Annotated in this window: 86 protein-coding genes and 3 pseudogenes (1 of these 89 only partly in view); 50 read left to right on the top strand and 39 right to left on the bottom strand. The window is 68.8% G+C overall.

The window, feature by feature from the left end; all coding sequences use genetic code 11:
* Nucleotides 1–860: 860 nt before the first annotated feature.
* The 4 genes from ACWDEW_RS25490 to ACWDEW_RS25475 all read right to left on the bottom strand — a co-directional run bounded on the left by ACWDEW_RS25490 (nucleotide 861) and on the right by ACWDEW_RS25475 (nucleotide 4,038).
* Nucleotides 861–1,175, bottom strand: coding sequence for an immunity 53 family protein (locus ACWDEW_RS25490; protein WP_450515268.1), 315 nt, complete (start codon nucleotides 1,173–1,175; stop codon nucleotides 861–863).
* Between the two features lie 251 nt (nucleotides 1,176–1,426).
* The gene (locus ACWDEW_RS25485; RefSeq protein ID WP_450515266.1) at nucleotides 1,427–1,834 is read right to left on the bottom strand and encodes an NUDIX hydrolase; all 408 of its coding nucleotides are present in this window, start codon (nucleotides 1,832–1,834) and stop codon (nucleotides 1,427–1,429) included.
* Between the two features lie 945 nt (nucleotides 1,835–2,779).
* Nucleotides 2,780–3,178 (bottom strand): hypothetical protein, encoded by a 399-nt coding sequence (locus tag ACWDEW_RS25480; RefSeq protein WP_450515264.1) that lies wholly within the window; start codon nucleotides 3,176–3,178, stop codon nucleotides 2,780–2,782.
* Nucleotides 3,175–4,038 carry an IS5 family transposase gene (locus tag ACWDEW_RS25475; protein WP_450515263.1) on the bottom strand — a complete coding sequence of 288 codons (864 nt, stop codon included), beginning with the start codon at nucleotides 4,036–4,038 and terminating at the stop codon, nucleotides 3,175–3,177. Before ACWDEW_RS25475 ends, ACWDEW_RS25480 begins: the two co-directional genes overlap by 4 nt.
* Nucleotides 4,039–4,044: 6 nt before the next feature.
* Here ACWDEW_RS25475 and ACWDEW_RS25470 point away from each other — a divergent pair, with 6 nt between their 5' ends.
* Entirely contained in the window at nucleotides 4,045–4,440 is a 396-nt protein-coding gene (locus ACWDEW_RS25470; RefSeq protein WP_450515261.1) for a DUF5958 family protein, read from the top strand.
* A gap of 159 nt (nucleotides 4,441–4,599) precedes the next feature.
* On the opposite strand, the gene ACWDEW_RS25465 is transcribed toward ACWDEW_RS25470, so the two are convergent.
* Together ACWDEW_RS25465 and ACWDEW_RS25460 are read right to left on the bottom strand one after the other, a co-directional pair.
* A complete protein-coding gene (locus ACWDEW_RS25465; protein WP_450515259.1) occupies nucleotides 4,600–4,914 on the bottom strand; it encodes a hypothetical protein in 315 nt (104 codons plus the stop codon).
* 547 nt (nucleotides 4,915–5,461) lie between these two features.
* A complete protein-coding gene (locus ACWDEW_RS25460) occupies nucleotides 5,462–6,712 on the bottom strand; it encodes a hypothetical protein (RefSeq protein ID WP_450515258.1) in 1,251 nt (416 codons plus the stop codon).
* A gap of 434 nt (nucleotides 6,713–7,146) precedes the next feature.
* Between ACWDEW_RS25460 and ACWDEW_RS25455 the strand changes: the two genes are divergently transcribed.
* From ACWDEW_RS25455 to ACWDEW_RS25430, 6 genes are all read left to right on the top strand, one after another.
* The gene (locus ACWDEW_RS25455; protein WP_450515257.1) at nucleotides 7,147–7,365 is read left to right on the top strand and encodes a hypothetical protein; all 219 of its coding nucleotides are present in this window, start codon (nucleotides 7,147–7,149) and stop codon (nucleotides 7,363–7,365) included.
* Entirely contained in the window at nucleotides 7,358–7,894 is a 537-nt protein-coding gene (locus ACWDEW_RS25450) for a DUF6879 family protein (RefSeq protein ID WP_450515255.1), read from the top strand. The genes ACWDEW_RS25455 and ACWDEW_RS25450 overlap by 8 nt, the downstream gene beginning before the upstream one ends.
* Nucleotides 7,891–8,733, top strand: coding sequence for a helix-turn-helix domain-containing protein (locus ACWDEW_RS25445; protein WP_450515254.1), 843 nt, complete (start codon nucleotides 7,891–7,893; stop codon nucleotides 8,731–8,733). Before ACWDEW_RS25450 ends, ACWDEW_RS25445 begins: the two co-directional genes overlap by 4 nt.
* A gap of 87 nt (nucleotides 8,734–8,820) precedes the next feature.
* Entirely contained in the window at nucleotides 8,821–9,282 is a 462-nt protein-coding gene (locus tag ACWDEW_RS25440) for a hypothetical protein (RefSeq protein WP_450515252.1), read from the top strand.
* Nucleotides 9,279–9,851: a hypothetical protein gene (locus ACWDEW_RS25435; protein WP_450515251.1), complete on the top strand. Its 573-nt coding sequence runs from the start codon at nucleotides 9,279–9,281 to the stop codon at nucleotides 9,849–9,851. The genes ACWDEW_RS25440 and ACWDEW_RS25435 overlap by 4 nt, the downstream gene beginning before the upstream one ends.
* Nucleotides 9,844–10,386, top strand: coding sequence for a DUF6415 family natural product biosynthesis protein (locus tag ACWDEW_RS25430; protein WP_450515250.1), 543 nt, complete (start codon nucleotides 9,844–9,846; stop codon nucleotides 10,384–10,386). The genes ACWDEW_RS25435 and ACWDEW_RS25430 overlap by 8 nt, the downstream gene beginning before the upstream one ends.
* Here ACWDEW_RS25430 and ACWDEW_RS25425 read toward each other — a convergent pair.
* The gene (locus ACWDEW_RS25425; RefSeq protein WP_450515248.1) at nucleotides 10,375–11,055 is read right to left on the bottom strand and encodes a YdcF family protein; all 681 of its coding nucleotides are present in this window, start codon (nucleotides 11,053–11,055) and stop codon (nucleotides 10,375–10,377) included. The two genes, ACWDEW_RS25430 and ACWDEW_RS25425, sit on opposite strands and share 12 nt — an antisense overlap.
* Complete coding sequence (locus tag ACWDEW_RS25420; protein ID WP_450515246.1) at nucleotides 11,052–11,852, bottom strand: GntR family transcriptional regulator; 801 nt, start codon at nucleotides 11,850–11,852, stop codon at nucleotides 11,052–11,054. The genes ACWDEW_RS25425 and ACWDEW_RS25420 overlap by 4 nt, the downstream gene beginning before the upstream one ends.
* Before the next feature lie 464 nt (nucleotides 11,853–12,316).
* Here ACWDEW_RS25420 and ACWDEW_RS25415 point away from each other — a divergent pair, with 464 nt between their 5' ends.
* The 9 genes from ACWDEW_RS25415 (at nucleotide 12,317) to ACWDEW_RS25375 (ending at nucleotide 20,922) form a co-directional block, all read left to right on the top strand.
* The gene (locus ACWDEW_RS25415; protein WP_450515244.1) at nucleotides 12,317–12,574 is read left to right on the top strand and encodes a DUF6284 family protein; all 258 of its coding nucleotides are present in this window, start codon (nucleotides 12,317–12,319) and stop codon (nucleotides 12,572–12,574) included.
* Nucleotides 12,571–12,867, top strand: coding sequence for a DUF6303 family protein (locus ACWDEW_RS25410; RefSeq protein WP_450515242.1), 297 nt, complete (start codon nucleotides 12,571–12,573; stop codon nucleotides 12,865–12,867). The genes ACWDEW_RS25415 and ACWDEW_RS25410 overlap by 4 nt, the downstream gene beginning before the upstream one ends.
* Nucleotides 12,864–13,874, top strand: a complete 1,011-nt coding sequence (locus tag ACWDEW_RS25405; RefSeq protein WP_450515240.1) for a DUF2637 domain-containing protein — start codon at nucleotides 12,864–12,866, stop codon at nucleotides 13,872–13,874. The genes ACWDEW_RS25410 and ACWDEW_RS25405 overlap by 4 nt, the downstream gene beginning before the upstream one ends.
* 119 nt (nucleotides 13,875–13,993) lie before the next feature.
* Nucleotides 13,994–14,302: a hypothetical protein gene (locus ACWDEW_RS25400; RefSeq protein WP_450515239.1), complete on the top strand. Its 309-nt coding sequence runs from the start codon at nucleotides 13,994–13,996 to the stop codon at nucleotides 14,300–14,302.
* Nucleotides 14,303–14,625: 323 nt separating this feature from the next.
* Nucleotides 14,626–16,470 (top strand): ATP-binding protein, encoded by a 1,845-nt coding sequence (locus ACWDEW_RS25395; RefSeq protein WP_450515237.1) that lies wholly within the window; start codon nucleotides 14,626–14,628, stop codon nucleotides 16,468–16,470.
* Between the two features lie 95 nt (nucleotides 16,471–16,565).
* Entirely contained in the window at nucleotides 16,566–17,429 is an 864-nt protein-coding gene (locus ACWDEW_RS25390; protein ID WP_450515235.1) for a DNA primase, read from the top strand.
* A complete protein-coding gene (locus tag ACWDEW_RS25385) occupies nucleotides 17,422–18,897 on the top strand; it encodes an ATP-binding protein (protein ID WP_450515234.1) in 1,476 nt (491 codons plus the stop codon). Before ACWDEW_RS25390 ends, ACWDEW_RS25385 begins: the two co-directional genes overlap by 8 nt.
* Nucleotides 18,898–19,350: 453 nt before the next feature.
* Nucleotides 19,351–19,596, top strand: coding sequence for a helix-turn-helix domain-containing protein (locus ACWDEW_RS25380; RefSeq protein WP_450515233.1), 246 nt, complete (start codon nucleotides 19,351–19,353; stop codon nucleotides 19,594–19,596).
* A gap of 84 nt (nucleotides 19,597–19,680) precedes the next feature.
* On the top strand, nucleotides 19,681–20,922 hold the full coding sequence (locus tag ACWDEW_RS25375; protein ID WP_450515231.1) for a tyrosine-type recombinase/integrase: 1,242 nt from the start codon (nucleotides 19,681–19,683) through the stop codon (nucleotides 20,920–20,922).
* Nucleotides 20,923–20,990: 68 nt separating this feature from the next.
* On the opposite strand, the gene ACWDEW_RS25370 is transcribed toward ACWDEW_RS25375, so the two are convergent.
* From ACWDEW_RS25370 to glnA, 4 genes are all read right to left on the bottom strand, one after another.
* Nucleotides 20,991–23,222 carry a hypothetical protein gene (locus ACWDEW_RS25370; RefSeq protein ID WP_450515230.1) on the bottom strand — a complete coding sequence of 744 codons (2,232 nt, stop codon included), beginning with the start codon at nucleotides 23,220–23,222 and terminating at the stop codon, nucleotides 20,991–20,993.
* Complete coding sequence (locus ACWDEW_RS25365; protein ID WP_450515228.1) at nucleotides 23,219–24,130, bottom strand: hypothetical protein; 912 nt, start codon at nucleotides 24,128–24,130, stop codon at nucleotides 23,219–23,221. Before ACWDEW_RS25365 ends, ACWDEW_RS25370 begins: the two co-directional genes overlap by 4 nt.
* 31 nt (nucleotides 24,131–24,161) lie before the next feature.
* The gene (locus ACWDEW_RS25360; RefSeq protein WP_450515226.1) at nucleotides 24,162–24,974 is read right to left on the bottom strand and encodes a hypothetical protein; all 813 of its coding nucleotides are present in this window, start codon (nucleotides 24,972–24,974) and stop codon (nucleotides 24,162–24,164) included.
* Between the two features lie 287 nt (nucleotides 24,975–25,261).
* Nucleotides 25,262–26,623: a type I glutamate--ammonia ligase gene (gene glnA, locus ACWDEW_RS25355; protein ID WP_093631824.1), complete on the bottom strand. Its 1,362-nt coding sequence runs from the start codon at nucleotides 26,621–26,623 to the stop codon at nucleotides 25,262–25,264.
* 354 nt (nucleotides 26,624–26,977) lie between these two features.
* Here glnA and ACWDEW_RS25350 point away from each other — a divergent pair, with 354 nt between their 5' ends.
* The 5 genes and pseudogenes from ACWDEW_RS25350 to ACWDEW_RS25330 form a co-directional block, all read left to right on the top strand.
* A complete protein-coding gene (locus ACWDEW_RS25350) occupies nucleotides 26,978–27,649 on the top strand; it encodes a DUF3105 domain-containing protein (protein WP_450515224.1) in 672 nt (223 codons plus the stop codon).
* A complete protein-coding gene (locus ACWDEW_RS25345; protein ID WP_450515223.1) occupies nucleotides 27,646–28,275 on the top strand; it encodes a DUF305 domain-containing protein in 630 nt (209 codons plus the stop codon). Before ACWDEW_RS25350 ends, ACWDEW_RS25345 begins: the two co-directional genes overlap by 4 nt.
* A 265-nt stretch (nucleotides 28,276–28,540) precedes the next feature.
* Nucleotides 28,541–30,460, top strand: coding sequence for a S53 family peptidase (locus ACWDEW_RS25340; protein WP_450515221.1), 1,920 nt, complete (start codon nucleotides 28,541–28,543; stop codon nucleotides 30,458–30,460).
* A 100-nt stretch (nucleotides 30,461–30,560) separates the two neighbouring features.
* Nucleotides 30,561–32,600 carry an NAD(+) synthase gene (locus ACWDEW_RS25335; protein WP_450515220.1) on the top strand — a complete coding sequence of 680 codons (2,040 nt, stop codon included), beginning with the start codon at nucleotides 30,561–30,563 and terminating at the stop codon, nucleotides 32,598–32,600.
* Nucleotides 32,601–32,700: 100 nt separating this feature from the next.
* Nucleotides 32,701–32,796, top strand: a pseudogene (locus ACWDEW_RS25330) (IS5 family transposase); the annotation flags it as partial.
* A 44-nt stretch (nucleotides 32,797–32,840) separates the two neighbouring features.
* On the opposite strand, the gene ACWDEW_RS25325 reads toward ACWDEW_RS25330, so the two are convergent.
* From ACWDEW_RS25325 to ACWDEW_RS25310, 4 genes and pseudogenes are all read right to left on the bottom strand, one after another.
* Complete coding sequence (locus ACWDEW_RS25325; protein ID WP_450515218.1) at nucleotides 32,841–34,055, bottom strand: MFS transporter; 1,215 nt, start codon at nucleotides 34,053–34,055, stop codon at nucleotides 32,841–32,843.
* A gap of 112 nt (nucleotides 34,056–34,167) precedes the next feature.
* Nucleotides 34,168–35,119: pseudogene (locus ACWDEW_RS25320) on the bottom strand (endonuclease/exonuclease/phosphatase family protein).
* A gap of 282 nt (nucleotides 35,120–35,401) precedes the next feature.
* Nucleotides 35,402–36,061, bottom strand: coding sequence for a TetR/AcrR family transcriptional regulator (locus tag ACWDEW_RS25315; RefSeq protein ID WP_450515216.1), 660 nt, complete (start codon nucleotides 36,059–36,061; stop codon nucleotides 35,402–35,404).
* Between the two features lie 53 nt (nucleotides 36,062–36,114).
* Nucleotides 36,115–37,704: an MFS transporter gene (locus tag ACWDEW_RS25310; RefSeq protein ID WP_450515214.1), complete on the bottom strand. Its 1,590-nt coding sequence runs from the start codon at nucleotides 37,702–37,704 to the stop codon at nucleotides 36,115–36,117.
* 202 nt (nucleotides 37,705–37,906) lie between these two features.
* Here ACWDEW_RS25310 and panB point away from each other — a divergent pair, with 202 nt between their 5' ends.
* The 3 genes from panB (at nucleotide 37,907) to ACWDEW_RS25295 (ending at nucleotide 40,795) form a co-directional block, all read left to right on the top strand.
* Nucleotides 37,907–38,782, top strand: a complete 876-nt coding sequence (gene panB / locus ACWDEW_RS25305; RefSeq protein WP_450515212.1) for a 3-methyl-2-oxobutanoate hydroxymethyltransferase — start codon at nucleotides 37,907–37,909, stop codon at nucleotides 38,780–38,782.
* A 175-nt stretch (nucleotides 38,783–38,957) separates the two neighbouring features.
* Nucleotides 38,958–39,977 (top strand): ATP-binding cassette domain-containing protein, encoded by a 1,020-nt coding sequence (locus ACWDEW_RS25300; protein ID WP_450515210.1) that lies wholly within the window; start codon nucleotides 38,958–38,960, stop codon nucleotides 39,975–39,977.
* On the top strand, nucleotides 39,974–40,795 hold the full coding sequence (locus ACWDEW_RS25295) for an ABC transporter permease (RefSeq protein WP_450515208.1): 822 nt from the start codon (nucleotides 39,974–39,976) through the stop codon (nucleotides 40,793–40,795). The genes ACWDEW_RS25300 and ACWDEW_RS25295 overlap by 4 nt, the downstream gene beginning before the upstream one ends.
* A gap of 37 nt (nucleotides 40,796–40,832) precedes the next feature.
* On the opposite strand, the gene ACWDEW_RS25290 is transcribed toward ACWDEW_RS25295, so the two are convergent.
* Nucleotides 40,833–44,561 carry an AfsR/SARP family transcriptional regulator gene (locus ACWDEW_RS25290; protein ID WP_450515206.1) on the bottom strand — a complete coding sequence of 1,243 codons (3,729 nt, stop codon included), beginning with the start codon at nucleotides 44,559–44,561 and terminating at the stop codon, nucleotides 40,833–40,835.
* Nucleotides 44,562–44,794: 233 nt separating this feature from the next.
* Here ACWDEW_RS25290 and ACWDEW_RS25285 point away from each other — a divergent pair, with 233 nt between their 5' ends.
* Nucleotides 44,795–45,565 carry a site-2 protease family protein gene (locus ACWDEW_RS25285; RefSeq protein WP_019067289.1) on the top strand — a complete coding sequence of 257 codons (771 nt, stop codon included), beginning with the start codon at nucleotides 44,795–44,797 and terminating at the stop codon, nucleotides 45,563–45,565.
* An 8-nt stretch (nucleotides 45,566–45,573) separates the two neighbouring features.
* Here the strand turns inward: ACWDEW_RS25285 and ACWDEW_RS25280 are convergent, their stop codons facing one another.
* The 3 genes from ACWDEW_RS25280 to ACWDEW_RS25270 all read right to left on the bottom strand — a co-directional run bounded on the left by ACWDEW_RS25280 (nucleotide 45,574) and on the right by ACWDEW_RS25270 (nucleotide 47,732).
* Nucleotides 45,574–45,738, bottom strand: a complete 165-nt coding sequence (locus ACWDEW_RS25280) for a hypothetical protein (RefSeq protein WP_362981423.1) — start codon at nucleotides 45,736–45,738, stop codon at nucleotides 45,574–45,576.
* A gap of 81 nt (nucleotides 45,739–45,819) precedes the next feature.
* On the bottom strand, nucleotides 45,820–46,548 hold the full coding sequence (npdG, locus tag ACWDEW_RS25275) for an NADPH-dependent F420 reductase (protein WP_450515204.1): 729 nt from the start codon (nucleotides 46,546–46,548) through the stop codon (nucleotides 45,820–45,822).
* A 101-nt stretch (nucleotides 46,549–46,649) separates the two neighbouring features.
* Entirely contained in the window at nucleotides 46,650–47,732 is a 1,083-nt protein-coding gene (locus tag ACWDEW_RS25270) for a sialidase family protein (protein ID WP_450515202.1), read from the bottom strand.
* Between the two features lie 115 nt (nucleotides 47,733–47,847).
* Here ACWDEW_RS25270 and ACWDEW_RS25265 point away from each other — a divergent pair, with 115 nt between their 5' ends.
* Together ACWDEW_RS25265 and ACWDEW_RS25260 are read left to right on the top strand one after the other, a co-directional pair.
* A complete protein-coding gene (locus ACWDEW_RS25265) occupies nucleotides 47,848–48,450 on the top strand; it encodes a hypothetical protein (protein WP_450515201.1) in 603 nt (200 codons plus the stop codon).
* A gap of 94 nt (nucleotides 48,451–48,544) precedes the next feature.
* The gene (locus ACWDEW_RS25260) at nucleotides 48,545–49,834 is read left to right on the top strand and encodes an MFS transporter (RefSeq protein ID WP_450515199.1); all 1,290 of its coding nucleotides are present in this window, start codon (nucleotides 48,545–48,547) and stop codon (nucleotides 49,832–49,834) included.
* Here ACWDEW_RS25260 and ACWDEW_RS25255 read toward each other — a convergent pair whose 3' ends face one another.
* Nucleotides 49,835–50,065: a hypothetical protein gene (locus tag ACWDEW_RS25255; protein ID WP_019067283.1), complete on the bottom strand. Its 231-nt coding sequence runs from the start codon at nucleotides 50,063–50,065 to the stop codon at nucleotides 49,835–49,837. It abuts the gene before it with no gap.
* A gap of 58 nt (nucleotides 50,066–50,123) precedes the next feature.
* On the opposite strand from ACWDEW_RS25255, the gene map reads away from it, so the two are divergent.
* On the top strand, nucleotides 50,124–50,981 hold the full coding sequence (gene map / locus ACWDEW_RS25250) for a type I methionyl aminopeptidase (protein ID WP_450515197.1): 858 nt from the start codon (nucleotides 50,124–50,126) through the stop codon (nucleotides 50,979–50,981).
* A 112-nt stretch (nucleotides 50,982–51,093) separates the two neighbouring features.
* Nucleotides 51,094–51,741 (top strand): biliverdin-producing heme oxygenase, encoded by a 648-nt coding sequence (locus ACWDEW_RS25245; RefSeq protein ID WP_450515195.1) that lies wholly within the window; start codon nucleotides 51,094–51,096, stop codon nucleotides 51,739–51,741.
* A gap of 6 nt (nucleotides 51,742–51,747) precedes the next feature.
* On the opposite strand, the gene ACWDEW_RS25240 is transcribed toward ACWDEW_RS25245, so the two are convergent.
* The 3 genes from ACWDEW_RS25240 to ACWDEW_RS25230 are packed head-to-tail and all read right to left on the bottom strand — an operon-like array spanning nucleotide 51,748 to nucleotide 53,487.
* Complete coding sequence (locus ACWDEW_RS25240; protein ID WP_450515194.1) at nucleotides 51,748–52,392, bottom strand: PhzF family phenazine biosynthesis protein; 645 nt, start codon at nucleotides 52,390–52,392, stop codon at nucleotides 51,748–51,750.
* On the bottom strand, nucleotides 52,385–53,260 hold the full coding sequence (locus ACWDEW_RS25235) for a hypothetical protein (protein ID WP_450515192.1): 876 nt from the start codon (nucleotides 53,258–53,260) through the stop codon (nucleotides 52,385–52,387). Before ACWDEW_RS25235 ends, ACWDEW_RS25240 begins: the two co-directional genes overlap by 8 nt.
* Before the next feature lie 11 nt (nucleotides 53,261–53,271).
* A complete protein-coding gene (locus ACWDEW_RS25230) occupies nucleotides 53,272–53,487 on the bottom strand; it encodes a hypothetical protein (protein ID WP_450515190.1) in 216 nt (71 codons plus the stop codon).
* A 210-nt stretch (nucleotides 53,488–53,697) separates the two neighbouring features.
* On the opposite strand from ACWDEW_RS25230, the gene efeO reads away from it, so the two are divergent.
* The 4 genes from efeO to ACWDEW_RS25210 are packed head-to-tail and all read left to right on the top strand — an operon-like array spanning nucleotide 53,698 to nucleotide 57,953.
* Nucleotides 53,698–54,834, top strand: a complete 1,137-nt coding sequence (gene efeO / locus ACWDEW_RS25225) for an iron uptake system protein EfeO (protein ID WP_450515189.1) — start codon at nucleotides 53,698–53,700, stop codon at nucleotides 54,832–54,834.
* Nucleotides 54,835–54,841: 7 nt separating this feature from the next.
* Nucleotides 54,842–56,128 (top strand): iron uptake transporter deferrochelatase/peroxidase subunit, encoded by a 1,287-nt coding sequence (efeB, locus tag ACWDEW_RS25220; protein WP_450515187.1) that lies wholly within the window; start codon nucleotides 54,842–54,844, stop codon nucleotides 56,126–56,128.
* Between the two features lie 3 nt (nucleotides 56,129–56,131).
* Nucleotides 56,132–57,004, top strand: coding sequence for an iron uptake transporter permease EfeU (gene efeU, locus ACWDEW_RS25215; RefSeq protein WP_450515186.1), 873 nt, complete (start codon nucleotides 56,132–56,134; stop codon nucleotides 57,002–57,004).
* Complete coding sequence (locus ACWDEW_RS25210) at nucleotides 56,964–57,953, top strand: hypothetical protein (protein ID WP_450515184.1); 990 nt, start codon at nucleotides 56,964–56,966, stop codon at nucleotides 57,951–57,953. Before efeU ends, ACWDEW_RS25210 begins: the two co-directional genes overlap by 41 nt.
* Nucleotides 57,954–58,005: 52 nt before the next feature.
* Here the strand turns inward: ACWDEW_RS25210 and ACWDEW_RS25205 are convergent, their stop codons facing one another.
* The 4 genes from ACWDEW_RS25205 to ACWDEW_RS25190 form a co-directional block, all read right to left on the bottom strand.
* Nucleotides 58,006–58,743 carry a bifunctional DNA primase/polymerase gene (locus tag ACWDEW_RS25205; protein ID WP_450515183.1) on the bottom strand — a complete coding sequence of 246 codons (738 nt, stop codon included), beginning with the start codon at nucleotides 58,741–58,743 and terminating at the stop codon, nucleotides 58,006–58,008.
* A 236-nt stretch (nucleotides 58,744–58,979) separates the two neighbouring features.
* Nucleotides 58,980–59,960, bottom strand: coding sequence for a small ribosomal subunit Rsm22 family protein (locus ACWDEW_RS25200; RefSeq protein ID WP_450515182.1), 981 nt, complete (start codon nucleotides 59,958–59,960; stop codon nucleotides 58,980–58,982).
* A gap of 112 nt (nucleotides 59,961–60,072) precedes the next feature.
* Nucleotides 60,073–61,248 (bottom strand): serine hydrolase domain-containing protein, encoded by a 1,176-nt coding sequence (locus tag ACWDEW_RS25195; protein WP_450515181.1) that lies wholly within the window; start codon nucleotides 61,246–61,248, stop codon nucleotides 60,073–60,075.
* The gene (locus tag ACWDEW_RS25190; protein WP_450515180.1) at nucleotides 61,200–62,486 is read right to left on the bottom strand and encodes a multidrug effflux MFS transporter; all 1,287 of its coding nucleotides are present in this window, start codon (nucleotides 62,484–62,486) and stop codon (nucleotides 61,200–61,202) included. The genes ACWDEW_RS25195 and ACWDEW_RS25190 overlap by 49 nt, the downstream gene beginning before the upstream one ends.
* Nucleotides 62,487–62,573: 87 nt before the next feature.
* On the opposite strand from ACWDEW_RS25190, the gene ACWDEW_RS25185 reads away from it, so the two are divergent.
* Together ACWDEW_RS25185 and ACWDEW_RS25180 are read left to right on the top strand one after the other, a co-directional pair.
* The gene (locus ACWDEW_RS25185; protein WP_450515179.1) at nucleotides 62,574–63,572 is read left to right on the top strand and encodes a Gfo/Idh/MocA family protein; all 999 of its coding nucleotides are present in this window, start codon (nucleotides 62,574–62,576) and stop codon (nucleotides 63,570–63,572) included.
* A gap of 23 nt (nucleotides 63,573–63,595) precedes the next feature.
* The gene (locus ACWDEW_RS25180; RefSeq protein WP_450515178.1) at nucleotides 63,596–64,354 is read left to right on the top strand and encodes an SDR family oxidoreductase; all 759 of its coding nucleotides are present in this window, start codon (nucleotides 63,596–63,598) and stop codon (nucleotides 64,352–64,354) included.
* 218 nt (nucleotides 64,355–64,572) lie between these two features.
* Here ACWDEW_RS25180 and ACWDEW_RS25175 read toward each other — a convergent pair whose 3' ends face one another.
* The gene (locus ACWDEW_RS25175) at nucleotides 64,573–65,748 is read right to left on the bottom strand and encodes a D-alanyl-D-alanine carboxypeptidase family protein (RefSeq protein ID WP_450515177.1); all 1,176 of its coding nucleotides are present in this window, start codon (nucleotides 65,746–65,748) and stop codon (nucleotides 64,573–64,575) included.
* Between the two features lie 274 nt (nucleotides 65,749–66,022).
* On the opposite strand from ACWDEW_RS25175, the gene ACWDEW_RS25170 reads away from it, so the two are divergent.
* Both ACWDEW_RS25170 and ACWDEW_RS25165 read left to right on the top strand, forming a co-directional pair.
* A complete protein-coding gene (locus ACWDEW_RS25170; protein ID WP_450515176.1) occupies nucleotides 66,023–67,501 on the top strand; it encodes an ABC transporter permease in 1,479 nt (492 codons plus the stop codon).
* 131 nt (nucleotides 67,502–67,632) lie between these two features.
* A complete protein-coding gene (locus tag ACWDEW_RS25165) occupies nucleotides 67,633–68,385 on the top strand; it encodes an ABC transporter ATP-binding protein (protein WP_450515175.1) in 753 nt (250 codons plus the stop codon).
* A gap of 235 nt (nucleotides 68,386–68,620) precedes the next feature.
* Here the strand turns inward: ACWDEW_RS25165 and ACWDEW_RS25160 are convergent, their stop codons facing one another.
* Nucleotides 68,621–69,610, bottom strand: coding sequence for an aldo/keto reductase (locus ACWDEW_RS25160; protein ID WP_450515174.1), 990 nt, complete (start codon nucleotides 69,608–69,610; stop codon nucleotides 68,621–68,623).
* 82 nt (nucleotides 69,611–69,692) lie between these two features.
* Complete coding sequence (locus tag ACWDEW_RS25155) at nucleotides 69,693–70,019, bottom strand: nuclear transport factor 2-like protein (RefSeq protein WP_262057877.1); 327 nt, start codon at nucleotides 70,017–70,019, stop codon at nucleotides 69,693–69,695.
* 122 nt (nucleotides 70,020–70,141) lie between these two features.
* Here ACWDEW_RS25155 and ACWDEW_RS25150 point away from each other — a divergent pair, with 122 nt between their 5' ends.
* From ACWDEW_RS25150 to ACWDEW_RS25135, 4 genes are all read left to right on the top strand, one after another.
* Nucleotides 70,142–70,684 carry a DoxX family protein gene (locus ACWDEW_RS25150; protein ID WP_450515173.1) on the top strand — a complete coding sequence of 181 codons (543 nt, stop codon included), beginning with the start codon at nucleotides 70,142–70,144 and terminating at the stop codon, nucleotides 70,682–70,684.
* A gap of 23 nt (nucleotides 70,685–70,707) precedes the next feature.
* Nucleotides 70,708–71,100, top strand: a complete 393-nt coding sequence (locus tag ACWDEW_RS25145) for a MazG-like family protein (protein WP_450515172.1) — start codon at nucleotides 70,708–70,710, stop codon at nucleotides 71,098–71,100.
* 79 nt (nucleotides 71,101–71,179) lie between these two features.
* The gene (locus ACWDEW_RS25140; RefSeq protein ID WP_450515279.1) at nucleotides 71,180–72,535 is read left to right on the top strand and encodes a hypothetical protein; all 1,356 of its coding nucleotides are present in this window, start codon (nucleotides 71,180–71,182) and stop codon (nucleotides 72,533–72,535) included.
* Nucleotides 72,536–72,636: 101 nt separating this feature from the next.
* On the top strand, nucleotides 72,637–73,548 hold the full coding sequence (locus ACWDEW_RS25135; RefSeq protein WP_450515171.1) for an NAD(P)-dependent oxidoreductase: 912 nt from the start codon (nucleotides 72,637–72,639) through the stop codon (nucleotides 73,546–73,548).
* 202 nt (nucleotides 73,549–73,750) lie between these two features.
* Here the strand turns inward: ACWDEW_RS25135 and ACWDEW_RS25130 are convergent, their stop codons facing one another.
* Nucleotides 73,751–73,933 (bottom strand): hypothetical protein, encoded by a 183-nt coding sequence (locus ACWDEW_RS25130; protein WP_450515170.1) that lies wholly within the window; start codon nucleotides 73,931–73,933, stop codon nucleotides 73,751–73,753.
* Between the two features lie 28 nt (nucleotides 73,934–73,961).
* Here ACWDEW_RS25130 and ACWDEW_RS25125 point away from each other — a divergent pair, with 28 nt between their 5' ends.
* Nucleotides 73,962–74,405, top strand: a complete 444-nt coding sequence (locus tag ACWDEW_RS25125) for a DUF4232 domain-containing protein (protein ID WP_450515169.1) — start codon at nucleotides 73,962–73,964, stop codon at nucleotides 74,403–74,405.
* A gap of 76 nt (nucleotides 74,406–74,481) precedes the next feature.
* On the opposite strand, the gene ACWDEW_RS25120 is transcribed toward ACWDEW_RS25125, so the two are convergent.
* The 5 genes from ACWDEW_RS25120 to ACWDEW_RS25100 form a co-directional block, all read right to left on the bottom strand.
* Complete coding sequence (locus ACWDEW_RS25120) at nucleotides 74,482–75,114, bottom strand: GTP-binding protein (protein WP_450515168.1); 633 nt, start codon at nucleotides 75,112–75,114, stop codon at nucleotides 74,482–74,484.
* Entirely contained in the window at nucleotides 75,095–75,469 is a 375-nt protein-coding gene (locus ACWDEW_RS25115; RefSeq protein WP_450515167.1) for a DUF742 domain-containing protein, read from the bottom strand. The genes ACWDEW_RS25120 and ACWDEW_RS25115 overlap by 20 nt, the downstream gene beginning before the upstream one ends.
* Nucleotides 75,466–75,903: a roadblock/LC7 domain-containing protein gene (locus ACWDEW_RS25110; RefSeq protein WP_019067252.1), complete on the bottom strand. Its 438-nt coding sequence runs from the start codon at nucleotides 75,901–75,903 to the stop codon at nucleotides 75,466–75,468. The genes ACWDEW_RS25115 and ACWDEW_RS25110 overlap by 4 nt, the downstream gene beginning before the upstream one ends.
* 757 nt (nucleotides 75,904–76,660) lie before the next feature.
* Entirely contained in the window at nucleotides 76,661–78,421 is a 1,761-nt protein-coding gene (locus tag ACWDEW_RS25105) for a helix-turn-helix domain-containing protein (protein WP_450515166.1), read from the bottom strand.
* 789 nt (nucleotides 78,422–79,210) lie between these two features.
* Nucleotides 79,211–79,747 carry a PH domain-containing protein gene (locus tag ACWDEW_RS25100; RefSeq protein ID WP_450515165.1) on the bottom strand — a complete coding sequence of 179 codons (537 nt, stop codon included), beginning with the start codon at nucleotides 79,745–79,747 and terminating at the stop codon, nucleotides 79,211–79,213.
* A gap of 352 nt (nucleotides 79,748–80,099) precedes the next feature.
* Between ACWDEW_RS25100 and ACWDEW_RS25095 the strand changes: the two are divergent.
* Nucleotides 80,100–80,210: pseudogene (locus tag ACWDEW_RS25095) on the top strand (dTDP-glucose 4,6-dehydratase); the annotation flags it as partial.
* Nucleotides 80,211–80,295: 85 nt separating this feature from the next.
* Here ACWDEW_RS25095 and ACWDEW_RS25090 read toward each other — a convergent pair.
* Nucleotides 80,296–80,835, bottom strand: coding sequence for an AMIN-like domain-containing (lipo)protein (locus tag ACWDEW_RS25090; protein ID WP_450515164.1), 540 nt, complete (start codon nucleotides 80,833–80,835; stop codon nucleotides 80,296–80,298).
* An 897-nt stretch (nucleotides 80,836–81,732) separates the two neighbouring features.
* Between ACWDEW_RS25090 and ACWDEW_RS25085 the strand changes: the two genes are divergently transcribed.
* The 7 genes from ACWDEW_RS25085 (at nucleotide 81,733) to ACWDEW_RS25055 (ending at nucleotide 87,670) form a co-directional block, all read left to right on the top strand.
* Nucleotides 81,733–82,359, top strand: coding sequence for a hypothetical protein (locus ACWDEW_RS25085; RefSeq protein ID WP_450515163.1), 627 nt, complete (start codon nucleotides 81,733–81,735; stop codon nucleotides 82,357–82,359).
* 64 nt (nucleotides 82,360–82,423) lie between these two features.
* Nucleotides 82,424–83,068, top strand: a complete 645-nt coding sequence (locus ACWDEW_RS25080) for a hypothetical protein (protein ID WP_450515162.1) — start codon at nucleotides 82,424–82,426, stop codon at nucleotides 83,066–83,068.
* Nucleotides 83,065–83,637: a helix-turn-helix domain-containing protein gene (locus tag ACWDEW_RS25075; RefSeq protein WP_450515161.1), complete on the top strand. Its 573-nt coding sequence runs from the start codon at nucleotides 83,065–83,067 to the stop codon at nucleotides 83,635–83,637. Before ACWDEW_RS25080 ends, ACWDEW_RS25075 begins: the two co-directional genes overlap by 4 nt.
* A 197-nt stretch (nucleotides 83,638–83,834) precedes the next feature.
* A complete protein-coding gene (locus tag ACWDEW_RS25070; protein WP_450515160.1) occupies nucleotides 83,835–84,548 on the top strand; it encodes a ParA family protein in 714 nt (237 codons plus the stop codon).
* 969 nt (nucleotides 84,549–85,517) lie between these two features.
* On the top strand, nucleotides 85,518–85,829 hold the full coding sequence (locus tag ACWDEW_RS25065; RefSeq protein WP_450515159.1) for a hypothetical protein: 312 nt from the start codon (nucleotides 85,518–85,520) through the stop codon (nucleotides 85,827–85,829).
* 669 nt (nucleotides 85,830–86,498) lie between these two features.
* On the top strand, nucleotides 86,499–86,813 hold the full coding sequence (locus ACWDEW_RS25060) for a PadR family transcriptional regulator (protein ID WP_450515158.1): 315 nt from the start codon (nucleotides 86,499–86,501) through the stop codon (nucleotides 86,811–86,813).
* A gap of 134 nt (nucleotides 86,814–86,947) precedes the next feature.
* Nucleotides 86,948–87,670 carry a hypothetical protein gene (locus ACWDEW_RS25055; RefSeq protein WP_450515157.1) on the top strand — a complete coding sequence of 241 codons (723 nt, stop codon included), beginning with the start codon at nucleotides 86,948–86,950 and terminating at the stop codon, nucleotides 87,668–87,670.
* A gap of 402 nt (nucleotides 87,671–88,072) precedes the next feature.
* Here the strand turns inward: ACWDEW_RS25055 and ACWDEW_RS25050 are convergent, their stop codons facing one another.
* Nucleotides 88,073–92,639: the 3' portion of a sacsin N-terminal ATP-binding-like domain-containing protein gene (locus ACWDEW_RS25050; protein WP_450515156.1), read on the bottom strand. It continues 650 nt past the right edge of the window; only the last 4,567 of its 5,217 coding nucleotides appear in the window; the start codon falls outside the window, past its right edge — the gene reads right to left on this strand; it ends in the stop codon at nucleotides 88,073–88,075.

The following is a 92,639-nucleotide window of genomic DNA, read 5'->3' as shown; positions in this document are numbered from 1 at the left end:
AGATGACGTGGATGGCTTGGATGGGTGTGGGCCCACCGCAGAGCGCCTCAATATCAGCTACGTACCAGGGCGCCCCCGGGCTACAGACGACCGTCTTCGACTCACAACTTGCCTCGCCACGAGGAGTCTTGTACGTCACCTGAACGCATGTGGGCGCCTTGCTCACCGTGGTCGGCGGCGTCGTGACCACCGAGGGAGATGCCATCGACGACGGGGAGGAGGCAGCGGCCTTCGCCCTCTGAGCTCCGGGTGCACTGCGCGTTGCTGTCGCTTGGGCATGGGGTGTGGTGACGACGGAGTGACCATCTCCCACCGTGTGACGCAGGAGCAGAGCTACGCAAACCCCGAGGACGATCGCCACGGCTCCCCCCGCCATCGTGGCCTTCCAGGGGAAGCGCTGGGCCGGGGCCTCACGGATGACAGGGATATTCTCCAGTGTGTCGCCGTTGTGGAAGGCGAGCACTTCATCAGGACGCGGCGGTCTCTGCGGCGATTGCGGTGTGCTCACTGTCCCCCCTGCTTGTGATGCGTCACACTCAAGGTAAGGACACCTCGGGTCACGTGGGGCGAACTAGCAGGAAGAGCAACACCGTTGTGATTCACCCGACGGGATACAGGCAGCGCTCCAAGACTGCCCCGATTGCACACGGCGGGCCGGTCCTCGTAGCCGTGTGGGTAAGACGCACGCTTTCCAACTGTGGGGGTGGGGTTGTGGGTTAGGTGCAGGTGCGTTCACCTGGGTTCATGGGCGGTCGGTCGTCGGCGCCAGGAGGGTTGTGGGTCTCGCCTGAACGGTCGTGAACGGGGCTGAATGAGACGGAAATTGAGACGGACCGCCCCTGCCCACGCTGGTCGGGCGGCTAGCGCTCCTGGCTGACTGACGTGGCCCATTCGCGGAAGAGGCGGAGTGCTTCGCTGAGGTTGAGGGGGCCACAGGACGCGTGAAAGACGTCGTCCGACACCTTCGCCGTCACCCAGTCGGAGTGGCTGCGTTGGATGTCCGTTCTCACATAGGGCCGGCCGGAAAGCGTCGTTTCCTCAAGGTCGATGTGCACTGTCCAGCCTGGGTTGTCGAGCGTCGCGATGCGAACGCCCCATTCGTGCTCCCAGTCGCCGTCGCACTGGGCTTGGTACCACTGCTCCAGCCAACCGAGTTCTCCGCCAGTGTCTGCCATGACGGCTGATCGTACGAGGTCGTGATCTGGCCGTACGGTGCAGTCGCTGCCAACCTTCACCTTGGGAAGCTGCAGGCATTTGGGGCTACTTGGAGCGTTGACCTGCGTGAACGGGTGTGTGTCGGCCTCTTCGGTCCGGTGCTCTTTCCCTGTGATTCCCCGCTGTTCCCAGCCCGATCTGGTGCGGTTGCGGCGCGGCCGTGACGTAGAAGAAGGCCGCAGCAGCGACGGTAGAGTCCGCGGTCACGGGATCAGGGAAGCCGTCCGGCTTCGTGCAGCGCGTCGAAGGCCATCTCGTCGACGGCCGAGACTCGGTCCCGGTCGGCGTAGCGGAACCACGCCTTCTCGGCGATCTCCCTCGACGGGGTCAGCTCACCGCGGTGATCGGCGGTGTAACAGATCATCCGGAAGGGGCCGTGATCCGGATGGCCCTCGCCGATCTCGAACGTGCCGAAGTACACCATGGAACCGGGGTCGATCGCCGCCCGCAGTTCCTCGTCGATCTCCCGCACCAGGGTCTCGCTGTCGGACTCGCCCGGCTCACGATGACCGCCCGGAAGGTAGAAGCGATCTCTGCCGTGACTGCGCGTCACCAATACCCGGTCGTCCAGGACCAGGATCCACGCCACCTTCTCCGGCACGATCTTGCCATCCGCCATGGCTCGGGACCGTATCGGAAGGCATGGTCTGCGTCAGCGCCGTCCGCACACTGAGCTTGGGCAGCTCGGGTTCTCTGGAGGCGGTAGCTGCTCTGAGCTGCGGTGTACCTGGGACGCCGCACGGGCGGTCGCAGACTTGTTCCCTGCTGTTCCCCGTGGCTCCCCGCACGATCTGGCACGCGTCTGGCACGGACTAGGCATCGTTACCCTTCTCGGCTGCGATTTTCTACCCACTTGCCTATCAGCAAGACCAAGGTGGTGACGACGGCCAGACCTACGAAGATCACTGCTGCCCGAAGCTCGATCAGGGCCAACGCGATCGTGATTCCCAACGCGAATATCCCACCGAGCGCGGCTCTGGGCCGGGCTCGATGGGTTCGGTGCGTCTCGTGCCAGGGGCGTTCCTCGTGATACGCCATCGGAGCCTCCTCACGGCTATCCCCACCACCAGGTTGCTCCGCGACGATGCCTCGCGCACTTCCGCCTTCCGCCCGTAGGGCTTGACCTCTTGTATCCGGGCCTCGGCTGCTGTCGATGTGGTGCGGCTTGAACCCACGACCTCTTCGTCCCGAAGCAACTTGGGCGGGAGCGCTGCCTTGAGGCCGTGCGGCTCTCACCTGTGCGGATGGTCCGCAGGCGTTCGCGGTTGTTCGCCGGTGTTCGTTGGCGTTGTCACGCAGTTAGACACTCACTCGGGACGCGGACCACCCGGAAGGTGCTGCGCGGGTTCGACTGGGGAACCTGCTGCCTGCGTCAGATGGCTGTGCCGTCAGGGCGCGGGAATCCGAGCTGCCCACGGGTGGTGGCCGTGCGCGTACCGTCGGTCTGAACCATGGGGGTGGGAGTCTGTGTTGTACGCACACGAGGTGATCCTGAACGAACTCGCACAGGGCCTCAGACCTGTGGACGAGGGCGTCGAGTGGTTCGAGGGCCTCTCAGTGGACGTTAAGTCCGTTTCTGGTAGCGGCCTCGGCCGGGTTGGGTGAGGAAGCCTTGGCGGGTGAGGCGTCCGAGGCGGGCGCGGGTGACGTTGACCGACGCCTCGTCGGTGGGCATGCCGAGGAGCTCGTGCAGCTCGCGGGCTCGGAACTCCCTCTTGGGGTGCTGGTTGAAGGCGTTCACGATGGCCTGGTAGGCAGTGTTCGTCTCGGGCGGTTCGGGTTCGTCCTGGGCCGGTGCGAGCTCGGCGATGACCTTGTGTGCGGTGGCCAGGTCCGCGAGTCGCACTTCGGTCTCGGCCAGGGCGGCGGTCAAGTGCTCGATCTGGTCGCGTAGTTCACTGGCCCGAGCCATGGTCTCGTCGTGCTGGGCCTGGAGGCTGGCCAGAAGGTCAGCGATGTTCACGCGGCCAGCCCTAGGGTGTCTCGCCAGGCCAGTGCGGGTGTGGTGAGCCGGCGGGCCATGTTCGCGATCGAGGCCCAGTAGACGCGCGAGGCGGAGGTCTCGGGGCGGTGGTCGTACTCGCGGGCCAGGCGCCGGTGCAGCATCAACGTGCCGTTGACCTGCTCCACGATCCACCTTTTCGGTTGCGGAACGAAGCCTTTGCCCTGGTCGTCGGGGTTGCGGCGGACGACCTCGACGTCGATGTCCAACAGGGCGCCGTGGATGAGAACTTCGTCCTTGAAGCCCTGGTCCACCAGGGCCTTCTCCAGCCGGTTCCCGCAGCGGTTGGCGGCCTGGTCGAGCAGGGCGGTGCCGGCGGTGTTGTCGTGGGCGGATGCGGCCAGCACCACGACGCCGATGACCAGCCCCAGAACGTCGACGGCCAGTCCCCGCTTGCGCCCCGACACCTTCTTGTTGGCGTCCAGTCCCGTCGTGGTCTTGGGGACACCCGCGGCCGCGCGGACGGACTGGGTGTCGAGGATCACGAGGGACGGGTCCTCTAATCGCCGGGCTCTCTCCCGCACCTGGCAGCGCAGGAGTTCCTGGATCCGCTGGTCCAACCCGTCCTCGCGCCATAAGCCGAAGTAGTAGAACACCGCTGACCAGGACGGCAGATCATGGGGAAGGTAGCGCCACTGGCAGCCCGTCCGGTTCTGATAGAAGATCGCGTTCACGACCTCCCGAAGGTCACAGGACCCGGGATCTCCGGTCGCCGACCGGGCCACCCGGTCCTGCTTCCAGGCCGTGATCATCGGCTCGATTAACGCCCACTGCTCGTCCGATAAGTCGCTGGGGTACGGCTCTCTCTTCACGTCCCGCATCTCAACATGGACATGCACAGCGGGCGGCCTGTACAGCGATCAGTCCCACGATCGAGCGATCACGAACCTAGGAAGATCGGACTTAACGTCCACTCAGAGGGTGGCCAACGCAAAGTCCTGCACGCACTGGTGCTGTTCTGCGGGCAAGCCCGCGCCCGCGAAGAGGACGTGCCGGAGAGCATCGCGCGTTCCGGCATCCGCCTTACTCACACGCCGGCGGTGATGCTCACGAAGTGGCGCTTCGGAATGGAGGCACTTCCGGCCTACGAACTAATCAAGTCCTTCCGCCTGCTCGTCGCTCTCTTCAGCATCGCCGACACCCGCAGGCGGGCGCTGTACTGCGCCGGGGGATGTGGTCACGCGTGGCACAACCTGCCGGATCTGCCACGCGACGCAACCTGAGATGTTTTCTTGCCCTGGGTCTTGTCGGGGATCTTGGTGAGCTGGGTTTTTGCTGTTCAGACAGGCAGACGCCTATGCCTGAGAGGTCGACAGTGGTCGTCGTTGGCTGCCGTCGAGCAGCCTCGGACGGCCCAGCGACGGCCCCGGCGGCCGATCGCTTTAGACCTCACTGATGCGGTACGGCTCAGGCAACGGCGACAACGGTACGTCGAGTACGCGACCCAACAGCGCTCGCGCAACGGCGTCGCGCTCGAAGTCTGGTTGGCCTGGTCTCATCGAAAGGATCACACGGTCTCGGGTGACGACGGCAGCACCCGTGAAGCTTGGGTCGGTGATCGAAGACTCGTCCAACGTGACGTCCAGCTCCGCGAGAAGCTCAGGCAGAGGGGTGTCGAGAAGGTGCTGAGGACTCAGCACCTTCTGGATGTAGCCGGTTGCCAGCTTTGACGTCTGCGCTCGGTCGTGCTCTGTCACGGGCCTATCTCCTCAGCCGACCTTTGATGGGGCGCCAGAGTCCTTCCCCAGGGTCGCGCCAGAACAACACCACGCTGAACGATCTCCCCATAACAGTGAGGACAGAGACATCAGTGCGAGGACCGCACTGAGGACATCAGCCTGGGAAGCTTGGGTTCTGTGGCGGCGATTGCTGCGCTGAACTGTGGCGGAGTGGTCTTGGAGCCCTCGTCGCAGTCGTGGCCACTTCCCGCTGTTCCCCGTGGATCCCCGCAGCATCTGGCACGCGAATGGCACGCTCCCTTCGCCTCGAACGTCGCTTGGCGGAGCTGAACCCTGGAGTGTCTGAGCCTCAGCCGACGACAGTCAGCCGCGATGGCGGGTGCGTCGACCGATCACGCACGCGTGTGTCTCGCTGCACCTCCACCGGCCCCAGCCACGCTATCGGCGTGTTCGTCGCTCAGGAGCAAGCTTCGACAGCAGTTCCGCGACGACGCTGCGCGGGCCCCGATGGCCAAGTTATTGAACCGGTTGCCAACCTGCTGGCAACCGGCCACGACGGTTGATCTCATTCGCCAATGATCCCTGTACCGCTATCCTCGGCCTGCCCTGGTTGCGCCTCTTCGATGCCTTCAGGTGTAAACAGAAGGAAGGACGACTGCATCTGGACTGAAGTCGTGTCGAATCGTGGTCGCCGCTCAGATTCTGGTAGCAGACCATCAATCCAGTCGACGATCTCCCTGGCAAGCAACACCAGATGTGATGCTTCTTGCTGGTCGACTGGCTTCCTAGCCTTACCCACGATTGCCTTCCCATCGTGCGCGAAGCTATTTCGCGCAGAACGAAGGTTCTGGAAACCCTCCCATAGTCTGGGCTCCTCTTTTAGGCTACGTCGCGTTACGGCCTTCAAGAGAGAGTCAAACTTCTCGATAGTTGACGGGTCTTTCCTGAAGTCGCCACGATCTTGGATCCAATCCCAAATCGCTGGACTCAGTCCATTCATCCGCGCGAGCATATCAAGAGCGTATCCAATTCTTGTTTCTAGGGCGGTGAAAGCGAGCACGATCGCCGGGCCGATTTCCTCGACGAATCCGGCCGCGTCCAGGAGCAACGTATCTGCCGCCGCAGGTTCACTGCCCCAGGGAAGTGAACCAATAGCCTTCCAGAGCTCGGAGTTGATACCCACACCACTAAAGTGGATCACCCCGCTGAAGAATCTGCGAACCATCTCCTCATTAATTTCAAGCGGCTGCTCGTCGTCATCCAAATAGACCAATCGCCAAATCGAACTCGTCATTTCCAACGGTCTGATTTGTGGCGCCAGCGCCAGAAGTCTCAGCCTGGATAGCCAGTTATTAGCCAGGTTGATTGCCAGCGGTACTGAAGGGTCTGAAGCCGAATGGCCGGAACTACGCCTCCGGTCAAATGATTCCTTGCGGAAGTCGATTTGTAGCGCGTTACAGCGAGCAGCCGGTTCGCCATTGACTGAAGTATCCGAAACGGCTTCATTGAGTGGAATTTGATCAAGCTTAGCTGAGAGTTCGATGGCTGCACCACTGGGGAGCAACCGGTCATTAGGCGTGAGGTGGCAAGGGTAAGGCAAATGGAAGGCTACCTCCATTCCTCCGATCTCAAGAATCTGAGGGGTGGCCTGAGAGTAGAGACTGATTGGAATGTACATGTCGAAGGCCGTTGCAATTTGAAATCGGGCGAGCATCGAGACTCCCTGACTGAAATGGGTATTTGATTGCTTGGTGAAGTTCAGGCGCCTACGGACAGTTTGCGGCAAGTTTGAGGCTTTGGTGTGCAGAATGGCCAACTTGCCAGATTAGGTGAGGGGGATCTCGCTGTGCGCGCGGCACGGGCGCCGGCCGGGCTGGAGCGGGACGGAGGCAGGAGCGCAGGCCCGGCCGGGGGCCGTGCCGCGCGCGGGGAGCGGAGCGAGCCGCCTTGAACCCGTAGAGAAAGTTGTAACTCAGTCGGTCGGTTGGGGCTGTCCTGTCTCGGTTGATAGTTGACGCTGCGGCTTCACCTGATGCTTGACACCGCATGCCTCGGCTTGGCTGTGCGCCTGGATGTGGCGCATGGGGAGGGGCGGGTCCGTGCTTGTGGAGTTGAGCGTCTATGAACGCGACCACTTCAGGGAATCTGGCCGACCTCATCACTCGTCGAGAAATTTCGAGCAATTGAAGCCCGTGACCGTGCCACGCCGAGCACACTGGCAGCCCAACCCCAACACGGGAGGCGGACACCATGGCGCTTGAGTTTCTCGGCAGCAGCAACACCTCACAGGGCGGCGGCTGCCCCAGCTTCTACCGCGACACCGAGACTGGCGACATCGTCGTTCAGGGACTCGCCCTGAACGACCCCGAGAAGCGAAGCCAGCTCCTGAAGGTCAAGCCCGGCGAGGATGCCGTTGTCGTGCCGGCTGTTCTCTTCGAGCTGTACGCCGAGAAGGTGACCGGTGCCTGATCTGGTCACCGGGGAGGCGTTTCTCCAGTTGTTCCGGGACTTTCAGGCCACCGCGTTCCGGCTGGAGGTGCGGACCTCGTACGGCATCCCGGAGGAGGACGAGCCGTATCGGCGCTTCCTCGCCGGCGAGGACCCCGGCCTCGACTGGTTCGAGCCGTGGCTGCGTCTGATGCGGGAGGAGACCGCCAAGGGCAAGCGTGTCGAACGCGTCCGCGTCGTCGACGAACCCCCGTCCGACTACCTGCGTTTCGAGCTGTGGGGAACACCCCACAACCTCGTCGCGGGTGAGGACATCCGCTACCTGGAACGTTCCCTCGTCGCAAACCTTGGGCTGCCGCCGTACGACTTCTGGCTGTTCGACAACCGGACCGTGGCTCTGCTGAAGTTCGGGGAGAACGACCGATTCCTCGGAGTGGCACTGTCCGACGACCCCGCCGAGATCCAGCGCCATACCAGCTACCGCGATGCGGCATGGCGCTCCGCGGTGACCTTCGAGGAGTACGAGAAGGAGCACACGCACCCACAGTGAGCAGCGATTACCAGTCCGCTCGTATCGCCCTCGGCGCTCGGCTGCGTGAGCTGCGCGTCGAGGCCGGGCTGAACGGAAAGCAGCTCGCCACCCAACTCCGCTGGCCGCCGTCGAAGGTGTCCAAGCTGGAGAACGCCAAGCAGTCTCCGACCGCCGAGGACCTGCGTGCCTTGGCCAGCGCCCTCGGCGTCCCAGAGGTGCAGGCCGAGCTGATGGGCCGTCTCCGTTCCTTGGAGACGCACTACGCGGCTTGGCGACGCCAACTCGCCGCCGGCGTACGCGCCCGGCAGGAGGCATGGCAGGCAACGGAGAACTCGACTGCCGAGGTCCGCAACTTCGAGACGGCATGCATCCCGGGCCTGCTCCAGACCGCGGAGTACGCCCGGCACATGTTCCAGCGCACGACCGCCCTGCATCGCACGCCGCCCGACATCGAGGCCGGCGTCAACGCGCGCATGCAACGCCAACAGGCCCTCTACATGCCCGGCCGGGACTTCAGATATCTGATCTGGGAGCCCGCCCTTCACATGCTTCTGTGTCCGCGCGAGGTGATGGCCGGCCAACTCGACCGGCTCACCGGCGTATTCGGCATGTCCTCGGTACACCTCGGCATCGTGCCGCTGGGCGCGGATCTCACAGTCGTGCCCACGCATGGTTTCTGGCTGTTCGATGACCGGCTCGTCATGGTCGAGACGATCGGCGCGGAACTGCGTCTGACCGACCGCGCCGAGGTCGACCTGTACCGGACCGTGTGGAACGAGCTCGAACAGGCCGCAGTCACCGGTCCCCAGGCCCACCGCGTCATCGTCCGCGCGCGGGCGACACTCGACCTGATGTGAGCAACCTCTGGAAGCCTCCCCGGCCTTGTGGGAAATCAGGAGAAATCGCTACTCATTGCAGCAACCGACTTCCCTACGGTCCGGGGCATGTCCACCAGCACACGCCGGGGCACACCGCGTCACGCGGGCCGTGAGTGGCTCGCCGACGCCCACCCCACCCCAGATGACGCCCTTCGGTCATGGTCCGCCGGGGGTCTCGCCTCTATTCCGACCGGCCGCCTTTGGCTCGCCGCCGAGGCCCCGCTCCTGCGCACCGTCGTTGCCATGCAGCGCGTACCGCCGAAGCGGCTCGGCCCTGTGCTCGCGTACCCCGAGGCCGAATGCGCCTGGTGGCTCATCCCGCCTGACGACGCCCACCAGCTCGACGATGTCGCGCGGTTCACTGTGCACCCGCCCGGGTGGCCGCTGTACTGCCCGCCCCTCAACCGGCCTGCCGGGGGTCGCGTGTGGCTGGAGCGGCCGGATGGTTCTGGACGACTGACCGATCCGATCGTGCTCGGCGCCGCCTTCGGGCCTGCCGGCCGTCTGCCCGCGGAGGCCCACGGATGACGATTCCCGACACCACCCACACCCCCAGGCCCGTCGAGGCACAGCCCGGTGTCTTCGTCCACACCAGAGCAGAGCGGAACCTGGAGGTCGGTCACTGGCTCCTGCTGTCGGCGCCGGACAGGGAGAGGGCGCGGACGGAGTGGTCGACGACGGGCGTCGCCCTCCTGCGGTGCGGGGCCCTCTTCACCGCGGTGCGCCTCTCGGCCACTCTCGTGCAAGCCGCCTCGGGAACGGACGATGTGCAGAAGATCGACGCTTTCCTCGCCGAAGCCCTCTACGGAGGGCCGGTGTTCGTCGACACGCACATCCAGCGCTACTACGTCCTCGTGCCCCGCAGCGCTGCGGACAGGCTGGAGTGGCGCGACCAGCCCCGCCAGGTGCACGCGGAATGCCTCGAACCGGGCTGCTTCCTCGGTGTGCCGGACGTCATCACGACCAACCCGAGCCTGGGCCGCTCGCGCTGGTGCGTACCGATGGACGGTCCCGGCAACCTGTGCAGCCCAGAGGCTGTCTCGCAGCTCGTCGCATACGGCCTGCACCGGCTCGCGGAGGCGACGGCCGGTGAGTAACACGCTGCTACCTGTCGACGCCGACACGATCCAACACACCTACGAGTACGTGCTGTTGAGCATCCGCCTGCCGACCGGAGACGCGCTGGGCACCCTGAAGGAGACGCTTCAGGGACACGTGCAGCTCCTGGCCCCGGAGGTACGGAACCTCTCGCCCCGCATGCGAGGCGAGACCCGGCGTACAGCGGTCCATATCCTCGTGCGCACGTCTCACCTCCTGAAAGAGACCACGGGCTCCCCGACCGCCCAACTCACCGAAACGTACGACCTCGCAGTCACGGCCCGCGCCCTGCTGACCCTGTACCTGCACCCCGGACCGCTCGGTTCACCGACCGCCGAGGGCGAAATAGCCCAGCAGATTCGCCAACGCCTGTGCGGCGCCTGCTGGCAGCCGATCGAGGACGACGAGCCGTACGAGCGGCGCCCCTTCGACAGTGACTCGGCGGGAACGATCCACGGCTACGTCCATGCCGAGCCGTGCGTCGACCGGCCGTCCCTGCTCGCGCCGGTGCCCCCTCAGGACTCAAGTGCTTGAGCTGCCAGCGCTTCCCGCAGCCTCAGGAACGACTCGGCTCGTAAAACCCCTCGTCACAAGCCGCTCATACGCCCGGATCACCTCGGCGGGTACATCCTGTTGGATCATGAAGCCTTGAGCTGGGTAGATCAGCAGCCGTTGAAGAGATCCGACAAGCATGTCGATGACAAGCCGTGCGTCCTGGATTGAGTCCGCGTAATCCGAGAGCGTCATGGGAGTCGACGCACTCACGAACTCCACCTCAGGCCAGAGCTTCCGGGCCGTGGCGTAGGCCCGACGTTCCTCGTAGGGCTTACTGACGAGAAGCACGGAGGACACCTTGATTCCGCGCTCTTTGAGCAGGGCGCGGGACAGGGTGATGTTCTGCCCGGTATTCCGGGCATGAGGCTCGACGAGGATGGCGTCCGCGGGAACGCCGAGTTCAAGCGCACGGTCCCGATAGTGCTCGGCCTCGCCGCGCGGCATGCGGCCCTGTGTCGTCCGGCTGGTCGCGCCCGTGAAGACGATCAGTGGCATCATGCCGCGCCGGTACAGGTCAACGGTGGTGTCGGCTACGCCCAGGTCATGGCTGCCAAGACCGAGGCCGACCGAGCACGGACGCGGCTCGTGATGCATCAACTGGAAGTCCCAGAGAAGCCGGGCACCTTCCCAGTCCTGAGCGGAGATCACGCGGAACCTTCCTTGGCCTTGTCCCGGGCGGAGTCGGGGACTTCGAACTCGTACTCCCACGCGAACCGCGAGGCTGCGTGGATGCCGACGGCGAACTCGACCACTGTGCCATCTGCTGTGTATGTCGTCCGGTGAAGCTCAACTACGGGTTCGCCCGAGGGAAGTTGTAGGAGTTTCACCTCGTCCGCTGTCGGCACGCGAGCGAACAGCGCCTCTTTCATGTGGTCGATCTCGTACCCGGCGTCGTAGAGCACCCGGTATCCGCCGCCTCGGCCGGCGGGGCCCGGCGTTGGGTCGACGATGCGGGTTCCTTCGACGTGTTCGGGCCGGTAGTAGCTGGTCAAGGTGTGCGTCGGTTGCGTGCCCTCCTTCACGAGGCGGGCACGTGCATACACAGGTGAGCCGACGGGGACGCCGAGCCCCTCAGCGATCACCGTGTCCGCCGCGACGCGGTCGACGGTCTGCGTCTGCTCGTTCCGGTCGTAGGCCCGCCCCGAGGCCACGCGATCTGCGATGAACGCGACTTCGTCGCTGTCCCGCCATTTGACCTTGTCGTAGCGGGTGATGCCGAGTCGTTTGAGGGCGGAGCGGGGACGCACGATCGTGCCGTGGCCTCGTGTCGATGTCACGAGGCCTTCGGCCTCAAGTGCCTTGTACGCCTGATGGACGGTGGCCTTCGAGCCTTCGCCGGCCTCTACAAGCTCCCTGATCTGGGGCAACTGAGCCCCTGGTGCGTAGTCGCCATTCCTGATCTGTTCCGCGACCCGGTCCGCCAGTTCACGCCACTTCGGTGCCACAGCAGAACTCCCTTCGATACGCACTAGTGAAGCACAGTCCTAGGACTGTTGACAGTCCTAGGACTGCGATGCCATAGTCCTCTCATGCCACTCGCAGTCCTAGGACAGCGGGAAGGTGGCTGCCATTGGGCTCCGCCATGGCATGTCGGTTCGGGATAGCTCCTAGCACGCCATGGGGGCCCTGAGCTGGTCGTTCCTTGACAACTCAAGAGAGTGCACCTGAGGGAAATCCGCCCCACCTCCGCAAGCAAGAGGGCGGGCGCGTACGGGTCCAGTCCCGTGCGCGGTACAGCGCAACCGCCCCGATGGTCGTAGGCCGGGTTCAACTCCCGGTCGGGGCACTGCGGCCGATCTTCGGTCGCGCCGCGCAGCCTGCGCGGCTTCACCTTCAACGACGCGGCCCCGGTGCTGGAACACCGGGGCCGCTGTTCGGGCCGTTCACCTGTGGAAGGACACACGACCCAATGGACCACATCGTCACTGTTCAAGAGGCTGTTACCGCGTTCGCCGACTTCATGGACCCAACGGACGCCGAGCTGGACGCGATCGAGCTGGAGATGCCCGCGATCCTCGCGGACGTCGACCTGCTGGACGTGCAGATCATCACCATGGACCGGACCCCCACCGAGCTGGACGTCCGGCGTATCCGGCGGGCCCGCCGGCGGTTGCTGACTGCGCTGGCGGGCCAGGCCGCGACCGTGCACCGGGGCGGTGCGGCATGAGCGGACAGAACACCGTGCGGGAGTTCACCGCGCAGATGTCCGTCCGTGACGGCCGCTGGCGCCTGTACGTGGCCTTGCTCAACACCACCGAGCAGTGGCCGGAGCACCGGTTGGGGCGGACGGTGCCGACGTTCACGGACCGTACGGACTCGCTCAGCGCGCTCGGCTTCGAGCCGGTACCGGGCGCCGAGTGGGAGTGGACCGAGGACAGCGAGACGCCCGGCAACCCCGCCTCCCCGGTCGTTCTGATCGCCGCGATCCGGGTGCGTTCATGGTCGGGGGTGAGTGTATGAACGCCGCTCATATCCGTTCGGCGGAGCGGGCGTTGTCGGCCGGCACGTGGCTGATCGTGGCGGGCGCGATGCTCTACTCGATCCTCACCGTCACCCCGCTCGCCTCCGCCCACACCCCCGCCCAGTGGGCCTGGACGGCACCGATCCTGCCCCTGGTGGTGGACGCGGCCGTGGTCATCGTGGTCCGCCTGGACGCGGTGCTGGCCCGGCTCGGGGGCAACGGCGGGCGGTGGCCCATCGCGCTGCGGTGGATGACCGGCTGCATGACCCTCGCCCTCAACGTCGCCGACTCCGCACTGAAGAACGACCTGGTGGGCGTGGCCGTGCACGCGGTCGCCCCACTGCTGCTGATCGTCACGGCAGAGACCGGCCTCGCCTACCGGCGGGCCATCACCGCCGCCGTGATCGCTTTGGAAGCCAAGCAGCACGCCGAGCGGGAAGCCCGGGAACAGGCCGCGAGCGAGCGGCGTGACGAGATTGCACGGCGGGCCCGTGAGGAGCGCGAGCACGCGGCGGCACTGGCGCGTGAACAGCGTGAGCATGAGGCCCGCATGGCCCGTGAACAGGCCGAGCGGGAGGCCGCCGCACGGCGTGAGGAACGGGAGCGGGAAGAGGCGCGGGAGCGTGCCGAGCGCGAGGAGCGTGAACGCGCGGACCGTGAGCGTGAACAGCGTGAGCGGGAGCGTGAACGCCGTGAACGTGAGGCCGCCGAACGCGCCGAACGCGAGCAGCGAGAGCGTGTTGAGCGGGAGCGCCGTGAACAGACCGAGCGGGAGGAGCGGGCCGCGCGTGAACGCGCCGCGCTGCTGTCCGCTGGTCCTGCCACGGAGAAGCTGTCCGAGGATGACGCCCGCGCGATCGTGGCCGCCGCGCACGCGGAGGGTATGTCGGTGCGCACGGCTGCGGAGCTGTGCGGCTGGTCGGTGGGATGGGTTTCGACCCGCTACGCCGAACTGCGCGGCCCGGTCAACGGTGTTCTGGTCGATCTCGCCGGTACGGGCCGCTGATGGCTACCGCGCACGCGAGTGGCTCGCTGCCCGTGTATCGGTGGCGTCTCGCCCTCTCCCGCATTGCTCGGCGTGTGCGTGCCGTGCGCCGGCTCCAACTGACCTGAGGGAGAGCCCTGATGGCGCATCGTGACCCGCCGGGGATCATCGCCCCGCACATTCCCGCCGACGTCTACCGCCGCGCCGAAGCCACCGGGCAGCCCGTCGTCGTCATCGTCCACACCACCGACCAGGACGGGCGCCCGCTGCGCCACTACCTGTTCCCCATCGTCATCGCGGGTGCGGGCGTCGTGGGGGTGTTCGGCCTCGTGGCAGCGCTCGTCGCACTGCTCGACTTCGCAGTCCACACCGCCATCGCCATCGGCAGCGTGGCCGGACCTGTCGGTATCGGCGGCATCACCCTCAAACTCACCCGCCCCAAGGACTGAAACAGGCGGAAGCCGTAGACGGCCCGCAGGGAGTCCGACCCCTCTCGCGTGTGGGTGCACATCCCCCGGGCCGTGAACGGCCGCTGAGGGCCCCGTGAAGGGGTTGCACGGCTGGTTTTTCCGCCGCTCTACGCGCGCGGGCGCGTAGAGCCCTCACCCCTCCCCACCGCTCAACTCTGCAACATCGCAGGTCAGATGCGGTTGAAGGGGGTTCAACCGGTGCTTTCGACGCAACCGACAGCACCGCCCCCTGCAACCCGGCGGGCCGGTGACGCCACGCAACGGCGCACCGGCCCTCATCCACGGTCTTGGAGGACCCTTTCGTGGACTGGAAGCAAGCATGGTCGACCACCACCAACACCACCACTACGGCGCTCGATTCACTCGCCCCGGTGTGCGCTCCGTTCGCGGCCCGCTGGGACCTTGAAGCCGGGCGGCGCACCAAGCTGCGCACCCCGGAGCACCTGAAGCAGCTGATGGCCGCGCAGAAGGAACACAACGCCGCGCGCTCCACCCACGCCACCGCCAAGTCCCAGCAACACGCCGCCCGCGCCGCGTCCAACAACCCGTTCGCGGCCGGCCGCCGCGCCGCCCGCGTCGCGGCCAAGGCAGCCCTGAGCCACGAGCGCGACACCCGAGCCAAACTCAAAGCCGCGCGGGTGAACTACCCCACCACCCTCAAAGCCCGCGCCATCCAGGCGCACTCACTGCACGCCGTGCCCAGCACGATCGCGTCCACGCTCATGTCCACCGCACACCTCACCCTCTGGCCGGCCACCACATCCGCCGTACTGATCGGGGCGAACGTAGCCAGCCTCGCGCTCGGGCGGCGCAAGCTGCGCGTGCCGGTGGATGAGTCGGTCTCGGTGGAAGAACGTCAGCTCATGGAACGCCTCGACCCGTCGTACTGGGTCGAGCACGCCGGTGACCGTGGTCTGTCGGGCACGGTCACCACGCCTCCCGCGATGGAGCCGGGCGGCATCCGCTGTGAAATCCGCCTGGACGGGACGTGGACGGTCAAGACGCTCGCGGACAAGGCCGACTCCGTCCGTGCGCTGCTCGGGGCCCGCACCGCGCTGCGCATCCGGATCACCTCCGCCTCACGCGGCGGCTGGGCCGTCCTCACCCTCGCCACCCGCTCGGCAGCCGCAGGCGTCCCCTCTATGTGGACTGCGGACCGCATCCCGTCCGACCCACTGACGATGAACCTCGGCCTGGACACCGAGACCGGCGATGAGGTCCTGATCCCGTTCGACGAACGGCTGTTGGTGTCCGGCGCGTCCGGCACCGGCAAGTCCTGGTCCTTCCGCCCCCTCATGGCCACCGCCCACCTGCGCGGCGACCTGCTCCTGATCGACGGCAAGGGCGAAGAGGCCAACATCTGGGAACCGGTCTGCCGCGTCGCCGTCGAACGCGACGACATCACCGACGCCGTGGACCAGGCGCACACGGAGATGACCCGCCGCAAGACCGACATGAAGCAGCGCGGCATCAGCGTGTGGGACGGCCCTCAGCTCACCGTCGTCGTCGACGAGGGACAGGTCATCCTCGCCCTCATCACCAAGGATAAAGACCGGCTGCAACGCCTGATCGAACTGTCCTCACTCGGCCGCTCGCGCGGTGTCGTCCTGTGGTGGGCCACCCAGTACCCGCTCACCGACGGCGGAGCGCCCGGCGTGCACAAGCTGATCGCACCCAACCTCCTCACCCGGTTCTCGCTACGGGTGGCCGGCACGACACAAGCACAGGTCGCCCTCGACGACTGCGCACACTACGCACCCCACCAGATCCCCGACGGCCGCGAATACCGAGGCCACGGCTACCTCAAGGGCTACGGACCGCGCATGCTGCGCACCTGGACCCTCGACGACACAGGCGTACGCGCCCTGCCCACATCGATCTGGACTCCCGCGCCGACGTCGGGCGGCTCGACGCCGCGCACACCGCTGCACCTGGTCAAGAACACACCCGCAGCGACCGGGGCGGCAACCAACCGGGACAAGGTGCTCGCCGCCGTGCACTCCGGGGCCCGCACCGCCAAAGACGTGACCGACACCACCGGCCTCAACAAGGGCACCGTCTCCCGCGAGATCAAAACCCTCACCGAGAGCGGAGCCCTGCACCGCACCCCCGACGGCCGCCTCCTCCCCGGCCAGCAAGCGGCCTGACCACTCCCGCGAAACGACAACGGCGGCCCCCATCCGACCAAGAACCGGGGCCGCCGCCAATCCAGCACGCACGTAGAGAACTGGAGGTCTCCAGCATGACCCAACCGACCCTCCTTCGGGGAGAGCACCTGCAAACCGCTCTCGACCTGGCCGCCTCCGGCCTGCCCCCGCTGCCCCTACGAGCCGGGAAGGTACCGTTCGGCAACTGCCGCCGCTGCGCCAACAACTCCTGCGGCGGCCGACCCAACATGAAGACCCCGGGCCCGTGCGCCTGCCCTGGCGTCTGCCACGCGTGGGCCGCCGCGACCACCGACCCACACGTCATCACCTCCGGCCCCTGGCGCCGCGCCTGGCTGCAAGCCGAAGCGGTCGCCTACCACCCGGGCGGAGCGGGGCTGACAGCCGTGGACCTGGACAACACCGACGCGATCGCGTGGGCCCGCGAGAACCTGCCGCCCACACACGTCGTGCCCACCACCCGGGGCGAACACTGGCTCTACCTCGGTGCGATGCAGTCCGCCAACGCCGTACGCCCCGGCGTGGACATCAAGTCGACCATGTCCTACGCCCGCTGGCTCGGATTCGGCACCGGCACCATGGCCGCCCTGCCGGACGCCGTGCGCGCGCTCATCGTGAAGAAGTCCGCCGCAGTCCGACCGACGGCCGTCACTGTGCCCGCCCTGGCCGGGGGCGGGGAGTGCCCGCACCGCACACCGACCTATCTGGACCGTGGCATCGCCATGGCGGAGCAGCGCATCACCAGCGCCCGTGAAGCGGTGCATGCCACCGTCTACCGGACGTTCCTCGCGGTGCTGTCCATGCACGGGCGGTGTGGCTGCCTCACTGAGGTGCACGTCACCCGGTTGTTCACCGCAGCTCAGGCCAAGGGCGAATCGCTCCGGCACTGCACGGACGCGTGGACCAACGCCCTGACCACGTTGGGACTGAGCCATGTCTGAGGACGACAAGACTCCCGGCCGCGAGGTCATCGCGGACTACGCGCAGGAGCACTTCCGCTACTTCCGCACCGCTGACGGGACCGTCTACGCGCAGAAGAAGGGCCATCCCGTTGCCCGCCCGATCCGCTCCCAGGGCACGACGGGCAGCCACCGCCAAGAACTCATGGTCGGCCTCTACCGCGACGGACGCGGCGCGTTCAACGGCTCAGCGCTGAAAGAGGCGCTGGACCTGATCGAAGCACTCGCGCTGACCGAGGACGTGCAGCCGGTCCATATCCGCGTCGCCCCCGGATTCGACGGCGCGACGTGGCTGGACCTGGGCCGCGACGACGGACAGTCCGTGCGCATCCACCCCACCGGCTGGGACATCCTCACTCCCGACCCGCGCGAGGTGTGCTGGCGGCGCACCCAGCTCACGGGGGAACTGCCCATGCCGGTCAAGGACACGGGCGGCAAGGGCATCGATCTGCTGATGCGGCTGTGCAACTTCGCCAACGCCGAGACCGAGTGCCTGGCCATCGCGTGGCTGATCGGCTGCCTCGGACCGTCCGTGCCCGTCCCCGCCCCGTTCCTCACCGGACCGCAGGGCGCAGGCAAGTCGACCGGAGGCCGCATGCTCACCCGGATCATCGAGGGCATGAGCGGCGACCTGCGCAGGGCCCCGAAGGACGAGGAAAGCCTGATCGCAGCGGTTGCCGCGGGATGGGTCACCGCCCTGGACAACCTCTCCCACGTGACACCCGACCTGTCGGACGCCATGTGCTGCATCGTCACCGGCGCCGAGAGCGTCAAGCGCGCCCTGTTCACCGACGGGGACGTCTTCCGCGTCGGCTACCGCCGCCCCCTGCTCCTGACCGGGATCGACGTCGGAGTCATCCGGCCCGACCTCGCGGACCGGCTCCTGCCCCTGCGCCTGGAACGCCCCCGTATCCGGCGCACCGAGGCCGAACTGTGGACGGACTACGCGGAAGTCCTCCCCGTCGTGCTCGGCTCGCTCCTGGACCTCACGGTCAGGGTCCGCGCGGCCCAGGCGGAGACCCCCACCGATCTGCGGATGGCGGACTTCGCCCACCTGTGCGCGCAGTTCGACGCGGCGACCGGCCTCGGGGCGCTGGCCGCGTACCGGGCCAGTCTGGACGACCTGAACGACGACGTGATCGAGGGCGACCTCCTAGCACAAACGGTCCTCAAGTACGCCGAGACCATCGAGCCGGGCGGCGCGCAGCGGATGACGTCCACGGAGTGGCTGTCCTGCCTCAGCCGCCTCTACAGCGGCGACGATGGCCGTCCCCTGCCCAGGGGGTGGCCGACCACCGGCAAAGTCCTCTCCGACCGGCTCAAACGCCTCCAACCGACGCTCGCCGCCCGGCGCGTCCTCGTCGACGCGGGCCGCACCAGCGCGGGCCGCTACCTCGAAATGACCCGCACGCTCCCCCCGGCCCCGCACGAGCAGGCACGGGCGTTCTGACCGAACGCTCACCCGGACAAGCAAGAGGAGCACCACCCCGGCGGAGCGTGCTCCTCTTGCTGTTCGGCGCTTGCGCCGCCTCAAGGACGTGCCGCGCAGCGGCTCCTTCTTCGCTCTGTGAGCCGCGCTCAACTACGACAGGCAGCCCCTTCTTTTTTTGTCCTAAGAAGGAAGACGCTGCGTCATCCGCGTCATGCGAGCCGGGAAACGGCACGTGACCTGCGGCAACAGGCATGACACAGACGGCTTGCTCTGCGTCATCATGCGTCACCTGCGTCATCCGGTGACGCACCCCATGACGCCGGCATGACGCACGCTCTAGCCGCTACGTCAGACAAAACCGCAGGTCAGAGTCCTAAGTGACGCGCGTGACGCCATGACGCAGAAATCCACACCTCGGACAGATCAGGAGTCCGAGATCCCTGAAGCCAACGCGACACCCCCGAGGACCCCATGAGCCGAACACGTTCCGCTCAACCCGACGCCCGCGCGATCCTCCGCAACGGTCTCCCCGACCGCTACCTCACCGTCGACGACATCGCGACGATGTTCGAAGTCCCCGTCGAAACCGTCTACCAGTGGCGCAAGAAGCGCACCGGTCCTCCCGGCTTCCGCATCGGCAAACACCTCCGCTATGACCCCGCCGACGTCGGCGCCTACGTCACCGAACGAAAGACCGCCGACCAGGCCGCCGCCTGACTCAGCCAAACCACAAAGCCCAACACCCCAGGGAGGGCCACGCCGTGGCCCTCCCTGCCCATGCCCGGAAGGGAACACACCCGCATGGCAGGCCACATCCAAGACCGCTGGTACAAGATCGAAGGTGCCTCCAACGGAGGGCCCCGCCGCGTACGGACTGACCGCTATGGCGCGGGTCTGCGGTACCGCGCCCGCTACATCGGTCCGGACGGGACCGAGAAGAGCAAGTCCTTCCCCGATGGGCAAAAGCGACTGGCTGACCAGTGGCTGGCCCACATCGAGGCCGACATGTCACGGGGGCAGTACCTCGACCCCCAGGCCGGCCGAGTGACGTTTGGGCAGTACGCCGAGAAATGGCTGAACACGCAGACCACCGACATGACCACGCGCGAGTCAGTCGAGTCCGCCATACGCGGCCACGCGATCCCCTATCTCGGACCGCGACCGCTCGGTTCCTTCAAGCCGGAACACATCCGGGACTGGCTGAGCGAATTGGAGCAGGTCGTACACGCGTCGTCGTACCGGCGTGTGATCTACAACAACGTGTCGACGGTCCTCAATGCGGCTGTAGACGATGGCCACTTGACCAAGAATCCCTGCCACGCTCAATCCGTTCGGCCCCCTGCTGCGGGCACGGGTCGGATCATGCCGTGGGGTGCTGAGCGCGTTTTCGCCGTACGGGCAGCGCTGCCGGAGCGCTATCACGCGACCGTTGACCTCGGAGGCGGATGCGGACTCCGGCAAGGGGAGATCTTCGGGCTTCCTGCCGAGGGAATCGACCTCGACTCGGGATGGCTACATGTCGCGAACCAGGTGAAGGTGACGAAGGGAGGTCTCGTGTTCGCACCGCCGAAGCAGAACAAGGAGCGCGACGTCCCTTTGCCCGATCGCGTGGCGCACATTCTCAAGCAGCACATGGAGACGTTCCCCCCTGTCGACGTCACCTTGCCGTGGCTCCGACCTGACGGCCCGTCCGTCACCAAGCGGCTGCTGTTCACCCGTCTCGACGGGAAGGGCCCGGTTCGACGAACAGACTTCAATGACCGCGCGTGGAAACCTGCTCTGGTCACGGCTGGAGTCATCCCCGTGCCGAAGCCGGGTGAGCGCCATCAGGCTGCCCGAGAACACGGCATGCACGCCCTCCGCCACTTCTACGCCTCGATCCTTTTGGACGCCGGCGAAAACATCAAGGCCTTGAGCCACTACCTCGGACACAACGACCCGGGATTCACACTCCGGGTCTACACGCACCTTCTGCCAAGCAGTGACGCGCGGGCCCGGACAGCCGTGGATGGCCTTTACCAGCACGTCGAGGAGGGCATCTGAGAGTACCGAAGCCGTCGACTTGAGGTCGGCGGCTTCGAATCAAGCCCGTCAGTCACTGAATCGGCCTCCTAAATGGGTATATCTCGGCCTTGCTCAGAATTCCAAACCTGTTGCGCCAGGTCCTTGAGCGCTGGCGATCTTAGGCGAGAATGGAACGCTCCACTTGGCGACGCACGCTCATTCGACATCACCATTTCATCCTCTCCGACCAAAGAGCGGATCGTTTCGTAGGAGCGATCATAAAGCGAACACGACTCACCCAAGGAAGAGGAATCGATATCGGGTGAAGATGCAGCCCGCTTGACTACAGCATCACGAAACCCTTCGATAATCGGAATCAACGACTGCACCGCCATAAATCGACGCACATGCTCGTCAATCTCGTAGCCGCCAATCGACATGTGACGCGAAGGGGAAAAAATCTTTCGAAGGGAGGCATTCGCTGTGGCAACGAGAGATTCAGCGTCAGTCAAAGCATTGCGGAAAAGTTCTGCCGTAAAGGGGGAGAGCCGCCGCACCGCCGCTGGTTCTCCTCGACTTCCTACAGTGGCGAAAGCTCGACGGATCCCACCCTCAACAGCCGATTCCAAATATTCCGGCGAAATAGAATCCTGCTGAACGTTGTCAAGGACCCGGCGTACAGATTGCGTCTGACGCAGCAGCTGATCCAACTTGGACTCGACCAAGCTGAGGCGGTCCTCATTCGAAGTCTCTTCGAGCCGACGAATAATCGAACTGATTGCCGCAGGGAAGTCTTCTGGAAATCGCATCGGAGAGTACAGCAGGACACGAGAAAACGATGTTGCCAATTGATCCGCAAGTGGCTCAGCAAGGTACCCATTCACGATGAGCACGGTTGCCACATTCGCCCCTTCTCGCTGGAGCGACTTTGCCGCATTAGCAAGCCGGTCAGCTTCCGGCGCATGTAGGACGGATTGAGTTATTTGAATAGCACATCCAGCGTGATCGCCGACCCCCACCCAGTAATCAGCAACGAACGCCGGCTTCTTCCTCAAGCTCTTGGACTGCTCGAAAACCCATCCGTTTGAATCCAGAATTCGTGCCACATCAGACCGCACATCATCCGGTGTGGAAACCTCAAACTGTTGCCGAGCCACTTCGCGCACCATGGCACGCGTAACGTCAGTTCCTGCCCTGGCGCTGGCTTCGTAGGCGTGATAGAAAAGACGGATTACTTTACGAGCGTTTCCGCCGGCCAATTCAACGAGGTACGAGATGGAGTCATCGGTGAAAGGGGCCAGATCGTCTGATTCCCTACCGAGGGCATTACGCACATACTGACGCGCATCTTCGAAAGACAAAGCAGTCGGGCGCACAAGAGAGGAGATCCTCTGCTTCGCGTCATCGGGCAGAACCTCCACGAAGTCGGGCAGCCCACTGAGAACAAGGAGGGAGCGCGACTGACCAAAAACCTCTAGCAATTTCTTGAAGGCTAGAACTGCACCTTCATCCATACCGCTTCGCGTATCGCGCGAGAGCACCTTTTCGAACTCGTCGACGATGAGAACGAAGTGTTGATGCTGCCTGCCGTAGAGAAAAGCGAAGACACCAATCGCTTCTAGAGCAGAGATATCATCGTTAATAGTTCGCCGGATACCCCGTTCCTGCAGAACTGTGTCTGCGGGATGTCCCGCAAGCCATTCCCAGACCGCGGCTTCAAATTCCGGTCTCATAAAAAGACCTAGCGCCGTGCCAAACTCTTCTTGCTCCGTGATGTCCTTAAGTCGTTCTTGCAGCCGCTGCTGGAAGGTGGACTCTGGCAACCCAAATCGCTGAACAATATCCTGTGGTGATGCTTGACGTTCAAGAAGAAGCCTTGCCACGTTCTCCGTCAGTGGCGATTGGCCAAGCTCCTCGGCCACAATATCAGCGTAGTATTCGGCGACACGCTGCCTGAGGTCTTTCCGGTCCAACTGCCCGAAGAAACGATCGCGATACAATGCTAGAAAGTTATCTGCTGGCGCATCTACATAGAAAGAGTGGACTGACTCATCATCCCGACTTCTAATGCGCCGAAGGATTTCGACAGACAAATGCGTCTTGCCTGTTCCATACTCGCCGACGATGGCGATTACATTGCCATCAACTGGGCGACCCTTCGCCGCTTTGATATCGTCATTCTGCGCCAAATACTGATCGACGTACGCTAGCGCCTGCGCTACGGCCGGAGTCTCGATACTGAAGGCGTCTGCGCCCAGCGGAGAGAAGCGCGCCACAGCCGAAACGGGAAACGGGTTCTCGTTCCAACGTTTTGAAGTATGTCCGCCTTGGGAGGTCATGACAACAGCGCTTTCTCTGCGTAATACTGGGTGAAATCTGAATAACCAACTCGATTACTTGCCGATGTGACCGCCGCATCAAACACGCTCTCGCATGTCATCTGCAACTCCCTGATGGTCGTCTGCCCACGCCCCCGTATGCGTGTCTGCATGAATTTGAGGACAGTTGCCTCATCGGTGACCGGGCAGTGAGCACTCTGAGTGGCAGTTCGAGCAATGCGCGAGTTTACAAAATTCCAACCGTCACTCTCATCCAGCACGTCCAGCATCAGATGTGTTATGGGTTTGGCTGCCGGATTCGGCTCGATTGCGGCCACTGCTTCATATGACGACTCACAAAAGAAGACCAGCATCTTCTGAGTGTAACTACTATAGCTGCGCACTTCCTCGACAAGTTCCGACGGCGGAAGAAGGAGAATAATTACGAGTCCTGCCCGCGCTAGTAGTCTCGACAGGTAAGGATAGAATTGAGCCGGCTCGTCGTTCCTCTTCTCAAGTTCTTCATAAGTCCTGTCGTCAAAGGCTCGCCGCAGGTGAAGCTCATCATGGATGCGCCGACAAATATGTCGAATGCGCGCTTGAGTATCAATGCCCAGCAGACCATCAGAGGTAAGATCGATGATTTCGATCTTCGCTGGCGACGGCATCGGAGTGAGGAACTCCCGTGTCTCCCAAGCGCAGCGGTGCATCAGTGAAGTTTTACCGCAGCCTTGAGGACCCGTAATAAGGACCAGTTTGCCACTCTTTGTGAAATCAAAGTCAGCTTGCAATTCTTCTTTGTAAGAAAAAAAAGCCTCCTGACTATGATCAACTGGTACGTACAGGTCTGCGTGCTCCGCTGTTTCCCACGGACAAAGTGGCCGCCCATCAGTTCTAGAGCGGTCGGGAAGCGTGAATGGATTTAGCACAACGTCTCCGGGCCAGTGAAACCGATGCTTGTCAAGGACTTACAGAAGATGGCGTCTTCTTGCGGGAGGGCCGCAACCAAATGGGGAAAAAAGAAGCCACCGAGGAAGCCACTTTTTCCGCATCAGCCTCCAATCGAGATAGATGCGATCGCACCCTCTCCGCCCTCAATCGTGTGTCGTCTTGAGAGCCCGCCCAGCCCAAATCAAGATCCTTGCCATATCGAGGTCCTTCTAGTTCACCGACAAGCCGCTCCACGAAAGGCCACGTGCCGCGAAGGCCCGCCTTCCGCAAGGTGGCAATGAATTGCATGCGACGTTGATCGATGATTGCTGTACTCGGTTTGCCGCCCGCAGACGATTCAAGCCATTCGGAAACGTATTGGTTCAGGGCATCACGGAAAGTACTCACTGCTATCCGCAGCTCTTCCGCAGCAGTAAGTTTCCTTGCCCGAGCACCTTGAGCCTCGGCGGCAAACATTGTCAGCAGCGAGCCAATGATGATCGGAAGTAGCCACGACAAGAAGGGGAAGGAAGACTCCTCCTTCGGGCTATTACCTTGAGATAAAGCTGCCGAGTCGACCAGCGCTCGGCAAACTTTTCGAAAGTTGACGGGTTGTTTCTTCCGCCATGAACCGATTGCATCATTACCAGAAAATTCCTGGCGGCTGGCCTGTAGCGTCTTTACCGTACTGCTCTCGGATAGAACGCCTAACGCAATGCCAGCATCTACCAGGTCCTTGCGATTCTCTCGCGAGAGACAGAAAACGACCTCCGAGTCGCTTGTCGTCGCGGCTTCAGCAGGTGTTCCTGGCAATGAAAGAAGGGACACCGCACTAGCGATCATCAGAAACCGCAGGATCAACCGTCTCGCCAACGCCCCCCGCCTTCGCCTCTCAAATGCGTGCACATCGATTGGTGTAGGCAGATTGTGTCACGCCCGGTTGGTGCCACGCAGGCAGTTGGTAAGACAGAAGCACAGGCGTCCGTCGCCAACGCCGAGGCCACTCTCTCGTCGCTACGAGACCGCCGACGTGTCCAGTGACGGCCCACAGACGGCCCAGCGCCGTGGCAGGCGCCCATCGTTGGCGTGGCCACGGCACTGTGGGCTGTAGGCGGCGCAGAAATAGCAGGTCAGAGAACCGGCAGGTTCTTCCGCAGCTCGAACGCCGTGACCTCGCTGCGGTACTCCTCCCACTCCTGCCGCTTGTTGCGCAGGAAGAAGTCGAAGACGTGCTCGCCGAGGGCCTCGGCGACGAGGTCGCTGCGTTCCATCAGGGTCAGGGCCTCGCCGAGGTTCTGCGGGAGCGGCTCGATGCCCATCGCGCGGCGTTCCGCGTCGGAGAGGGCCCAGACGTCGTCCTCGGCACCGGGGGGAAGTTCGTAGCCCTCTTCGATGCCCTTCAGGCCGGCGGCCAAGAGCAGCGCGTACGCCAGGTACGGGTTCGCGCCCGAGTCCAGGGAGCGGACCTCGACCCGTGCCGAGCCCGTCTTGCCGGGCTTGTACATGGGGACGCGGACCAGGGCGCTGCGGTTGTTGTGGCCCCAGCAGATGTACGAGGGGGCCTCGCCGCCGGCGCCCGCCGTGCGCTCGGAGCCGCCCCAGATGCGCTTGTAGGAGTTGACCCACTGGTTGGTGACGGCCGAGATCTCCGCCGCGTGCTTCAGCAGGCCCGCGATGAAGGAGCGGCCGACCTTGGAGAGCTGGTACTCCGAGCCGGACTCGTAGAACGCGTTGCGGTCGCCCTCGAAGAGCGAGAGGTGCGTGTGCATTCCGCTTCCCGGGTGTTCCGAGAACGGCTTCGGCATGAAGGTCGCCTGGACTCCCTGCTCCAGTGCCACCTGCTTCATGACCAGGCGGAACGTCATGATGTTGTCCGCCGTGGAGAGCGCGTCGGCGTAGCGGAGGTCGATCTCCTGCTGGCCGGGGGCTCCCTCGTGGTGGGAGAACTCGACCGAGATGCCCATCGACTCCAGCATGGTGATCGCCTGGCGGCGGAAGTCCATGCCGACGTTCTGCGGGGTGTGGTCGAAGTAGCCGGAGTTGTCGGCGGGGGTGGGGCGGGAGCCGTCGAGGGGGCGGTCCTTCAGGAGGAAGAACTCGATCTCCGGGTGGGTGTAGAAGGTGAAGCCCAGGTCGGAGGTCTTGGCGAGGGCGCGCTTGAGCACGTAGCGCGGGTCCGCGAAGGACGGGGAGCCGTCCGGCATGAGGATGTCGCAGAACATGCGCGCCGTGCCGGGCGCCTCGGCACGCCAGGGCAGGACCTGGAAGGTGGAGGGGTCCGGCTTGGCGATCATGTCGGACTCGTACACGCGGGCGAAGCCCTCGATCGCGGAGCCGTCGAAGCCGATGCCTTCGTCGAAGGCCTGTTCCAGCTCGGCGGGGGCCACGGCGACGGACTTGAGGAAGCCCAGCACGTCCGTGAACCACAGCCGTACGAACCGGATGTCGCGCTCCTCCAACGTCCGGAGCACGAACTCCTGCTGCTTGTCCATCTTCCGCTTCCCCATCCTTGCTGGTCAGGCCGCCTGTCCTCGTACCGCAGGAGGCGGTCGGGCACCTGAGCATCCCACCACAACACCATTTCGTGCGCGTTGCCGACCTTGATCGTCCGGCCGTCCTCGGGCTGAACGGCTCACGAACGGCAGGTGACCCGCGCCGATGTCCATGTGATGCCCATCTGCTGACCATCTTGCCTGCTCGGACTGACATTCGTAATGCCTGGCCCGGGGCACTTCGCACTCTTCCGCGGTCTTTGCTGTGGGCGCCCTACGAGAACCCTTTCCTCCCCCACTACGATCAGCGGGTCCCGACCTTCCCGTCCCTTCCCCCAAAAGGACAGACATCTCATGGGTTCCGCGAAGAACACCGGCAACGCGGCGCGCAAGGCCCGCATCGAGGAGATGCGGCGCGCCGAGCAGGCCCGCGAGCGGCGCGCCAAGCTCGTGAAGATCGTGGCGAGCACGGTGGTCGCCGCCGGTCTCGTCATCGGCGGGGTCGCCGTCGTGCACGCGCAGTCCGGCAAGAAGGACAGTTCCGCGAGTGACTCGAAGAACAGCGGTTCGGGGCACTTCGTCGCGGGCTCGGACGGCGTGAACACGTGGAAGGGGACGCTGGGCCGCACCCACGTCACCGGCACGGTGAACTATCCGATGCACCCGCCGGTCGGCGGCAACCACAACCCGGTCTGGCTGAACTGCAACGGCGACGTCTACACCAAGGCCGTCAAGGACGAGAACGCCGTGCACGCGCTGGAGCACGGCGCGGTCTGGGTGACGTACAACAAGAAGGCCTCGGCCGCCGACGTCAAGGCGCTCGCGGCGAAGGTGAAGTCGACGCCGTACTCGCTGATGAGTCCGTACGACAGCCAGAAGGACCCGATCATGCTGTCGGCGTGGGGGCACCAGCGCACGGTGAAGAGCGCGAGCGACCCGGACGTGAACAAGTTCTTCGCCGAGTTCGTGCAGGGCAAGCAGACGCCCGAGCCGGGTGCGGCCTGCACGGGCGGGCTGTCGCAGTGAGGCAGGCTGGACTGATCGCGGGGGCCGCGGCGGTGGCGCTGGTCGCGGCCGGGGCGATCACGTACGCGGTCGCCGAGGACGGCAGTGGGTCCGCCAACTCCTCTACTCCTACGGCGGATTCGGCGGACGCCGGGTTCGCGCGGGACATGGCGGTCCATCATCAGCAGGCCGTCGAGATGTCGTACATCGTGCGGGATCGCACGAAGAACGTGGAAGTGCGGCGGCTCGCATACGACATCGCGCAGACGCAGGCCAACCAACGGGGCATGCTGCTGGGCTGGTTGGACCTGTGGAACCTGCCGAAGGTGTCGGCCGATCCGCCGATGACCTGGATGGGCATGGGTGACATGGCGTCCGGGAAGGACGGCGCGCTGATGCCGGGGATGGCGACCAACACCGAGCTGAAGAAGCTGAATTCACTGAGTGGCAAGCCTGCCGAGGTGTTCTTCCTGCAGCTCATGACGGACCATCACAAGGGCGGGATCCACATGGCCGAGGGGTGTGTGGAGAAGTGCACGGTGGGGGTGGAGAAGCGGCTGGCGCAGGGGATGGTCGACGCGCAGCAGTCGGAGATCCAGCTGATGGCCGACATGCTCAAGGAGCGTGGCGCAAAAGCGCGTTCGTAAAGCGTCCCCGGTCGTTCGTTACACGCCCGTAAGGAAAAAAGCACCCAATTCGCCCCGGCTGACGGTTCCTTGGGTTTCTCTTGACTGTCACGTTCCCCTGGCATGAACGGTTCATCGAAAGAGTGGCCCCACGTGTGATCCATCCGCGGACCCTCCCGCCGCAGGTTCCGTACGGATCGACGACGACCGACCACTCCATGCGTGGAACCGCATAGCAGGGGGTTTTATGAGATCCAATCGCGCCACCATGCGCGCCGGAGTGAGCATGGCAGCGACACTGCCCATGATCGCCGGCGCTCTGGCGCTCGGTATACCCGCGGCGCACGCCGCGGACACCCCGGGCCGGGACGCCCTCGCGGGCACCAAGCCCGCGTGGGCGACGGCCAAGGCGGACAAGGGAGCGACCTCCGACAGCTCCAAGCTCTCCGCCCGGGTCTACCTCGCCGGCCGGAACGCCTCCGGTCTCGCGGCGTACGCCAAGGCCGTCTCCGACCCGGAGTCGGCCCACTACGGCAAGTACCTGAGCGCGGCTCAGGTGCAGCAGCGCTTCGGCGCCACGGCGGCCCAGGTGAGCGCCGTCAAGTCCTGGCTGAAGTCCGCCGGGCTGAAGATCACCGGTACCACGCAGCACTACGTCACCGTCTCCGGTGACGTGGCGGCGGTCGAGAAGGCGTTCAGCACCTCGCTGCACAACTACTCGAAGGGCTCGAAGACCTACCGCGCCCCGTCGAAGACGGCCTCCGCGCCGGACAGCCTCAACGGAGCCGTCCTGACCGTCACCGGTCTCGACAACGCCCCGCACAAGGCGAACCACGACGACACGCTGCCGGGTCCGACCGCGGTGTTCAAGAACTCGGGGCCGTTCTCCTCGTACTACGGCTCCAACACCGCGAGCACCCTGCCTTCGGCATACGGCCAGAAGATCCCGTACGCGATCGAGGGCTACACCGGCAAGCAGCTGCGGGCCGCCTACGGCGCCGGAAAGTACACCGGCAAGGGCGTGCGCGTCGCCATCACCGACGCCTACGCCTCGCCGACCATCGCCTTCGACGCGGCCACCTACGCGAAGAAGCACGGCGACGCCACCTGGAAGACCAGCCAGCTGAAGCAGGTCCTGCCCAGCAACTACACGCACACCGGCGCCGACGAGTGCGACGCCTCGGGCTGGTACGGCGAGGAGACCCTCGACGTCGAGGCCGTGCACGCGGTGGCTCCGGACGCGAACGTCACGTACGTGGGCGCCGCCTCCTGCCTGGACGACGACCTGCTCGACTCGCTGAGCAAGGTCGTCGACAACCACCTGGCCGACATCGTCTCCAACTCGTGGGGCGACATCGAGGCCAACCAGACCCCGGACCTCGCGGCCGCCTACGACCAGGTGTTCCAGCTGGGCGCGGTCGAGGGCATCGGCTTCTACTTCTCCTCCGGTGACAACGGCGACGAGGTCGCCAACACCAAGGTGAAGCAGGTCGACACCCCGGCCAACTCGGCGTGGGTGACGGCGGTCGGCGGTACCTCCCTCGCCGTGGGCAAGGGCGACAAGTACCTGTGGGAGACCGGCTGGGGCACCGAGAAGGCCCTGCTGTCGACCGACGGCAAGAGCTGGACCAACTTCCCCGGCGCCTTCACCTCGGGCGCGGGCGGCGGCACCAGCAAGACCGTGAACGAGCCCTTCTACCAGAAGGGTGTCGTCCCGGACGCGCTCGCCAAGGCCAACAGCGCCACCGGCAACCGTGTCGTCCCGGACATCTCGGCGATCGCCGACCCGAACACCGGCTTCAAGGTCGGCCAGACGCAGACCCAGTCGGACGGGTCGGAGTCGTACAGCGAGTACCGGATCGGCGGCACCTCGCTCGCCTCCCCGGTGATCGCGGCGGTCCAGGCCCTGGCCCAGCAGGCGCGCGGCGGCAAGGCGATCGGTTTCGCCAACCCGTCGATCTACGCCAAGTACGGCACGAAGGTCTACCACGACGTGACCGACAAGCCGACCGGCACGGACCTCGCGGTCGCCCGCGTGGACTTCGCCAACGGCTTCGACGCCACCAACGGCCTGCTGACCTCGGTCCGCAGCCTCGGCAAGGACAGCTCGCTGTCCGCGGTCAAGGGCTACGACGACGTGACCGGCGTGGGTACGCCCGCGAACGGCTACGTCGAGTCGTACGCCTCCCCCAAGGGTCACCACTGACCCGGTAGGCGGTAGGCGAGTCACCTGTTGATGGGGTGGCGTGGGGTATTCGACACCCCGCGCCACCCCATCGCGTCTCACTGACGATTACAGTGGACCCGTGCCTCCACTGAACTTCTGGTCGATCTATCAGCACGGCTTCGCCCGCGTCGCCGCCTGCACGGGCCACACCGTGATCGCGGACCCGCACGCCAACGCCGAAGCCGTCATGCGCCACGCCCGCCGGTGCGACGAGGAGGGCGTGGCCGTCGCCGTCTTCGCGGAGATGGGCCTGTGCGGCTACTCCATCGAGGACCTGCTGCTCCAGGACGCGCTGCTCGACCAGGTCGAGGAGGCGCTGCGGGACGTGGTGACGGGGTCCGCGGACCTGCTCCCGGTGCTGGTCGTCGGCGCCCCGCTGCGCCACCGCAACCGGATCTACAACTGCGCGGTGCTGGTGCACCGGGGCCGGATCCTGGGCGTCGTACCGAAGTCGTACCCGCCGAACTACCGCGAGTTCTACGAGCGCCGCCAGATCGCCGACGGCGCCGACGAGCGCGGCGGGTCGATCCGCGTCGGCGGGGTCGAAGTCCCGTTCGGCGTGGACCTGTTGTTCGCGGCGCGGGACGTCCCGTCCCTCGTGCTCCACGCGGAGATCTGCGAGGACATGTGGGTGCCGGTACCGCCGAGCGCCGAGGCCGCCCTGGCGGGCGCCACGGTCCTCGTGAACCTCTCCGGCAGCCCGATCACGGTCGGCCGCGCCGAGGACCGCAAACTGCTCTGCCGCTCGGGGTCCGCGCGTTGCCTCGCCGCGTACGTCTACGCGGCGGCCGGCCTCGGCGAGTCGACCACCGACCTGTCCTGGGACGGCCAGGCGATGATCTACGAGAACGGCGCACTGCTGGCCGAGACCGACCGCTTCCCGCTGGGCGACGAGTACGCGGTGGCCGACGTCGACCTCGACCTGCTGCGGCAGGAGCGGCAGCGGATGGGCACGTTCGACGACAACCGCCGTACGCACCGGGCGAGGACGTCGGACTTCCGCACGGTGGACTTCGAACTCGCGCCGCCCCTGGGTGACTTGGGGCTGCGGCGGCGCCTGGAACGCTTCCCGTTCGTGCCGGCCGACGCGGAGCGGCTCGCGCAGGACTGCTACGAGGCGTACAACATCCAGGTCGAGGGCCTGCAGCAGCGGCTCGCGGCGATCGGCGGCCCGAAGGTCGTCATCGGGGTGTCGGGCGGCCTGGACTCGACGCACGCGCTGATCGTCGCCGCGCGGGCGATGGACCGCGCGGGCCGTCCGCGCAGCGACATCCTGGCCTGGACGCTGCCCGGTTTCGCGACCAGCGACCACACGAAGGACAACGCGCACGCGCTGATGCGGGCGATCGGCGTCACGGCGGCGGAACTCGACATCACGCCCACGGCACGCCTCATGCTGAAGGAGATGGGCCACCCCTTCGCCTCCGGCGAGCCGGTGTACGACATCACCTTCGAGAACGTGCAGGCGGGCCTGCGCACGGACTACCTGTTCCGCCTCGCCAACCAGCGCAACGGCATCGTGCTGGGCACGGGCGACCTGTCGGAACTGGCGCTGGGCTGGTCGACGTACGGCGTCGGCGACCAGATGAGCCACTACAACGTCAACTCCGGCGTACCGAAGACCCTGATCCAGCACCTGATCCGCTGGGTGGTGAGCAGCGACCAGTTCGACGAGGAGACCGGCAAGATCCTCACCGCGATCCTCGACACGGAGATCAGCCCGGAGCTGGTGCCCGGCGAGGAGATGCAGTCCACGGAGTCGAAGATCGGCCCGTACGCCCTGCACGACTTCACCCTGTTCCACGTCCTGCGCTACGGCTTCCGCCCGTCGAAGATCGCCTTCCTGGCGTGGCACGCGTGGCACGAGGTGGAGGCGGGGGCCTGGCCGCCCGGGTTCCCGGAGGCGAAGCGGGTCGCGTACGACCTGCCGGAGATCCGGTCCTGGCTGGAGGTGTTCTGTCGGCGGTTCTTCGGGTTCGCGCAGTTCAAGCGGTCGGCGATGCCCAATGGACCCAAGGTTTCGGCGGGGGGTTCGTTGTCGCCCCGGGGGGACTGGCGGGCTCCTTCGGACGGGTCGGCCACGGCTTGGCTGCGGGATCTGGCGCGGTTCGACCAGTGAGCTGGTCGTCGGCGGCCCTGGCTTCCGAAGGTCGGCGGTAAGCGGGGACGCACGGCGTCGTTCCGGGGGGTGGGGTGCGAACCACCCGCACCACTCCGAAGCCATGACCGACCTGATGGCCCGCCGCCTCACTGGAGAGAACACCATCTCCTGGCGGGACACGACACCAGCACACCACAGCCGCATCCAGGGATGAAACGGCCTCCCAGCCGACCGAGACGGGTCGGCGGGCGGGCGAAGTCAGGGGTGCAGCACCGGTGTCTGTTCGGGGACGTGAGCCGCGACCACACGTTCCCGCCCCGGTACCGAACGACGCCGGTCGACACTCCACGCCGTGGCGGCAACTCCCAACCCCAGTACCGCCAACACCGCGCCGGCCACCGCAGGTGACGTAGCGCCGAAGCCTGCGGCAAGGGCGAGACCACCGATCCAGGCGCCGCCCGCGTTGGCCAGGTTGAAGGCCGCCTGGTTCGCGGAGGACGCCAGGGACGGGCCCGCCGACGCCTTTTCCATCACCATCAGTTGGAGCGGGGAGCCCGTCACGAACGCCGCCACGCCCAGCAGGACGACCGCGAGTGCCGCGCTCCACTCCGTGGTCATCAGGAGGGGGAAGAGGGCCAGGACCGCGGCCAGGGACAGCAGGCCGCCGAAGAGCGTGCCACGGAGCGAGTGGTCCGCCAGGCGGCCGCCCACCAGGTTGCCTGCCGTCGCGCCCACGCCGAACAGCGCCAGCAGCAGTGTCACGCTGCCGTCGGCGAAGCCCGCCGCTTCCGTGAGCATCGGGGTGATGTAGCTGTAGGCCGAGAAGAGCGCGCCGAAGCCCGCCACTGTCGTGCCCAGGGCCAGCCAGACCGGGAGGGACTTCAGCGCCGCCATCTCGCGGCGCAGGCCCACCGCCGGGGCGTGTGCGTGGTCGTGCGGGATCAGGAGGGCCAGCGATGCTGTCGCCGCTACGCCGATCATGCTCACCGCGAGGAACGTGGCCCGCCAGCCCAGGTGTTGGCCCATCAGTGTGGCCGCGGGTACGCCCACGATGTTGGCGACCGTGAGGCCCAGGAACATCAGCGAGACGGAGCGCGCCTTGCGTTCGGGGGCGACCATCGTCGTAGCCACTACCGCTCCCACGCCGAAGAAGGCGCCGTGCGGCAGGCCGCTCAGGAAGCGGGCGGCGAGGAGGTAGTCGTAGTTCGTCGCGAAGGCCGAGAGGGCGTTGCCCGCCACGAACAGGACCATCAGGGCGATCAGGACCGTGCGGCGGGACATGCGGGCGGTGACGGCCGCGAGGAGCGGGGCGCCGATGACGACGCCCAGCGCGTACGCCGAGACCAGGTGTCCCGCCGTGGGGATCGAGACGTGGAGGTCGTCCGCGACCTCGGGCAGCAGGCCCATGATCACGAATTCGGTGGTGCCTATACCAAAAGCGCCGACGGCCAGAGCGAGCAGGGCCAGGGGCATGGAGGTGCCTGTGCCTTTCGAGGGAGAGCGGATCGAGGGAGAGCGGAGTTCGTACCGACCAGGTTAAGTTCAGTTACGGAACAAAGACTCCCAGGCCCGCTATTCCACGAGGTTAAGAGCTCGTGTCCAGGTTCACACGGGCCGCGATCGGGAGGTGGTCGCTGCCCGTCCTGGGCAGGGTCCACGAGGTCACCGGTTCCACGCCCTGGACCATGATCTGGTCGATCCGCGCCATCGGGAACGAGGCCGGCCAGCTGAACCCGAAGCCGTCGCCCGCCGCACCCTGGGTGGAGCGCATCTGGGAGGTGACGGCGTTCAGCGAGCGGTCGTTCATCGTGCCGTTGAGGTCGCCGAGGAGGATCTTCCGCTTCAGCGGCTCGGCGGCGATGGCCTCGCCGAGCGCGTCCGCGCTCGTGTCGCGCTGCCGGGCGGTGAAGCCGGCTTCGAGCTTCACCCGCACCGAGGGGAGATGGGCGACGTAGACCGCGATCCGTCCCTCGGGGGTGGTGATGGTGGCGCGCATCGCGCGGGTCCAGCCCAGCTTTATGTCGACGGCCTGGACGCCGGTCATCGGGTCCTTGCTCCACAGGCCGACCGTGCCCTCGACCGCGTGGTACTTGTACGTCGACGCGAGCGCCTTCTCGTACGTCGGGACCGCCGAGGCCGTCAGCTCCTCCAGGGCGACGATGTCCGCGCCGGACGCGGCCACGTCACGGGCCGTACCGGCCGGGTCGGGATTGTCGGCGTTGACGTTGTGCGTGGCCACGGTCAGGTCGCCGCCCGTGCCGGTCTTGTCGGTGAGCAGCAGTCCGCCGAAGAGGTTCAGCCAGACGACCGCCGGGAGTACGACGGCGATCAGCGCGGTCGCCGACTTGCGGACCAGGGCGAGGACCAGCAGGAGCGGGATCGCGATCCCGAACCAGGGCAGGAAGGTCTCCGTGAGGCTGCCCAGGTTGCCGATCCGGTTCGGGATGCGTGAGTGCAGCAGCATGACGAGGGCCAGGACGACCGCCAGCGCGGCGAGGATCAGACCCCGGCGCCAGATCCTCCGGTCGCCCCGCCAACCGTCGAACAGTCTGTTCCGCAGGCGCCGAAGTCGGTTTCCGCGCGGCTGGTTCCCCGAGCCGCCGTCGTCCGTCTCCGCCACATACGCCTGCTGTGCCATACCGTCGCCTCACTACCTGCCGTGCACACCATCGTCCCCGCGCCTACGACCCTAGGGGATGATCGGTTCCGATCCGCCGTCCCATGACGGCCGTACGGGGACGAGGACGAACAAGTCGCCGCCGTGGGTTCCGGATACCGGCCCGCAGGGCGCGCTTGTGACGAGACGCGCACATACGGGCTCAGGCCGGATCGGCCTGGGAACCGGCCGGGCGCAGGGCCACCAGCACGGTGTCGACGAGGAGTTCGGACAGTCCCTCGGGGAGGTCGGCGTCGGCGCGCATGACGGTGCGCAGGAGCATCGGGCCGACCAGCATGTCGTTCATCAGCTCCGGGTCGAGGTCGGTGCGGAGTTCGCCGTTCTCCTGGGCCCGGCGCAGCAGTTCGACCTGCTTGCGGCGGCGGGGTTCCACGACGGTGGCGTGGTAGGCGGTCCACACCTTCGGGGCGCTCTTCATCTGCGCGTACACGTTGTGCAGGAGGGCAGAGGAGCGGGTCATCAGGCCGCGCTGGCGCAGCTGTTCCGTCATCGCGACGAGGTCGTCGCGCAGGGAGGTACCGGGCAGTTCGGGGTCGTCCGGTTCGGCGTCGCGGACGACGTCGACGAAGAGTTCCTCCTTGCCCGGCCAGCGGCGGTAGATGGTGGCCTTGCCGACACCGGCGGTGCGGGCGATGCGCTCGATGGAGAGTTCGGCCAGGGGCACGCCTTCCTCCAGGAGCTTCATCACGCCCTCCGTGATGGCGCGTTCGACGGCCTCGCTGCGCGGGCGTCCCCTGGTCGGGGCGCACTGCCGAGTTCCGCTGTCGGTGCCGTGTTCGGTGCCGTTGTCGGCAAGGCTCACTTCGCTCCGTCCCTTCGTTGTCCCCCCGACCGCGTCTGTGCCGATTGTCGTCCCTATTCGCCGACGACGACCAACTCCTGTTCTTCCTTGCCCTCCTGACGGGCCGTCGGCCTTCCGGGCAGGAAGAGGAAGGCGACCACCGCTCCTACGACCGCTACGCCCGCGCCGCACAGGGCGGTGACGTGCATGGCGTGCAGGAAGGCGTCGTTGGCCGGGCCGACCAGGGCCCTGCCCTGCGGGCCGAGCTTCGCGGCGACACCGAGGGTGGCCTCGATGGACTCGCCGGCCGTGTCGCGGAGGGCGGCCGGCACCGAGCCGAGCTTGCCCTCGATGCCGTTGCGGTAGGCGGTGGAGAGCACCGAGCCGAGTACGGCGATGCCGAGCGCGCCGCCGACCTGGCGGAAGGTGTTGCTCAGCGCGGACGCGGAGCCCGCCTTCTCGCGCGGCAGGGCCTGCATGATGACGACGCTGGTCGGGGTCATGACGTGGGCCATGCCCGCGCCCATGAGGAAGAAGATGATCTCCAGGATCCAGATCGGCGTGTCCGCCTTGAGGGTCGCGAAGGCGGCGAGCATACCGGCGAGCAGCAGCAGGCCGACGCCGGTGGTGATCCGGTTGCCGAAGCGGTCGACGACCAGCCGGGCGCGCGGCGCGAAGATCATCTGCGCGGCGGCCAGCGGCAGCATCAGCAGACCGGTCTGCAGCGGCGAGTAGCCGCGCACGCTCTGGGTGTAGAAGACCGAGAAGAAGGTCACGCCCATCAGCGCGAAGAAGACCAGCGCGATGGCGGCGATCGCGGCCGAGAACACCTTGTTCTTGAAGTACGTGACATCGATCGACGGGTGGTCGCTGCGCTTCTCGAACCAGACGAACCCGGCAAGGACCGCGACACCGGCGAGGATCGTCGACAGCACCTTGGGCGCCGTGAAGTCGGCCAGTTCGCCGCCCTCGATGATGCCGTAGACGAGCAGGACGAGGCCTACGACGGACAGGACGACGCCGACCGGGTCGAGGCGGCCGGGCTTCGGGTCGCGGGAGTCGGGGACCAGCCAGATCATCAGGGCGAGCGCGATCAGCACGATCGGCACGTTGATCAGGAAGACCGAGCCCCACCAGAAGTGGTCGAGGAGGACGCCGCCGGTGATCGGGCCGATCGCGATGGCGAGGCCGACGCCGCCGGCCCAGATGCCGATGGCCTTGGGCTGCTCCTCGCGCTCGAAGACGTTCATGAGGACGGCGAGGGTGGCGGGCATCACGAAGGCCGCGCCGAGCGCCATCAGGGCCCGGAAGCCGATGAGCTGGTCGGGCGAGCCGGACTCGGCGGCCAGCGCGGAGCCGATGCCGAACACGAGGAGACCGCCGAGCAGGACCTTCTTGCGGCCCAGCCGGTCACCGAGGAGGCCGGCGGTGAACAGCAGGCCGGCGAAGACGAGGGTGTAGGCGTTGATCGCCCACTCCAGCTCGCTCTGTGTCGCGCCCAGGCCGGTCGGGGCCGGGGTGGAGATGGTCTTGATGGCGACGTTGAGGATCGAGTTGTCGAGCACCACGATCAGCAGGCTCAGCATCAGCACGCCGAGGATGGCCCAGCGACGACGGTGCACCGCTTCGGGTATCCGGGTGCCCGGGACGGGTGGAGTGGTCATGCGGTCCAGACTAGGGAGCTTCGGGCGAATTCCGATACGAGACCGTGCCGTATCGTAAATCTTTTACTCAGACCTTACGTACCGCTCGGACGTGATGCGGGTGACGGGGGTCCCTCTGGCCCTCAGTGGCACGAGGTGCCACCATGGAGGAGATCCGGGGACACCGTGAGGGTGCCTCGAGATGACTGAAGGAGCCGTTGCAATGACGCAGCTTTCGGCTGCCCAGCCTGGGAAGACCAGCTCCTCCGACGGCAGCAAGGCGCTGTACGGAGGCAAGGGCACACGCCGCATCACCGTTCGCGACATCGCTCTCGCCAAGGAACGCGGCGAGAAGTGGCCCATGCTCACCGCCTACGACGCGATGACCGCGTCCGTCTTCGACGAGGCCGGGATCCCGGTCATGCTCGTCGGCGACTCGGCGGGCAACTGCCACCTCGGGTACGAGTCGACCGTGCCCGTCACGATGGACGAGATGACCATGCTGTCCGCCGCGGTCGTGCGCGGCACGCAGCGGGCGTTGATCGTGGGCGATCTGCCCTTCGGGTCCTACCAGGAGGGGCCGGTGCAGGCGCTGCGCTCGGCGACCCGGCTGGTGAAGGAGGCCGGGGTCGGTGCGGTGAAGCTGGAGGGCGGCGAGCGGTCGCACGAACAGATCCGGCTCCTTGTCGAGTCCGGTATCCCGGTGATGGCGCACATCGGGCTGACCCCGCAGTCCGTGAACGCGATGGGGTACCGCGTGCAGGGGCGTGGCGAGGAGGCCGCCCAGCAGTTGCTCCGGGACGCCAAGTCCGTGCAGGACGCGGGGGCGTTCGCGGTGGTTCTTGAGCTGGTGCCGGCGGAGTTGGCCGCCGAGGTGACTCGGGTGCTGCACATTCCCACCGTCGGGATCGGGGCGGGGGCCGAGACCGATGCCCAAGTCCTGGTGTGGACCGACATGTTGGGGCTTACGGGCGGTCGGATGCCGAAGTTCGTGAAGCAGTACGCCAATCTGCGTGAGGTCATGGGCAGCGCGGCGAAGGCGTTCGCGGAGGACGTGGTCGGCGGGACGTTCCCGCTGGAGGAGCACTCCGTTCACTGAGCGGTTCAGAGCCACTGCGGCACCATGCAGCCCCGCCGATCTTCCCCCGTCGGCGGGGCTGCCCCGTAGCTGGGGGCGGAGCCCCCAGGGCCTGTGCGCCAGCCGTCGGTCATCTGTCGGCGGCTGTCGGTGGGATGTCGGTGTTCTGTCGGCAGACGCTGGCACTGTCATCGGCATGACGCGAATCGACAACACTCCCAGCGGCACGGCAGTGACCGTGCGGGGGCTGGTCAAGCACTACGGCGAGACCAAGGCGCTGGACGGCGTCGACCTGGACGTCCGCGAGGGCACCGTGATGGGTGTGCTCGGACCGAACGGTGCCGGCAAGACCACCCTCGTACGCATCCTGTCCACGCTGCTCGCCCCGACCGCCGGCGAGGCATCCGTCGCCGGCTACGACGTCCTGCGCCAGCCCCGCCAGCTGCGCCGGGTGATAGGCCTCACCGGCCAGTACGCCTCCGTGGACGAGAAGCTCCCCGGGTGGGAGAACCTCTACATGATCGGGCGGCTGCTGGACCTGTCCCGCAAGGACGCCCGCGCCCGCGCCGACGAACTGCTGGAGCGGTTCTCGCTGACGGAGGCCGCCAAGCGCCCCGCCAGTACGTACTCCGGCGGTATGCGGCGCCGGCTCGACCTGGCCGCCTCGATGATCGGGCACCCGCAGGTGCTGTTCCTCGACGAACCGACCACCGGTCTGGACCCGCGCACCCGCATGGAGGTGTGGGACGAGGTGCGGTCCATGGTCGGCGACGGCGTGACCGTACTGCTCACCACCCAGTACATGGAGGAGGCCGAGGCGCTCGCCTCCGAGCTGACCGTGGTGGACCACGGCAAGGTCATCGCGAACGGCGGGATCGACGAGCTGAAGGCGAAGGTCGGCGGACGGGCATTGCGCATCCGGCCGACCGATCCGCTGCAACTGCGGCCACTGGCCCGCGCGTTGGACGAGCTGGGCATCACCGGCCTGGCCACCGTCACGGTCGACGTGGAGAGCGGCACGGTCCTGGTGCCGATCCTCAGCGACGAGCAACTGACCGCCGTGGTAAGCGCGGTGAGCGCCCGCGGCCTCACCATCGCCTCCATCACCACCGAACTGCCCAGCCTGGACGAGGTGTTCCTGTCTCTCACGGGTCACCGCGCCAGCGCCCCGCAGGACTCCGTGCCCACCCCCGACCGCGAGGAGGTCGCCGTATGAGCGCCGTCGCCGTGAACCCCGGCGCGGTCGCGTCGGACCCCCGTATCCCGCTGCGCAACCACCTGCGCCACACCGGCGCCCTGATCCGGCGCAATCTGCTGTGGATCCGGCAGGACCCGGAGTCGATGTTCGACGCCATCCTGTTCCCGGTCATCTTCACGCTGCTGTTCGTGTACGTCTTCGGCGGCTCGATCGGGCAGTCGCTCGGCGGCGGGCAGGAGGCGTACGTGCAGTACGTCGTGCCCGGGCTGCTCGCCATGATGGGCATGAACATGGCCCAGGGGGTGGGCACCGGCTTCAACACCGACTTCCACACCGGGGTCATGGACCGGTTCCGGTCGCTGCCCATCGGGCGGGCCTCGGTGCTGATCGCCAAGATCTCGGTCGAGATGATGCGAATGCTGCTCGCGTCCGCCGTGCTGATGGTCGTCGGTGTCCTCGTCGGCTTCCACATCCACCACTGGCTCGGCATGTTCGCCGCGATCGGGCTGTCCGCGGTGTTCGGCTCGGCCCTGATGTGGGTGTTCCTCACCCTCGGCGTGACCATGAAGTCCGCGCAGTCCGTGCAGGCCATGGGCTTCCTGGTGCTGATGCCGCTGCAGTTCGGCTCGTCGATCTTCGCGCCGACCGGTTCGATGCCGGGCTGGCTGCAGAACTTCACCGACTACAACCCGCTCTCCGCCCTGGCGGACGCGGCCCGCGGGCTGATGGTGGGCGGCCCGGTCGCCCACGGCACCTTGCTGACGCTCGCCTGGTCGGTGGGGCTCACCGCGGTGATGGCGCCGATCTCCATCTACAAGTTCCGCACCAAGACCTGACCGGCAGTGCGTCCCGTCCCAGCGGGTTCGTGCCGGCTCACACCAGGGCGGCGGCCTCCTTCGCGGAGAGGCCGCCGCCTTCGGCGTACCCGGCCGCGCACTCCTCGTAGGCCGCTTCGCCGAGCCTGCCGCGCGCGTGCAGTTCGGCCTGGCGGTAGACCTCGCGTTCCATGTAGGTCGGGACATGCCCCGGGGGCAGCAGCGCCTTCGCCGCGACGAGGCAGCGGACGCCGTCGCGGGCCCGCCCGCCGCCGTCGAACTCGGTGAGGGCGACCGCGGCGATCCCCAGGTACAGCGAGGTCATGTGCGGGGCGATGGTCTCGGACAGCGGGTCGCCGGCCCGCTTCAGCGCCTTGCGGATCTTGTCCAGGGACTCCTCGTACTCGCCGTCGAGCGCCGCCACCCAGGCCTCCGAGCCGAGGATGAACGCGTCGAAGACGACGAAGTGCGCGATGTGGAACTCCTCGCGCAGCAGGCGCAGTTCCTCGCGCGCCTCCGGGATCCGGCCGGCCATGGCGAGGCGGCTCGCGAGGAACATCCGGGCAGCGGGCATCGCCTCGCTGCTCGCGCCGTGCGGCCGGTCGATCACCTCGCGCAGGATGCGCTCGCCGCGTTCGAACTCGCCCTCCTCGATGAGCACACTGCCCAGCCGGGCGCCGAGCACGGCCGTCTGCCCGTGGGCGCCGAGCCGTTCGGCGTGCTCGATCGCGGCCTCGTAGTCGGTGGCGGCGAGCCGGTACTGGCCAATGCGCTCCCGGGCCTCGGCGCGGGCGGAGAGCGCCTCGGCGACGCCCCAGATGTCACCGAGGCGAAGGAAGATCTCCAGCGACTCGTCGGCGTCCCGGGCCGCGTCGCCCGCCCAGTCGGTGCGGTTGGCGAGCATGTTGGCGCGCATCTGGAGAACGGTCGCGAGCTCCCACTCCATGCCGGGGTTGGAGCGGCAGGTGTGGACGTCGGCGTCGAGGATCTCGGGCAGCCGCTGCACGCTGCCGCTCAGCATCACGGCGAAGAACCAGAACATGCCGGGCGTACGGCAGGTCTGCGGCAGGCCCGGTTCGTAGACCTGGGCGATGAGGCCCAGCTTCTCCTTCGCCGCCGGCGCCTCCCAGGCGTCCAACTCCGTGTCCATACAGGCCAGATGGGCGAGATGGAGGCCGCGCCGGGCCTCGGCGAGGAGTTCTCCGGTGAGCGGGGGCGGCACGTCGGTGCAGCGCTGCCAGACCGGGGCGGCGCGCTGGACGGGGGCCGCGAAGGGGTCGGGGCCCAGCGCCATGACCTCGACGCACCAGTTGCGGGCCTCGATGCGGACGTCGCGCATCTGCCAGTACCAGACCAGCGACAGGACGAGACAGAGAGCCTCCTGCTCGTCGCGCTCGGCGACGGCGTGCCGCAGGGCGGTGCGGAGGTTCTCGTACTCGCGCTCCAGCCGCTCCACTGCGGCGAGTTGGCCGGGGCCGCGCAGCAACGGGTCGGTGGTGCGGGCGAGTTCGCGGTAGTACGTCAGATGGGCGCGCTCGGCGGCGGGGCGGCGGCCGGACTCGGCGAGCCGTTCGCCCGCGTACTCGGCGACGGTCTCCAGGAGCCGGTAGCGCATCTCTCCCTCGCCCGAAGGGGCCGCCACGACAAGGGACTTGTCGACGAGGGCGCCGAGCGTCTCGAACGCGACGGGTCCGCACACGGCCTCGGCGGCGGCGAGGTCGCAGCCGCCGGCGAAGACGGACAGGATGCTCAGCACGTCCCGTTCGTCCGCGTCGAGCAGGTCCCAGGACCAGTCGACGACGGCGCGCAGGGTCTGCTGGCGGGGCAGCAGCGTACGGCTGCCAGAGGTGAGCAGCCGGAAGCGGTCGTCGAGCCGGTCGGCGATCTGACGCGGCGTCAACATCCGTAGCCGGGCGGCCGCCAGCTCGATGGCCAGCGGCATTCCGTCGAGGCGCCGGCAGATCTCGGCGCAGGCCTCGATGTCGTCCTCGACCGAGAACCCCGGCCGGGCCGCCGCGCCCCGCTCGGCGAGCAGCCGTAGCGCGACGGGGTCGGGCAGTGGCTCCACCGGGCGCAGCAACTCCCCCGGTACGCCCAGGGGTTCGCGGCTGGTGGCGAGCACGGTGAGCTCGGGGCAGCGCTCCAGCAGGGCCTCCACGAGGCGGGCGGCGGCGTCCACGACGTGCTCGCAGTTGTCGAGGACGATCAGCATCCGGCGGCGGCCGCAGTGTTCGGCGAGCCGCTCCACGGGATCGTCGTGCCGGTCTCCCCCGGCGGCCCGGATCGCCTCGGCGCCGGCGCCGTACATCACGGTCTCGCGCGCCCCGAGGGCGGTGAGCACGGCCTCCGGTACGGCCTCGGGGTCGTCGACGGGGGCGAGTTCGGCCAGCCACACGCCGTCCCGCGACGCGTACCGCACCCGCTCGGCGGCCTCCTGCGACAGTCGTGTCTTTCCCGCCCCGCCGGGCCCGAGCAAGGTCACCAGCCGGGCCGCCGCGATGTCCCCGCGGATGGCCTCGATGTCGGCCTCCCGGCCGACGAAGGAGGTGAGGCGGGCGCGGAGGTTGCCAGGGGGCGGAGCGGTGAGGTCGTGGGCCGCGGGAGCAGGAGCGGGAGTGGAGACCGGCCGGCCGGTATCGGCGCCACCGGCGAACTCGCCGTGCCCCCCGGGTGCGTTGCCGTCGCCCGGTCCACCGGGGCGGTGACGGTCATGGGCACCGGCCCCACCGGGACCTGCGTACGCGCCGGGTCCGCCGGGGCCGTAGTGCGCGCCGGATCCATCGGGACCGGAGTACCCACCGGCTCCGCCGGGACCGGAGTGCGCGCCGGATCCATCGGAACCGGCGTGCGTGCCCGACCCATCGGGACCGGAGTACCCGTCCGATCCGTCGGAACCGGAGTAGCCGCCCGACACACCGGAACGGAAGCGCGTACCCGACCCACCCGGGCCGAAGCGCGAACCCGACCCACCCGGACCGGAGTACCCGCCAGATGCGGCGCCCCCGGCGCGACCGCCGAGCCCTCCGGATCCCGTGCCGATGCCGCCTGGTCCGGCGTCACCTGGACTGAGCAACTCCCCGTGCAGCGCCCGCAGTTCGGGGCCCGGGTCGGAGCCGAGTCGGTCCGCGAGGAGTTGTCGTACGTCTTCGTAGGCGGCCAGTGCCTCCGCCGTGCGGCCGGTGGCGCGGAGGGCCTGGAGGCGGAGGGACTGGAGGGGTTCGTCGAGGGGGTGGGTGTCGCAGAGGGCGGTCAGTTCGGGGAGGGCGGTGTCCGCGTCGCCCAGGGCCAGGGCCGCCGTCAGGCGGGCGCGGCGGGCGTCGAGGTGGCGGGTCTCCCAGCGGGCCGCCTCGGCCGTGCGGTCGGGGAGGTCCGCGAGGGCCGGGCCGGTCCACAGGGCCAGCGCGTCGTCCAGGGCCTCGGCCGCCTTCGCGGGGTTGCTGTCGGCCAGCGCCCGCAGCCCCTCACCGGTCAGCCGCTCGAAACGGTGCAGGTCGATGTCGTCGGCGGCGACGGCCAGCCGGTAGCCGCTCTCCGTGGAGGCGATCGCGTCCGCGCCCAGTGCCCGGCGCAACCTGCCCACCAGGGCCTGCAGCGCGCCCGTCGCGTCGGCGGGCGGGTCGGCGCCCCACACCTCGTCCACCAGGAAGCTCGCGGGCACGGCCCGGTCGGGCCGCAGGGCGAGCACGGTGAGCAGGGCGCGCAGCCGCGCCCCGCCGACCGGGACGGGTGTGCCGTCGGGGCGGAGTGCCTGGGTGGTGCCGAGAATGCGATAGCGCACGGGGTCCATTGTCTCTGGTGGCGACGGAAGCGGTCACGGGGTTGGGGCGGCGCGGCGCCGGGCACGGCGTAGGCGAGCCACCACCCCTGAGTGGGGGGGTGACGGGGTCGCGGATCGCGTGCCAGAGTCCCATGCGCCCACCTTCCCCGGAACCGGTGGCCACCCGCGAGACGTTTTCCCCCAGTGCCCGGTACCGTCGGGCTTCGCGCGATCCACCGACCCCCAGCAGGGAGCCCACCCCCATGACCGCCACCACCACCCGCCCGAGCGACCGGCGGATCAGTCCCGTCTTCCTCGGGATCCTGGCCGTCACGGCGGTGACCGGCTGGGCCACCTGGACCGGGTTCGCCGAGAAGCCGGGCATCGCCGTGTTCCTGTTCGTGACGGCCGCCTGGATCGTCTCCCTGTGTCTGCACGAGTACGCGCACGCCCGCACCGCGCTGCACAGCGGCGACATCTCGATCGGCTCGAAGGGCTATCTGACCCTCAACCCGCTGAAGTACACGCACGCGCTGCTCAGCATCGTGCTGCCGGTGATCTTCGTCATCATGGGCGGCATCGGGCTGCCGGGCGGCGCGGTGTTCATCGAGCGGGGCCGCATCCACGGCCGCTGGAAGCACAGCCTGATCTCGGCGGCGGGCCCGCTGACGAACGTACTGTTCGCGGCGGTCTGCACGGCCCCGTTCTGGCTGCACGCCCTCGACGGGGTGCCGGCCGAGTTCCAGTACGCGCTGGCCTTCCTGGCCCTGCTCCAGGTCACCGCGGCGATCCTGAACTTCCTGCCGGTGCCGGGCCTGGACGGCTACGGCGTGATCGAGCCCTGGCTGTCGAACGACATCAAGCGGCAGGTCGAGCCGTTCGCGCCGTTCGGCCTGCTGTTCGTGTTCGCGCTGCTGTGGGTTCCGTCGATCAACCGGGAGTTCTTCGACATGATCGACGCGATCCTGCGTGGCCTGGGCGTCAGCGACTGGGCGACGTCGTACGGCTACAGCCTCTACCAGTTCTGGCGCTAGGAAAGGTCTCAGGCCGCACGGCCGCGCTTGAGGTAGTACCAGCACATGTTGGACGACAGCCCCGCGAGCAGGACCCACACGATGCCGATCCAGCTGCCCTCCACGAAGGAGACGACCGCGGCCGCCACGGCGAGCAGGCAGACGACGAGGGCGTAGACGGCGAGGCGCGGCATGGGATCGGCTCCTGTCGGCAGAACGAAGGCATAACAAAGGGGGACACTGCTGGTCGGTCGCCACCAGTGTCCCCCACCCGCTCAGACGTCCGTGACGCGCAGTCCCGCGTGTGCCTTGTAGCGGCGGTTGACCGAGATCAGGTTCGCGACCAGGGACTCCACCTGGTGGGCGTTGCGCAGCCGCCCGGCGAAAACCCCGCGCATGCCGGGGATACGGCCGGCCAGCGCCTGCACGATCTCGACGTCGGCGCGCTCCTCGCCCAGCACCATGACGTCCGTGTCGATCTCGTCGATCTCCGTGTCCATGAGCAGGACGGCCGACAGGTGGTGGAAGGCGGCGGCGACCCGGGAGTCCGGCAGCAGGGCGGCGGCCTGTTCGGCGGCGCTGCCCTCCTCCGGCTTCAGCGCGTAGGCGCCCTTCTTGTCGAAGCCGAGCGGGTTGACGCAGTCGACGACGAGCTTCCCGGCCAGTTCCTCGCGCAGCGACTCCAGGGTCTTGCCGTGGCCGTCCCAGGGCACGGCGACGATCACGATGTCGCTGCGGCGCGCGGTCTCCGCGTTGTCGGCGCCCTCGACGCCGTGGCCGAGTTCGTCGGCGGCGGCCTGCGCGCGCTCTGCGGCACGGGAGCCGATGATCACCTTCTGGCCGGCCTTGGCGAGCCGGTAGGCGAGGCCCTTGCCCTGCGGCCCGGTCCCGCCGAGCACGCCGACGACCAGTCCGGAGACGTCGGGGAGGTCCCACGGGTCCTTGGCGGGGGCCTTCGCCGGGGGCGTCGCGGGGGTCTGTGCAGCACTGTCGGTAGAGGTCATGGGCCGACTTTACGTCCGCCTTCCCCTGCGGATCGGCTCAGGTGAGGTCCGTCACGGGCGCCCGTCGGCTCAGCCGAGGAGCGTGACCGGCACCCGCCCACTCAGCCGAGGTCGCTCACCGGCACGCGCCGGAACGTGATCGTCTCGTACGCCCCGAAGTCCCCGGTCTCGTAGAGGAGTCCGACCGTGTCGTCGTCGACGCGGACGAGGTCGGAGTAGGCGGCGGGCAGGCCGTCGACCGTGAACACCGGGCGCCAGGTGGTGCCGCCGTCGGCCGAGGTGCGCAGGGTCATCAGGGCGCGGGCGGCCGGATCGCCGGGGCCGGAGTACAACAGCACGTCGGGGTCGCGGAGTTGGAGGACGCTGCCCTCGCAGACGGGGGTGGCGAGGCCGGCCTGCGGGCGGAACGGCTTGACGAGGGTCCTGCCGCCGTCCTCGGAGTACGCGTCGGCCCGGTTGCCGGGGGACGGGGAGTCGTTGCGGGTGTTGAAGTAGACGCGCCCGTCGGGGAGTTCGGCGGCGGTGGTCTCGTTGCAGTTGATGTAGCCGTCGGTGTTCTCGTCGACGTAGCCGAGGGACCAGGTCTCGCCGCCGTCGTCGCTGAGCAGGCAGTGGCCGCTGTTGTACTTGGCCTCGTTGCCGACGTCGGTGCCGGCGGGCGGGATCGTGTGGTTGCCGGGGACGACCACGCGGCCGGTGCTCAGCTGGATCGCGTGCCCGGGCGTGGTGGCGTACCAGCGCCACTCGGGCTTCTTCACCTGCTCGGTGATCTCCTTGGGGCTGGACCAGGTGACTCCGTCGTCGTCGCTGTACGTCACCCACGCCCGCCGCCCGTCGGCCGGCTTCACCTTGCCGCGCAGGATGGCGTCCTCGCTCGCGGCGGCGGCCGAGCGGACGTGGACGAGCAGGATGCGGCCGGTGTCCAGGACGACGGGGGCCGGGTTGCCCGCGAGGTCGGTGCCGTTGTCGGCGGCGACGGTCTGAGGGCCCCAGGCGCGGCCGCCGTCCGTGGAGCGGCGCAGGACGATGTCGATGTGGCCGTAGTCGCTCGCGGAGGCGACCCGGCCCTCGCAGAACGCGAGGAGGGTTCCGGCGCGGGAGACCACGACCGCCGGGATCCGGTAACTCGCGCAGCCCCCTTGGCCGGCGTGGAAGGGGACGGTGACGTCTGCGGTGTCCGTCATGGGGGTGGCTCTCCTCGTACGACGTGCGGCCGATGAGCCCGCACCTTCCCCAAGTCGGGCGAATTCGCGGTGAACTCCACGTCACGAGTGGCCGGTTGCGGCAGGATGCGCGGACATGGACGCCGTACGGGTCGCGCTGCTGCGTGAAGTGCTCGCCGGGACCGAGTGGTTGGGGGCCACGCGGCGGTTCGCGGGGGTGCTGCGCGGGTCCGTGGTGGCGCACGGGGGCGGGCTGCTGCTGGTGGGTACGCCCGCGTACGAGCCGTGGCATCTCGCCGCCCATCTGGTCGACGAGGCCGCCTGGTCGGGCACACCCGAACTGGCCCCGACCCTCGTACGGCACGACGCGCGCCCCTCCGACCCGGCCCATCTGGCGGTCGGACTCGGCCGGATCGAGGCGGCCCGGCGCGGCGAGACACTGCTCGTCGTGTCACCGGAGGGTCCGGGCGACCCGCTCCTTGAACGGGTGCATGATGCCCGCCGGGCCGGGGCGACCGTCCTCTCCCTCGGCACCGGGGACCGCGAACTGGCGTCCCTGGCCCACGAGTCGCTCGCCGTACCGGACGGCATGGACCTGGACCTCGACACCGTGCAGCATCTGGTGAGCGCGGCGGCCGGGGAGAACGTGTTGCCGGCGGCGCGGGGGCGGCGGCGTTTCCGGGACCGGTTGTCGAGGCTGACCGACCAGCTGACGGCCCCGCCGCCTGCCCGTTGGTGATTTTCCCACCCGCCCACCGGTCTCGGTCAGTTGAGAGGTGGGCGACAAAAAAAGCGGTTGCCTCGCCCCCTCCCCCGCGTGATCGTGGCCGCTTGTGACCGCCTCCCGCCTCCGCGCCCTCCTCCCCGACCTCGCCCCCTGGCACGCCTCCGCCGACTTCCGCAGGCTCTGGGTCGCGGGCCTGATCTCGAACTTCGGGAACTTCCTGTCCTTCGTCGCGCTCCCGGTGCAGCTCAAGGAACTCACCGGCTCCGCCGCGGCGGTGGGCGCGATCGGTGCCGTGGAGCTCGTGCCGCTGATCGTGTTCGGGCTCTACGGCGGTGCGCTCGCCGACGCGTGGGACAAGCGGAAGCTGATCGTGTGGACCGAGGCCGGGCTGGGCGTGCTGTGCGGGCTGCTGCTGCTCAACTCGCTGCTGCCGCAGCCCGCCGTATGGCCGCTGTACGTGATCGCGGCGCTGACTTCCGTCCTCGGCTCGGTCCAGCGGCCGGCCCTGGACTCGCTCTGGCCGCGAATCGTGGCGCACGAGCACATGACGGCCGCGTCCGCGCTCAACTCCCTGCGCTGGACGGTCGGCGGGGTCATGGGCCCGGCGCTGGCGGGCGTGGTGGTGGCGTTCGCGGGGCTGCCCTACGCCTACGCGGCGGACACGCTGACGTTCGTCGTGTCCGTGGTCCTGATCTGCCGGATCGCCGCCTCCCCCGGGGCTCATGAGGCGCAGAAGCCCTCGCTGCGGTCGATCGCGGAGGGCGCCCGGTACGCGTGGAGCCGCAAGGAGCTGCTCGGTACGTACGCGATCGACCTCGCGGCGATGTTCTTCGCGATGCCGCTGGCGGTGCTGCCGTTCCTCGCGGACGAACTGCACGCCGAGTGGGCGCTGGGGCTGATGTACTCGACGGTCCCGGCCGGTGCCCTGCTGGTGAGTGTGACCAGCGGCTGGACCTCGCGGATCCACCGGCACGGGCGGATGGTGGTGCTGGCCGCCGCGCTGTGGGGCGTGGCGATCGCGTGCGCGGGTGCCGTGGGCAACGTATGGCTGGTGCTGCTGTTCCTCACCGTCGCGGGCGGCTGCGACATGGTCAGCGGCATCTTCCGCGGTGTGATCTGGAACCAGACGATCCCGGACGAGCTGCGCGGCCGGCTCGCCGGGATCGAGCTGCTGTCCTACTCGGTGGGCCCGCAGCTGGGGCAGGTCAGGTCCGGTGGCATGGCCGCGCTGTCCGGGGTGCGGACGTCGGTGTGGACGGGCGGGCTGATGTGCGTGGGCGCGGTGGGGCTGCTGGCCGCGGGACTGCCGAAGCTGATGTCGTACGACGCGAGGACGGACGAGCACGCGCTGCGGCTGAAGGCGCGGCGGGCCGCCGACGCCACCGCCAGTGCCTGATCAGTCCTCGTCGGCGCTCCCCTTCGTGGCGTCGTGCCACTTGGGGTCGTTCTCCCACTCCAGGTTGCGCTCGCGGGCCGTCTCCATCGCGTGCTCGGCCTCCGCGCGGGTGGCGTACGGCCCGAAGCGGTCCTTTGCGGGGCACTCCGGCCCCTCCTCGACCTTCTTGTGTTCGAGGCAGTAGTACCACTCGCCGGGCTTCCCGACCGTGCGCTTCTTGAACAGGGCCATCAACGGCTCCTTTCCCTACGGCCATGTTCCCCCATGTCCGCTGGTTAGACTCGCTGGCATGTCTGGCCAGTCGCTGCTCGTACCAGGGGAGCTCTCTCCCACCCGTTCCGTGCCCGGAAACATCCGCCGGCCCGAGTACGTCGGCAAGCCCGCGCCGACCCCGTACACGGGGCCGGAGGTGCAGACGCCCGAGACGATCGAGGCGATGCGGATCGCCGGGCGGATCGCCGCGCGGGCGATGGCGGAGGCCGCGAAGGTCATCTCGCCGGGTGTGACCACGGACGAACTCGACCGGGTGGCGCACGAGTACATGTGCGACCACGGCGCCTATCCGTCGACTCTCGGCTACCGCGGCTTCCCCAAGTCCCTGTGCACGTCGCTCAACGAGGTGATCTGCCACGGCATTCCGGACTCCACGGTGCTGCGCGACGGCGACATCATCAACCTCGACGTGACGGCGTACGTCGGCGGGGTGCACGGCGACAACAACGCGACGTACCTGGTGGGCGACGTCGACGAGGAGTCCCGGCTCCTGGTGGAGCGCACCCGCGAGTCCCTGGACCGCGCGATCAAGGCGGTCAAGCCCGGCCGCCAGATCAACATCATCGGGCGGGTCATCGAGTCGTACGCCAAGCGCTTCGGGTACGGCGTGGTCCGGGACTTCACCGGCCACGGCATCAACTCGTCCTTCCACTCCGGCCTGATCGTCCCACACTACGACAGCCCGCACGCGACGACGGTCATCCAGCCCGGGATGACGTTCACCATCGAGCCGATGCTGACGCTGGGGACGCACGAGTACGACATGTGGGACGACGGGTGGACGGTCGTCACGAAGGACCGGAAGCGGACGGCGCAGTTCGAGCACACGCTGGTGGTGACGGAGACGGGCGCGGAGGTTCTCACGCTGCCGTAGCAGGTCAGGACCCGTCCTCTGCTGAGGGCGGGTCCTTTCTTGTACGCTTTTACCGACAGGATGTCGGTAAACCTGTTGACTTAGGTAAGCCTTACCTTAGAGGATACGGCTCATGGACTCCTTCTCGACGGTCATCCGCACCGCGTCCCACGAACAGCATGTGGAGGCCGAGACCTCCACCTTCATGAGCGATCTGCTCGGCGGCCGGCTGGGCATGGACGCGTACGCCCGCTACACCGAGCAACTGTGGTTCGTGTACGAGGCGCTGGAGACCGGTGCGGAACGGCTGGCGGCGGACCCGGTGACCGGGCCGTTCATCCGGGGCGAGTTGTTCCGACTGCCCGCGCTGGAGCGGGACCTGGAGCATCTGCGGGGCGCGGACTGGCGATCCGGGCTGACCGCGCTGCCGGCGACCCGGGCGTACGCGGAACGGGTGCGGGAGTGCGCGGAGTCGTGGCCGGCCGGGTACATCGCCCACCACTACACCCGCTACCTCGGCGACCTCTCCGGCGGCCAGATCATCCGCGACAGGGCGGAGCGGACCTGGGGGTTCGCGCGCAAGGGCGCCGGTGTGCGCTTCTACGTCTTCGAGGGGATCGGGAACCCGGCGGCGTTCAAGCGGGGGTACCGGGAGCTACTGGACGGACTTCCGGTCGATGACCTGGAGAAGCAGCGGGTGGTGGCGGAGTGCAAGCGGGCGTTCGCGCTGAACACCGGGGTGTTCCGGGCGTTGGGTGAGGAGTTTCCGCTGAGCGCGTGACGCCGGCTAGCGCTCCAGGAACACCCGCCCTCCGACCTCGACCCAACCCCCCGGCTGCGGAGCCGTGAGTATCTGGGAGCCCGCGCCCTGCGTGATGTTGAGGGCGCGACCCAACTGGTCGGTCAGGAGCAGTGCCGCCGCGCCTGTCGCCTCGTCCTCGTGGATGCCGTCGTCGCGGCCCGGGAAGGCACGGGCGCGGACGCGGCCCGCCGCCTCGTCCTCCCAGGCCCAGGCGTAGATCCACTCGCCGGGCGGGGGGACGGGGAGGGCGTCGACCTCGGTGGCGGTGGGGAGTTGGCGCAGTGTGCGCGGCGGGGCCCACTCCGGGAGGGCCTCGATCCAGCTGAACTCGCCGTCGAGACGGGCGCCCACGATGCCTGCGGGCGTGACCAGTTCGGGTATGTCCAGGAGCCAGGCCGCGCCCACGCAGGGGTGGCCGGCGAAGGCCAGGCGGGTGGTGGGGGTGTAGATGTCGATGACTCCGCGCTCGGGGTCGTCGACGAACACCGTCTCACTGAAGCCGAGTTTCCCGGCGAACAGCTGTCGCTCGTCCGGGTCCGGCATGACGGAACCCTCGCGGACGACGCCGAGTTCGTTGCCGTATCCGCCGCTGGGGCCGCAGAAGACACGCAGTACGTCGTAGTCAGTCACGGGGGAATTGAAGCATCACATCGGCGGCCAGGTCGTCCCAGGCGGCCGGACCGCCGGGAACGGGCCAGGTCACGGTGCGCGCGTCCTCGTAGGGCAGCGCGGCCAGGGTGTCGCCGAAACCCCGCTCCAGGGCGGCCCGTTGGCGTGCGGGGTACTCCGTGGGACGGCGCATGCGCTGTTCGTGCGCCTCGGTCAGTTCGTCGGCGGTGCGACGCCAGTCCTCCTCGTGCGGTACGCGGCGCAGGACCACGCAGGCCGGTTGCGCGCCCTCCGCGAGCGCGGCCACCGCGCGGTCGTGGCCGTCGAGGATCAGCCAGCCGTCGAGGAAGGTAACCCACCACAGGAGGACGGGCGCGAGGGTGCCCTCGCGGGCGTGCTTGCGGTACGCCTTCACGCGCGGGGCGTCGGGCGGGGAGAGACGGCGCAGGGGCAGGATGCCGTGCCAGCCGCCGCCGCAGTACAGCTCCAGGGTGCCGTTCGGCCACTCCTGGACGAAGTCCGTCGTCCAGATGCCGGGGGCGAAGAAGTCACGCCGGGACAGGGCCCAACGGCCTTCGTGCAGCGGTCCATTCGGGGTCTCCTCCAGCCAACGGGCGTACTGGTGGAGCCAGTCGACGGCCGAGCGTTGCCGCGCGGCTCGCAGCGGCGGCAGGAGTGGGCGGTAGCCGTCGAAGCGGTGCAGGACGAGGTCGTGGCAGCAGCCGTCGCCCTCCAACCGACCCAGGAACAAAGGGTGTTCGCCCTGGCGGAGCAGTCTGCGTCCACCGTCCGCCGTCTCGAAACGCAGCGGTGACGGACCGGGCCGACCGGTCACGGTCAGCACCAGTCCGTCCTCCGACAGCATCTCTCTGCGCCCCCTTGTGTCCATGGGGCACAGTCTTACGCCTGGGTGGTCTCCGTGCGCCGCCTGCGCATCGCGAAGACCACGCCCGCGCCCGCCGCGCCAAGGGCCGTCGCCGATATGTCGGAGCCCGTCGAGGCGAGGGAGCCGGTTGTGCCGCCCGTCGTGGAGCCGGTAACGCCGCCCGAAGTCGAGCCTGTCGTACCCGAGGTGCTCCCACCCGTGCCGGTCGAGGTGTTTCCGCATCCGCGCACGGGTCGGCCGTCGTGACTCCGCGGCGGACCGCTTGACCTTTCATTGACCTTCCCTTGACATTCATTTTTCGCCATCGAGATCAAGCCGTGTCTGTGATTTTTCCGTCGGCAGTGAATACCGGACCGGGTGGGTATGAGTGAGGTAAGCCTCAGGTAAGTTAGGGCAGCCTCACCACACTGCCTCGCCAGACACTTCCGCTTGGAGCCTGCATGCGTGCCGTCCGACTTCCCGTCGTCACCGCTGTCGCCGCCGCGGCCGCCCTGACCGCCGTCACGGCGTGCACCGCGAAGAGCGACGCCAAGGACGGCGACGCGATCCAGGTCACCGCGGCCGACTCCAAGTGCACGACCTCGACGACGTCGATACCGGCCGGCCAGGTCACGCTGAAGATCGAGAACACCGGCTCGAAGGCTACCGAGGTCGAGATCCTCTTCCCGGACGACCGGATCGTCTCCGAGAAGGAGAACATCGGGCCGGGGACGAAGTACACGCTCACCGCCGAGGTGAAGGCGGGGGCGTACGAGATCGCCTGCCGGCCGGGGATGAAGGGGCACGGTGTGCGGCAGAAGCTGACCGTCACCGGGGGCAGCGCCGCCAAGCGCGACCCGAAGCTGGACGCCGCCGTCGCCGCCTACCGCGAGTACGCGCAGAACGAGGCCGACGCGACGATCCCGAAGGTGGAGACCTTCGTCAACGCCATCAAGGCGGGCGACCTCACCGCCGCCAAGAACGCCTACGCCCCCTCCCGCGTCGGCTGGGAGACCACCGAGCCGATCGCCGAGTCGTTCGGGGACATCGACCCCAAGACCGACACCCGCGTCAACGACCTGGAGAAGGGCCAGAAGTGGACCGGCTGGCACGCGCTGGAGAAGGCCCTGTGGCAGGACAAGAAGATCGGCGCCGAGCAGAAGGCGCTGGCCGATGAGCTGCTCACCGATCTGAAGGACTGGCAGAAGCGGGTCGGCAAGGCGGAGATCACCCCGACCTCCATGGCCAACGGTGCCAAGGAACTCCTCGACGAGGTCGCCACCGGCAAGGTCACCGGCGAGGAGGACCGCTACTCGCACACCGACCTGAGCGACTTCAAGGCCAACGTCGACGGCGCGGAGAAGGCGTACGAGCTGCTGAAGCCGGTCGCGCAGAAGAACGACGCGGCGCTGACCACCGAGCTGGACAAGCAGTTCGCCGCGATCGACACGCTGCTCGACAAGTACCGCTCCACGTCGACCTCGGATGGCTTCGTGTCGTACGACAAGGTCACCGCGGACCAGCGCAAGGAGCTGTCGGACGCGGTCAACGCCCTCGCGGAGCCGCTGTCCAAGCTCGCCGCCGCAGTTGTGAAGTAGGCCTGAGATGACCGAAGTCCAGGAGAACGAAGGCCAGCAGAGCGGTGCTCCCTCGCGCCGTTCGCTCATCGGGTGGGGCGGTGCCGGGCTCGCGCTCGGTGCCGTCGCGGCCGGGGGCGCGGTGGCGATGACCCGGGTCGGCGAGGACGTCGATCCGGCGGGCGCCGACACGGGTGCCGCGGTCGCCTTCCACGGCGCCAACCAGGCGGGCATCGCCACGCCCGTGCAGGACCGGCTGCACTTCGCCGCGTTCGACGTGAAGACCGACGACCGCGCCGAGTTCGTGCAGATGCTGAAGGACTGGACGGCCGCCGCCCGCCGGATGACCGGCGGGCTCGCGGTCGGCGAGGGGGCCTACGGCGGGCTCGCCGAGGCGCCGCCGGACGACACCGGTGAGGCGCTGGGGCTGAAACCCTCGCGGCTGACCCTCACCATCGGCTTCGGGCCGTCGTTCTTCGAGAAGTTCGGCCTCAAGGACGCCCGTCCCGAGGCTCTTGTCGACCTGCCGCAGTTCCCCGGCGACAACTTCGACAAGTCCCGTACGGGCGGCGACCTTTGTGTGCAGGCCTGTGCCGACGATCCGCAGGTCGCCGTGCACGCGATCCGCAACCTGGCCCGGATCGGCTTCGGCAAGGTCGCCATCCGCTGGTCCCAACTCGGCTTCGGGAAGACCTCGTCGACGACCCCTGGGGCCCAAACCCCGCGCAATCTCATGGGGTTCAAGGACGGCACCCGCAACATCGCGGGCACCGAGACGGACCGGCTGAAGAAGTTCGTGTGGGTGGGCGAGGGCGACAACACCAAGAACTCGGCCTGGATGACCGGGGGTTCGTATCTCGTCGCCCGGCGCATCCGGATGAACATCGAGACCTGGGACAGGACCTCGCTCCAGGAGCAGGAGGACGTCTTCGGCCGCGACAAGGGCGAGGGCGCGCCGGTCGGCAAGGCGAAGGAGCACGACGCGCCGTTCCTGAAGGCGATGAAGCCCGACGCGCACGTCCGGCTCGCGCACCCCGACTCCAACGGCGGGGTGACCATCCTGCGCCGGGGCTACTCCTTCACCGACGGCACCGACGGCCTCGGCCGGCTCGACGCGGGCCTGTTCTTCCTGGCCTACCAGCGCGACGTCCGCAAGGGGTTCATCCCGCTGCAGCGCAGGCTGTCGGCGACCGACGCGCTCAACGAGTACATCCAGCACGTGGGTTCGGCGGTCTTCGCCGTCCCGCCGGGCGTCCGCGACAAGGACGACTGGTGGGGCAGCACGCTGTTCTCCAAGAACGCGAAGGAGTCGTAGACCGTGTTCTCCAACTATCTGATCGGTCTGCGTGAAGGGCTGGAAGCCAGCCTCGTCGTCTGCATCCTGATCGCCTATCTGGTCAAGACGGAGCGGCGGGACGCGCTGAAGCCGATCTGGATCGGCATCGCCGCCGCGGTGCTCATCGCGATGGGCTTCGGCTGCGCGCTCGAATTCGGCTCCCAGGAGATGACGTTCCAGGCGCAGGAGGCGCTCGGCGGCTCGCTGTCGATCCTCGCGGTCGGTCTGGTGACCTGGATGGTGTTCTGGATGCGGCGCACCGCCCGGCATCTCAAGTCCGAACTGCACGGCAAGCTGGACGCGGCCCTCGCGATGGGCACCGGCGCGCTGGTCGCCACCGCGTTCCTCGCCGTCGGCCGCGAGGGCCTGGAGACCGCGCTGTTCGTGTGGGCGTCGGTGCACGCGGCGAGCGACGGCACTCCGCGCCCGCTGGTCGGCGTGGGCCTGGGCCTGGCCACCGCCGTGTTCCTGGGCTGGCTGTTCTACCGCGGCGCCCTGAAGATCAACCTCGCGAAGTTCTTCACCTGGACCGGTGCGATGCTCGTCGTGGTCGCGGCCGGTGTGCTGGCCTACGGCTTCCACGACCTCCAGGAGGCCGACTGGATCCCGGGGTTGACGAATCAGGCCTTCGACATCAGCGGCACGATCCCGCCGGACAGCTGGTACGGCACCCTCCTGAAGGGTGTCTTCAACTTCCAGCCGGACCCGACCGTCCTGCAGATCACGGTGTGGCTGCTGTACCTGATCCCCACGCTCACCCTGTTCTTCGCCCCGGTAGGGTTCGCCTCCGGGAAGGGGAAGGTGAAGGTAGCTGATGAGCAGGGACCGAAGCCCTCGGAGGCCTCGAAGGCTTGACCGGAGCGCCCTCATAGCGGCCTCGTTGACCGCATTGTCGTTGACGGCGAGCGGTTGTGTGGTGGTCCACGGGGAACGCGAGGTCCTCCCGGCCGCCACGCGCGCCGAGGCCGCCAAGGCGCTCCAGCAGTTCACGACCGCGTACAACGCGGCGGACAAGGCGTACGACAGCGCCCTGGACACCGCTCATGTCACCGGGGCGCTCGGTGACATCGACGCGGCGCGGCTGAAGGCGGGGCACACCAACTACCCGTCGGGGAACCCGAGTTACTCCCCGCTGGAGCTGACGGACGCGAAGTTCACCATCCCGAAGAAGGCCGGCTGGCCGCGCTGGTTCCTCGCCGACACCGCGGCCAACAAGGGCGGCAGCGCCCGCTGGCTGCTGGTGTTCACCCTCAACGACCTGTCCGAGCCGTGGCAGGTGGCGTATCTGACGCTGCTCGCGCCCGCCGCCGTACCGAAGTTCAGGACGGACAAGGACGGCTGGGCCGAGGCCGTGCCCGCGAACTCGGCCGAACTCGCCGTCGCGCCGGGGGACTTGAGTCAGCGCTATGCGACGTATCTGAAGAGCGGCGGGACGGACTTCGCGGACGGCGCGCACACCAGCGCGTGGCGCGCGGACCGCGAGAAGGCCACCAAGCCCGGTCTGGCCGTCCAGTTCCTCGACGAACCGGTGACGAACGGCGACTACGCGCCGCTCGCGCTGCGCACGGCGGACGGCGGGGCGCTGGTGTTCTACACCACGCGCTACTTCCAGAAGGAGACCGCGGCGACGGGCACCTCGGTGCCGGCCCAGAACAAGGACGTGCAGGCGCTGACGACGGGCGCCGTGCAGCAGTCCCTCACCCTCCAACTCGTGTCCAACCAGGTGGCGTTGGACCCGAAGCGGGGCGGCAAGGTGTCGGTGCTGGGCCGGATCGAGGGGCTGACCTCCGCACAGGGCGGCTGACGGTCAGGCGGTCAGGCGGTCAGGCGGTCAGGCGGTCAGGAACTCTTGGCGGTCAACGGCCCAGCGGCCAGGCCGCGTCGGCGTGGTCGGGTTCCTGGCCGGCGTGGCGGGCGCAGGCGTCCGTGAGGGTTTCCAGGAGGGTCAGCGGGTCGGGCAGCGGATGCTCGGGGCCGCGTACCCAGTGCACCGACTGGTTCTCGCCGGGCAGTTGGGCCGGAGGGACGAGGACGTAGGAACCGCGGCAGTGCCAGCGCAGCCCCGGGTGTTCGTCCATCGTCTCGGGGTGGCAGTCCAGTTCGCACGGCCACCACTCGTCCTCGTCCTCGGGGGTGCCGCGGGTGAGGGTGAAGAAGAGCAGCCGTCCGTCGTCGCTCGCGGCGACCGGCCCGACCTCGATGCCGGCGGCGAGCAGCCGCTCCAGGGCCTCGCTGCCGGCCTCCAGGGGAACGTCCAGGACGTCGTTGACCATGCCGGTCGCGGTGATGAAGTTGGCCTGCGGCTGATGGCGGGCCCAGCGCTCGATCTGCGCGCGGTCGGTCGTGGACTGCGTCTGCCAGGCGAACGACACCGGGTGCCGGGCGGGTGTGGGGCAGCCCACACGGTCGCACGAACATCGGTAGCCCGGGGCCGGGTGCGCGGCGGGCGCGAGCGGCAGTCCCGCTCCGGCGGCGGCGAGCAGCAGCGCCTCGCGCTCACTGCCGTCGGCGGCCTCGTCCTGCGGGCGGCGTCCGCGCAGCCACGAGGAGAGTCTGCCCTGCCGACCGGTCCGGCCACCGAACGTCGCGCTCATCTATCTCCTCGCCTCGCTGTTGTCGCCCTGCTGTTCTTGTCCTGTTGTTGTGCGGAGAACCTCCCCCATCGTCGCACCATCCTGAGCCTCGGGTGGCGGTACCCCACATGCGGGGTAGGTGGGACGAGACACACCGAGACCCGGATCACCACCTATCAGACGATTTGCCGGGATTTACGGCCTTCAGGCCTACGACGCCACGACGATTCGGCGCTACGACGCACGCCGCTCCGGCGCTACGACGGCCAGGAGTCCCCCCAGCTCGCGTCCCGGGCCGCCTTGTACAGGTCACCGTGGCGTTTGGTGACCGTCGTCCGGCGGAGCTGCTCGTCGCTCTCGCAGAGGTCGAGGAGTACTTGCCCCTTGCGGATCTGCGGACGCCGTACGACCCGGGCGGGTGCGGGTTCGACGGGGAGGCGGGTGGCGGCGACGTAGCTGAACTTCTCGTCCTCGTACGGCAGCGAGCCGCCCTTCACCTGCCGGTGCAGGGAGGAGCGGCTGACCCGGGCCGAGAAGTGGCACCAGTCCTCGCCGGGGACGATCGGGCAGGCGACGCTGTGCGGGCAGGGGGCGGCGATGCGGAAACCGGCGCCGATCAGCCGGTCGCGGGCCTCGATGACGCGGGCGTAGCCGTCCGGGGTGCCGGCCTCGACGATCACCACGGCCTGGGCGGCTGACGCGGCGGCGTCCACGAGGGCGGCGCGGTCGGGGACGGTGAGTTCGTTGAGGACGTAGGAGACGGTGACCAGGTCGGTGGCGTCGAGGGTGAGCGCTGAGCCGATCCGAGCGCGGCGCCAACTGGCGTTGTGCAGACCGGGGTTGGCGGCGGCGAGCTCTTTCCCGAGGGCGAGTGCGGGCTCGGCCCAGTCGAGCACGGTCACCGGGCGGTCGCCGGACCAGGTGGCGGTGACGGCCCAGGTCGCGGCGCCGGTGCCGCCGCCGACGTCCGTGTGCCCCTGCGGAGCCCAGTCGGGTACGGCATCGGCGAACGCGTCCAGCGCGGAGCGTACGGCCTCGAAGGTCGCCGGCATCCGATAGGCGGCGTAGGCGACGACATCCGCACGGTCCCTGAGGATCGGGGCGTCGGTCGGGGTGGCCCCGCGGTACTTGCCGATCAGGCGCTCCACGGCACCGGCGGCCTGCCTGGGCGGAAGCCCGCCGAGCAGCGCGGCGAGAGCGGTACGGAGGGATTCGGCCGGGGTCACGGGGTCGTTCACCCGCCGATTCTAAGTGGGCCGGGCCGGGTGTCGCCGTCCCTGGGGGCCCCGCCCCCGGACCCCCGGGACCTGTGCCCACCCACCACCCGAATCGGAAGTTGAAAAGTTCGGCTCAAAAGCCCCGTACCGCCCGTGCCACCCGCGTCCCCGCCGCCGCCCGCGGCCCGCTGTCCGGGCCCCTCCTCCGGGGATGGACGGTGTTCGCCAGCAACACCAAAAACGTGTCCGTCGCCGGATCCAGCACCAGCGACGTTCCCGTGAAGCCCGTGTGTCCCAGCGCCCCCCGCCCCGCCAACTCCCCCATGAACCAGGCCTGGTCGACGGCGAAGCCGAGCCCCGGCGGGGTCAGCAGCAGCTCCACGAAGTCCGCGCCCAGGATGCGGGCGGGGCCGTAGGAACCCCCCGCCAGGAGCGTGCGGCAGAACACCGCCAGGTCGCGGCCGGTGGAGAACAGGCCCGCGTGGCCTGCCACGCCACCCAGTGCCCAGGCGTTCTCGTCGTGGACGACTCCCCGGAGCATTCCGCGGTCCGCCTTGGCCCAGGGGCGGCGCTGGTCCTCGGTGGCGGCCGCGCCGGGGCAGGGGCCGAAGTCGGTGGAGGTCATGCCGAGGGGGCGGGTGATGCCGTCGTGGACCAGGACGTCGAGAGTGCGGCCGCTGACGCGTTCCAGGACGAACTGGAGCAGGAGGAGGTTCAGGTCCGAGTACAGATACTCGCCGGGCTCCCTCACCGGCGCCTCCGCCCGCAGCATCGCCAGGCGTTCCGCGTCGTCCGCGCAGTCGTACAGCGGGAGTTCGGGGCGCAGGCCGGAGGTGTGGGTGAGGAGTTGGCGGACGGTGATGTCGTGGCGGGCGGCGGCGCGGAAGTCCGGGAGGTAGGCGCCGACGTGGGCGTCGATGCCCAGGGTGCCCCGCTCGATCTGCTGCATGGCCGCGACGGAGGTGAACAGCTTGGTGAGGGACGCCAGGTCGAAGGGGGTGTCCACCGTCGTCGGGACGCGGGAGGCCGGCGGGAGTTCGACGCCCCGGTCCGTCTCGGGGTCGTAGGCCGCATACCGTACGGCCCAGCCCGCCGCCTCCTCCACGGCGATCACCGGGCCGCGGCCGGCGACCACGACGGTGCCCGCCGCCCACGGGCGGTCGCCGGTGGTGAGGTCGTGGACCTCCCGGATCAGGTGACGGAGTTCCCCGGGGTCGAGGCCCGCCCGTTCCGGTGTGTCGCTGCGCAGTCTCGGGGCGCTCAGCTCCCCACTCCCTCCGCGGTCGTACGGGTGTTCCAAGGACGGCACATTCCCACGAAGCAGGCCACCGCCACCAGTGCGGCCACCAGTTGGACGACGGCCATGGGCACGGCGGTGTGTTCGCCCGCGATGCCGACGAGCGGGGAGGCCACGGCACCGATGAGGAAGGAGGAGGTGCCCAGCAGCGCGGAGGCGGAGCCCGCGGAGTGCTTGGTGCGCATGAGGGCGAGGGTCTGGGCGTTGGGGAGGGTCACGCCCATCGCCGACATGAGGACGAAGAGGGCGGTGGCCACCGGGGCCAGGCCCACCGCGCCGAATGCGCCCGTCGCCATCAGCAGCAAGGCCGTAGCGGCCAGCACCACCACCGCCAGGCCAGCGCCCAGCACCTTGTCCATGGAGACCCGGCCGACCAGCAGCTTGCCGTTGATCTGGCCGACCGCGACCAGGCCGACCGAGTTGACGCCGAACAGCAGGCTGAAGGTCTGCGGGGAGGCGCCGTAGATCTCCTGGACGACGAAGGGGGAGGCGGAGATGTAGGCGAAGAGGGCGGCGAAGGCGAAGCCGCCGGTGAGCATGTAGCCGGTGAAGGGGAGGTCGGCGAGGAGGCGGCGCATGGAGCGCAGGGCCTCGCGGGTGCCGCCGACGTGCCGGTCGGCGGGTGCGAGGGTCTCGGGGAGACGGGTCCAGACGAGGACCGCGAGGGCCGTCCCGACGAAGGTCAGGATCACGAACACGCCCCGCCAGTCCGTCACCCGCAGGATCTGGCCGCCGACCAGCGGCGCGACGATCGGGGCGACCCCGGAGACCAGCATGAGGGTGGAGAAGAAGCGGGCCATGGCGACACCGTCGTAGAGGTCGCGGACGACGGCCCGTGCGATGACTATTCCGGCCGCGCCCGCGAGGCCCTGGACCAGACGGAAGGCGACCAGGGACTCGACGTTCGGCGCGAACGCGCACAGGGCGGTCGCGAGGACGTAGACGGCGAGGCCGGTCAGGAGTGGGCGTCTGCGGCCCCATCGGTCGCTCATCGGGCCGACCACCAGCTGCCCGAGCGCCATGCCGGCGAGGCACGCGGTGAGGGTGAGCTGCACGGTCGCGGCGGGCGCGTGCAGGGCGCGGGTGACCGCCGGGAGCGCGGGGAGGTACATGTCCATCGACAGCGGGGGCGTCGCGGTGAGGCCGCCGAGGACGAGGACGACGAGGAGGCTCGCGCGGCGGGTCGCCCCGGGCGCCGACGGTACGGCGGACTGCGGCGCGGCCGGCGCCTGCGCCCTCTGCTCGGGCATGTGCCCCTCCCTCCCTGACCGATCCGCCACCTATGCTCTCAGCTCGTACGGGGTGCCGAGGTACTGGTGAGCGAGGGTGGGGCCGCGATGACGGAAGAGAACGTGCGCTGGGGGATCCTGGCGACCGGCGGGATCGCCGCCGCGTTCACGGCGGCGCTGGTCGATCTGCCGGACGCCGAGGTGGTCGCGGTGGCCTCGCGGACGGAGGACTCGGCGAAGGCGTTCGCGGAACGGTTCGGGATCGAGCGGGCCTACGGCGAGTGGGCCGCGCTGGCGGCGGACGCGGACATCGATGTCGTCTACGTCGCCACCCCGCACTCGGCGCACCGCGCGGCGGCCGGTCTCTGTCTGGAGGCCGGGCGGAACGTGCTCGTCGAGAAGGCCTTCACCCTCAACTCCCGTGAGGCGAACGAACTGGTCGCGCTGGCGGCCGAGCACGGCAGCTTCCTGATGGAGGCCATGTGGATGTACTGCAATCCGCTGGTACGGCGGCTGAAGGCGCTCGTGGATGATGGTGCTGTCGGTGAAGTGCGTACCGTCCAGGCCGACTTCGGGCTCGCGGGGCCCTTCCCTCCCTCGCACCGGCTGCGGGACCCCGCGCAGGGCGGGGGCGCGCTGCTCGATCTCGGGGTGTACCCGGTGTCGTTCGCGCATCTGCTGCTCGGTGAGCCCGCCGACATCAAGGCGTCGGCCGTGCTGTCCGCCGAGGGTGTCGATCTGCAGACGGCGGCCCTGTGCTCCTGGGACAGCGGCGCGCTGGCCACGCTGCACTGCTCGATCGTGGGCGGTACGGGGACCTCGGCGTCGGTGACCGGTTCGCTCGGGCGGATCGACATCCCGGACGGCTTCTTCCACCCGGAGCGGTTCGTGCTGCACCGCGACGGCCGTGACCCCGAGGAGTTCGTCCTCGACCCGGCGGACGGGCCGCGCAACACGCTGCGGCACGAGGCGGCCGAGGTGATGCGGGCGCTGCGGGCCGGTGAGACCGAGTCGCCGCTGGTGCCTCTGGAGGGCACCCTCGCGGTGATGCGCACGCTGGACGCGGTGCGGGAGCGGATCGGGGTGCGGTACCCGCAGGAGGGGTGACTCCGCCTCTTAGGCTGCGGTCCATGAACGCTGAGCAATCAAGGATCGCCGTGGTGACCGGCGCGGGCTCCGGGATCGGGCGCGCGGTCGCCGTGGAACTGCTGGGCGCGGGCTGGTCGGTGGCGCTGGCCGGCCGCCGCACCGGGACGCTGGAGGAGACGGCCGCGCTGGTGCCCGAGGGCGCCTCCCTCGCCGTGGCGACGGATGTGGCGCGGCCGGAGGACGTGGCCGCCCTGTTCGCGGCGACCGTCGAGCGGTTCGGGCGGGTGGACCTGCTGTTCAACAACGCGGGGACGTTCGGGCCCGGCGGGGTGCCGGTGGAGGAGTTGCCCTACGACGCGTGGCGACACGTGGTGGACACCAATCTCAACGGGGCGTTCCTGTGCGCGCAGGCGGCGTTCCGGCAGATGAAGGAGCAGGCGCCGCAGGGCGGGCGGATCATCAACAACGGGTCGATCTCCGCGCACACGCCCCGGCCGCACTCGGTGGCCTACACGGCGACCAAGCACGCGCTGACGGGGCTGACGAAGTCCCTGTCGCTGGACGGGCGGCCGTACTCGATCGCGGTCGGGCAGATCGACATCGGGAACGCGGCGACGGACATGACGCGGCGGATGGAGACCGGGGCCTTGCAGGCCAACGGGGTGGTAGCCCCGGAACCGGTGATGGATGTCGCGGATGTGGCGCGCACGGTGCGGCACATGGCGGAGCTGCCGTTGGCGGCGAATGTGCAGTTCGCGACGGTGTTGGCGACGGCGATGCCGTATGTGGGCCGTGGTTGAGGCAAGTTGCACAAACGGAATTTGACCGTCCGCACCATTGCGCCCGGTTGCTGACTTATGCTCAACTCTTCTCCACCAAAGCTTCACAGTTGGAGCACTTGGCTTCCGCAGACCAACCCGAGGGGGGAGGCGGCAGCCGTTCCACCGCCCGGGTGGGGGTGGACCTCGCGTGGGACCGCGGGGTTTCGCACCGGGCGGTGGAACGGCTGTCGCACAGCTCAACTCCCGTCTTCCTCCCGGGACTTCGCCGCCACGGCCGCCCGCCGCCTGCGCAGCGCGAACGCGCCGCCCGCGAGCAGGACCACCGTCCCGGCCGCACCCTCCAGCAGCCGCCAGGGCGAAGCACCGTCCGCCGACGAGGCCGCCGCGCCCGCGGCCCCCGCAGCCCCCTTGGCGCCCTTCCCCGACGGCGTCGGGCTCGCGCTCGCCCCGCCCTCGCTCAGCGGCTCGACCAGCGTGCCCACCGCCTTGGCCGAACTCCCTTTGCCGAAGCCCCAGTCGAGCAGCGCCTCGGTCTCCTTGTAGACCTCGTTGCCGCCGTTGGCCGGGTGCATCACCGTGACCAGCAGGGTGCGGCCGTCACGGGTGGCGGCGCCGGTGAAGGTGTTGCCGGCGTGGCTGGTGTAACCGTTCTTGACGCCGATCATGCCCTGGTACGGGCGCAGTCCGTAGGCACCGGTGAGCAGGCGGTCGGTGTTCTGGATCTGGAAGGTCTTCTTGCCGCCGGCCGGGAAGTTCGCGGTCCTGGTGGAGCAGTAGGCGCCGAAGTCCTCGTCGTGCAGGCCGTGCCGGGCGAAGAGCGTGAGGTCGTACGCCGAGGAGACCTGCCCGGGGTGGTCGAAGCCGTCCGGGCTCACCACATGGGTGTCCAGGGCCTGGAGGTCCTTCGCCTTGGCCTGCATCTCGGCGACCGTCCTGGCGATCCCGCCGTTCATGTGGGCCAGCACATGCACGGCGTCGTTGCCGGAGCGAAGGAAGACGCCCTGCCACAGCTGGTGGACGGTGTAGGTGATGCCGGGCTTGACGCCGACCAGGCTGGAGCCGGAGGGGACGTCGGCGAGGTCGGCGTCGGTGACCCGGTAGGTGCGGGTCTTCTCGAACTTCCCCAGCACGGTGTCGGCGAACAGCATCTTCAGCGTGGACGCGGGCGCGAGGCGCTGGTGCGCGCGGTACGAGGCGAGCACCTCACCGGTCTTGTGGTCGGCGACGAGCCAGGAACGGGCGGTGAGCTTCTTGGGCAGACCGGTGGCACCACTCGTCTGGATCCCGTCGCGGGCCAGACGCTCACCGCCTATCGCTGTCGCCGCGGACGCTGGAGTGGCCGCTGCCACGGGAAGGGCGGCGGCGGTCAGGCCGAGAGCGGCACGCCGGGTGAGCCGAGAGGAATCGCGCATCCGGGGACCGTACAAAATCGGGGCCGGGCGGTGCACGGCGGGGTGGCGAAAAGACGCCGGAGGGAAGGCGCGGCACCCCACACCAACACGCCATTGAACTGGGGTTTCCTGGCAGGAAGCCCTCCGCAGCTTAGGAATGAGCTGTCTGACACAATTCTGATTTCGGGCGTCTTTTTCTCAGGCCAGACACATCCTTTACTCAGGTCGACTCAAAGGTTCCTCCATAGCTTGTGGCCGCGCCCACAGCGGGCGCCAAGAACCTTTGGGGAATGGGATGTTTGGCATCTATCTCAAGCGCGAGCTGAGCCGGCGCAAGAAGGCGGCCCTGGTCATCGCCATGGGTCTGGCGCTCGGTATCGCGCTGGTCATCACCGTCAACTCGGTGTCGGCCGGCATGAATCAGGCTCAGGACAAGGTCCTCAAGTCTCTTTACGGTCTCGGAACTGACATGACCGTGACCAAGGCGCAGTCGGCCCCCAAGGCCGGCAGCTCAGGGGGTCCCAGCTTCAAGTTCGGCGCCACCTCCTCCAGCAGCAGCTCGCAGAGCTCGGACCGGGTGAACACGCAGGGCGGTCAGGTCCTCGCGTCCTCCCTGGTCACCAAGGTCGCCGCGCAGAAGGGCGTGTCCGCCGCGGTCGGCTCGCTCACCCTGAACGTCACCAAGGTCGACGGCTCCTTCACCCAGGGCAAGGCGAAGTCCTCCACCACGTCCGGTTCCTCTTCCGGTTCGCAGCAGGGCGGCCCCGGCGGCGGTGGCGGAACCAGCAGCACCGGCGCGCCGCAGGTCCAGGGCGGCGGCGCCAACTTCAACGTGAACTCGTACTCGGTCGCCGGCATCGACGTCACCAACCAGACGCTCGGCCCGCTGTCCACCTCGAAGATCACCTCCGGCAAGACGTTCACGGCCTCGCAGACCAACGCGAAGGCCGCCGTCATCAGCGCCTCGTACGCCAAGTCGAAGAAGTACAAGGTCGGTTCGACCTTCAAGATCTCCAGCACCAAGTTCACGGTCATCGGCATCGCGACGCCCAACAGCAGCGAGTCCACGATCGACGTGTACCTGCCGCTGAAGCAGGCGCAGACGCTGGGCGACTCGAAGAACAAGGTCACCACGATCTACGTCAAGGCGACCGACTCCAAGCAGATCTCGGCCGTCAAGTCGACCATCCAGAAGAACATCTCGGGTACGACGGTCACCACCTCCGCCGACCTCGCGTCCACCGTGTCCGGCTCGCTGTCCACCGCCTCCAACCTGGCGACCAGCGTCGGCAAGTGGCTGTCCATCGCGGTCCTGATCGCCGCGTTCCTCGTGGCCGCGCTGCTCACCTCCTCCGCCGTGTCCCGCCGGGTGCGGGAGTTCGGCACCCTGAAGGCGCTCGGCTGGCCGAGCCGCAAGGTCACCCGCCAGGTCGTCGGCGAGTCCATGGTCAACGGTCTGATCGGCGGCGGTCTCGGTATCGCGCTGGGCCTCGCCGCGGCCTACACGGTCACCGCGATCAGCCCCAAGCTGACCGCCCAGCTCGGCAACACCGGCGGTGGCGGCCAGGGCGGCCCCGGCGGCGGTCAGGGCGGCGGCCCCGGCCAGCAGGCCACCCAGAACACCCTGGAGATCGCCCTGAACGCGCCGGTCTCGCTGACCACGATCGCCCTCGCGGTGGGCCTGGCCGTCACCGGCGGTCTGATCGCCGGCGCGATGGGCGGCTGGCGCGCCTCCCGGATGCGCCCGGCGGACGCCCTGCGCAGCGTGTCGTAGGACGGCGGCTGCCACGGAGCGGTCGCTGTGACAGACCGCCGCACCCCCTGATCCGGGGCGCCGCCTCCACTCCCCCCGGGAGACGGCGCCCCAACTCTCTTCTTCTTCACGGACTCATCGACGGAGATCCCATGTACAAGCTCACCGGCGTCACCAAGCGCTACACGCGGGGCAAGGAGACGGTCGAGGCGCTGCGCGGCGTCGACCTGACGATCGAGGACGGCGACCAGCTCGTCATCCAGGGCCCCACCGGCGGCGGCAAGTCGACGCTGCTGCAGATGATCGGCGGCCTGGACCGCCCCTCCGAGGGCAGTGTCGAGCTGGACGGCGTCAACCTCGCCGCCATCAGCGAGGCCAAGCTGACCCGGCTGCGGGCCGAGAAGATCGGCATCATCTTCCAGTCCTTCAACCTCATCCCGACGCTCACCGCGCAGGAGAACGTCGAGACCGCCCTGGTCCCGCTCGGCGTCAAGCCGGCCGAGCGCCGCGAGCGGGCGGCGGAGGCCCTCACCTCGGTCGGCCTCGGCGACCGCCTCAAGCACGCCCCCTCCGAGCTCTCCGGCGGCCAGCAGCAGCGCGTGGCGATCGCCCGCGCGCTGGTCAAGAAGCCGAAGGTGCTTCTCGCCGACGAGCCCACCGGCAACCTCGACGAGGGCACCCGCGACGACATCATGGGCCTGCTCGAAGGCCTCTGGCACGAGTACGGGCTGACCTTCATCATGGTCACCCACGACTCGTCCATCGCCCGCCGCGCCCCGCGCCTGGCCACCATCAAGGCCGGCCAGATCACGCTGACCGAACAGGGCCGCGGCACCGGCCAGTTCGCCCCCCAGCCGAGCGACGCCGGCCAGCAGTTCGCGCAGTACGGCAACCAGGGCTACTGAGCCCTCCCGCGGACTTCTGGTCCCATGGTCCCCAAGGGGCCGTTCACCTCCCGGGCACCTGGCCGACCTCGGCCAACCGCCCGGCGGTGAGCGGCCCTTCGGCGATCACCCCGGCGTTCTCGCACGGCCGAGGCCCGAGGCCGACCGCCCGCCGGTGAGCCGCCCTTCCGCCGCCGCGCCCGCGCTCCCCCACGGCAGGAGCCAACCGCCCACTACCGCCGCCCCGTTGAGCCACTCACCGCCCCAGCACCCGATCGACCTCCGCCAACTGCCCCGCGGTGAGCGGCCCCTTCGCGATGGCGCCCGCGTTCTGCTCGGCCTGCGTGACCGAGCGGAAGCCCGGGATCGGGACGGTGCGCGGGCTGCGGGCCCACAGCCAGGCGAGGGCGCCCTGCGCGGACGTACGGCCCTCGGAGGTAAGGATCTCGCGCAGGGCGTCCACCCGGGCGACCCAGTCCTCGTCGGCCCCGGCGCCCTGCTTGAAGCCCTGCATCCAGGCGGGCGGGGTGTTGCGGATGTCGCCGGGCTCCAGCGTCCGCCCGGCGGCCTGCTTGCCGGTGAGCAGGCCCATGGCCAGCGGGCTGCGGTTGATGCTGGCGAGCCCCAGCTCCTCGCACAGCGCGAACATTTCGGGCGCGTCCTGGAACACGTTCGCCGCGTGCTGTACGGCCGCACAGTGCTCCCCCTCGGCGAACACGGCGGCACGGGCGGGATCGTCGGTGCTCCAGGCGTAGGCCCGGATCAGCCCCTCGCCCACGAACTCCTCGCACTGGTCGCGGAGTTGGGCGGCGCGGTCCAAGTCCGCTTCGGAGAGGTGGAGTTGGTACAGGTCGACGTGGTCGGTGCCGAGGCGCTCCAGCGACGCGGTGAGCGCGCGGCGGGCGTACTCCGGGGAGTCGTCGGAGCCGGTGAGGGTGCGGGTCTCCTCGTCGAAGACGTTGCCCCACTTGGTGGCGAGGACCACGTCGTCCCGGCGCTTGCCGAGCGCGCGGCCGAGGACACGCTCGCTGTGCCCGGCGCCGTAGGTGTCGGCGGTGTCGAAGAAGGTGACCCCCAGGTCGAGGGCGCGCCGGATCGCCCGGACGGACTCCTCGTCGTCGACCTTCCCCCAGCCCAGCGGCTGTCCGCTCGCGTCCTGCCACTCCCCGCCGATGGCCCAGCAGCCGAAGCCGAGAGCGCTCACGTCGATACCACTGCGTCCCAGGGTCCTGCTGTTCGTCTCCATGCCTGCGGACGCTAGGAGTTGGAGTGCACACCAAGGCAAGGGTTTTTTACCAGGAACCTCTACGGAGGGCCTTCTGCGTCGGTCAGGCCTGCCCGGTCTCGAAGCGGGCGATCCGACCGTCCTCGCCGACCGTGAAACTCCACCGGGTGCGCATCTCGCCCCACGCGTCGTTGGAGTAGCGGGCGACCAGGGCCCGGCCGCCGTTCGACTCCCGGTCGACCTCCATGTGGCCGTGGGAGGAGAAGATCTCCCGGTCGATCCACTCGGCGAGGTCACGGTCGGAGCCGTCGTCGGCCATCGTCGCGCCGGGCGCGAGGAGCGCCAGGAACGCGTCGCGGTCATGGGCGTTGACGGCGCTGACGAAGGCCCGGACGGCCGGATCGCTGAGCTTGGCTGGCTGAATCGTCATGCCGGCCAGACTCACACCGTTCCCCGGGGCCCGCCACCCGAACGGCGGCCAGCGCAGGCCCGTCGCGGGCCGGAGGTGCGACGGTGGAGGGACCGTCCACGCCGTCCGTCCAGGGAGTCACCGTGACCTGTTACGACCGACAAGATCTGGGCCTGCTGCTGCTCCGGCTGGGTACCGGCGGTGTGCTGGCCGCGCACGGTTCGCAGAAGCTGTTCGGCTGGTTCGGTGGCGGCGGGATCGCGGGCACCGGCGTGGCCATGGAGGCGATGGGCTACTCCCCCGGCAGACAGAGCGCCACGATGGCGGGCCTCGCGGAGGCGGGCGGCGGCGCCCTGCTGGCACTGGGCCTGGCGACCCCGGCGGCGGGCGCGGCGGCGGCCGGCGCGATGGCGGGCGCGACCGCCGTGCACGCGCCCAACGGCTTCTTCGCGGCGGGCGGCGGCTACGAGTACGCGGCCTCCCTCGCCCTGACCGCGGCCGGCCTCGCGGTCACGGGACCGGGCCGCCTCTCCCTGGACCACGCGCTCGGCCACGCGGTGAACCGGGGCTGGATGGTCCCGGCGGCGCTGGCGGTGACCGGGGCGGCGACGGCCGTGGTGGTGGGCCTGCGCAATCGGCGGGTGCGGGAGGCGGAGTTCGAGCAGGAGACGCTGTTCGACGAGTAGGGACCTGGTGGCAGGCTGGGTCCATGAGTGATCAGAAGGACCAGCCCACCGGGCTCTGGACCGGTATCGAGGACCTCTGGGCCTGGGTGGACACGAACCGTCCCCTCGACGGCCGGGAGAGCCTGCTCCTGCGCATCCTGAAGCTGTCCGAGGAGGTCGGCGAGGTCTCCGAGGCGGTGATCGGGGTGACCGGCCAGAACCCGCGCAAGGGCGTCACCCACACCTGGGACGACGTACAGGCCGAACTGTGCGACGTCGTGATCACCGCACTGATCGCGCTGCGCACCCTGACCCCCGACACGCAGGAGGTCTTCACCCGTCATCTGGCCCGGGTCATGGAACGCTCTCTCGGCCCGTCCGCCGTTGTTCACCCCCAGGACCTGCCCGCGCCGCGCGGAGTTGGTGAGATCCACTGAGCCTTCTCGTCGACACCGAGCCGACGAAGGGGTCCCCGTGCAGGACTACGTTTTCATCAGTGGGCTCAGGACGGTCGCCGTGGCGGGCAGTTGCCTCGCCCTCGCCGCCCTGAGCCTCGGCAACAGCCAGGCGCACGCGGCGAGTTACGGCACCCCGACCATCTCCCTCTCGGCCTCCTACCTCTCGGGCGCGGTGGACGCGGTCGGCGATCCGACGGTCCAGGTGACGGTCGCCCAGAGCGGCGCGGACGCCGGCGCGCTGACGGTCGCGGCGAGCAAGAGCAGCAGGACGTCCGTGGCGCCGACGAGCGCGGTGACCGTCACCGGCACCGGCGCCACCCGTCAACTCGCCGTGGCGGCAGCCGCGCGGGGCTACACCGACCTGACGGTGAAGGTCACCGGCCTAGGCGGCAAGACGGCCACCAAGACCCTGCACTACGCGGCCTCGGCTGCGGTCCAACAGCCCGCCGAGACCCGCTACTTCACCGGCTCCAGCGACGCCTCCGCCGCCATCGACGTGGGCGGCGGCTACGTCGTCGTAGCGGACGACGAGTCCAACGTCCTCCGCCTGTACGACCGTTCGGCCTCGGGCGCTCCGCTGAAGATCTGGGACTTCAGCGACGACATCGGCGTCGACAAGGAGATCGACATCGAGGGCGCGGCCCGCGTCGGCGACACGATCTACTGGACGGGCTCGCTCGGCAACAACAAGGACGGCGAGTACAAGGCCGCCCGCAACACGGTCTTCACCACCAAGGTGACCGGCAGCGGCGCCAACACCGCGCTCTCCTACGGCAGTTCGTACGGCAGGCTGCGCGACGACCTGGTGGCCTGGGACAAGGCGAACGGCAACAGGTACGGCTTCGCGGCGGGCACCGCGGACGGCGAGATCCCCAAGGAGATCGACGGATTCAACGTGGAGGGCCTGGAGTTCGCGCCCGGCTCGACGACCACGGCGTATATCGGTTTCCGCGCTCCGCTGGCCCCGGCGGTGGCGGGCGGCAAGGCGCTCCTCGTGCCGGTCACCAACATCGACAAGGTGGTCGCGAACGGCACCGCCGCGACCTTCGGCACACCGGTCGAACTGGACCTCGGCGGTCTCTCGGTGCGCGACATCCGCAAGAACGCGGCGAACCAGTACCTGATCGTCGCCGGTTCCTGGGCCGCCGACGACAACTCCGACCCGTACGCCCTCTACTCCTGGACCGGCAGCGCGGCCGACAAGCCGGTCAGGCTGCGCGACCTGCCGACCACGGACCCGGGCGCCTGGGAGGCGGTCGTCGACGTACCGGACCTGACGGCGGCGGGCGCCCGCGCCCAGCTGATCACCGACGACGGCTCGGCCGACCTCTACGGCGACGGCACCGAGGCGAAGGACCTCACGCACCCGGAGTGGCAGAAGTCCCGCTCGACCTGGTTCACGATCACCGGCTGACAGGCGAAGCGATCGGTGGCGCGCGCCCCGCGGTGAGGCCGGGCACGCGTCACCCTGGCACCCTGGTCCTCGACAACACCGTCGAGGACGAAAGTCGAGTCATGACCACCGAGAAGCTCACCGTAGGCGTCCTGGGCACCGGCATCATGGGCGCCGCGATGGCCCGCAACCTCGCCCGCGCCGGACACACCGTCCACGCCTGGAACCGCACCCGCGCCAAGGCCGAACCACTGTCCGCCGACGGCGCGCACGTCACCGACACCGTGGCGGAGGCCGTACGCGACGCGGACGTGATCCTCACCATGCTCTACGACGGCGACACCGTCCTCGACGTGATGCGCGAGGCCGCGCCCGCCCTGCGCCCCGGCTCCGCGTGGATCCAGTCGACGACCTCGGGCCTCGAATCGGTGGCCGAACTGGCCGCGTTCGCCGGCCGCCACGACCTGGTCTTCTACGACGCCCCCGTGCTCGGCACCCGCCAGCCCGCCGAGGCCGGTCAGCTGACGGTCCTCGCGGCGGGCCCGGAGTCCGGCCGCGCCACGGTCACCCCGGTCTTCGACGCGGTCGGCGCCCGCACGATGTGGGTCGGCGAGGACGGCGCCGCGGCCACCGCGACCCGCCTGAAGCTGGTCGCCAACAGCTGGGTCCTCGCCGCGACCAACGCGGCGGGCGAGGCCCTGGCCCTCTCCAAGGGCCTGGGCGTGAACCCCCAGAGCTTCCTCGACCTCATGGCCGGCGGCCCCCTCGACATGGGCTATCTGCACGCCAAGTCCGCCGCGATCCTCAACGACCAACTCACTCCGGCGAGTTTCGCGGTCACGACGGCGGAGAAGGACGCCCGGCTGATCGTGCAGGCGGGCGCGGCCCACGGCGTCCGCCTCGACGTGGCGGCGGCGGGCGCGGAACGGTTCGCGCGGGCGGCGGCACAGGGGCACGGGGACGAGGACATGGCGGCGGCGTACTTCGCCAGCTTCGAGGCGGGGACGGACGGGAAGCCGATCGAGTCGTCCTGATCCGGCCTTGATCTCGTCACAGCCAGGACACAGCGAGCACACAGAGGAAACCGGGCGTACGACCTGAACTGTCTCCCCCGCCGAAATGCCGGCAAGTCCGGTCGCACGAACCGAACTCGGGGGACGTCATGCAGAAGAGCAGCATCCGCAGGGCCGCGATGGGGATGGCCGCGCTGTCGGCGACATTGGTGATGACGGCATGTCAGCCGGGCGCCACGGACACCGGGTCCGACGTGTCGTCACAGAAGCCGCCCGCGACCGCCTCCCCCATCTCGTCCGGTTCCAAGGGGAGCTCCGGTTCCACGGGGACCACGGGATCGTCCGGTTCCACGGGGTCGTCCGGTTCGACGGGGTCGTCCGGTTCCACGGGGTCCACAGGGTCCACGGGGTCGTCCGGGACCGGGGGCACCGCGGTGAAGGAGTGCGCGACGGCCTCGCTCAAGGCGATCGCCTACCAGGCCGCCGTCCGTCCGCAGGGCACCGGAACCGGGGCGGCGATCGTCCAGTTCACCAACACCACCTCCAAGTCGTGCGTCCTCAAGGGCCACCCCACAGTCGCCGGCGCCGCGAACGGCTCCCCTGAGCTCAACGTTCCCCTGAAGGTCACCCCCACCGGCTCCGCCTCCCCCGTGACACTGTCGCCCGGCGGCCAGGCCTGGCTGAAGCTGACCTTCGTGCAGGTGCAGGGCGAGGGGGACGGTTACTGCAAGTCGGGGTCGGCGCCGGTGATCTACCCGACGATGGTGATCGGACTGCCCGGCGCCGGGAAACACCAAGTCGCCCTTGACGACGGGCAGTTCGCGGAGTGCGACGGCACGGTGACCGCGACCGCCGTATCGGCGACGAAGCCCTCCTGACCGTACGGCCGCGTGCTTGACCGTACGACCGTGTGCCTGGCCGTACGACCGGACGCTCCGGCCGTGCGGACAGGCCCTAGACCGACCGGCGGTCCCCCGACGCCTCCACCGCCAGGCCCCGCATGACGTGTTCGAGGAGGGCGAGCAGGACCGTCTTCACCGACTCGCGGTCGCGGGCGTCGCACAGGACGAGCGGGATGTCGGGGGCGAGGTCGAGGGCGCTGCGGATCTCCTCGGGGTCCTCCTCGCAGATGCCGTTGAAGCAGTTGACGCCCACGGCGAAGGGGATGCCGCGGTGCTCGAAGAAGTCGACGGACGGGAAGCAGCTCTCCAGCCGTCGGGTGTCGGCCAGCACGACCGCGCCGAGCGCGCCGCGGGACAGGTCGTCCCACATGAACCAGAACCGGTCCTGGCCCGGGGCGCCGAAGAGATAGACCACGAGGGCCGAACTCAGCGTGATCCGGCCGAAGTCCATGGCGACGGTCGTCGTGGTCTTCTGCTCCACGCCGGCGAGGTTGTCGATGCCGACGCTGGCCTCGGTGATGAGTTCTTCGGTGCGCAAGGGCGTCGTCTCGCTGATCGCGCCGACGAGCGTGGTCTTGCCGACGCCGAAACCGCCCGCGACGAGGATCTTGGCCGTGGCGGCGTTGGGCGCGACGGTGGTGGCGCGGGAGCGGCTCGCGCGGGGGTCAGATTCTGCGAATGCCATCGATCACTGCCTGGAGGAAACGGGCGTCGGGAGTACCGGCCGCGGTGGGCGGGGAGACGGAGACGAGTTCGTTGTCCAGGAGGTCATCCAGCAACACCCGTATGACCGCGACGGGTTGGTCGAGCAGGGCCGCGACCTCCACCAGCGCCGTCGGGGTACGGCAGAGCGCGAGCAGCCGGTTCTGTTCGGGCTGGAGGCGCTGGTCGCGGGTGGGTGGCCGGACGGTGCTGATCAGGGTGATCAGCTCGATGCCGGAGTGGGCGGTCGGGGTCCGGCCGCCGGTCACCGTGTACGGGCGGACGAGCAGCGCGGGGTCTTCGTCCTCCCAGGGATCTTCCTCCGACCAATGTCTCATTCATGCTCACCCGCGAAGGGCACACCGCTGTACTCCGGGAACCGGGGAGCGGCACTGAGGAACTGCCCCACCTGCCGTACCACCATGGTCATTTCGTAGCCGACGTTGCCGACGTCGACCTCGGAGGTGGCGAGCACGGCGAGCCGGGCGCCGCCGCCGGCGGTGGTGACGAAGAGAAACAGATCGTCCATCTCGATGACGGTCTGCTGCACCCGGCCGCCGCCGAAGTGGCGGCTGGTGCCGAGCGCGAGCGAGTGAACTCCCGAGGAAATGGCGGCGAGTTGCTCGGCGTCGTCCTGGGCGAGCTTCTCGGAGGAGCCGACGAGGAGTCCGTCCTCCGACAGGACGATGGCGTGCAGGGTCTCGGGGATCCGCTCGATCAGGTTGTCCAGCAGCCAGGCCAGTCCGCCGTGCGTGGTGTTGGGCGCAGTCATGGGTTGTTCCTTGTCGGACGGGGACGGGTGGGCAGCTGACGCCGCTCGGGCGGGGCGGTGGGCCGGGTGGCCGGCGAGTACTCGTCTTGCGGGCCGGGCGGACGGCCGGGCGCGAAGCCTTCCCTTCCCATCGCCGACGGCCAGGCGGGCATGGGCACTTCCTCCTGCGCACGGGCCCGACGGGTACCGTCCCGGAGCGCGGCGAGCATCGACCGCGCCTGCTCCGGCCGCCGCTCCGCCTCCCGCCCCGGACCGTGATCACCGTCGGCTTCCACGACCCGGTCCCGCAACTGCGGCGCCAGATTCGCCTGCCGCACCCGCCGCCGGGGCAGCCGCCCGGAACCGCCCCGCCCACCCGCGCCGGGCACGCCCCCTGCCCGGGCCCCGAGCGACGACGCACCGCCGCCGGAACGGGAACCGCCAGGCGACACACTGCCGCCGGGACGGAAACTGACAGAAGACGCGTCTCCGGCGCGGAAACCGGCGGACGGCGTCACGCCGGTGCGGGAGCCCGCGAAGGGGACGTCACCCCCTGGGAGCCGAGGGGCCGTATCTCTCCGGCGCGACGACCCGCGGACGGCGTCACGCCGGCGTGGGAGCCCATGTACGGCGCGTCCCCCGCCTGGGAACCCGGGGACTGCGTCTCCCCGGTACGGGAACCCACGGACGGCGCGGGTGTGACCTAGTTCACAGCGTGAGCACCGATCGCGCACACCAACTCCACCGGCTCCGGGGACCGTTGGACGGGCCCACGCGCTCACCCCCGCCCCGGTTCCTCCAGCAACGCCAGGCTCTGCGCTCCGAGCGCCTTCATGCCGTACGTCTCCGCCCCGCGCGCCGCCTCCCGCAGCAGCCGGACCGCGTGCGGCTCGCTGCCCGGACCGCCCATCCGGCGCATCGTGCGGGCCTGGGCCAGGCGGAGGCGGGCCAGTTCGGGCTGCGAGGAGCGGGCCGGGACCGCCGCCTGCCGGAAGCGGTCGAGGGCCGTCTCCGGCTCCCCCGCCGCCAGCGCCAGCAGCCCGCAGGCCCGGGCGGTCGGGCCGACGAGGACGGTGGGCCAACCGCCCAGCGCGATCTGCTCGCCGTCGTGCGGCGCGAGGCGCGCGCGCAGCGTGGGCACCGCCTGCGCCAACTCGGCCTCGAATCCGCCCTCCAGGTCCAGCGCCGCGCAGACCTCCGCCAGCAGGACGAGCGCGGGAACCGCCCAGCCCGACGGCGGGAACCGGTCGACGTCGGCGACGCAGCCGAGGAAGAAGTCCGCCCCCTCGGCGTGCTGCCCGGTCTCGCACAGGGCGAGGGCCAGCCCGGCCCGCCAGACGGGGAAGTAGGCGTGGCGCTCGACGTCGCCGGCCAGATCGGAGGTGAACAGCTCGGCCAGACGGCCCTGTTGACGCAGCAGCCAGTAGGCCTGGCCGAGCCTCGTCTGCGTCAGGTTGTCCGCCGGTACGGCGTAGTCGGCGCGGAGGAGTTCGATGAACTTCAGCGACTCCACGAAGATCCACTCGGCGGCGGCGTCGAACCGGCCGTGCCACAGGTCGAGCAGGGCGTCGAGAGTGTGCCGCTGCCAGCGGGCCAGGGCGCTCTGCGTGTCCGCCGCGTGCTTTCGGTACTGGTTGGCGGTGGCCAGCGCGCTGAAGATCCGGCCGTTGCGCAGCTGGTCGATGGCGACGGCCATCAACGCCTCACCGCGGAAATACGCCGAGTCGTGCCGGGCCGCGGCCTCGCGCAGCCGCTCGGAGAGGTCCAGTGAATCGGGAGCGCTCATGAAGTCGTAACGTGCCCACCGGCATTCGGTGAGGACCTCGCAGCGCACCTCGTCGTCGCCGTCGTCGGGTAATCGGCGCAGTGCGTCCTCGGCGAGCCGGGCACCCTCGGCGGGACCGGCGAGCCCGGCCGCGGTGTCCTGGCTGACCGCCAGGGACATCTTCTTCGCCAGATGAGCTTCGAGCCGCAGCCGCAGCCCCGTTGCCTCAGGACCGGCGTCGCCCTCCAGCGCGGCCAGGCACCCCTTGATCGACTGGAGCAGCTCACGGTCGACCTGCCCGGGGTCGGACCAGCGGCGCGCCAGCCTGATCACGGCCTCCGCCTGCGCCCGCGGGTCCCCGGCGGCACCGCGATAGGCGGCCGTGTAGTACCGCTCCGCCTCCCGCATCTCACCGGCGGCATGGCTGAGGTCACCGCGCCGGAGCAGCCGCAGGAACTCGGCGCGGTCCTGCGCCGGCGCCGAACGGCCGTTCTTTCCAGGGGACTTGACCAGTCCGACCGTCTCCCCGCGGACGGCCCTCGGCGGCGCGTCGGCGCCGGGTGGTGGTGCCAGGCCGGCCAACGCCCCCTTGGCGCGCAGGACTTCGTCGCACAGCTGGGCCAACTCCAGGGACGCCCTGCGGCGTCCGTTCTCGACGCGGCTGAGGAAGCTGCGGCTGCAGTACACCTTGCCGGCCAGTTCACTCAGCGACATACCGGCCGCAATGCGGCGCCGGCGTAACTCCGCGCCGAATCCGTCGTGCTCGATGGCCATCCCCCCAACAACACGCCGGCCGACCGGTGTTGCCAAATACCCGCTGGCAACACCCGACCCCTGCGGACCGGCACGATTACCGACGAAGCTGTCTGTGCCGGGAGCCTACCGGGCACAGGGGCGTGCCCATTGGCGGAACAGGGGCACTGGTCATGCCTTCGGGCGAACCTGTGGCGTCGACAGGGGGTCGATATGCCGGAGGCACTCGCCCGCAGCACACCCATCGCGTTCCGCCCGGCACCCAGGAGCTGAATGACGACGGGGGGATGGGGGGTCCACGGTCCGGGGCGCGCGGGGGGCGCTCCGGACCCCGGATCCAGTCGTCACGTCAAGGCCCGAGCCAGCCGGTCAGAAGCCAGCGGTGCGTGCCGCCGCGTACAACTCGGCGGAGACGTCCTTCAGTTCCTGCGCGTTCCGCGCGGCCCGCGAGAGGTCGACCAGGAGCGGCTGACCGGCAAGTTCGAGAAGGGCCGCCCGGACGTCCTGCGGGTATTGGCGCCGAACATTCCCGGAGTCGACGAGCAGGAGTTGGTCTTCCGCACCCGCTGCACGGCCGGCCTGCTGAACTGGCTCGCCCTGACGCCCATCGGCAGCGAACTGGCCGCCATGCCGCCGAGCGATTGGAGCGGCAGTTGGTGCCGGTGGTGGCTGGGGCGTTCCGCGGGGGCGCGGGGTAGCGGTGGACGGGCTTCCGCTACCGCGGTTGTCCGCGGGGCACGATCATCGGGGCCACCTTCCGCGCAGGGGTTCAACAGGGTTTCAGGAAGACCCTGTTGGGACTCAAGCCGTTCACACGAGCGCGATGACACCCTCGATCAGGAGTGCCACCAGGGCGGTCCCGAAGCAGAGCGCCAGGAGGAACTCGGTGATCCCGGAGACATCGGTGACACGCACCTCGTCCTCCGCCGAGCCCGCCGCCAGACGACGCCCCTCCTCCAGGGTCGCGATCACCTTCCAGTGGCGGACGAAGGAGGGCCAGCGGCTGAACGCCTGGACCGGAACCCGTCGGCCGTCAGCCAGTTCGAGGGAGAGCACACCCGAGCGGGGTTCCCAGTCGATACCCGTCAGTGTCTGCCAGGGGATCTCGTAGGTGTTGTAGAGGTTGCGGACCACCAGGGCGGAGGCGCTCACGGACGCGGACGGCACGAGTTGTGTGCGCGCCACCCAGAGCATCACGCACAACAGGCCGACGATCAGCGAGACCTGCCACACCCTCACCTCGGACAGCGACCGGTGGGACGCCACGGCCGCGGCCACGACAGCCGCGACACAGATGCCGACCAGCACCTGCCGGTCCCACCAGGGTGCGATCCGTTCCAGAACCATCGTCGTCCCTCATTCTCTTCTGCCGGTTGTTCCCCCCGGGGCGGCTTCGGGCGCCCCGGGGAGAAGCAGGAGGCCGTTCTGTCCGTCAGCCGAACCAGCCGCTGACGCTTCGCCAGGCGCTCCGCGCCCCGCTGGCGACAGCCCTTCCGGCTCGGCCGGCGTTGCTGGCGAGGTAGGTGACACCTTGCACGGCCTCACCGCTCTTGATGCTCGGGAACAAACCACCCGCGATGCCTACGGCGGCCGAGGCACAGCCCAGGCTGATCGGGTCGGCCACGCATGTGTCGAGCGCGAGAACGATACCGATGGTGACCGCCACGACGCCTACGGCGGCTCCTGCGGGGTCACTCCACTCGGCTACGAGCCCCGCAAGACCTTCGAGGAAGGCCTCGCGGAGACAGTGCAGTGGTACCGCGACAACCGCGCATGGTGGGAACCGCTGAAGGAACGGGCCGCGCTGTAACCGGCGCACAACGCGCGCAGGGCTCCGCCCCGGCCCATAAGGCCAGGTCAGAGCCCTGTTGACAGACGTGCCGGGCCGTACGGGGTCACCAGGTGTGAGCCACGTCCACCACGAGATGGTTGGCCGTCTGGAAGACCCGGAACGGCAGCCGGGCGCGGACGCCCAGTCCGGCCTGGGTGTATCCCTCGGAGCCGCCTGTGATCTTGAACTCCCGGAAGGTCCGGTACCCGGTGACGTCGACGGACGGAAGCGGCGGGTAGGGCTGTCCGGTCGCCGGGTCGTAGCGCGAGGAGAACAGCGAGATCTCCAGAATGGCTCCGCCCTTGATCGGAACCACGACGTCGCTCGGGTCCTGGTGCAGTACGTCGACGTAGCGGACCGTGTAGCCGATCGGGTCGGCCGCCGTGCCCTGGGCGTCGAAGACCAGACGGTCGAAGCACTCGTGCTGTCCGGTCCGCACGTCGGTCAGCCGCCTGTTGGCGACCGGGTCAGCGGTCTTGCCCAGACTCCCCCATGTCACGGCACAGTCCACGGCCGTCGGCGCGGCCACCGCCGGAACCGTGCCGGCCAACAGGCCGCCGCCCGCCAGCATTGTCGCGGCCAGTGCAGTACCTATCCGTCGCATGACTACCCCCGGGTGGCTCGCGTAGGTGTGTGTCCTTTCAGACCGGTGGCTTTCCAGAAGGTTGTGCGCAGTGGAACAGTCCCTTGCGGCACGGCGGTCCTTCCAGCACCAACTGCCCCTTAAAACCACAGGGTTTCCGCGTGCGCCGCCGGCTGATGCTGTTCTTCCTGGCGTTCCGTCTCGGCCTGGGCGCTCGGCGGCACCGCTCATCGCCCCCACCACCCGGCACCCCGCCCAGACACGAAAAGGGCCCCGACCAGCCCATAAGACCAGTTCAGAGCCCTGCCAGCAGACGAGCCGGGCCATACGCCGGGTATTCCTGAGCACCCTTGTGACCTGCGCTTTTGCGAGCCGTATCGGTTGTGACCTGCTAGGACGGGTTGCAGAGGCGATCGGAGGCAGTCAGAGGAAACCGCTCTGATTCGACCCGGGTTCGACCCGAGCTACTCGGAGCCAGCCAGAGGCAATCGCCCTCTGCTTGGCCCCAAATCAGCCGAGGTCAGGACCGTGTCGAACCGGTGAGGACTCCTCTGGCGGCCCTCCGAGTCGTTCTCGGTCGAGCCGCGATGGGGACGCCTGCCTCTGATGCGGGGCCAGGCACACGAAGGCCTCCAGGACGGCAATCCTGGAGGCTTCGCTTGGCACCGATTGGAGGTCGGTTCCGGACCCCACCCGTGGTTTTAGCGGGCCTGGGCGGAGTCCACGTCCTTGCGAGACGACCCCACAGTGCCACACCACACCCAGCAGACGGACTCACCCCGACGTCCAATTCACCCGAGCGAGCGACTGGGCCTTCACCAGCTGCCTCCGGCTGCGGCTGACCTTGTCCTGCTCGGAGACCTCACCGGCCGCTACGCGGCGGGAAGCTACAGCAGGCTCGGCTCCGACGGCCGGAGCGTGGTCCTGCGCCAGGACCGGCAGGGCGCGGCCGAGCACCGGCACCGGATCACGGCGGCCATCGCCTGCCACGTCGCCCGCGCCGGCGGAACCGTCGACGAGCTGACCCGGCTGCTGCTCCACCCCGACCACGAAGGCGGCCGGCACGCCCGGCACATCGCGCTGCGCTCCGGGCAGGCACGCGCCCTGGACTACATCCGCCGGGTGTGGGCCAGCGCCTCGACCGCAGTCGACAGCACGCGGATCGTGGAGTCGCGCCAGCAGGCGTACGAGGTTCTCGCCGCGCTGCGGGACCGGATCGAGACGACGCCCTGGCGCGGGGAGCGGGGACGGACCGCGCTGCGGGTGCTGCGGGCGCATCTGAACTTCGCCGAGACCGCGGGCGGGCCCCTGCACCACGCCAGTGAGCGGCAGACCGCCGAGGAGGCCGGGGTCTCCCGGACGACACTGCGGGTGGTCTACGAGACGGTCCTCAAGCCGCGAGGTTGGCTGCGCCGCCTGCGGGTCGGCCATGGCCGGGAGGGGTCCACCTGGTACCTCGGCGACGGCAGCGCCCACCGCCATGGCGTCCCTGTTCCGTTGTCTCGTTTCCGGACCACTCAGTACCCCCCCCGACCCGGCACTTGAGGAGTGGCCCACCCCTGAGACAGGGACCGCGGCCGACATCGACTCAACCGTCATCGGCCATCTGATGGGCCACGACGCCTTCGCCCACCACGGCCTGGGCAGCTCCGCCCTGGTGATCATTGGCGCGCTGCACGCCTGGCCGGCCCAGACCATCGGCGAGCTCGTCGGCTCGGCGTCGGTGTCCCGAGCCACCGCCTACCGGGCCTTGCGTCGCCTGGCCGACCACGGCCTCGTGCACTACAGCGGAGAGACCTGGAGCCTCGCACCTCGCGCGCTGGAGGGCTTCGGCGCCAGCTCGCCGAATGCTGTGCCCGGCCCGTCCGCGCACCCGGCACACGGCTGGGACGCGGTCGCCCAGCAATACGGCACCACAGGTGTCGCGGCCCGGCGCAAGGCCCTGCACGCGGCCGAGCGCTCGGCATACCGGGAGGCACTGGGGCGGCTGTCGGAGCACCGCAGCAAGGCCGTGGTGATCGTCCGCGACGGCCGCCAGATCCTCGTCCCGGCGTCCCGCCCAGACGAGATCCCCTCCGCGTGGCACGTCCCGGGCGGTCGCGTCCTCAACCCGGTCACCGGCCACCCTGACGCCGAATGGCGCGTGGCCACCGACGGCCGGCTGATCCTCATCACCCCATCGGACCAGCGCAGTTATGACGAGCTGGCCGCCGCCCATACCGAAGCCCTCAGCGAATGGGAGTCCGCAACATGAACCCAGAGCCCCCGGTCACATTCGATGCGAGCGAGGCGGTGACGCCCGAGTCGGTACGCAAGCACTACGAGGCCGGCGCAACGGTCGACGAACTCGTCGCCGCCTGTGGGCTGTCGTACGGCACGGTCCTCAACCGGTTGCACGAGGCCGGGACCGAGATGCGCACGTCGTGGCAGACCCGTCGGATGCGCCAGGATCCGGAGGCGCGCCAGCGTCTCGCAGCGCATCTCCGCGCCCTGTACGAGCAGCGTGGCGCGACCCTCACCGAGCTCGCTGCAGTCGCGGGAGACACGAGGCGTGCTGCCCGGCGCCTGCTGATCGAGGCCGGCGGCGCTGTGCGCACCACGCAGCAGACGCTGCGGATGCGCACCGCAGCGCGGGCCGCCGAGCGGCAAAAGCTCGCGCGGTCCCTGCGGGCACGGTACGAGGCCGGCGCCACGGTTCCGGAACTCGCCGAGGAGTGCAACTACTCCATCGCCACTGTCTACCGGCTCCTGCACCAAGCAGGCGCCCACATGCGGCCCCAGCACCACCACGGCCCGGCCCGCGACACGAGGAAACGGCCATGAGCGCCGCCGTCCTCGCAGGCATCCCCCGCAGTGCCGCTCGGCTCAACGACCCGCTCATGCACCATCCCGGCCTCGGCTGCGCGGCCCGAGCACCACCGCTCGGCCGCAGGCAGCCAGGCCCACAAGCAAGCGTCGATGCCGTCGGCAACTCCCCGCCAAGTCAACGCACCTTTCCAGTTTCAGGAGATCAAACACACGTGAACGAGAACACCCGTATCAAGACCCTGGCGGCGGCCACAGCCCACGCCTGGGACGCCTTCGTGATCGTTGTCGGCATGCTCAAGGGCGGCACCGGCAAGACCACCTCCGCCTGGTTCATCGCCCTGTACTACGCGGTCGTCCTGGGGCTCCCGACGCTGCTCCTGGACGCCGACGCGACCAGCCAGTCCGCCTATGACTGGTTCAAGGTCGCCCAGGCTGAGGGCTTCGAGATCCCGGAGAACCTGGTGGTCGAGCGGTACCCGTTCGACGACATCGCCGAGTACATCCGTGAGAAGCGTGCCGAGTTCGGCGCGATCGTGGTCGACGCCGGCGGCGGGAGCGCGAAGCTGTTCCACGAGGCTGTTACCGAGGCGAACCTGCTGCTCGTGCCGGTCGCCCCCACCAAGATCGAGCGCCGCAAGCTCGTGGCCACCTTCGACGAGGCCGAGCGCGCCGCCGCCCGCAACGAGCGCAACGTCACCGCCCACGTGGTGCTGGTCAAGGCCGACGACCGCACCAGCCTGCCCCGCACCGCGAAGGACAAGCTGCTGGGGCCCGCCGAGGGCGAGGGCATCGGCCCGGACCGCGACGAGCCGTTCCCGCTCGCCGAGACGACCATCCACTCGTGGGTGCACTACATGGAGGCCTTCGGAGAGATCCCCACCGAGCTGAGCGAGTACGCCGAGCTGATGAAGGAGCTGGCGGCATGAGCGAGCGTATGAAGCCCCCGGCCCGCCGCACGGGTCGCACCCTGGGCGGGGCCAAGACGACGACCCCGCCGCCCCCTCCCCCGGCCGCCGAGCTCACCCCCGAGCAATACGCCGCCGAGCAGGCTGCCGCGCGGGGCGATGGCCGTCCCGCTGCGGGTGAGGCGCAGGTTCAGCCCGCTCCTGCCGCCGTTCCCGCCGATACATCGGCGCACGACCGGACCGAGGCGGTGCCCGAAGTGGCGCAGACCTCAGCCCAGGCGACTTCCGATGCACCAAGCGGCCCGGCGCCGAAGCCGACTGCCAGTCAGCTGACTCACCCGGCCGTCAACGTGCCAGAGGCGGGGGCAGAGTCCGCTGGGATGCCGGTGGAGCGGCACATGCCGCCTGTGGTCCCGGCTCCCGAGCCTGCAGCACCTGCGGTCCAGGCCACGCAGCCAGCCGAACCTGTTGCGCAGCATGGTCCGCCTCCTGTCACGGCTGCTGGTGCGGCTCCGGCCGCCGAGGTGGCTATTCGCCCGACCGTTCCCCCGGTGGCAGGCGGTACGGCGTTCCCGGTGAGGACCGATGGTCCGGGGGCTCACCAGGAACAAGACACCCCATCACAGGAGGCGCCAGCGAGGGGACGCCGTACGCGCACGGCCCCGGCCGTCCCAAGAACGTTCCCGAGGTCACCGTCGTCCTCAACCAGCGCATCATCACTCGCGAGAGCCTCGACTCGTCGGTTCCCGCGGCGCTGAAGCTCAAAAAGCGGATCAAGCGCTTCGCACTCGACAACGAACTCGATCACCTGCCCATCGGCGACATCGTCTCCGTCGCGCTGGACGAGTGGCTCACCGCCCGCGGCTTCTGACGCGGCGTTCATCGCCGGGGCGGCCGCCGACCCGCAGAGCGGCCGCCCCTCCCGCCGACTATTCGAAAAGCCCGCTAGGCGGCTGGCTAGCCGCCTAGCGGGGTGATCGGAGCAATTTCGTGCCTGATCTCTCCTCCCACGTGCGCCAGTTGCGCAACCTGGCCGACGCACTCGAAGCCCAGTCGGAAGCGGCCGACGACCCGTTCGCCCCGCACCCGGACACCGTGGACGTCGTCAACAACCGGCGCACCAGGCGCGGACAACTGAATTACGCCGTACCTGACGTACTCCAACTTCAGCGGCGCATCCGTCGCTACCACGCCGATCACGGCATCCAGCACGGTGACATCGCTGCGCTCGCTCTCGACACCTGGCTCCGCGCCAAGGGCTATCCGCCCGACCTCAAGCCGCCCAGGGTCAACGCACCATGACCCGGCAATCCGACCAACTGTCGCTGGGTGCCCGCGTGTCGCAGGTGCGTGAGCCAGGCTGTGCAGGTGAACGACCCGCAAGCCCGGGCTGTCCAGCGCCCATCCGACTGCCCTCAGATCTGCACCAGTTGGTGGACCGACAAAGTGGTTGTTCATCCGCTTGGACGCGAGACACTTCGTCCGCTCGCCTGCTCAACCCTGGTCATGGTGGAGCGCGGCCAGCGAGCCGCTCTTCAAGCGGGTGGGTCCCATACTTGATCGAGGTTCGCAACGGTGCCACCGCAGGAACAGGCGTCCCTCCCACCTCCTGGTGAACGAGCCTGCCTTGCTGATGCGTCCTTCAGTCGATCACTGAGCGTTTTCGGCGTTGCCTCAGTGATCCGACGATGGACGCATGAGCAGCACGACACCCGTTGTGATCTATCCGCCCGCCGAAGTCAGCGGCAGGCGGGTGTGACTCGACGGAACGATCCTGGGGCAGGCCTTCAGTCCGGGACATCGCCTGCTGCAGGCAGAGGGCAGGGCTGATCGACTGGGACGAAACGAATGTCATCCGATCCGACCTGATCGATTGGCGCGGGGGCGGTCCGGATGCATGGGCCCACTGAAGTAACTTCGTACTCGATTTATGCTTGTCTATCGTACTCGATACATGCTCCACTGGTTCGCATGGCCAACATCCGGCTCACCAAGCCGACCATCGCCGTCCTGGAGGCACTGCTCGCCGCCACGGACGACAGCCCCGCCTGGGGGCTGAGTATCTGCCGCGACGCCGACCTCGGACCCGGCACCGTCTATCCCATCCTCGATCGGCTCGCCGAACGGGGATGGATCACCAGCCACGAAGAGGCCGGACCCCACCCTGGCCGGCCCGCCCGCCGATACTACGAACTCACCGGCGCCGGGCGGCAACAGTCGACGCAGGCCCTCGAAGCACGCAGGGCCCGCCGGTTCGGGCTCGGAATGGCGGGAGGTGCCGCGTGACGGTACACCTCGAACCATGGCCTCAGCGGCGAGTCACGATTCCAGAGGACCGCCTCATACATCACTTCAATGTTCGGTATAGCGCTCTCGCTAGCGCCGAACTCCTATCCCTGCCTCCCTCCAATAGACGCGAAATGGAAAGCGCCATTTCAGAGCTTGCGGAACTGGCCGACCAAGGCGCCGTTTTGGAAAGTAAGCAGAACCCGCAACTGTCGGAACACTCTCCCGGCTTATTCTCACTCATCACTCGCTCGCACACAGCTTTGCTTCGCTTCCACTTCCAGGGAGTCATCACATCTGATGGAAAAATTCCCCTAAGTCGCGGCTTTAGCATCTACCGTGTCGTCACAGCTGGTCAGGAGCTGAACGCGCTTCAGCAGTTACTCAGCATCGAGGAGCGCGTCCGGAACGATTCGACTCCCGCTGCCCGCCGGACAGCCAACCTTGCGGCGCACGTCGCAGGGCGGCGGCGAAGCCAACTGCACAACGAATGGACCGCTATCCTCGCAGGGGCGCCGGAGGACGGCATCACCTTCTCCCCTCAGCGTCAGATTTTGCTGGCATTCGGATTCCTCGCTGCCGCAGTGCGGATGCGCGCCCGAGACGCTGTCCGCCCTGCCTGGCGCCCCGTCGACTGGCTGCTGCGTGCCCCGTCACGCACTAACGCTTTCATCACAACGGCCGTCGGCACACAGGCGGTGTACATCGTCGGCGATGGCGGACTCGGGGCGTTGGCAACAGAGATCTGGGAACCGTGCGGCATCGCGGGTGCCAGCCTGTACGCCCTGTCGCGATGGCTGCGCCGGATACGAGGCATTGAACTCGCTACGGTGGAGCGCGAGTCAGCTGACGAATAGCACTCTGCGGGCCAATCCCCAAGTCAGACTGCAGGGCTCAAGTCGCCTGAGGGCAACAAGGGATGGGTATGAGACGAAGGTACCGACACAGGGCGCAGCCGAGAGAATACCGAGGTAGGTTTACTACGCGGTCGTCCTCGGCATCCCGACGCTGCTGCTGGATGCCGACGCCACCAGTCAGTCCGCCTACGACTGGTTCAAGGTCGCCCAGGCCGCCGGCTTCGAGATCCCCGAGAACCTGGTCGTCGAGCGGTACCCGTTCGACGACATCGCCGAGTACATCCGCTCCAAGCGCGCCGAGTTCGGCGCGATCGTGGTCGATGCCGGCGGCGGCAGCGCCCGCATCTTCCACGAGGCTGTTTGGGCGCAACTCGACCTCGTTCGCCTACGGGATGGTCCCGGTCACCCCGGCGGCAGTTCGAACCGCAGACGCATGGCCGTGCCGACGAGGCGGTAGCCGGCGAGACCGGGGGCGCTGAACGGGTTGGGGAGAGGGGTGATGCGTCGGTGGGTGCCGTCGAGGACGTGGGAGACGTAGACGATGGTGTACGTCTCATCCGGGCGAAGGCGACTTGCTCGTTCTACTTCGGATTCGCCGAGTTCGAACTCGCCCCTGTCCCCGGTCGAGGCCTTCACCTCGTACAGGAGGGTGCGATCCCCGTCGTAGATGAGGAAGTCGTAGCCGAGGCTGTCGTCGCCCGAGCCGTCGGCGAAGACGTATTGGCGTAGCCCGGACTTCCAGGATTCCTCGCGGGGGACGCCGTACTGCCGCTCCAACCAAGCGGCCACTGCCACCTCTCCTGCGAGTCCGACGGCCCTGTCCTTCTGCGGGTCCCGGGGGACGGCCCGGTATCCCCCGCCGCGACCGGCGACCGCGGAGGTGGTTCGTTGTCTCGGGAGTGCAGGTGCCGACGGTGTGCCGGGATGCGGGGAGGCGGCGAGTTGGTCGGGGGTGAGGTCGGCGGCGATCTGCCGTGCGAGATCACGCAGGTTGTCCGGGCCGATCGGGAGCGCGCGGCCGTTGAGGAGGAGCGATGGACCCGGGGTGGGCCGGAGAGGGGTGCTGCCGCTGGGTTGGACCGGTCTGAGGGGTGGGGGGTCGTTGAGGCCCAGGTCGGCCGCCCGGTCCGTGGCGGGCATGCCCTCGGGCCAGTGACCATGGGTCTGGAGCCAAGCGATCAGCGTACGGACGCCGATCGGCTCGAAGTCGAGCCGGCCCTCGGCGTCCATCGCCGACGCGACCTCAGTGGCCGACGGCAGCGAGGGACCTTCGTGGCCCTGACGGTTGAGCCATGCCTCCATCCTTGCGCGCAGGCGGGGAAGGAGCGTGTGGACGGTGTCGACGCACCCCTCGTGGACCTCGGCCACCGGACGCGGCGAGTGCTGCCGGGCTGGCGTCGGAGGCAGGTGGGTGGCGGCCCATGCCTCGGCCTGGGCGTCGAGCAGGTCGGTGGTGAGATCCCAGTGGGCGAGTCCCCACTGGGGGTCCGGCTCCAGTCCGGGGAACGAGCGGAGCCGTACGTACTCTGTGAGGGGGCTGCCCGCCTTGTGGGTCGTCACGTACGCGTCACGAACTCTGTCGGCCAGTCGGGCCCGGTTCTGCTGCAACCAGGCCTGGAACTGCCGTTGGTGGGTCTCCGAGTTGTCGACCGTCGGCAGGCCCAGTGCCTGCCAGGCCCTGTTGGCCTCGACCAGGGGCACACCCAGGGCGGACAGCTTCCGCTGCCAGTCATTCTCGTCCACGAGCGCTAGAAGGTGGTCGGCGCGGTCGAGATCGAGTCGCGCCACGAGCCAGTCGTGGAGTTCTTCGCGGTCGTGCAGGTCCTCCTGTCCGCGCCGCAGTTCGTCGGCGAGGTCGGGGGCGACGCAGGCGAGCAGGGGGACGAGACGGGCGCTGCCGGAGCGGATAGAGGCACGGTCGGCGAGGACGGCCTCCAGCCGCTGCGGTGAGATGCCGACCACGGCGGCGATGTCCGAGTCGATGACGTCCGTGACGGAACGGTCACGGCGCTCCAGTTCGATGAGTGCCAGCCGTACCGACGTGGCCAGATACGGGGCGCCGATCAGGGTACTCAGGGCGGTGGAGGCGGTCTGGAGCACGTGCCAGTCGGAGGACGGCTGCGCGCACACGACAACGAGGCAGGGTTCCTCCGGATCGTCGTGCAGGAGGGAGCGGTCGGCGCCGGGGCCTTCGAGGGTGTGTCCGGCTATGTGTGTGACGGTGGTGCGGGCGGACACGGCACCGCAGGTCTCCAGCCGTCGTCTTACATGGGGTGCGGTGGGTGCGTCGGGGCGGGAAGACCGGTCGTCGTCGAATTCCACCAGCGCGGCCAGGAGGGTGTGCAGCCAGGGTCCGGCCATGGTGAGCAGCGGAGTGCGAGGTGCGTCGGCGATCGGCAGCAGATCCACGCGGATGTCGATCTCCGCCTCGCTCGTCCCGCGGACCGGGTGGCGTCCCTGTGCCACCAGGTGGGCGTGAATACGTCGGCCCAGAGCCCGGTCGTCGACGGGGAGGACAGGCACAGGCACCTGGTCGAGCAGTCTGCGGTTCTGAGTTCCCGCCACATCGGGCACGTAGACCGGTTCGGCTTCACATTCGGCCGGGAGGACGTCCAGCATCCCGGCCCTGCTCACGAGGAGTTCGGGCAGGTGTTCGGCGTGCCAGCCTGGGCCGGTCTGGTGCGGGGGCAGCCAATCGGCCCAGGCCTGTTCGTAGGCCCTGCACAGAAGGTGTCCGAGGCGACCCTGCCTAAGCCGGGGCATGCGGCGCAGCAGGGTGGGCAGGTGGCGCAGCCGGTCACCGGCGGTCTCCGGGCCGTCCCAGCGGCGTACTCCGAGGAGGCGCAGGCGCCTGAGGACGCGGTCCGACTGTCGTCTGCGCAGCGCAGCGGAGGCAACGGTGAGGAAGGCGGGCGGTGCCTCCGCCGCGGCCCACCACCACGCCAGGCCGGCCGTGGTGAAATCGGGGGCGTCCTCGTCGTCGCCCGTCTGGGGAATCCATGGCACTCGGCTCAGGAAGGCTGCCAGCGGGGTGGGCCACGGTGTGCCCTGCCGGTCCGAGCCGCCCGCGAAGCGCAGCTCAAGGGCGTCGGCGGGCCAGGTGTCCAGACCGTGGACGATCAGTTCGGCGTAGAGTCGGCGGCTCTCCTCGTCGAATGCGGTGTACTCCCGCTGGCCGGGGAGCATGGCCACTCTCTTGCGGGTCGGGCGGTACTCGACAGTCAGGTAGAGGTCGTCGCGGCGCTTGGGCCAGCGCTCGGCGGTCGACCGCCATTGGGCCCGCTCGTCCTGGCTCAGGCTCAGTGCCCACAGTCCGGGAAAGACGGAGGGGTGGTTGAGATACTGACCCTTCACCGCCTGTGACGTTGCCACGTAGGTCGGTAGCAGGCCGTGGCGGACACCCTGCTGTTCGAGGAAGCGCCGCAGGGTCTGTGCGTCGGTCCGGGTGCCGGCGCAGACGCCCTCAGCAGGACGGACAACCCGGTCGGTGGCGGCGGCCAGAGCACGGGAAACTCCCACGGTACGGTCGAGAAAGCGGGTCAGCGTCCGGTCGATCCCGCTGTGTCCCCCTGTCCAGCCGTCGCCGAACATGGCCTCCGCCGCGGGCACCCAGCCCTTGCGGCCCGGCACCAGCAACCCTTTGATCACAGGCCCCTTGCCGTGCCCATCCAGGGAGGACGCCCACAGAGCGCAGGCGAACAGAAGGTGCTCGCGCAGGGCCTCGTCGTCCTCACGGTCCTTGCGCATGGCTTCGCCCAGCACGTCCAGGAGGGCTTGCGGACTGTAGTCGCGTACCAGCCCCTGTTCCTCCAGCCAGGTGCGGCCGCGGGAGCGCCGGCTCGTCCTCCGTCCCGTCCAGGCGATCTCCGCGTGGACGAAGGAGATGCTGTTCGCGAGTCCAGGCGGAAGATCGGGCAGCACTGCGGACGGACCGTCCGAGCGGCGGAAGAACAGCCCGGGATCGCCAGCCGGAGCCAGCTTCCCATCGGTCGTGAGGACGATCTTCCTGCCCTTCAGCTCCTCGCCGGTGCGGGCGAAGCAGACCGAGAGGTCGTAGTAATAGTCCGCCCACTTCCCCGCATCGAACTCCCTCTGGGCGAGGGCCGATGCGACGCTCTCCGCCCAGCGGGCGAGCACGGAGGCAGGCGGGAGGAGCCCCAGTCCACGCGCCGTACCCAGCGCAACCAGCCGCTCGGCGCGCAGGGGGTGGAGCTGAGGGTCGATCACCTGCCAAACCCCGGCGGCGGCCACGGCCTGCGGTGTGAACACGCGGGCCTGGTCGGGGCCGTGCCACAGGTAGCCATGGCGGTACGAGGTGCGGGCCCCCGTGGGGTGCAATACCGGCATGAACGGGAGGTCGTCGAACTCACGGTCCTGTGCCTTGAAGGCCAGCTCCAGGCGCCGAGCCTGGTCGTGCTCCCAGCACATCAGGTCGACCAGAGCACCTGCGGGCAGGGCGACGTGTCCCTCGTCGACCAGCACGGCCGCCTGTGCGCAGGCCTCGGCCACGGTGTCGAGCAGCAGGTCGTTCCACTGCGTGGACTCCGCCATGGTGCGTCGGCTCACGTCCGTGTGGAAAGGAGCGTTGAGGAACCCGCGCACCGGGCAGGTCGGCTGTGCCCCCATGGGCAGGAAGGTATAGAGCCTGCCGCGCTCCAGCGGCTCGCCCGCGGGCACTGCCACGCTGACCACAGCCGAGTCACCCAGCGCCTGCCAGCCGTCCGTCAGCGGTCCTGATTCGCGGCCTACGGCAATGGCCTCGTGCGCGCGTTCACGGTGCACGGCGGCCGTCACCATGATCAGGCGCATGCGGCGGCGCAGGGTGATCTGCTGAATCTTCAGGCCGGGAGCGGTGAAGAGAGGGTCTACCTTGCGTGTGTAGACGCTGGGGCGCCCAAGGCCACCCACCCGGTGTGTCACGCTCACTTTGCCAAGACGGTCCAGGAAGAGTTCGAACGGCGCCCCGTCA

The organism is Streptomyces sp. NPDC001100, assembly GCF_053598575.1.
This window is presented reverse-complemented; position numbering and strand designations above follow the sequence as displayed.

Bases quoted from the DNA above. Each gene is read 5' to 3' on its own strand.
- ACWDEW_RS25490 (WP_450515268.1), bottom strand. From the start codon at position 1,175: ATGGCAGACACTGGCGGAGAACTCGGTTGGCTGGAGCAGTGGTACCAA.
- ACWDEW_RS25485 (WP_450515266.1), bottom strand. From the start codon at position 1,834: ATGGCGGATGGCAAGATCGTGCCGGAGAAGGTGGCGTGGATCCTGGTC.
- ACWDEW_RS25475 (WP_450515263.1), bottom strand. From the start codon at position 4,038: ATGCGGGACGTGAAGAGAGAGCCGTACCCCAGCGACTTATCGGACGAG.
- ACWDEW_RS25470 (WP_450515261.1), top strand. From the start codon at position 4,045: ATGGACATGCACAGCGGGCGGCCTGTACAGCGATCAGTCCCACGATCG.
- ACWDEW_RS25455 (WP_450515257.1), top strand. From the start codon at position 7,147: ATGGCGCTTGAGTTTCTCGGCAGCAGCAACACCTCACAGGGCGGCGGC.
- ACWDEW_RS25440 (WP_450515252.1), top strand. From the start codon at position 8,821: ATGTCCACCAGCACACGCCGGGGCACACCGCGTCACGCGGGCCGTGAG.
- ACWDEW_RS25435 (WP_450515251.1), top strand. From the start codon at position 9,279: ATGACGATTCCCGACACCACCCACACCCCCAGGCCCGTCGAGGCACAG.
- ACWDEW_RS25415 (WP_450515244.1), top strand. From the start codon at position 12,317: ATGGACCACATCGTCACTGTTCAAGAGGCTGTTACCGCGTTCGCCGAC.
- ACWDEW_RS25410 (WP_450515242.1), top strand. From the start codon at position 12,571: ATGAGCGGACAGAACACCGTGCGGGAGTTCACCGCGCAGATGTCCGTC.
- ACWDEW_RS25405 (WP_450515240.1), top strand. From the start codon at position 12,864: ATGAACGCCGCTCATATCCGTTCGGCGGAGCGGGCGTTGTCGGCCGGC.
- ACWDEW_RS25400 (WP_450515239.1), top strand. From the start codon at position 13,994: ATGGCGCATCGTGACCCGCCGGGGATCATCGCCCCGCACATTCCCGCC.
- ACWDEW_RS25390 (WP_450515235.1), top strand. From the start codon at position 16,566: ATGACCCAACCGACCCTCCTTCGGGGAGAGCACCTGCAAACCGCTCTC.
- ACWDEW_RS25385 (WP_450515234.1), top strand. From the start codon at position 17,422: ATGTCTGAGGACGACAAGACTCCCGGCCGCGAGGTCATCGCGGACTAC.
- ACWDEW_RS25380 (WP_450515233.1), top strand. From the start codon at position 19,351: ATGAGCCGAACACGTTCCGCTCAACCCGACGCCCGCGCGATCCTCCGC.
- ACWDEW_RS25375 (WP_450515231.1), top strand. From the start codon at position 19,681: ATGGCAGGCCACATCCAAGACCGCTGGTACAAGATCGAAGGTGCCTCC.
- ACWDEW_RS25370 (WP_450515230.1), bottom strand. From the start codon at position 23,222: ATGACCTCCCAAGGCGGACATACTTCAAAACGTTGGAACGAGAACCCG.
- ACWDEW_RS25360 (WP_450515226.1), bottom strand. From the start codon at position 24,974: ATGATCGCTAGTGCGGTGTCCCTTCTTTCATTGCCAGGAACACCTGCT.
- glnA (WP_093631824.1), bottom strand. From the start codon at position 26,623: ATGGACAAGCAGCAGGAGTTCGTGCTCCGGACGTTGGAGGAGCGCGAC.
- ACWDEW_RS25350 (WP_450515224.1), top strand. From the start codon at position 26,978: ATGGGTTCCGCGAAGAACACCGGCAACGCGGCGCGCAAGGCCCGCATC.
- ACWDEW_RS25340 (WP_450515221.1), top strand. From the start codon at position 28,541: ATGGCAGCGACACTGCCCATGATCGCCGGCGCTCTGGCGCTCGGTATA.
- ACWDEW_RS25325 (WP_450515218.1), bottom strand. From the start codon at position 34,055: ATGCCCCTGGCCCTGCTCGCTCTGGCCGTCGGCGCTTTTGGTATAGGC.
- ACWDEW_RS25310 (WP_450515214.1), bottom strand. From the start codon at position 37,704: ATGACCACTCCACCCGTCCCGGGCACCCGGATACCCGAAGCGGTGCAC.
- panB (WP_450515212.1), top strand. From the start codon at position 37,907: ATGACGCAGCTTTCGGCTGCCCAGCCTGGGAAGACCAGCTCCTCCGAC.
- ACWDEW_RS25300 (WP_450515210.1), top strand. From the start codon at position 38,958: ATGACGCGAATCGACAACACTCCCAGCGGCACGGCAGTGACCGTGCGG.
- ACWDEW_RS25295 (WP_450515208.1), top strand. From the start codon at position 39,974: ATGAGCGCCGTCGCCGTGAACCCCGGCGCGGTCGCGTCGGACCCCCGT.
- ACWDEW_RS25290 (WP_450515206.1), bottom strand. From the start codon at position 44,561: ATGGACCCCGTGCGCTATCGCATTCTCGGCACCACCCAGGCACTCCGC.
- ACWDEW_RS25285 (WP_019067289.1), top strand. From the start codon at position 44,795: ATGACCGCCACCACCACCCGCCCGAGCGACCGGCGGATCAGTCCCGTC.
- ACWDEW_RS25280 (WP_362981423.1), bottom strand. From the start codon at position 45,738: ATGCCGCGCCTCGCCGTCTACGCCCTCGTCGTCTGCCTGCTCGCCGTG.
- npdG (WP_450515204.1), bottom strand. From the start codon at position 46,548: ATGACCTCTACCGACAGTGCTGCACAGACCCCCGCGACGCCCCCGGCG.
- ACWDEW_RS25270 (WP_450515202.1), bottom strand. From the start codon at position 47,732: ATGACGGACACCGCAGACGTCACCGTCCCCTTCCACGCCGGCCAAGGG.
- ACWDEW_RS25265 (WP_450515201.1), top strand. From the start codon at position 47,848: ATGGACGCCGTACGGGTCGCGCTGCTGCGTGAAGTGCTCGCCGGGACC.
- ACWDEW_RS25255 (WP_019067283.1), bottom strand. From the start codon at position 50,065: ATGGCCCTGTTCAAGAAGCGCACGGTCGGGAAGCCCGGCGAGTGGTAC.
- map (WP_450515197.1), top strand. From the start codon at position 50,124: ATGTCTGGCCAGTCGCTGCTCGTACCAGGGGAGCTCTCTCCCACCCGT.
- ACWDEW_RS25245 (WP_450515195.1), top strand. From the start codon at position 51,094: ATGGACTCCTTCTCGACGGTCATCCGCACCGCGTCCCACGAACAGCAT.
- ACWDEW_RS25235 (WP_450515192.1), bottom strand. From the start codon at position 53,260: ATGGACACAAGGGGGCGCAGAGAGATGCTGTCGGAGGACGGACTGGTG.
- efeO (WP_450515189.1), top strand. From the start codon at position 53,698: ATGCGTGCCGTCCGACTTCCCGTCGTCACCGCTGTCGCCGCCGCGGCC.
- efeB (WP_450515187.1), top strand. From the start codon at position 54,842: ATGACCGAAGTCCAGGAGAACGAAGGCCAGCAGAGCGGTGCTCCCTCG.
- ACWDEW_RS25210 (WP_450515184.1), top strand. From the start codon at position 56,964: ATGAGCAGGGACCGAAGCCCTCGGAGGCCTCGAAGGCTTGACCGGAGC.
- ACWDEW_RS25205 (WP_450515183.1), bottom strand. From the start codon at position 58,743: ATGAGCGCGACGTTCGGTGGCCGGACCGGTCGGCAGGGCAGACTCTCC.
- ACWDEW_RS25190 (WP_450515180.1), bottom strand. From the start codon at position 62,486: ATGCCCGAGCAGAGGGCGCAGGCGCCGGCCGCGCCGCAGTCCGCCGTA.
- ACWDEW_RS25185 (WP_450515179.1), top strand. From the start codon at position 62,574: ATGACGGAAGAGAACGTGCGCTGGGGGATCCTGGCGACCGGCGGGATC.
- ACWDEW_RS25180 (WP_450515178.1), top strand. From the start codon at position 63,596: ATGAACGCTGAGCAATCAAGGATCGCCGTGGTGACCGGCGCGGGCTCC.
- ACWDEW_RS25175 (WP_450515177.1), bottom strand. From the start codon at position 65,748: ATGCGCGATTCCTCTCGGCTCACCCGGCGTGCCGCTCTCGGCCTGACC.
- ACWDEW_RS25170 (WP_450515176.1), top strand. From the start codon at position 66,023: ATGTTTGGCATCTATCTCAAGCGCGAGCTGAGCCGGCGCAAGAAGGCG.
- ACWDEW_RS25165 (WP_450515175.1), top strand. From the start codon at position 67,633: ATGTACAAGCTCACCGGCGTCACCAAGCGCTACACGCGGGGCAAGGAG.
- ACWDEW_RS25160 (WP_450515174.1), bottom strand. From the start codon at position 69,610: ATGGAGACGAACAGCAGGACCCTGGGACGCAGTGGTATCGACGTGAGC.
- ACWDEW_RS25155 (WP_262057877.1), bottom strand. From the start codon at position 70,019: ATGACGATTCAGCCAGCCAAGCTCAGCGATCCGGCCGTCCGGGCCTTC.
- ACWDEW_RS25145 (WP_450515172.1), top strand. From the start codon at position 70,708: ATGAGTGATCAGAAGGACCAGCCCACCGGGCTCTGGACCGGTATCGAG.
- ACWDEW_RS25135 (WP_450515171.1), top strand. From the start codon at position 72,637: ATGACCACCGAGAAGCTCACCGTAGGCGTCCTGGGCACCGGCATCATG.
- ACWDEW_RS25120 (WP_450515168.1), bottom strand. From the start codon at position 75,114: ATGGCATTCGCAGAATCTGACCCCCGCGCGAGCCGCTCCCGCGCCACC.
- ACWDEW_RS25115 (WP_450515167.1), bottom strand. From the start codon at position 75,469: ATGAGACATTGGTCGGAGGAAGATCCCTGGGAGGACGAAGACCCCGCG.
- ACWDEW_RS25110 (WP_019067252.1), bottom strand. From the start codon at position 75,903: ATGACTGCGCCCAACACCACGCACGGCGGACTGGCCTGGCTGCTGGAC.
- ACWDEW_RS25105 (WP_450515166.1), bottom strand. From the start codon at position 78,421: ATGGCCATCGAGCACGACGGATTCGGCGCGGAGTTACGCCGGCGCCGC.
- ACWDEW_RS25100 (WP_450515165.1), bottom strand. From the start codon at position 79,747: ATGGTTCTGGAACGGATCGCACCCTGGTGGGACCGGCAGGTGCTGGTC.
- ACWDEW_RS25090 (WP_450515164.1), bottom strand. From the start codon at position 80,835: ATGCGACGGATAGGTACTGCACTGGCCGCGACAATGCTGGCGGGCGGC.
- ACWDEW_RS25080 (WP_450515162.1), top strand. From the start codon at position 82,424: ATGGGCCACGACGCCTTCGCCCACCACGGCCTGGGCAGCTCCGCCCTG.
- ACWDEW_RS25075 (WP_450515161.1), top strand. From the start codon at position 83,065: ATGAACCCAGAGCCCCCGGTCACATTCGATGCGAGCGAGGCGGTGACG.
- ACWDEW_RS25060 (WP_450515158.1), top strand. From the start codon at position 86,499: ATGGCCAACATCCGGCTCACCAAGCCGACCATCGCCGTCCTGGAGGCA.
- ACWDEW_RS25055 (WP_450515157.1), top strand. From the start codon at position 86,948: ATGGAAAGCGCCATTTCAGAGCTTGCGGAACTGGCCGACCAAGGCGCC.